128 protein-coding genes and 2 tRNA genes (2 of these 130 only partly in view) are annotated in these 109,375 nt (G+C 66.0%); 38 read left to right on the top strand and 92 right to left on the bottom strand.

Annotated elements, in window-relative coordinates; genetic code table 11:
* Positions 1-133 carry the 3' portion of a glutathione S-transferase family protein gene (locus BN60_RS09075; RefSeq protein WP_020695712.1) on the top strand. It extends 476 nt beyond the left edge of the window, so the window shows 133 of its 609 coding nt (coding positions 477-609); the start codon falls outside the window, past its left edge; it ends in the stop codon at positions 131-133.
* A 19-nt stretch (positions 134-152) separates the two neighbouring features.
* Here BN60_RS09075 and BN60_RS09070 read toward each other — a convergent pair whose 3' ends face one another.
* On the bottom strand, positions 153-1,427 hold the full coding sequence (locus tag BN60_RS09070; RefSeq protein WP_020695711.1) for an MFS transporter: 1,275 nt from the start codon (positions 1,425-1,427) through the stop codon (positions 153-155).
* A 107-nt stretch (positions 1,428-1,534) separates the two neighbouring features.
* Here BN60_RS09070 and BN60_RS09065 point away from each other — a divergent pair.
* Positions 1,535-1,611 (top strand) — tRNA-Pro (locus BN60_RS09065).
* A gap of 160 nt (positions 1,612-1,771) precedes the next feature.
* The gene (locus BN60_RS09060; protein ID WP_020695710.1) at positions 1,772-2,992 is read left to right on the top strand and encodes a TCR/Tet family MFS transporter; all 1,221 of its coding nucleotides are present in this window, start codon (positions 1,772-1,774) and stop codon (positions 2,990-2,992) included.
* On the opposite strand, the gene BN60_RS09055 is transcribed toward BN60_RS09060, so the two are convergent.
* The 8 genes from BN60_RS09055 to BN60_RS09020 all read right to left on the bottom strand — a co-directional run bounded on the left by BN60_RS09055 (position 2,955) and on the right by BN60_RS09020 (position 7,956).
* Complete coding sequence (locus BN60_RS09055; RefSeq protein ID WP_215905996.1) at positions 2,955-3,260, bottom strand: hypothetical protein; 306 nt, start codon at positions 3,258-3,260, stop codon at positions 2,955-2,957. The two genes, BN60_RS09060 and BN60_RS09055, sit on opposite strands and share 38 nt — an antisense overlap.
* 189 nt (positions 3,261-3,449) lie before the next feature.
* On the bottom strand, positions 3,450-3,980 hold the full coding sequence (locus BN60_RS09050; protein ID WP_020695708.1) for a MerR family transcriptional regulator: 531 nt from the start codon (positions 3,978-3,980) through the stop codon (positions 3,450-3,452).
* A 25-nt stretch (positions 3,981-4,005) separates the two neighbouring features.
* A complete protein-coding gene (locus BN60_RS09045) occupies positions 4,006-4,317 on the bottom strand; it encodes an integration host factor subunit alpha (protein WP_020695707.1) in 312 nt (103 codons plus the stop codon).
* 142 nt (positions 4,318-4,459) lie between these two features.
* Entirely contained in the window at positions 4,460-5,431 is a 972-nt protein-coding gene (locus tag BN60_RS09040) for a beta-ketoacyl-ACP synthase III (protein ID WP_020695706.1), read from the bottom strand.
* The gene (gene plsX, locus BN60_RS09035; protein ID WP_020695705.1) at positions 5,428-6,498 is read right to left on the bottom strand and encodes a phosphate acyltransferase PlsX; all 1,071 of its coding nucleotides are present in this window, start codon (positions 6,496-6,498) and stop codon (positions 5,428-5,430) included. Before plsX ends, BN60_RS09040 begins: the two co-directional genes overlap by 4 nt.
* A gap of 51 nt (positions 6,499-6,549) precedes the next feature.
* Positions 6,550-6,744: a 50S ribosomal protein L32 gene (rpmF, locus tag BN60_RS09030; protein WP_020695704.1), complete on the bottom strand. Its 195-nt coding sequence runs from the start codon at positions 6,742-6,744 to the stop codon at positions 6,550-6,552.
* Positions 6,745-6,867: 123 nt separating this feature from the next.
* Positions 6,868-7,452 carry a YceD family protein gene (locus tag BN60_RS09025; RefSeq protein ID WP_083856023.1) on the bottom strand — a complete coding sequence of 195 codons (585 nt, stop codon included), beginning with the start codon at positions 7,450-7,452 and terminating at the stop codon, positions 6,868-6,870.
* 9 nt (positions 7,453-7,461) lie between these two features.
* Positions 7,462-7,956 carry a ubiquinol-cytochrome C chaperone family protein gene (locus BN60_RS09020; protein ID WP_020695702.1) on the bottom strand — a complete coding sequence of 165 codons (495 nt, stop codon included), beginning with the start codon at positions 7,954-7,956 and terminating at the stop codon, positions 7,462-7,464.
* 100 nt (positions 7,957-8,056) lie between these two features.
* Here BN60_RS09020 and BN60_RS09015 point away from each other — a divergent pair, with 100 nt between their 5' ends.
* On the top strand, positions 8,057-8,557 hold the full coding sequence (locus BN60_RS09015) for an outer membrane protein assembly factor BamE (RefSeq protein ID WP_020695701.1): 501 nt from the start codon (positions 8,057-8,059) through the stop codon (positions 8,555-8,557).
* A 105-nt stretch (positions 8,558-8,662) separates the two neighbouring features.
* On the opposite strand, the gene BN60_RS09010 is transcribed toward BN60_RS09015, so the two are convergent.
* Positions 8,663-10,771 (bottom strand): sodium-translocating pyrophosphatase, encoded by a 2,109-nt coding sequence (locus BN60_RS09010; RefSeq protein ID WP_020695700.1) that lies wholly within the window; start codon positions 10,769-10,771, stop codon positions 8,663-8,665.
* A 287-nt stretch (positions 10,772-11,058) separates the two neighbouring features.
* On the opposite strand from BN60_RS09010, the gene BN60_RS29515 reads away from it, so the two are divergent.
* Positions 11,059-11,526: an invasion associated locus B family protein gene (locus BN60_RS29515; protein ID WP_083856021.1), complete on the top strand. Its 468-nt coding sequence runs from the start codon at positions 11,059-11,061 to the stop codon at positions 11,524-11,526.
* Between the two features lie 65 nt (positions 11,527-11,591).
* Here BN60_RS29515 and BN60_RS09005 read toward each other — a convergent pair whose 3' ends face one another.
* The 16 genes from BN60_RS09005 to BN60_RS08930 all read right to left on the bottom strand — a co-directional run bounded on the left by BN60_RS09005 (position 11,592) and on the right by BN60_RS08930 (position 25,524).
* Entirely contained in the window at positions 11,592-12,773 is a 1,182-nt protein-coding gene (locus BN60_RS09005; protein WP_051150109.1) for an MFS transporter, read from the bottom strand.
* A gap of 129 nt (positions 12,774-12,902) precedes the next feature.
* Positions 12,903-13,889 (bottom strand): thiamine-phosphate kinase, encoded by a 987-nt coding sequence (gene thiL, locus BN60_RS09000; RefSeq protein ID WP_020695698.1) that lies wholly within the window; start codon positions 13,887-13,889, stop codon positions 12,903-12,905.
* A 6-nt stretch (positions 13,890-13,895) separates the two neighbouring features.
* Positions 13,896-14,363 (bottom strand): transcription antitermination factor NusB, encoded by a 468-nt coding sequence (nusB, locus tag BN60_RS08995; RefSeq protein WP_020695697.1) that lies wholly within the window; start codon positions 14,361-14,363, stop codon positions 13,896-13,898.
* Positions 14,360-14,851, bottom strand: coding sequence for a 6,7-dimethyl-8-ribityllumazine synthase (locus BN60_RS08990; RefSeq protein WP_083856018.1), 492 nt, complete (start codon positions 14,849-14,851; stop codon positions 14,360-14,362). Before BN60_RS08990 ends, nusB begins: the two co-directional genes overlap by 4 nt.
* Positions 14,851-16,002, bottom strand: a complete 1,152-nt coding sequence (gene ribB / locus BN60_RS08985) for a 3,4-dihydroxy-2-butanone-4-phosphate synthase (RefSeq protein WP_020695695.1) — start codon at positions 16,000-16,002, stop codon at positions 14,851-14,853. Before ribB ends, BN60_RS08990 begins: the two co-directional genes overlap by 1 nt.
* A complete protein-coding gene (locus BN60_RS08980; RefSeq protein WP_020695694.1) occupies positions 15,999-16,601 on the bottom strand; it encodes a riboflavin synthase in 603 nt (200 codons plus the stop codon). The genes ribB and BN60_RS08980 overlap by 4 nt, the downstream gene beginning before the upstream one ends.
* A gap of 9 nt (positions 16,602-16,610) precedes the next feature.
* The gene (gene ribD / locus BN60_RS08975; protein ID WP_020695693.1) at positions 16,611-17,705 is read right to left on the bottom strand and encodes a bifunctional diaminohydroxyphosphoribosylaminopyrimidine deaminase/5-amino-6-(5-phosphoribosylamino)uracil reductase RibD; all 1,095 of its coding nucleotides are present in this window, start codon (positions 17,703-17,705) and stop codon (positions 16,611-16,613) included.
* A gap of 4 nt (positions 17,706-17,709) precedes the next feature.
* Positions 17,710-18,174, bottom strand: a complete 465-nt coding sequence (gene nrdR, locus BN60_RS08970; RefSeq protein ID WP_020695692.1) for a transcriptional regulator NrdR — start codon at positions 18,172-18,174, stop codon at positions 17,710-17,712.
* 34 nt (positions 18,175-18,208) lie between these two features.
* Entirely contained in the window at positions 18,209-19,516 is a 1,308-nt protein-coding gene (glyA, locus tag BN60_RS08965) for a serine hydroxymethyltransferase (RefSeq protein WP_020695691.1), read from the bottom strand.
* A gap of 5 nt (positions 19,517-19,521) precedes the next feature.
* Positions 19,522-19,962, bottom strand: coding sequence for a ribose 5-phosphate isomerase B (gene rpiB / locus BN60_RS08960; RefSeq protein ID WP_020695690.1), 441 nt, complete (start codon positions 19,960-19,962; stop codon positions 19,522-19,524).
* Between the two features lie 161 nt (positions 19,963-20,123).
* Positions 20,124-21,233, bottom strand: a complete 1,110-nt coding sequence (locus BN60_RS08955; RefSeq protein WP_020695689.1) for a branched-chain amino acid ABC transporter substrate-binding protein — start codon at positions 21,231-21,233, stop codon at positions 20,124-20,126.
* Positions 21,234-21,291: 58 nt separating this feature from the next.
* A complete protein-coding gene (locus BN60_RS08950; RefSeq protein ID WP_020695688.1) occupies positions 21,292-21,654 on the bottom strand; it encodes a DUF6867 family protein in 363 nt (120 codons plus the stop codon).
* Positions 21,651-22,379: an ABC transporter ATP-binding protein gene (locus tag BN60_RS08945; RefSeq protein ID WP_020695687.1), complete on the bottom strand. Its 729-nt coding sequence runs from the start codon at positions 22,377-22,379 to the stop codon at positions 21,651-21,653. Before BN60_RS08945 ends, BN60_RS08950 begins: the two co-directional genes overlap by 4 nt.
* On the bottom strand, positions 22,372-23,193 hold the full coding sequence (locus tag BN60_RS08940; RefSeq protein WP_020695686.1) for an ABC transporter ATP-binding protein: 822 nt from the start codon (positions 23,191-23,193) through the stop codon (positions 22,372-22,374). The genes BN60_RS08945 and BN60_RS08940 overlap by 8 nt, the downstream gene beginning before the upstream one ends.
* Positions 23,190-24,605 carry a high-affinity branched-chain amino acid ABC transporter permease LivM gene (gene livM, locus BN60_RS08935; protein WP_020695685.1) on the bottom strand — a complete coding sequence of 472 codons (1,416 nt, stop codon included), beginning with the start codon at positions 24,603-24,605 and terminating at the stop codon, positions 23,190-23,192. Before livM ends, BN60_RS08940 begins: the two co-directional genes overlap by 4 nt.
* Before the next feature lie 4 nt (positions 24,606-24,609).
* Positions 24,610-25,524, bottom strand: coding sequence for an ABC transporter permease subunit (locus BN60_RS08930; RefSeq protein WP_020695684.1), 915 nt, complete (start codon positions 25,522-25,524; stop codon positions 24,610-24,612).
* 88 nt (positions 25,525-25,612) lie between these two features.
* Here BN60_RS08930 and BN60_RS08925 point away from each other — a divergent pair, with 88 nt between their 5' ends.
* From BN60_RS08925 to BN60_RS08900, 5 genes are read left to right on the top strand one after another with little or no spacing between them, the layout of a single operon-like run.
* Entirely contained in the window at positions 25,613-26,389 is a 777-nt protein-coding gene (locus tag BN60_RS08925) for an enoyl-CoA hydratase/isomerase family protein (protein WP_020695683.1), read from the top strand.
* A 36-nt stretch (positions 26,390-26,425) separates the two neighbouring features.
* Positions 26,426-27,295, top strand: coding sequence for an NAD(P)/FAD-dependent oxidoreductase (locus tag BN60_RS08920; protein ID WP_020695682.1), 870 nt, complete (start codon positions 26,426-26,428; stop codon positions 27,293-27,295).
* Between the two features lie 17 nt (positions 27,296-27,312).
* Positions 27,313-27,831 carry a UGSC family (seleno)protein gene (locus BN60_RS31800; RefSeq protein WP_425357807.1) on the top strand — a complete coding sequence of 173 codons (519 nt, stop codon included), beginning with the start codon at positions 27,313-27,315 and terminating at the stop codon, positions 27,829-27,831.
* The gene (locus tag BN60_RS08905; RefSeq protein ID WP_020695679.1) at positions 27,828-28,865 is read left to right on the top strand and encodes a hypothetical protein; all 1,038 of its coding nucleotides are present in this window, start codon (positions 27,828-27,830) and stop codon (positions 28,863-28,865) included. The genes BN60_RS31800 and BN60_RS08905 overlap by 4 nt, the downstream gene beginning before the upstream one ends.
* Complete coding sequence (locus tag BN60_RS08900; protein WP_020695678.1) at positions 28,862-29,833, top strand: hypothetical protein; 972 nt, start codon at positions 28,862-28,864, stop codon at positions 29,831-29,833. The genes BN60_RS08905 and BN60_RS08900 overlap by 4 nt, the downstream gene beginning before the upstream one ends.
* Positions 29,834-29,839: 6 nt before the next feature.
* Here BN60_RS08900 and BN60_RS08895 read toward each other — a convergent pair whose 3' ends face one another.
* The 9 genes from BN60_RS08895 to BN60_RS08855 are packed head-to-tail and all read right to left on the bottom strand — an operon-like array spanning position 29,840 to position 38,000.
* Entirely contained in the window at positions 29,840-30,040 is a 201-nt protein-coding gene (locus BN60_RS08895) for a hypothetical protein (protein WP_020695677.1), read from the bottom strand.
* Positions 30,040-30,876, bottom strand: a complete 837-nt coding sequence (locus tag BN60_RS08890) for an amidohydrolase family protein (RefSeq protein WP_020695676.1) — start codon at positions 30,874-30,876, stop codon at positions 30,040-30,042. Before BN60_RS08890 ends, BN60_RS08895 begins: the two co-directional genes overlap by 1 nt.
* Before the next feature lie 16 nt (positions 30,877-30,892).
* Complete coding sequence (locus BN60_RS08885; protein ID WP_020695675.1) at positions 30,893-31,321, bottom strand: hypothetical protein; 429 nt, start codon at positions 31,319-31,321, stop codon at positions 30,893-30,895.
* A gap of 16 nt (positions 31,322-31,337) precedes the next feature.
* Complete coding sequence (locus BN60_RS08880; protein WP_020695674.1) at positions 31,338-32,756, bottom strand: amidase; 1,419 nt, start codon at positions 32,754-32,756, stop codon at positions 31,338-31,340.
* Positions 32,757-32,760: 4 nt separating this feature from the next.
* Complete coding sequence (locus tag BN60_RS08875) at positions 32,761-33,834, bottom strand: dihydrodipicolinate synthase family protein (RefSeq protein WP_020695673.1); 1,074 nt, start codon at positions 33,832-33,834, stop codon at positions 32,761-32,763.
* A 9-nt stretch (positions 33,835-33,843) separates the two neighbouring features.
* Positions 33,844-34,713, bottom strand: coding sequence for a GNAT family N-acetyltransferase (locus BN60_RS28745; protein WP_020695672.1), 870 nt, complete (start codon positions 34,711-34,713; stop codon positions 33,844-33,846).
* The gene (locus BN60_RS08865; protein WP_020695671.1) at positions 34,700-35,731 is read right to left on the bottom strand and encodes an NAD-dependent epimerase/dehydratase family protein; all 1,032 of its coding nucleotides are present in this window, start codon (positions 35,729-35,731) and stop codon (positions 34,700-34,702) included. Before BN60_RS08865 ends, BN60_RS28745 begins: the two co-directional genes overlap by 14 nt.
* Complete coding sequence (locus tag BN60_RS08860) at positions 35,728-37,185, bottom strand: enolase-like domain-containing protein (protein WP_020695670.1); 1,458 nt, start codon at positions 37,183-37,185, stop codon at positions 35,728-35,730. Before BN60_RS08860 ends, BN60_RS08865 begins: the two co-directional genes overlap by 4 nt.
* A complete protein-coding gene (locus tag BN60_RS08855) occupies positions 37,182-38,000 on the bottom strand; it encodes a sugar phosphate isomerase/epimerase family protein (protein ID WP_020695669.1) in 819 nt (272 codons plus the stop codon). Before BN60_RS08855 ends, BN60_RS08860 begins: the two co-directional genes overlap by 4 nt.
* Positions 38,001-38,108: 108 nt before the next feature.
* Here BN60_RS08855 and BN60_RS08850 point away from each other — a divergent pair, with 108 nt between their 5' ends.
* From BN60_RS08850 to BN60_RS08830, 5 genes are all read left to right on the top strand, one after another.
* Entirely contained in the window at positions 38,109-38,876 is a 768-nt protein-coding gene (locus BN60_RS08850; protein ID WP_020695668.1) for an ABC transporter permease, read from the top strand.
* A gap of 28 nt (positions 38,877-38,904) precedes the next feature.
* Positions 38,905-39,894 (top strand): ABC transporter substrate-binding protein, encoded by a 990-nt coding sequence (locus BN60_RS08845; protein WP_020695667.1) that lies wholly within the window; start codon positions 38,905-38,907, stop codon positions 39,892-39,894.
* 31 nt (positions 39,895-39,925) lie between these two features.
* Positions 39,926-40,729 (top strand): ABC transporter ATP-binding protein, encoded by an 804-nt coding sequence (locus BN60_RS08840; protein ID WP_020695666.1) that lies wholly within the window; start codon positions 39,926-39,928, stop codon positions 40,727-40,729.
* Positions 40,730-40,878: 149 nt separating this feature from the next.
* Complete coding sequence (locus BN60_RS08835; protein WP_051150249.1) at positions 40,879-42,093, top strand: acyl-CoA dehydrogenase; 1,215 nt, start codon at positions 40,879-40,881, stop codon at positions 42,091-42,093.
* Between the two features lie 5 nt (positions 42,094-42,098).
* Positions 42,099-42,845, top strand: coding sequence for a sulfite exporter TauE/SafE family protein (locus BN60_RS08830; RefSeq protein WP_020695664.1), 747 nt, complete (start codon positions 42,099-42,101; stop codon positions 42,843-42,845).
* A gap of 7 nt (positions 42,846-42,852) precedes the next feature.
* On the opposite strand, the gene BN60_RS08825 is transcribed toward BN60_RS08830, so the two are convergent.
* Genes BN60_RS08825 through BN60_RS08785 form a run of 9 tightly spaced genes read right to left on the bottom strand, consistent with a single transcriptional unit; the run spans position 42,853 to position 50,335 of the window.
* Positions 42,853-43,851, bottom strand: a complete 999-nt coding sequence (locus BN60_RS08825; RefSeq protein ID WP_020695663.1) for a glutathione S-transferase family protein — start codon at positions 43,849-43,851, stop codon at positions 42,853-42,855.
* Between the two features lie 4 nt (positions 43,852-43,855).
* Positions 43,856-44,923, bottom strand: coding sequence for a magnesium/cobalt transporter CorA (gene corA / locus BN60_RS08820; RefSeq protein ID WP_020695662.1), 1,068 nt, complete (start codon positions 44,921-44,923; stop codon positions 43,856-43,858).
* 43 nt (positions 44,924-44,966) lie between these two features.
* Entirely contained in the window at positions 44,967-45,251 is a 285-nt protein-coding gene (locus tag BN60_RS08815; protein WP_020695661.1) for a putative quinol monooxygenase, read from the bottom strand.
* A 17-nt stretch (positions 45,252-45,268) separates the two neighbouring features.
* Entirely contained in the window at positions 45,269-45,760 is a 492-nt protein-coding gene (locus tag BN60_RS08810) for a MaoC family dehydratase (RefSeq protein ID WP_020695660.1), read from the bottom strand.
* Between the two features lie 29 nt (positions 45,761-45,789).
* A complete protein-coding gene (locus BN60_RS08805; RefSeq protein ID WP_020695659.1) occupies positions 45,790-46,476 on the bottom strand; it encodes a glutathione S-transferase N-terminal domain-containing protein in 687 nt (228 codons plus the stop codon).
* 12 nt (positions 46,477-46,488) lie between these two features.
* Entirely contained in the window at positions 46,489-47,178 is a 690-nt protein-coding gene (locus tag BN60_RS08800) for a glutathione S-transferase N-terminal domain-containing protein (RefSeq protein WP_020695658.1), read from the bottom strand.
* Positions 47,168-48,049, bottom strand: coding sequence for a 3-hydroxyisobutyrate dehydrogenase (gene mmsB / locus BN60_RS08795; protein WP_020695657.1), 882 nt, complete (start codon positions 48,047-48,049; stop codon positions 47,168-47,170). The genes BN60_RS08800 and mmsB overlap by 11 nt, the downstream gene beginning before the upstream one ends.
* A 22-nt stretch (positions 48,050-48,071) precedes the next feature.
* On the bottom strand, positions 48,072-49,139 hold the full coding sequence (locus BN60_RS08790) for an enoyl-CoA hydratase/isomerase family protein (RefSeq protein WP_020695656.1): 1,068 nt from the start codon (positions 49,137-49,139) through the stop codon (positions 48,072-48,074).
* A gap of 56 nt (positions 49,140-49,195) precedes the next feature.
* On the bottom strand, positions 49,196-50,335 hold the full coding sequence (locus BN60_RS08785) for an acyl-CoA dehydrogenase family protein (protein WP_020695655.1): 1,140 nt from the start codon (positions 50,333-50,335) through the stop codon (positions 49,196-49,198).
* A 115-nt stretch (positions 50,336-50,450) separates the two neighbouring features.
* On the opposite strand from BN60_RS08785, the gene hemB reads away from it, so the two are divergent.
* Positions 50,451-51,461 (top strand): porphobilinogen synthase, encoded by a 1,011-nt coding sequence (gene hemB / locus BN60_RS08780; protein ID WP_020695654.1) that lies wholly within the window; start codon positions 50,451-50,453, stop codon positions 51,459-51,461.
* Positions 51,462-51,469: 8 nt separating this feature from the next.
* Complete coding sequence (locus BN60_RS08775) at positions 51,470-51,958, top strand: NUDIX hydrolase (RefSeq protein WP_020695653.1); 489 nt, start codon at positions 51,470-51,472, stop codon at positions 51,956-51,958.
* A 5-nt stretch (positions 51,959-51,963) separates the two neighbouring features.
* Here BN60_RS08775 and otnK read toward each other — a convergent pair whose 3' ends face one another.
* The 10 genes from otnK to BN60_RS08725 form a co-directional block, all read right to left on the bottom strand.
* On the bottom strand, positions 51,964-53,262 hold the full coding sequence (otnK, locus tag BN60_RS08770) for a 3-oxo-tetronate kinase (protein ID WP_020695652.1): 1,299 nt from the start codon (positions 53,260-53,262) through the stop codon (positions 51,964-51,966).
* A gap of 133 nt (positions 53,263-53,395) precedes the next feature.
* Positions 53,396-53,776: a RidA family protein gene (locus BN60_RS08765; protein WP_020695651.1), complete on the bottom strand. Its 381-nt coding sequence runs from the start codon at positions 53,774-53,776 to the stop codon at positions 53,396-53,398.
* Positions 53,777-53,857: 81 nt separating this feature from the next.
* Positions 53,858-54,775, bottom strand: coding sequence for an NAD(P)-dependent oxidoreductase (locus BN60_RS08760; protein ID WP_020695650.1), 918 nt, complete (start codon positions 54,773-54,775; stop codon positions 53,858-53,860).
* 154 nt (positions 54,776-54,929) lie between these two features.
* Positions 54,930-55,673, bottom strand: a complete 744-nt coding sequence (locus BN60_RS08755; RefSeq protein WP_020695649.1) for an ABC transporter ATP-binding protein — start codon at positions 55,671-55,673, stop codon at positions 54,930-54,932.
* Positions 55,663-56,517 (bottom strand): ABC transporter ATP-binding protein, encoded by an 855-nt coding sequence (locus BN60_RS08750; protein WP_245539820.1) that lies wholly within the window; start codon positions 56,515-56,517, stop codon positions 55,663-55,665. The genes BN60_RS08755 and BN60_RS08750 overlap by 11 nt, the downstream gene beginning before the upstream one ends.
* The gene (locus BN60_RS08745; protein WP_051150247.1) at positions 56,514-57,746 is read right to left on the bottom strand and encodes an ABC transporter substrate-binding protein; all 1,233 of its coding nucleotides are present in this window, start codon (positions 57,744-57,746) and stop codon (positions 56,514-56,516) included. The genes BN60_RS08750 and BN60_RS08745 overlap by 4 nt, the downstream gene beginning before the upstream one ends.
* 101 nt (positions 57,747-57,847) lie before the next feature.
* The gene (locus BN60_RS08740) at positions 57,848-58,858 is read right to left on the bottom strand and encodes a branched-chain amino acid ABC transporter permease (protein ID WP_020695646.1); all 1,011 of its coding nucleotides are present in this window, start codon (positions 58,856-58,858) and stop codon (positions 57,848-57,850) included.
* Between the two features lies 1 nt (position 58,859).
* Positions 58,860-59,801 (bottom strand): branched-chain amino acid ABC transporter permease, encoded by a 942-nt coding sequence (locus BN60_RS08735; protein WP_020695645.1) that lies wholly within the window; start codon positions 59,799-59,801, stop codon positions 58,860-58,862.
* Positions 59,802-59,862: 61 nt separating this feature from the next.
* A complete protein-coding gene (locus BN60_RS08730) occupies positions 59,863-60,645 on the bottom strand; it encodes an alpha/beta fold hydrolase (protein WP_020695644.1) in 783 nt (260 codons plus the stop codon).
* A 134-nt stretch (positions 60,646-60,779) separates the two neighbouring features.
* Complete coding sequence (locus BN60_RS08725; protein WP_020695643.1) at positions 60,780-62,072, bottom strand: metal-dependent hydrolase family protein; 1,293 nt, start codon at positions 62,070-62,072, stop codon at positions 60,780-60,782.
* A gap of 148 nt (positions 62,073-62,220) precedes the next feature.
* Here BN60_RS08725 and BN60_RS08720 point away from each other — a divergent pair, with 148 nt between their 5' ends.
* The gene (locus BN60_RS08720) at positions 62,221-63,129 is read left to right on the top strand and encodes a LysR family transcriptional regulator (protein WP_020695642.1); all 909 of its coding nucleotides are present in this window, start codon (positions 62,221-62,223) and stop codon (positions 63,127-63,129) included.
* Positions 63,130-63,224: 95 nt separating this feature from the next.
* Positions 63,225-63,665, top strand: coding sequence for a hypothetical protein (locus tag BN60_RS08715; RefSeq protein ID WP_020695641.1), 441 nt, complete (start codon positions 63,225-63,227; stop codon positions 63,663-63,665).
* 80 nt (positions 63,666-63,745) lie between these two features.
* On the opposite strand, the gene BN60_RS30780 is transcribed toward BN60_RS08715, so the two are convergent.
* Genes BN60_RS30780 through BN60_RS08705 form a run of 3 tightly spaced genes read right to left on the bottom strand, consistent with a single transcriptional unit; the run spans position 63,746 to position 65,892 of the window.
* Complete coding sequence (locus BN60_RS30780) at positions 63,746-63,895, bottom strand: hypothetical protein (protein WP_020695640.1); 150 nt, start codon at positions 63,893-63,895, stop codon at positions 63,746-63,748.
* Positions 63,892-64,872 (bottom strand): YheT family hydrolase, encoded by a 981-nt coding sequence (locus BN60_RS08710; RefSeq protein WP_020695639.1) that lies wholly within the window; start codon positions 64,870-64,872, stop codon positions 63,892-63,894. The genes BN60_RS30780 and BN60_RS08710 overlap by 4 nt, the downstream gene beginning before the upstream one ends.
* A 9-nt stretch (positions 64,873-64,881) precedes the next feature.
* Positions 64,882-65,892 (bottom strand): YheT family hydrolase, encoded by a 1,011-nt coding sequence (locus tag BN60_RS08705; protein ID WP_177324787.1) that lies wholly within the window; start codon positions 65,890-65,892, stop codon positions 64,882-64,884.
* 30 nt (positions 65,893-65,922) lie between these two features.
* Here BN60_RS08705 and BN60_RS30300 point away from each other — a divergent pair, with 30 nt between their 5' ends.
* The 3 genes from BN60_RS30300 to BN60_RS08690 are packed head-to-tail and all read left to right on the top strand — an operon-like array spanning position 65,923 to position 70,405.
* The gene (locus BN60_RS30300; protein WP_020695637.1) at positions 65,923-66,798 is read left to right on the top strand and encodes a DMT family transporter; all 876 of its coding nucleotides are present in this window, start codon (positions 65,923-65,925) and stop codon (positions 66,796-66,798) included.
* A gap of 9 nt (positions 66,799-66,807) precedes the next feature.
* On the top strand, positions 66,808-67,965 hold the full coding sequence (locus tag BN60_RS08695; protein WP_020695636.1) for a CaiB/BaiF CoA transferase family protein: 1,158 nt from the start codon (positions 66,808-66,810) through the stop codon (positions 67,963-67,965).
* Positions 67,966-67,969: 4 nt separating this feature from the next.
* Positions 67,970-70,405 (top strand): penicillin acylase family protein, encoded by a 2,436-nt coding sequence (locus tag BN60_RS08690; RefSeq protein ID WP_020695635.1) that lies wholly within the window; start codon positions 67,970-67,972, stop codon positions 70,403-70,405.
* Here BN60_RS08690 and BN60_RS08685 read toward each other — a convergent pair.
* Genes BN60_RS08685 through BN60_RS08675 form a run of 3 tightly spaced genes read right to left on the bottom strand, consistent with a single transcriptional unit; the run spans position 70,402 to position 73,395 of the window.
* Entirely contained in the window at positions 70,402-71,718 is a 1,317-nt protein-coding gene (locus BN60_RS08685; protein ID WP_020695634.1) for a hemolysin family protein, read from the bottom strand. The two genes, BN60_RS08690 and BN60_RS08685, sit on opposite strands and share 4 nt — an antisense overlap.
* Before the next feature lie 24 nt (positions 71,719-71,742).
* Entirely contained in the window at positions 71,743-72,579 is an 837-nt protein-coding gene (locus tag BN60_RS08680) for a TauD/TfdA dioxygenase family protein (RefSeq protein ID WP_020695633.1), read from the bottom strand.
* A gap of 12 nt (positions 72,580-72,591) precedes the next feature.
* Positions 72,592-73,395: an enoyl-CoA hydratase/isomerase family protein gene (locus tag BN60_RS08675; RefSeq protein WP_020695632.1), complete on the bottom strand. Its 804-nt coding sequence runs from the start codon at positions 73,393-73,395 to the stop codon at positions 72,592-72,594.
* On the opposite strand from BN60_RS08675, the gene mepA reads away from it, so the two are divergent.
* Together mepA and BN60_RS08665 are read left to right on the top strand one after the other, a co-directional pair.
* Entirely contained in the window at positions 73,394-74,263 is an 870-nt protein-coding gene (mepA, locus tag BN60_RS08670; protein ID WP_020695631.1) for a penicillin-insensitive murein endopeptidase, read from the top strand. The genes BN60_RS08675 and mepA overlap by 2 nt on opposite strands.
* The gene (locus tag BN60_RS08665; RefSeq protein ID WP_020695630.1) at positions 74,264-74,773 is read left to right on the top strand and encodes a GNAT family N-acetyltransferase; all 510 of its coding nucleotides are present in this window, start codon (positions 74,264-74,266) and stop codon (positions 74,771-74,773) included. It abuts the gene before it with no gap.
* Here the strand turns inward: BN60_RS08665 and BN60_RS08660 are convergent.
* Genes BN60_RS08660 through BN60_RS08645 form a run of 4 tightly spaced genes read right to left on the bottom strand, consistent with a single transcriptional unit; the run spans position 74,770 to position 77,967 of the window.
* Entirely contained in the window at positions 74,770-75,150 is a 381-nt protein-coding gene (locus tag BN60_RS08660) for a hypothetical protein (protein ID WP_020695629.1), read from the bottom strand. The two genes, BN60_RS08665 and BN60_RS08660, sit on opposite strands and share 4 nt — an antisense overlap.
* A 30-nt stretch (positions 75,151-75,180) precedes the next feature.
* Positions 75,181-75,978 carry an ABC transporter permease gene (locus BN60_RS08655; protein ID WP_020695628.1) on the bottom strand — a complete coding sequence of 266 codons (798 nt, stop codon included), beginning with the start codon at positions 75,976-75,978 and terminating at the stop codon, positions 75,181-75,183.
* On the bottom strand, positions 75,975-76,748 hold the full coding sequence (locus tag BN60_RS08650; RefSeq protein WP_020695627.1) for an ABC transporter ATP-binding protein: 774 nt from the start codon (positions 76,746-76,748) through the stop codon (positions 75,975-75,977). Before BN60_RS08650 ends, BN60_RS08655 begins: the two co-directional genes overlap by 4 nt.
* Positions 76,749-76,755: 7 nt before the next feature.
* Positions 76,756-77,967 (bottom strand): pyridoxal phosphate-dependent aminotransferase, encoded by a 1,212-nt coding sequence (locus BN60_RS08645; RefSeq protein ID WP_020695626.1) that lies wholly within the window; start codon positions 77,965-77,967, stop codon positions 76,756-76,758.
* A gap of 116 nt (positions 77,968-78,083) precedes the next feature.
* On the opposite strand from BN60_RS08645, the gene bamE reads away from it, so the two are divergent.
* The 4 genes from bamE to BN60_RS08625 are packed head-to-tail and all read left to right on the top strand — an operon-like array spanning position 78,084 to position 80,470.
* Positions 78,084-78,395: an outer membrane protein assembly factor BamE domain-containing protein gene (bamE, locus tag BN60_RS08640; RefSeq protein ID WP_177324786.1), complete on the top strand. Its 312-nt coding sequence runs from the start codon at positions 78,084-78,086 to the stop codon at positions 78,393-78,395.
* Between the two features lie 31 nt (positions 78,396-78,426).
* Positions 78,427-79,377: a hypothetical protein gene (locus tag BN60_RS08635; protein WP_020695624.1), complete on the top strand. Its 951-nt coding sequence runs from the start codon at positions 78,427-78,429 to the stop codon at positions 79,375-79,377.
* Positions 79,374-79,940: a chromate transporter gene (locus BN60_RS08630; protein WP_020695623.1), complete on the top strand. Its 567-nt coding sequence runs from the start codon at positions 79,374-79,376 to the stop codon at positions 79,938-79,940. The genes BN60_RS08635 and BN60_RS08630 overlap by 4 nt, the downstream gene beginning before the upstream one ends.
* Entirely contained in the window at positions 79,937-80,470 is a 534-nt protein-coding gene (locus tag BN60_RS08625) for a chromate transporter (RefSeq protein WP_020695622.1), read from the top strand. The genes BN60_RS08630 and BN60_RS08625 overlap by 4 nt, the downstream gene beginning before the upstream one ends.
* Positions 80,471-80,501: 31 nt before the next feature.
* Here the strand turns inward: BN60_RS08625 and BN60_RS08620 are convergent, their stop codons facing one another.
* On the bottom strand, positions 80,502-81,056 hold the full coding sequence (locus tag BN60_RS08620; RefSeq protein ID WP_148283357.1) for an MORN repeat-containing protein: 555 nt from the start codon (positions 81,054-81,056) through the stop codon (positions 80,502-80,504).
* 152 nt (positions 81,057-81,208) lie between these two features.
* On the opposite strand from BN60_RS08620, the gene BN60_RS08615 reads away from it, so the two are divergent.
* From BN60_RS08615 to BN60_RS08600, 4 genes are all read left to right on the top strand, one after another.
* Positions 81,209-81,598 carry a hypothetical protein gene (locus BN60_RS08615; protein WP_020695620.1) on the top strand — a complete coding sequence of 130 codons (390 nt, stop codon included), beginning with the start codon at positions 81,209-81,211 and terminating at the stop codon, positions 81,596-81,598.
* A gap of 68 nt (positions 81,599-81,666) precedes the next feature.
* A complete protein-coding gene (locus tag BN60_RS08610; protein WP_043283753.1) occupies positions 81,667-81,972 on the top strand; it encodes a hypothetical protein in 306 nt (101 codons plus the stop codon).
* 46 nt (positions 81,973-82,018) lie between these two features.
* Complete coding sequence (locus BN60_RS08605) at positions 82,019-82,588, top strand: NnrU family protein (RefSeq protein WP_020695618.1); 570 nt, start codon at positions 82,019-82,021, stop codon at positions 82,586-82,588.
* Positions 82,589-82,656: 68 nt separating this feature from the next.
* Complete coding sequence (locus BN60_RS08600; RefSeq protein ID WP_020695617.1) at positions 82,657-82,992, top strand: DUF2628 domain-containing protein; 336 nt, start codon at positions 82,657-82,659, stop codon at positions 82,990-82,992.
* On the opposite strand, the gene BN60_RS08595 is transcribed toward BN60_RS08600, so the two are convergent.
* On the bottom strand, positions 82,989-84,509 hold the full coding sequence (locus BN60_RS08595) for an amidohydrolase family protein (RefSeq protein WP_020695616.1): 1,521 nt from the start codon (positions 84,507-84,509) through the stop codon (positions 82,989-82,991). The genes BN60_RS08600 and BN60_RS08595 overlap by 4 nt on opposite strands.
* A 188-nt stretch (positions 84,510-84,697) precedes the next feature.
* On the opposite strand from BN60_RS08595, the gene BN60_RS08590 reads away from it, so the two are divergent.
* Complete coding sequence (locus BN60_RS08590; protein ID WP_020695615.1) at positions 84,698-85,015, top strand: hypothetical protein; 318 nt, start codon at positions 84,698-84,700, stop codon at positions 85,013-85,015.
* A 105-nt stretch (positions 85,016-85,120) separates the two neighbouring features.
* The gene (locus tag BN60_RS08585) at positions 85,121-85,492 is read left to right on the top strand and encodes a hypothetical protein (protein ID WP_020695614.1); all 372 of its coding nucleotides are present in this window, start codon (positions 85,121-85,123) and stop codon (positions 85,490-85,492) included.
* 25 nt (positions 85,493-85,517) lie between these two features.
* Here the strand turns inward: BN60_RS08585 and BN60_RS08580 are convergent, their stop codons facing one another.
* Together BN60_RS08580 and BN60_RS08575 are read right to left on the bottom strand one after the other, a co-directional pair.
* Positions 85,518-85,871, bottom strand: a complete 354-nt coding sequence (locus BN60_RS08580; protein ID WP_020695613.1) for a hypothetical protein — start codon at positions 85,869-85,871, stop codon at positions 85,518-85,520.
* Positions 85,872-85,934: 63 nt separating this feature from the next.
* Positions 85,935-86,903 carry a Bug family tripartite tricarboxylate transporter substrate binding protein gene (locus tag BN60_RS08575; RefSeq protein WP_020695612.1) on the bottom strand — a complete coding sequence of 323 codons (969 nt, stop codon included), beginning with the start codon at positions 86,901-86,903 and terminating at the stop codon, positions 85,935-85,937.
* Positions 86,904-87,092: 189 nt separating this feature from the next.
* Here BN60_RS08575 and BN60_RS08570 point away from each other — a divergent pair, with 189 nt between their 5' ends.
* A complete protein-coding gene (locus BN60_RS08570; RefSeq protein WP_020695611.1) occupies positions 87,093-87,377 on the top strand; it encodes an MliC family protein in 285 nt (94 codons plus the stop codon).
* On the opposite strand, the gene BN60_RS08565 is transcribed toward BN60_RS08570, so the two are convergent.
* The 4 genes from BN60_RS08565 to BN60_RS08550 are packed head-to-tail and all read right to left on the bottom strand — an operon-like array spanning position 87,374 to position 90,334.
* Positions 87,374-88,039, bottom strand: a complete 666-nt coding sequence (locus BN60_RS08565) for an amino acid ABC transporter permease (protein WP_020695610.1) — start codon at positions 88,037-88,039, stop codon at positions 87,374-87,376. The two genes, BN60_RS08570 and BN60_RS08565, sit on opposite strands and share 4 nt — an antisense overlap.
* Positions 88,040-88,049: 10 nt before the next feature.
* Positions 88,050-88,730, bottom strand: coding sequence for an amino acid ABC transporter permease (locus BN60_RS08560; protein WP_020695609.1), 681 nt, complete (start codon positions 88,728-88,730; stop codon positions 88,050-88,052).
* The gene (locus BN60_RS08555) at positions 88,730-89,473 is read right to left on the bottom strand and encodes an amino acid ABC transporter ATP-binding protein (protein WP_020695608.1); all 744 of its coding nucleotides are present in this window, start codon (positions 89,471-89,473) and stop codon (positions 88,730-88,732) included. The genes BN60_RS08560 and BN60_RS08555 overlap by 1 nt, the downstream gene beginning before the upstream one ends.
* Positions 89,474-89,482: 9 nt before the next feature.
* On the bottom strand, positions 89,483-90,334 hold the full coding sequence (locus tag BN60_RS08550) for a transporter substrate-binding domain-containing protein (protein ID WP_020695607.1): 852 nt from the start codon (positions 90,332-90,334) through the stop codon (positions 89,483-89,485).
* A 109-nt stretch (positions 90,335-90,443) separates the two neighbouring features.
* On the opposite strand from BN60_RS08550, the gene BN60_RS08545 reads away from it, so the two are divergent.
* Positions 90,444-91,118 (top strand): aspartate/glutamate racemase family protein, encoded by a 675-nt coding sequence (locus tag BN60_RS08545; protein WP_020695606.1) that lies wholly within the window; start codon positions 90,444-90,446, stop codon positions 91,116-91,118.
* 3 nt (positions 91,119-91,121) lie between these two features.
* On the opposite strand, the gene BN60_RS08540 is transcribed toward BN60_RS08545, so the two are convergent.
* The 4 genes from BN60_RS08540 to BN60_RS08525 are packed head-to-tail and all read right to left on the bottom strand — an operon-like array spanning position 91,122 to position 95,144.
* On the bottom strand, positions 91,122-91,748 hold the full coding sequence (locus BN60_RS08540) for a flavin reductase family protein (RefSeq protein WP_020695605.1): 627 nt from the start codon (positions 91,746-91,748) through the stop codon (positions 91,122-91,124).
* A 1-nt stretch (position 91,749) separates the two neighbouring features.
* A complete protein-coding gene (locus BN60_RS08535; RefSeq protein ID WP_020695604.1) occupies positions 91,750-92,700 on the bottom strand; it encodes an N-carbamoyl-D-amino-acid hydrolase in 951 nt (316 codons plus the stop codon).
* 13 nt (positions 92,701-92,713) lie between these two features.
* Entirely contained in the window at positions 92,714-94,183 is a 1,470-nt protein-coding gene (gene hydA / locus BN60_RS08530) for a dihydropyrimidinase (RefSeq protein ID WP_020695603.1), read from the bottom strand.
* 4 nt (positions 94,184-94,187) lie between these two features.
* Complete coding sequence (locus BN60_RS08525) at positions 94,188-95,144, bottom strand: dihydrodipicolinate synthase family protein (RefSeq protein ID WP_020695602.1); 957 nt, start codon at positions 95,142-95,144, stop codon at positions 94,188-94,190.
* 121 nt (positions 95,145-95,265) lie between these two features.
* On the opposite strand from BN60_RS08525, the gene BN60_RS08520 reads away from it, so the two are divergent.
* Positions 95,266-96,729, top strand: a complete 1,464-nt coding sequence (locus BN60_RS08520) for an amidohydrolase family protein (RefSeq protein ID WP_043285141.1) — start codon at positions 95,266-95,268, stop codon at positions 96,727-96,729.
* Between the two features lie 19 nt (positions 96,730-96,748).
* Here BN60_RS08520 and BN60_RS08515 read toward each other — a convergent pair whose 3' ends face one another.
* The 6 genes from BN60_RS08515 to mnmA form a co-directional block, all read right to left on the bottom strand.
* Positions 96,749-97,771 carry an NAD(P)/FAD-dependent oxidoreductase gene (locus BN60_RS08515; RefSeq protein WP_020695600.1) on the bottom strand — a complete coding sequence of 341 codons (1,023 nt, stop codon included), beginning with the start codon at positions 97,769-97,771 and terminating at the stop codon, positions 96,749-96,751.
* Between the two features lie 69 nt (positions 97,772-97,840).
* A tRNA-Met gene (locus BN60_RS08510) sits at positions 97,841-97,917 on the bottom strand.
* A gap of 67 nt (positions 97,918-97,984) precedes the next feature.
* Entirely contained in the window at positions 97,985-99,256 is a 1,272-nt protein-coding gene (locus BN60_RS08505) for an alkaline phosphatase family protein (protein WP_020695599.1), read from the bottom strand.
* Positions 99,257-99,293: 37 nt separating this feature from the next.
* A complete protein-coding gene (locus BN60_RS08500) occupies positions 99,294-100,301 on the bottom strand; it encodes a Bug family tripartite tricarboxylate transporter substrate binding protein (RefSeq protein WP_020695598.1) in 1,008 nt (335 codons plus the stop codon).
* Between the two features lie 51 nt (positions 100,302-100,352).
* Positions 100,353-100,715, bottom strand: a complete 363-nt coding sequence (locus BN60_RS08495) for a VOC family protein (RefSeq protein ID WP_020695597.1) — start codon at positions 100,713-100,715, stop codon at positions 100,353-100,355.
* 2 nt (positions 100,716-100,717) lie between these two features.
* Complete coding sequence (gene mnmA, locus BN60_RS08490) at positions 100,718-101,842, bottom strand: tRNA 2-thiouridine(34) synthase MnmA (RefSeq protein WP_020695596.1); 1,125 nt, start codon at positions 101,840-101,842, stop codon at positions 100,718-100,720.
* Positions 101,843-101,895: 53 nt separating this feature from the next.
* On the opposite strand from mnmA, the gene BN60_RS08485 reads away from it, so the two are divergent.
* Entirely contained in the window at positions 101,896-102,357 is a 462-nt protein-coding gene (locus tag BN60_RS08485; RefSeq protein ID WP_177324785.1) for a hypothetical protein, read from the top strand.
* A 12-nt stretch (positions 102,358-102,369) separates the two neighbouring features.
* Here the strand turns inward: BN60_RS08485 and BN60_RS30775 are convergent, their stop codons facing one another.
* The 10 genes from BN60_RS30775 to BN60_RS08435 all read right to left on the bottom strand — a co-directional run.
* Positions 102,370-102,912 (bottom strand): hypothetical protein, encoded by a 543-nt coding sequence (locus BN60_RS30775; RefSeq protein ID WP_215905893.1) that lies wholly within the window; start codon positions 102,910-102,912, stop codon positions 102,370-102,372.
* A gap of 27 nt (positions 102,913-102,939) precedes the next feature.
* Entirely contained in the window at positions 102,940-103,515 is a 576-nt protein-coding gene (locus BN60_RS28740) for a hypothetical protein (RefSeq protein ID WP_020695593.1), read from the bottom strand.
* Positions 103,516-103,597: 82 nt separating this feature from the next.
* The gene (gene iscX, locus BN60_RS08470) at positions 103,598-103,804 is read right to left on the bottom strand and encodes a Fe-S cluster assembly protein IscX (protein ID WP_020695592.1); all 207 of its coding nucleotides are present in this window, start codon (positions 103,802-103,804) and stop codon (positions 103,598-103,600) included.
* A 15-nt stretch (positions 103,805-103,819) separates the two neighbouring features.
* Entirely contained in the window at positions 103,820-104,155 is a 336-nt protein-coding gene (locus tag BN60_RS08465; RefSeq protein ID WP_020695591.1) for a ferredoxin family 2Fe-2S iron-sulfur cluster binding protein, read from the bottom strand.
* Between the two features lie 18 nt (positions 104,156-104,173).
* The gene (gene hscA / locus BN60_RS08460) at positions 104,174-106,069 is read right to left on the bottom strand and encodes a Fe-S protein assembly chaperone HscA (RefSeq protein WP_020695590.1); all 1,896 of its coding nucleotides are present in this window, start codon (positions 106,067-106,069) and stop codon (positions 104,174-104,176) included.
* Complete coding sequence (hscB, locus tag BN60_RS08455) at positions 106,066-106,578, bottom strand: Fe-S protein assembly co-chaperone HscB (RefSeq protein WP_020695589.1); 513 nt, start codon at positions 106,576-106,578, stop codon at positions 106,066-106,068. Before hscB ends, hscA begins: the two co-directional genes overlap by 4 nt.
* 9 nt (positions 106,579-106,587) lie before the next feature.
* The gene (locus BN60_RS08450; protein ID WP_020695588.1) at positions 106,588-106,986 is read right to left on the bottom strand and encodes a HesB/IscA family protein; all 399 of its coding nucleotides are present in this window, start codon (positions 106,984-106,986) and stop codon (positions 106,588-106,590) included.
* 22 nt (positions 106,987-107,008) lie between these two features.
* Positions 107,009-107,416, bottom strand: coding sequence for a Fe-S cluster assembly scaffold IscU (iscU, locus tag BN60_RS08445; RefSeq protein WP_020695587.1), 408 nt, complete (start codon positions 107,414-107,416; stop codon positions 107,009-107,011).
* A gap of 54 nt (positions 107,417-107,470) precedes the next feature.
* Positions 107,471-108,709, bottom strand: a complete 1,239-nt coding sequence (locus BN60_RS08440) for an IscS subfamily cysteine desulfurase (protein ID WP_020695586.1) — start codon at positions 108,707-108,709, stop codon at positions 107,471-107,473.
* 18 nt (positions 108,710-108,727) lie between these two features.
* A protein-coding gene (locus BN60_RS08435) for a cysteine desulfurase family protein (protein WP_020695585.1) crosses the window boundary here: on the bottom strand, positions 108,728-109,375 show its 3' portion. The gene runs 477 nt beyond the window's last position; the window shows 648 of its 1,125 coding nt (coding positions 478-1,125); the start codon falls outside the window, past its right edge — the gene reads right to left on this strand; the stop codon is at positions 108,728-108,730.

The raw sequence follows: 109,375 nt of genomic DNA, 5'->3' as shown, positions 1-109,375 counted from the left end.
CCTGAACCTTGCGTCGATCTGCAGCTGGGCCAAGCCGATCAAGTTCGACTTCACCCCATTCCCCAATGCCGGCGCCTGGCTCGACCGCTGCCTGGCGCGGCCGGGCTACAAGGCCGCCCGCGGCACCAAGTAAGCGACCCGCAACGAACCTGCTACTCGGCCGGCGCCGGTTGCGGCGTCGGCCGTTTCGTTTGCACGATGGCTTCCTGGCCGCGATCGTTGCCCGGCAGCAGCAACGCCACCAGCGTTATCACCACCGACGTGGCGGCAAGCCCCAGGAACAGCAGTTCGAGACTGCCCGTCGTTTCCCGAACCCAGGCGATCAACAGGATCGCGAGCGGCCCCGCCCCGAAGGCCACGACGAACTTCGCACCGAAACCAAGCCCGTGATAGCGGCTGGGCGTGTAGCGCGCGATCAGGATGTTCTCGATCGGGCCGGCCGCCGCACTCAGCACCGCCGACGCGATGGCGCCCAGCAGCGCCACGTAACCATTGCCCATCGCCAGCGCGAGCATGGCGCCAATCTGCAAGGCCGACGCCACGATGTAGGTCGCCTTCAGCGGATAGCGATCGACGACCCGCCGGCCCAGGGCGTACTGCGCAAAGCCCGAGACGACGTAGATCATCGAGGTCGCGAGCCCAACCCACAGCACGACCTTGGTCGCCACGCCCCACGAGGCGAGCCCGTCGCGCAGGGCGCTGATCTCGGGCGCCAGCTTCACCTCGAAGACCAGGGCCGCGCCGAACATCACGGCCTGCCAGATCACGCCTTCCAGGGCCATCGTCACCGACAGCACGGAAAAGACGCGCCAGAACTCGCGGCGGCCCACCTGGACGCCGGGCGTCGCCGGCATCGGGCGATCGCCGACCTTGCCCTGCCGCATCTGCACGAAAAGCACCGCCCCCACGGCGAGACAGACGAGGCCCGGCACGATGAAGGCCGCGCGCCACGAGGCGAGCGTGATCAGCACGCCCGGCACGATGCCATAGAGCGCAAGACCCGCGCTGCCCCAGAGGCCGTTCACGCCCATGGCGTGCCCCTGCTCCTTGGCCGTGCGGATGACCCAGCCGATGCCGACGGAATGGTAGATCGCCCCGAAGGTACCGATGCCGCAGAGCGCCAGGGACAGCAGGAAGGTGTCGCCGGTCGGCACGAGGCCGCAGGCGATCGAGGACAGGCCGAGGCCGAGGAACATCACGACCATCATGACCGGCGCGCCGAAGCGGTCGGAGGCCCAGCCGGCCGGCAGCGACATTATCCCCAGCAGGACGGTGGCCGGGGCGTAGAGACGCAGCAGGTCCTCCGCCGGCAGGTTCCAGGAAACCGCCAGCGTCAGCACGATCACGGCATAGAAAGCCGTCATCATGTGCATCAGGGCATGGCCGATGGAGGAGAACAGCAGGACGCGACTGGCGGAATCGATCATGGTGCCTGTATCTGTCGACGCAAGGATCGATGCAAGTTGGCTTGCGGCAACGCTGCTATTCGCGCTAAAGCCCCCGTGCCGCGGGCCGACAGGCCCAGGCATCCGGTCGGGGCGTAGCGCAGCCTGGTAGCGCATCAGTCTGGGGGACTGGGGGTCGCAGGTTCAAATCCTGTCGCCCCGACCATCTAACCTCCCGTTTCTTTCGAGTGCAGCGGCCCACTGTCGAAGCCTGTCGTCCGCCACTGGCGGACACGGCTCGGTGCGCAATCAGCGACCGCGTTGGCGAGGCAGCACCGCAAGATCGTCCTTGCGTCGGCGGCCCGCGGGTCGCACCTACAAGCGCAATGAACACCCGGCGGGCGCTAGCTTTCATCTTCTGTACCGTGACGCTCGACGTGCTGTCGCTGGGTCTCATGATTCCCGTGCTGCCGACGATCGTGCTCGGTTTCATGGACGGCGACACGGCGGGCGCCGCCGAGGTCTTCGGCGTGTTCGCCACGGTCTGGGGGTTGATGCAGTTCCTCTTCTCGCCGTTGCTGGGCGCGATGTCCGACCGCTTCGGCCGCCGGCCGATCATCCTGATCTCCTGTCTGGGGCTCGGCCTCGATTACATCTTCATGGCGCTGGCACCCTCGCTCGTCCTGCTGTTCATCGGCCGGGTGATCTCGGGCATCACCGCCGCCACGATCAGCACGGCCTTCGCCTATATCGCCGACGTCACCAAGCCCGAGGCGCGCGCCAAGGCGTTCGGGCTGGTGGGCGTCGGCTTCGGCCTGGGGTTCGTGCTGGGGCCAGCGCTCGGCGGCCTGCTGGGCGGCATCGATCCGCGGCTGCCTTTCTGGGTGGCCGCCGGGGCGACGCTGCTCAACGCGGCCTTCGGCTGGTTCGTGCTGCCGGAATCTCTGGCGCCGGACAAACGCATGGCCTTCGCCTGGAAGCGGGCGAACCCGGTGGGATCGCTGCGGCTGCTGGCCTCGCACACCCAGCTCCTCGGACTCTCCGCCGTCAATTTCCTGGGCGGCCTTGCCCATCAGGTGCTGCCGACCGTTTTCGTGCTCTATGCCGGCTATCGCTATGGTTGGAAGGAAGAGACGGTCGGGCTGACCCTGGCGCTGGTCGGCATCTGCTCGGCCATCGTCCAGGGCGCGCTGGTCGGCCCGGCCGTCACCCGGCTCGGCGAACGACTCACCCTGATTGCCGGTCTCGTCTGCGGCGCCGCCGGCATGGCGATCTACGGGCTGGCGCCGACAGGGATGCTCTTCTGGGCGGGCGTGCCGGTCATGGCGTTCTGGGGGCTCTCGGGTCCTGCCGCCCTCGGCCTGATGAGCCGGCTCGTCGGCCCCTCCGAGCAGGGCCAGCTGCAGGGCGCGAACACGTCCCTCGCCAGCCTGTCGTCGCTGGTGGGCCCGGCTCTGTTCTCCCTGACCTTCGCGTATTCCATCGCGCGGCCTGGCAGCCCGTGGCCCGGCGCGCCGTTCCTGCTGGCCGGCCTGTTGCTGCTGCTGGCCGGCGCGACGGCCTGGCGTGTTACAGCCCGGCCGCGACCTGCCGGCCCGCCTCGGTGAGCTTGCACACCAGCCAGCCCGGCTTCAGCGGATTGTTGAACCAGGGCTCGGCCCAGCCCCGCTTCAGGCATTGCTTGACGATGGCAACATCGACTTGTTGCCCGTCCAGGTCGAACAATGGCAGCTTGCCGCCGGCCTGCGTGAGACCACGGCGCAAGTAAAGTAGCTCATGTAAAGTTGGAAGATCCTCCTCCAACCCATTGTCATTGAAAGCAAGTGCATTCAATGACTGCGCCTGATGGCGCGCCAGTTCACGATCTGCAAACACGGCTCCGTCCCCCTCTGACGATACCGTTGATAAGCCCCTCGCGAAGCACGATACGCGTGTGTGGCAAAAACCCAAGCAAAATCAGATGCTTGTTACACTCTCTTACAATTCCCACCCGATCTTGTGGCTGTCAGGATCGAAAACAGCCACCCCTTGAGTCCCGCCTGACGGCGGTACGGGCGGGCAAGACTAGTTGTGGGCCTTGAGCGTGCTGCGCAGCTGCGTCAGCGCCTGTTCCAGGTCTTCGAGAACGGATTCGATCTCACGCCGCTTGTGCAGGTCTAGAACCGCCGCGCGGGGCGTGGTGGTCGAGGGCTGCGGGCCCGTGCGTGGCAGCGGCTGGCGGTTGGCCCCCGCGGCCATGGCCTCGGCCCGTGCCGAGACAATACGCAGGCTCTCCAGAGCGCTCTCGGCGGCAAGATCGAGCCGCTGCGCCGGCAGGCGGCCACGGCCCTCCTTCAGCAGGCGCTGGACGCCCTTGATGGTGTAGCCGTCTTCATACAGCAGCGTCCGGATGCGGCGCAGGAGGTCGATATCTTCCGGCCGATAGTAGCGGCGACCACCGCCCCTCTTCAGCGGGCGAACCTGGCTGAACTTGCTTTCCCAGAACCGCAGAACATGCTGCGGAACGTCCAGCTCCGTCGCGACCTCGCTGATCGTGCGAAAGGCCTGCGCCGACTTCTCAACCCGCCTTTCAGCGGCCTGAACCGAAACAGCCATCTCTTATCCCCTCGACAGCTCGCAGCTATCCTTTTTCCTCGCCGGGCGTCCCGTTGATCAAAGATTTAAGGACATTCGACGCTCGAAAGACGAGTACCCGCCGCGGCAGAATCGGAACCTCCTGCCCAGTCTTTGGATTGCGGCCCACACGCTGGCCCTTGTCGCGAACCGTGAAGCTCCCGAACGAGGAGATCTTCACCGATTCACCACGTGCCAAAGCCTCCACCACCTCGGAGAGGATCGTCTCCACAAGGTCGCTGGACTCATTACGAGACAGTCCCACTTCCTGGAACACTGACTCGCTGAGATCGGCTCGCGTGATAGTCCGGCCTTCCATCCGGTACCCTTCCTTCCCCCTACTTAATCCTTACTCTAAGGTGGGAAAGCGGTCAATATCAGTAGGATAGAGGCTGGACTTGAATCGCCGTCTGTTCACGTTCCGTTACGGCCGATTTCGCCCCTCGACCAGCGAGGGAGTCTTACCAGCGGACGAGCGAGGCACCCCAGGCCAAACCGCCGCCGATGCCCTCCATCAGCAGCAGATCGCCCTTCTTGATGCGGCCATCCTTCACGGCGGTATCGAGCGCCAGAGGGATCGAAGCAGCGGACGTGTTGGCGTGCTTGTCGACGGTTACGACCACACGCTCCGCGGGCAGGCCGAGCTTGCGGCCCGTACCGTCGATGATGCGTTTGTTAGCCTGATGCGGCACCAGCCAGTCGATGTCCTTGGACTGTAGGCCCGCCTTCTCCAACACCTCGCCGACAACGGCGGCCATGTTGACAACGGCATGTTTGAAGACTTCCTTGCCTTCCATCCGAAGGAAGCCGGTGGTGCGCGTCGAAGACGGCCCACCGTCGACATAGAGGATGTCGTGCTGGCGGCCGTCGGAGTGCAGTGCGTTGGCGAGGATGCCACGGTCGGCCGAGGTGCCCTTGCCCTGCTCGGCCTTGAGCACGATGGCGCCCGCGCCGTCGCCGAACAGCACACAGGTCCCGCGATCGTTCCAGTCGAGGATGCGCGAGAAGGTCTCCGCGCCGATCACCAGCGCCGTCGAGGCGACGCCGTTCTTGATCAGGCTGTCGGCGACCGAGACGGCATAGACGAAGCCGGCGCAGACCGCCTGGACGTCGAACGCCGCGCCGCGGGTCATGCCGAGTTCGGCCTGCACGCGCGTTGCCGTGGCGGGAAAGGTCTCGTCCGGCGTCGCCGTGGCCAGCACGATCAGGTCGAGATCCGACGCCTTGATGCCGGCATGGTCGAGCGCACGCTGCGACGCCTTGATCGCGAGATGCGAGGTGAATTCACCATCCGCCGCAATGTGGCGCTGGCGGATGCCGGTGCGCTGCTGGATCCACTCGTCGGAGGTCTCGACCTTGGCGGCCAGTTCGTCGTTGGTGACGATACGCTCCGGCAGATAGGCGCCGCATCCCTGGACAACAGAACGAATCACTCGGCCCCTCCGCTTGCCTGCAGCGCCGACGCTTCGGCAACCGAGGTGACCTCGTGCAACTTGGTCAGCCCCTCGGCAAGCTTGCTCTTGTACTCATAGCGAACCAGATCGACGGCCACGCCGATCGCATAGGCAAAGCCCAGCGCATCGGTGCCGCCATGACTCTTTACGCAGACGCCGTCGAGGCCCAGGAAAACGCCGCCATTGTAGCGCCGCGGATCGACGCGCTTGCGCATCTTGAGGAAGGCGCCTGCCGCGAAGAGACCACCGATCTTCGCGAAGGTCGATGTCTTGAAGACCTCACGTACCCACTGCGTATAAAGCTTCGCCGTTCCCTCGATCGACTTCAACGAGACATTTCCCGTGAACCCGTCCGTGACGACAACATCGACCACCCCGGCCCCGATGTCGTTGCCCTCAACGAATCCGTGGAAATTAACAGGTGCCTCCGGGCGCCTCAGCCGCCGCGCGGCCTGCCGCAACTCCTCGTGCCCCTTCTCTTCTTCGGATCCGACGTTCAGCAGGCCGACCTTGGGCCGGTCCAGACCGAGCAGGACCTGGGCGAAGACGCTGCCCATGACCGCAAACTCGGCGAGGTTGTCGGCATCGCATTCGAGGTTGGCGCCGAGGTCGAGCATGACAGTCTCGCCGCGCGAGGTCGGCAGAAACGACGCCAACGCCGGACGATGAGCGCCTGCGATGGTGCGCATGGCAAACATCGAGATGGCGAGCAGCGCGCCGGTATTGCCGGCGGAAACCACGGTATCGGCACGCCCTTGAGCGGCGGCCTCGACGGCCAGCCACATGCTCGACTTGCGGCGACGGCGCAGCGCGAACGACGGCTTGTCTTCCGCCAGCACGGCATCTTCGGCCGGTACGATTTCAAGGACCTGCGACAGGCCCTTGTGCCTGTCGACCAGCGGCTTCAGCCGCGCCGGATCGCCGAACAACAGGAAGGATGTCCCGGGATAGCGCTCACGCGCGATATTGGCGCCGTTCACGATGACATCGGGGGCGTGATCGCCCCCCATGCCGTCGAGCGCCAGGACGATCTTACCCGTGCTCACTCAAAGCCCCGCCTGTCGAATGCCAGCGCATCGCCGGCGGCGTGCTGCAGACTACTTCTCGGCCGACGCGCTGTCGGCCAGGACCGGCATGTCCTCGCGGTAGTAGCCGCAATGCGTGCAAACCATGTGCGGGCGCTTCAACTCGCCGCAATTCTTGCACTCCATATAGGCCATGGTCGGCACCGCGTGGTGCGAGCGACGCATGTTGCGGCGGGACTTAGAAACCTTCTTCTTGGGAACTGCCATAACGATCTCCACGACGGGGCGGCGTTTCAAGACGACTGCGCCTGCCCCAAAAAAGCTGCGGCCGCGCTCTATAGGCGCGGCGGGCGGCATTCTCTAGCCAAATCGTTCTACCGCCGCAACAGTTTAGCGGCCGCGGCGCGGTTTGTCCCTCAGGGCGGCAAGGCCCGCAAAGGGGTGGCGGCGCTGTTCCGGTGGGCCCCGGCGGCCCGCCGTGCGCAGCTTGGGCAATACATCTTCGAGCTTGATTCCGGCCCTTCTGGGATAGGGGTCGGCCGTCAGCGAGAGCTGCTCGGCGACAATTTCGCCGACATCGAGCATATTTTCGGCGAGGGGTTCGGGGGCATCGGCCTGAGCATTGAGGACGGCCTCGCCGCTCTCGGGGTCGCGCTCGTCGGAAAGGTTCTCGGCAAAAACCAGCCTGAAGGCATCGTCCAGTTCCTGAGGTACCGGCTCAAGGCTCAGCACGCAGGCCTGGATGATCGTCCCGCGCAGCCGCCCTTCCACAATCACCTGGCCGCCGGGCCGACGGTCCACGGTCACGCGGGCGGAAAAGGCCGGCAAGCCAAGAAAGCCGAACCGCTTGGCCAGGGCCGCCCGCTCGGTGTCGGAAGCGACGATTTCGACGGCGGCGCCATTCGTGCCCATTCGCTCAAGATCGACAATCCGCTCGAGTTCCGATTTTTGTTTTTTTTCAGTATTTTGTGGCATTTACTTAATTCACTTTGCAAGATCGCCGCGAGCCGTTGCCGCGAGTTGGTCGGCATAGCGCCGGACATAGGCCTCGAGGGCAGCGACAGTCTGCGCCTCCTCTGGCGGACTACCGCCATAGGCGTTGCGGCGCAAGACCTCCGCCAGCGGCGTCGGGCCGCCGGCCAGCGCCTCGCGGTAGGCCAGCGCCCGCCCGTGCAGCCCTTCGGCCATGACCTTGATTCGCCGGCCGACCCCCAGGTCTTGGACCCCGATCTCGCGCAGGGTGAGGTCGAGGTGGCGGAACATCGCGTCGAAGAAGGCCTGGGCCAGGGCGTCGCCATCGGGTTCGCGGCGCAGGCGATCGATCATCAACGCGGCGTGCAGGGATAGCGAATCGAAACGGCCATAGAGATTGTCGGGAATGCCGCAGCTCTCGAAGAGATGGGGTGTGCGCGACTGTTCGGCCGTACGCTTGTAGATGGAAGCGGCAAATTCTTCCTCCGGCTTCCTGCGACGAAACACGATACTCTCCTCCCCATTCCCTGTGTCCCAAGCGGTTGACCGACGCCCAGCATCACGACATGTTGTGGCCCCTCTTTCTCGCGAAGCCAAGAAACCGTCCATGCGTCGCACAGTCCCGCTTGCCCTGGCAGGCGTCCTTCTCGCTCCCCTTCTCATCGTCGGGGGCTGCAGCAATGTCGTCGACCAGCGCGGCTTCACGCCGACACCGGGCTCCGTCGAAAAGCTCGAAGTCGGCACGCAGAGCCGCGAAGACGTCGTGCGCGTGATCGGATCGCCGTCGGCGGTCGCCACGTTCAATCCGAACATCTGGTACTATATCAGCGAGACGCAGGAATACTGGGCCTTCACCAAGCCCAAGATTACCGAGCAGAAGGTCATCCAGATCACCTTCAACGATTCGGGCCGCGTCGAAGGCATCAAGAACTACGACCTGAAGGATGCCGAGCAGATCGCGATGGTCCAGCGCATCACCCCGACCTCGGGCAAGCAGCTCACGGTGCTGGAGCAGATCCTGGGCAACGTCGGCCGGTTCAGCGGCCCGCGCCAGCAGAGCAACCCCGGCGCTCCGACCGGCGGTGGCGGCGGCAGCGGCGCGCCCTGAGCCACCCTTCCGGGCCGCCCCTTTCGAGACGGCCGCCTTCAAGACGACAACGAAAAAGCCCCGGTCCTTCGACCGGGGCTTTCTCTTTGTGGAGACTTCAGCGGCTCAGTGCGCGAGCACGGCGAGCAGCAGAAGCGCCACGATGTTGGTGATCTTGATCATCGGGTTGACGGCCGGGCCCGCCGTATCCTTGTACGGGTCGCCGACGGTGTCGCCAGTCACCGCGGCCTTGTGGGCCTCGGATCCCTTGCCACCGAAATGACCTTCCTCGATGTACTTCTTGGCATTGTCCCAGGCGCCGCCACCCGCCGTCATCGAGACGGCGACGAACAGGCCCGTGACGATCACGCCGAGCAGCATGGCGCCCACCGCGGCAAAGGCATCCGCCTTGGTCGCGATCGCCGAGATGACGAAGTAGACCACGATCGGCGACAGCACCGGCAGCAGCGACGGCACGATCATCTCCTTGATCGCCGCCTTGGTCAGCATGTCGACCGCACGGCCGTAATCCGGCCGGTCGGTGCCCGCCATGATGCCGGGCTTCTCCTTGAACTGACGGCGCACTTCCTCGACCACCGCCTGCGCGGCACGGCCGACGGCCAGCATCGACATGCCGCCGAAGAGATACGGCAGCAGGCCGCCGATCAGCAGGCCGACGATGACATACGGGTTCTCGAGACTGAACTGCACAGTCCCCTGAACGCCGAGCTTGCCCTGACCGATGAAGTACTTGAGGTCTTCGGTGTAGGCCGCGAACAGCACCAGCGCACCGAGGCCTGCCGACGCGATGGCATAGCCCTTGGTGACGGCCTTGGTGGTGTTGCCGACCGCGTCGAGCGCGTCGGTGTTCTTGCGCACTTCCTTCGGCAGGCCCGCCATTTCGGCGATACCGCCCGCGTTGTCCGTCACCGGGCCGTAAGCGTCGAGCGCCACGACCACGCCGGCCAGCGCCAGCATGGCGGTGGTGGCGATGGCGATGCCGAACAGGCCGGCCAGGATGTAGCAGACCACGATGCCGGAGCAGATCACCAGCGCCGGCAGCGCGGTGGCCTCCATCGACATGGCGAGGCCTGCGATCACGTTGGTGCCGTGACCCGTGACCGACGCCTGCGCCACCGCCTTGACCGGACGGTAGTCGGTGCCGGTGTAGTACTCGGTGATCCAGATGATCAGGCCGGTGACGGCGAGGCCGACCAGCGAGCACCAGAACAGCGACATGCCGGTGAACGACATCGTGCCGACCTTCATGACCGTGTCCATGCCGACGACATGCGAGGTCACGAACCAGATGGCCGGAATGGACAGCACCGCCGCAGCGATGAAGCCCTTGTACATCGCCCACATGATGTTGTTGTCCGAGCCGAGCCGGACAAAGTAGGTGCCGATGATCGAGGTCAGGATGCAGACGCCGCCGATAGCCAGCGGATAGGTCATCAGCTTGGAGACCAGGACTGCATCGGCCTGGAAGAAGATCGAGGCCAGGACCATGGTGGCAACGGTCGTCACCGCGTAGGTCTCGAACAGGTCGGCCGCCATGCCGGCGCAATCGCCGACATTGTCGCCGACGTTGTCGGCAATGGTGGCCGGGTTGCGGGGGTCATCTTCCGGAATGCCGGCTTCGACCTTGCCGACCATGTCGCCGCCGACGTCCGCACCCTTGGTGAAGATGCCGCCGCCGAGACGGGCGAAGATCGAGATCAGCGAAGCGCCGAAGCCCAGGGACACCAGCGCGTCGACCATCACGCGGCCGCCGGCAGGGATTCCCATGTTGAGCAGTACGGCGAAGTAGCCGACGACGCCGAGAAGCGCGAGGCCCGCCACCAGCATGCCGGTGATGGCGCCCGACTTGAAGGCGAGGTCGAGGCCCTGCCCCAGGCTCTTCTGCGCAGCCACCGCGGTGCGCACGTTGGCGCGGACCGACACGTTCATACCGATGAAGCCTGCGGCACCCGACAGCACGGCGCCGATCAGGAAGCCGATCGCGGCGAACTTGCCGAGCAATAGAGCGAGAACGATCAGGACGACCACGCCAACGATGCCGATGGTGGTGTACTGGCGGCGCAGATAGGCGGCCGCTCCCTCCTGCACCGCTTGCGCGATCTCCTGCATGCGTGGCGTGCCAGCATCTGCTGCCATGACCCGCGACGCCGTCACGATGCCGTACAGCAGGGCGATAACGCCACAGCCGATAACGGCCCAAAGAATAGTCGACATAATTGTTGTTAACCCGTTGTTTTCACAGCGCTTCCGGCGCATCGCAGCCCGAAGTGCGTATCTCCCCCGGGGCGAAGGCGGCCAAAAAATGACAGATGCGCCCTAGCCGCGCAACTCGCGACTAGGCACAAAAACCGCGTCGCCTCAAAGGGTTGGCATTGGAGTATGCCGTATTCAATCTAAATTGAGATTTCCTTTTCCCACCATGGAATGGTGGAATAAGACAACGTGATAAGTAGTGGCGGAACGCGCTTGGCGCACAACCGCAACCGAGGGAAGAGTCGCAGATGAAAAGTGTAGCGGGCATTGCAATGGCCGTGCTGGCAATGAGTGCTGTTTCGGCTTCAGCGCAACACAATACGTGGCAAAGCAAGTGCCGTACCGATCAGATGACCGACAAAAAAAACTGCAGCGTCGATGCTACCATCGATCCGAAGCAAGGTGTAGAAAACATGCTGATCGTTGGCATTTCAACGACGCCAGTCGGGATCGTTGTTGTAGGTAGCGGTCACGGGGCGAGAGCCCGTATCAGGATCGATGAAAATCAGGCTGTGACGTTGTCTGATTGCGACTCAGCAGGATGCATTCTGGCGTCTGCGCAAGCGACCGCAGCGATCAGACAGATGCGCAACGGCACTCGCATGTTGGTCGAGTACAGTGACGTGCGAGGCCGGACAATTGGACCCTGGGAAATCAGTCTCTCGGGCTTTGATGCGGAATATCGGCGTTCTCTGTCTGGGGGCGGTGCGCGGTGACCGTCTATGCGCCGAATCGCTCAACTGGCGATTAGGCAAAACCACGCCACCTCAAAGGGTTGGCGTCAGGCGCGTGACGGATGACGCAACCGGAAAGCAACGATCACGATAAAGGCGATCAGGACCAGCACCAGGGCCACGTAATTGAGCGTCGCCCAGCCCTGCAGCTCCAGCACGACGCTGGCCATCAGGCTCGAAACGGTCGTGACGCCGAACACCATGAAGTCATTGAAAGCCTGCGCTTTGCCCCGCTCGGCCTGCCGATAGGTCGTCGTCAGCAGGGTCGTGGCGCCCACGAACAGGAAGTTCCACCCCACCCCGTTCAGGCTGAGGGCGCCCCGGAAGTGCCATTCGGTAACGCCCATCAGGGCGACCGCAACCCCCGCCACGAGCAGGACGATGCCTGCCATCATCATGTTGAAGATGCCGAAACGGGAAATCAGGTGGCCGGTGAAGAACGACGGCAGGAACATGCCCATGACGTGCACGAAGATCGTGACCGGCGCCTCGGTCTTGTCGAGGCCGCACTGCACGATGGCCAGGGGAGAGGCCGCCATCACGAAGGACATCACGCCGAAGGCGATCATGGCGCCGGCACAGGCCACCATGTAGGTCGGCTGGGTGACGATCTCCCGCAGCGGCCGCTGCGGTCCGGCCGTGTCCTCGCTCTTGACCTGCGGGAACTCGATGAAGCCCAGGACGATGAAGACCAGGATGTGGACAATGACTACCGCCACGAAGCTCGCCTGGAAGGTCGGCATCCAGAGGTCGGGGGTAAAGCGCGCCAGGGTGGGCCCGATGATGCCGGCGAGCACGCCGCCCGCCGTCACATAGGAAATCGCCTGCGCCCGGAAATGGCCCGGCGCCAGCTCGACCGCGGCAAAGCGGTAGAGCTGCATGTTGGCGATGCCATACCCCAGGAAGATGCCGCCCAGGCACATGAGCGGAAAGCTGCCGACGCCGACGCCGATCGCGGCGCACGAGGCGCCGACCATGCCCATCACCGAGCCGCTGCGGAAACCGAACTTGCGGCCGCGACGCATCATTAGCGCCGAGGCCGGAAAGACCGAGAGCATGACGCCGAGATGCTGCATGGTGACCGGCAGGTTGGCCCAAATGCGCATGTCCGGCGGAACGATGGTCAACACCGCCAGCGCCGACGAGGCGAACATCAAGGTGTTGCTGCTTTGCGTCAGTGCCTGGCAGATCGCCAGCAGCGCGATGTTGCGCATGGAGCGCCGAGGCATGCCCCCGCTGGTCTCCGCGGTCGCTTCCTGCACTTTGGTTGAGCCGTCCATTGGGCGCGCACTCTAGTCGTCGAGGTCGGGGGCGGCCACTCCGGTGGCGCGACTCAGCTACGCCGGAGACGCGTACCACTAGAAGTGAGCGTAGCCCTTGCGCGTCGCCCTCGCCGGCCGGCCGCCGACGGTGAGCTGCACGCCGGTGCCGCGCTCGAAGCGGCCAATAGGCGTCATCTTGATTCCAGCGGCCTTTGCCGCGGCGAGCAGCGCCCCGCGCCGGCGGGACGGGACCGCCATGACGAGTTCGTAGTCGTCGCCGCCGCCCAGCACGTTTGCCCAGAGTTTCGGTTCGGCGATCACCGCAGCGCGCGCCGCCGCCGACAGCGGCACCTCCTCGCGTTCGACGGTGACGGCAAGCCGCGAGGCGTCGGCGATGTGGCCCGCGTCTGCCAGCAGACCGTCGGAAACATCGGCCATCGCGGTCGCAACGCCGACCAGGCGCGGGCCAAGGCCCGAACGCGGTTGCGGCAGCCGATAGCGATCTTCGAGGGCGGCGCACTGTCGAGGGGTGACGCCCCGCAGCTTGCCGCGGGCCGCCAGAAGACCGAGCGCGCCGTCGCCGACCGTGCCGCTCACCCAAAGCTCGTCGCCGGGCCGCGCCTTGTCGCGGCCGAGGCCCTTGCCGCGCGCCACCCTGCCGAACGCCGTGATCGTCACGGTGAGCGGCCCCGGCGTCATGACCGTGTCGCCGCCGCACAGGATAATGCCGTAGCGGCGCTGGTCGCTCGCCAGCCCCTTGGCGAAACCCGCCACCCAGCTTTCGCGCCAGCCGACCGACAGGGCGAGCGAGAGCTGATAGACGAAGGGCGTCGCGCCGCCGGCCGCGAGATCGGAGAGGCAGACGCGCAGCGCCTTGGCCGCCGTCCATTCGGGCTTCTCGCCGGACAGGAAATGCACGCCGGCCACGATGGTGTCGGTCTTCACCACGAGATCGTGGCGCGGATCTGCCGGCAGGAAGGCGTTGTCGCTCTTGAGGCCACCGGCGCCCTCGAAGCCGCGGGCAAGCGGCGCGAAGTAGCGGGCAATCAGCTCGAACTCGCCGATACGCCGGCGCGGCGCCATGGTCTGCTACTTCACCAGATCGGCCGAGCGCGACTGGCGCGCCACGCGATCGAGCACGGAGTTCACGAAGTTCGGCTCGCCCTTGTCATAGAAGGCGTGCGCGACTTCGACATACTCGTTGATCACCACGCGGGCCGGCACGTCGTGGCGATGCACCAGCTCGTAGGTGCCCGCCAGCAGGATCGCCCGCACGAGCCGGTCGATACGCGCCCAGGTCCAATCCTGCGCCAGCGCGGCCGAAACGCTCTTCTCCAGCTCGTCCCTGTGCGACGCTGTTCCTTCGACCACGTCCTTGAACAGCGGCCGGTCGGCGTCGCGGCGCATGCCGCCCTCGCCCGTCTCGCCCGTCCGCACCTTGAGGAACTGTTCGACGATCTCGGCCGGGGCGTCCTGCCCCTCCTGCCACTGATAGAGCGCCTGCACCGCCGCCAGCCGCGCAGCCTGGCGACGGCTGGGCGCGGGCTTGTCGCTCACTTGCTCTTCCAGCGGCGGCTGAGCGCCACCATGGCGAGGCAGGCATGGGCGGCATCGCCGCCCTTGTCGCCGCGGTCGATGAAGGCACGCGCCTCAGCCTGCTCCATCGTATTGACCGTCACGATGCCGTAGCCGATCGCCAGCTTATTCTGGATGGCGAGGTCCATCAGTCCGCGCGCACTCTCGCCGCAGACATAATCGTAGTGCGAGGTCTCGCCGCGAATGACGCAGCCCAGCGCGACATAGCCGTCGTAGCGCTTGCCCTTCTTCGAGGCGGCCAGAGCGATGGCGCCGGGAATCTCGAAAGCGCCGGGGACGGCGACGCGCTCGGCCTTGGCACCGTTCTTCTCGATCTCGCGCTCCGCGCCCGCGACCAATGCCGCGGCGATCTCCGTATAATACGGCGATTCGACAATCAGGATGCGTGCGCCCTTGACGCCGGCGACTGCCGGCCGCGCCGTCGGCGTTTCCGTCCGTGTCGACATGATCAGGAGGCCTTGCGGCCGGGCACCGGCCTCTGGCCGACCACCTTGAGGCCGAACCCTTCGAGACCGACGATGCTTTTCTTGCTGTTAGTCAACAGGATCATTTCCTTCACACCGAGATCGATCAGGATCTGGGCGCCGACGCCGTAGTCGCGCAGCTCCTGACCCGACGGCGGGATCGGTTCACCGGCGCGACGACGCTGCTCGGCGAGGACGACCGTCAGCGGTTCGCGGATCAGCACGATCACGCCCCTGCCTTCTTTGGCGATCTCACGCATCGAGGCTTCGATCTCGCCGCCACGACCGCCGCTCCTCTGGCCGAGCGTATCGGTGAAGATATTGACGGCATGCATGCGCACCATGACCGGACCGCCCGTTGCCGGGTCGCCCTTAACGAGAGCGACGTGCTGCGCCATCGTCACCTTGTTCACGTAGACGACGCAGCGGAAATCGCCGCCGTAGGTGCTGTCTAGATTGGTCTCGCTGATACGCTTGATGATCGAGTCGTAGCGCCGGCGATAGGCGATCAGATCGGCGATGGTGCCGATCTTGAGTCCATGACGCTGTGCGAAGGTAATGAGGTCGTTGCGACGAGCCATGGTGCCGTCGTCGTTCATGATCTCGCAGATCACACCGGCCGGCGTGAGGCCGGCAAGACGCGCCAGATCGACGGCCGCCTCGGTATGGCCGGTGCGCTCCAGCGTGCCGCCGTCGCGCGCCACCAGCGGGAAGACATGGCCCGGGGTCACGATGTCCTGCGGGCCGCAGGACGGGTCGATCGCCACGGCGACGGTGCGCGAACGGTCGGCGGCCGAGATGCCGGTGGTGACGCCTTCTCGCGCTTCGATCGACACCGTGAAGGCGGTCGCATGGCGCGTGCCGTTGTTCTGGGACATCAGCGACAAGCCGAGTTGCTCGACACGTTCGCGCGTCAGTGCCAGGCAGATCAGGCCGCGCGCGTGCTTGGCCATGAAGTTGATCGCTTCGGGCGTCGCCCATTGCGCGGGGATCACGAGGTCGCCCTCGTTCTCGCGGTCCTCGTCGTCGACGAGGATGAACATCCGGCCCTTGCGAGCCTCCTCGATGATGTCCTCGGCCGCGGCCTTCACTTCCGAGAAGGTGATCCGCCAAGCGTCCTTTTCGAGCGCGCTCATGTCTTTCCGTGCTCCAACAATCGCGCAACGTAACGCGCGAGCATATCCACCTCAAGGTTGACCTGCTGGCCGACCTTGGCCTGTCCCAGCGTCGTGACCGCCTGCGTGTGCGGGATCACGTTCACGCTGAAGCGATTGCCGTCCACTTCATTGACCGTGAGCGAAATGCCGTCGATCGTGACGGAGCCCTTGGGCGCCACGAAGCGCGCGACCTCGCCCGGCGCCTCGAAGTCGAAGCGCATGCTGCCGCCGACCGGCGTCATCGACACGATTTTGCCGACGCCGTCGACATGGCCGTAGACCAGATGGCCGCCGAGTTCGTCGCCGAGCTTCAGGGACAGTTCCAGGTTGAGCTTGCTGCCGGTCCTCCAGGCGCCGAGATGGGTCTTGGACAGGCTCTCGGCGGACACGTCCACGGCGAACCTGCCGGCGCTCTTCTCGACTACGGTGAGGCAGCAGCCGGAGCAGGCGATCGACGCACCGATCGGAACGGCGGCGAGGTCGTGCTTCGTCGCGATGACAAAGCGCCGGTCGCCCGACTTGCCCCCCTCGTCGACCGAGACGATTTCACCGATGTCGGTGACGATGCCTGTAAACATGGCCGTTCCTTAAGCCTCTCGCCGCCAGGTTTCCAGCGTGTCGCCGTGCAGGCGCCGCGCCGAAACCAGCCGAAACCGGGGCGCGAAATCCAGACGCTCCAGGGCGAGCGGCCCTACCGCAGAGCGGCTGTCGCCGCCCAGCAGAAGCCCCGCCCGGTAACTGGAAATACGGTCGACCAGTCCTGCCTTCAGGAACGAGGCCGCCACCTGCCCGCCGCCCTCGATCAGGACGCGGGTCAATCCGCGCGCGCCCAATAGCCGGCCGGCGGCGGCCGCGTCGATGCGACCATCCGCGCCGGCCTCGACCTCGACGATCTCGACGCCTTGCCCGGCCAGCGCCTCGCGCGCCGCGGACGGAGCGGCCTGGGTGCAGAGCAGCCAGACCGGGCGTTGCCTTGCCGTTGTCGCCAGCCTGGACTCCGGCGACAACCGAGCCTTCGAGTCGAGCACGAGGCGCACCGGCGATCGTTGGCCAAGGCCCGGCAGCCGGCAGCCGAGATCGGGATCGTCCGCCCGCGCGGTCTCGCCGCCGACCAGGATGGCATCGTGCGTAGCGCGCAGATGGTGGCCGTGCTGGCGTGCCGCCGGCCCAGTGATCCACTGGCTCTCGCCCGACGCGGTTGCGATGCGTCCGTCGAGCGAGCTTGCGATCTTGAGGTGAAAGAGCGGCCGCCCCTCCTTCACCCGCATCAGGAAGCCGGCGTTTATCTCCACAGCCTCGGCAGCGCCGTCGCCGACGGCGACCTCGATCCCTGCTGCCCGCAGCCGTTCGTGCCCCCGCCCCTTCACTCTCGGATCGGGATCTTCGAGCGCGGAGACGACCCGCGCGACGCCGGATGCCACCAGCGCATCGGCGCAGGGCGGCGTGCGGCCATGGTGCGAACAGGGTTCGAGCGTGACGTACGCCGTGGCGCCTTTCAGCGACAGGCCGGCGGCGGCGGCCTGGGCAATCGCGTCGGCCTCGGCATGCGGCCGGCCGCCCTCCTGCGTGCGGCCGCGTGCAACAACCTCGCCGTCGCGCACGATCACGCAACCGACGGCAGGGTTGGGCCAGGTACGCCCGAGCGACCGACGCGCCAGCGCCAAGGCCGCGCGCATCGCCATTCGCTCAGTCCTTGAAGTTCGTGTCGGCGAGGTCGGAAATGAACTCCTCGAAGTCCTTGGCCTCGCGGAAGTTGCGATAGACCGAGGCGAAGCGCACATAGGCCACCGGATCGAGCGCACGCAGTGCGTCCATCACCAGCTCGCCGATCTGCGTCGAGGGAATCTCGCTCTCGCCCGAGCTTTCGAGGCGGCGGACGATACCGTTCACGACACGCTCCGTGCGTTCCGGATCGACCGGCCGCTTGCGGCAGGCTACCTGTATCGACCGCGCGAGCTTGTCGCGATCGAACGCCACGCGCTGGCCATTCTTCTTCACCACCGTCAGTTCGCGAAGCTGCACGCGCTCGAACGTCGTGAAGCGCGAGCCGCAGGACGGACAGTAGCGCCGCCGGCGAATCGCCGAATTGTCGTCGGTCGGCCTCGAGTCCTTAACCTGAGTGTCCTCGTGACCGCAGAATGGACAGCGCATCTCTTCCCCCTGTTATTCTTGGCTAAGTGCGTCGTCAGTCGCGGTAGATCGGAAAGCGGGCGCAAAGCGCGTGCACCTTGCCACGCACCTGGGCCTCGACCTGGGCGTCGCCGTCGGGGCCGTTCTTGGCGATGCCGTCGAGCACATCGGCGATCAGATGGCCGATCTGGCGGAATTCGGCGACGCCGAAGCCGCGTGTCGTGCCGGCCGGCGATCCCAGCCGCACGCCCGAGGTGATCGTGTACTTCTCCGGGTCGCCCGGAATGCTGTTCTTGTTCGCCGTGATGCCGGCGCGATCCAGCACCTTCTCGGCCGAGACGCCGGTCGCCTTCTTCGGGCGCAGATCGACCAGCATGACATGGCTGTCGGTGCCGCCCGAGATGATCCGCAAGCCGCGCTCGGTCAGCACCGCGGCGAGCGCCTGCGCATTGTCGATCACGTTCTGGGCATAGACCTTGAAGTCCGGCCGCAGCGCCTCGCCGAAGGCCACCGCCTTGGCGGCGATGATGTGCATCAGCGGGCCGCCCTGCAGGCCGGGGAACACCGCCGAGTTGATCTTCTTCCCGAGCTCGGCGTCGTTCGACAGGATCATGCCGCCGCGCGGGCCGCGCAGAGTCTTGTGCGTCGTCGTCGTCACGACATGGGCGTGCGGCAGCGGGCTCGGATAGACGCCGGCCGCGACCAGGCCGGCATAGTGGGCCATGTCGACCATGAAATAGGCGCCGATCTCGTCGGCGACCTTGCGGAATCGCGCCCAGTCGATGGCGCGCGAATAGGCCGAGGCACCGGCGATGATCAGCTTCGGCTTCTCGCGACGCGCCGCCTCCTCCATCTGCTCGTAGTCGATCAGGTGCGTGTCGGGCTTGAGGCCGTAGGACGCGACCTTGAACCACTTGCCCGACTGGTTGGCCGGCGAGCCGTGCGTGAGATGGCCGCCCTGGTCGAGCGCCATGCCGAGGAAGGTGTCGCCCGGCTTGAGCAGCGCCATGAACACGGCCTGGTTGGCCTGCGCGCCGGAGTGCGGCTGCACGTTGGCGAAGGAGCAATTGAACAGCTTGCAGGCGCGTTCGATGGCCAGCTGCTCGGCCTTGTCGACCTCCTCGCAGCCGCCGTAGTAGCGCCGGCCAGGATAGCCCTCGGCATATTTGTTGGTGAGCACGGAGCCGGCCGCTTCGAGCACGGCGCGCGACACGATGTTTTCCGAGGCGATCAGCTCGATCTGCTCACGCTGGCGATGCAGCTCCCCTTTGACGACGGCCTCGATCGCAGGATCGGCCTCGGCAAGGCTCCTGGTGAACATCGGCAACGGCGAATCGTCCGACTTGGCAGCAGCTTGGCTCATCTTACTCAACCCTTTGACAGCTTTTCGACACGGCCGGCGTGGCGACCGCCGGCCCATTCAGTAGACAAGAAGGTCCGGAGCGCCTCGCGCGCCGTTTCGACGCCGATCAGGCGTTGGCCGAAGGCAATCACGTTGGCGTCGTTGTGCTCGCGCGACAGGCGCGCCGAAGTCACGTCGTGGGCAAGAACCGCCCGCACCTTGGGATTGCGGTTGGCGGCAATCGAAATGCCGATGCCGCTGCCGCAGACCAGCACGCCGCGCGCAGCTTTCCCCGAAGCAATGGCCTCGCCCATCGCCTTGCCGAAGTCCGGATAGTCGACGGATGCAGTTGAATTGGTGCCGAGATCGAGCACCTCGTGACCGGCTTCCTGCAGGTCCCGCTTGAGAATCTCTTTCAGGTCGAAGCCGGCATGATCCGACGCGACCGCGATGGCGCCCCCCGGCATGTCGACGATCGATCCCCTCTAGCTGTTGAGCCCCCTGCTACCATATTCGGGGCCGCAGTGTCACTGTCCCCCAAAATCGTGGGAAGCTACCTACAAGACATTGAACTGGAACGAAAAAGGCCCGGCGCTGGCCGGGCCTTCGTCGCCAATGGTCGGGGCGCCTACTTGGACGGGTAGGACGTGCCGTCCTTCCAGACGTAGATGTCATAGACCGCGTTCTTGATGTCGCCCTTGGCGTCGAACTCCAGGACGCCGACGGCGGAGTCGTACTTACCGGAGCGCAGCGCCGCAGCGACCTTGGCTGCATCGGTCGACTTCGCCTTGTTGGCGGCGTCGGCCCAGGCCTTGACCGCGGCGTAGCTGAACAGCGTGTAGCCCTCAGGGTTGTACTTGGCGTCGCGGAACTTCTTCACGAGCGCGGCATTCTTGGGGTCGTCCTCGGCCTTGGGCGGGAACGACATCAGCACGCCGTTGGTCGCCGCGCCGCCCAGCTGGGCGAACTCGGCGGTCTGCAGCGAGTCGAAGCCCATCATCTGGGCCATCAGACCCTGTTCGCGCGACTGCTTGATGATCAACGCGCCCGCGGTGTGGTAGCCGCCGAGCACGATGATGTCGATCTTGGCCTGCTTCATCTTGTTGACGAGAGCGGCGAAGTCCTTGTCGGTGTCGTTGTAGGCCTCGTACATGGCCTCGCGGATGCCGCCCTTGTTCAGAGCCTTCTTGGTCTCGTCGGCCACGCCTTTGCCGTAGGGCGACTTGTCGTGAAGGATTGCGACCTTGGCGCCCTTGTGGTGCTTCAGGATGTAGTTGCCGACCGTGGTGCCCTGCACGTCGTCACGGCCGCAGGTGCGGAACACCGTGGTGTTGCCCTTGGCGGCGGCGTCCTCGGTCAGCTTCGGATTGGTTGAGGCCGGCGTGATCTGCAGGATCTTGCCTTCCTTGTAGATGTCCGACGCCGGGATCGAGGAACCCGAGCAGAAGTGCCCGGCCACGAACACCACCTTGTCGGAGACCATCTTGTTGGCGACGGCCGTCGCCTGCTTGGGATCGCAGGCGTCGTCGCCGACCACGAGTTCGAGCTTCTGGCCGTTCACGCCGCCGGCTGCGTTGATGTCTTCCACCGCCATCTGGGCGCCGCGCTTGAGCTGCTCGCCGAAGGCCGCGTTCGAGCCTGTCATCGGACCGGCCGAGCCGATCTTGATCTGGGCAAGCGCCGGCGTCGCCACGAGCGCCACGGCGGCGACGGCCAGGGTGCCGTACAACTTCCTCATCCCACGTCTCCCTTACTTGATTTGAATCTCCCCGCTTTTGCGGGGCATGGCGGTTACATTAGTGCCGCTCCTCCCAACCCAGCAAGCCTTTGCGCCGATAGAGCCAGGGATATTGGTTAGCCATCTGACGCGCGCGTGTCAGGCGATAGGCGAACGCCGCGATGGCGAGCTGCACGGCCCAGCCGAGTAGAAAACCGCCGACCGACCACAACTCGCCATTGGCCAGGGCATAGTCGAGGAAGCGCAGCGTCGCGGCCAGAAGCGCGGCATAGAACACGATCTGCAGCCAGGGCCGCCAGATCAGCGCCACCGCATGTCCGGCCGCAAAAGACGCCGGCCCCACAAGCACGAGATTGAACAGCACGACATTGAAGAATGTGTCGCCGAACCAGTCGAACATGAAGGTGTCGAGGGGACTCATCCGTGGCCGCCTTCCAGGTAGGCAGTACGCACTTCCTGGTTTGCCAGCAGTTCTCGGCCGGTCCCGCTCAGCCGCACCCTCCCGTTCACCAGCACGTAGCCGCGATCCGCGAGCCTCAACGCATGAAAGGCATTCTGCTCCACCAGGAAGATCGTGACGTTTTCCTCGCGGGCGATGCGGCCGACGGCATCGAAGATCTGCCGCACGATCAACGGCGCAAGTCCCAGCGACGGCTCGTCGAGCAGCAGCAATCGCGGCCGGCTCATCAGCGCCCGGCCGATCGCCAGCATCTGCTGCTCGCCGCCCGACAGCGTGCCGCCGCGCTGTGTCCTCCGTTCGGCGAGCCGTGGGAACATCGTGAAGACACGGTCGAGGTCGCCGCTGAAATGCGCCGGATCGGCGAGCGTCGCCCCCATCTGCAGGTTCTCGAACACGCTCATGCGCGGGAAGATGCGCCGGCCTTCCGGCACCTGCGCCACGCCACGCCGCACGATCTCGTGCGTCTGGAGCGACGTGATGTCTTCGCCGTCGAGCCGGATGCTGCCCGAGCGCGCCCGCGGATTGCCGCAGATCGTCATCAGCAGGGTCGACTTGCCGGCCCCGTTGGCGCCGATCAGGGTCACGATCTCTCCGCGCGCCACGTCGAGGTCGACGCCATGCAGCGCCTGGATCGCGCCATAGAAGGTGGTCAGCCCCCTCACCGACAGGATCGACGTCTCAGCCATCGATCGCCTCGTCGTCGGTGCCGAGATAGGCGCGGATGACCGCGGGATCGTTCCTGACCGCCGCCGGGTCGCCCTCGGCGATCTTGCGGCCATAGTCGAGCACGACGATGTGGTCGGAGATGTTCATGACCACGCTCATGTCGTGCTCGATCAGCAGCACGCCGATGCCGTCGCGGTCGCGGATCGAGACGAGCAGTTCGTTGAGTTCCGCCGACTCGCGCGGATTGAGGCCGGCCGCCGGCTCGTCGAGGCAGAGCAGCTCGGGCTCCGTGCACATGGCGCGGGCGATCTCCAGCCGCCGCTGCGCGCCGTAGGGAAGCTCACCGGCCGGCCGGTCGGCGTCGGCCAGGAGCCTGATGCGCTCCAGCCATTGCCGCGCCAGATCGACCGCGGCCTTCTCGGCGGTGCGGTAACTCGCAAATCCCAGCAGGCCGAGAAGACTCCAGCCAGACGCACGCATCAGCTTGTTGTGCTGTGCGACCAGCAGGTTCTCCAGCACGGTCATGCCGGGAAAGAGCCGGATGTTCTGGAAGGTCCGCGCTACCTTCGCGCGCTGGCCGATCTCGTGGCCCAGCATGCGCTCCAGCAGGAATTCGCCCCTGCCCCCGCGCAAGGTCAGCCGCCCGACGGTCGGCTTGTAGAAGCCCGTGATGCAGTTGAACACCGTCGTCTTGCCCGCGCCGTTCGGGCCGATGATCGCGGTGATCTCGCGTGGACGGGCGGTGAACGAGACATCGTCGATCGCCACCAGGCCGCCGAAGCGCATGGTGAGGTGTTCGACCTCGATGAGCGGTGTGGCTGTGGCCACGCTCATCCGCTCCCTCCCGACCCGGCCGGATGCAATCGGATCGACGGTTCGCGATGGGCGACCAGTCCGCGCGGACGGAACACCATGATCAGCACCATCGCGAGACCGAATGCCAGCATGCGGTAGTTGCCGAGATCGCGAAACCACTCCGGCAGGCCGATCAGCAGGACGGCGGCCAGAACCACGCCGATCTGGCTGCCCATCCCGCCCAGCACGACGATGGCGAGGATGATCGCCGATTCGATGAAGACGAAGCTCTCGGGACTGATGAAACGCTGCTTGGCGGCAAAGAACGATCCCGCGAAGCCTGCGAACATTGCACCGATGGCGAAGGCTGTGAGCTTGGTGTTCGTGGGATTGATGCCCAGCGCCCGGCAGGCGGTCTCGTCCTCGCGCAGCGCCTCCCAGGCGCGGCCGACCGGCAGGCGGCGCATGCGCTGGGTGAACAGGTTGGTGATCAGGGCCAGCACGAGGATGATGTAATAGAGGAAGATCAGCCGGTGATTGCCGTCGAACGGAATGCCCAGCATCTCCGACACGGTCTGCTTGCCGGCCGGCGCCGTTTCGGCGAACACCGCCCCGAACAGGGTCGGCCCGGGAATCGATCCAATGCCGGCGGGTCCGTTGGTCAGGTCGAACCAGTTGAGCAGGATCAGGCGGATGATCTCGCCGAACCCCAGGGTCACGATGGCGAGGTAGTCGCCGCGCAGACGGAGCACCGGGAAGCCCAGCAGCACACCGAATAGCGCCGCCATCATGCCGGCGAGCGGCAGCACCGACCAGAAACCCAGGCCATGTTGCGTGCTGAGCAACGCATACGAATAAGCGCCGACGGCGTAGAAGGCGACGTAGCCGAGGTCGAGCAGACCCGCGAGGCCGACGACGATGTTGAGCCCCCAGCCCAGCATCACGTAGGTCAGGATCAGCACGCCGAGATCCATCGTCTTCTGGTCGGCGAAGGGCGAGAACGGCAGCAGCACCGCCGCCGCCAGCAGCAGCCAGCCGAACCATTTGGCGCCGGCCCGGGAGATCGCCTGCCCCGAGGGCGTGCGTGCCGCTTCGTTCACCGCACTGTTGGCCCAGGGCCAGATGGCGCGGATCACGAGCAGCACGCCGCCCAGCGCCACGAACCAGTGCAGGAAGCCCGAGGGCAGTTGCATCGGCGAGGCGCCGGCCACGATCATCACCGCGCCCAGCGCGATCGCCGGCCAGCGCAGGCCGTTCGCCGCCATCGAGAGGCCGAGACGCCCCAGGAAGATCACGACGACCGCCACCGCGAGATCGACGAGGTGGTAATCGAAGGTGAGCCCGCGACCGACGTCGACGGTACGGAAGCCGACGATGAAGATGCCGAGCGCCGCACCGACGAAGGCAGTCAGGCCCGCGTCCTTCAGCATCAGGGGCAGACGCGAACCCATGCGGTCAGACCTTCTCGATCTCCGGCTTGCCGAGCAGTCCGGTCGGCCGGAAGATCAGCACCAGGACCAGGATCGCGAAGGCGGCGACGTCCTTGTACTCGCTGGAAAAATAGGCGGCCCAGAAGACCTCGATCAGGCCGATCAGCAGCCCGCCCAGCATGGCACCCGGCAGCGAACCGATGCCGCCCAGCACGGCCGCGGTGAAGGCTTTGATGCCGGCCAGGAAGCCGATGAAGAAGTCGATGACGCCGTAGTACATCAGGAAGAGCATGCCCGCGACTGCCGCCAGGGCCGCGCCCAGCACGAAGGTGAGCGAGATCGTGCGGTCGACGTTGACGCCCAGCAGCGACGCCATCTTCATGTCCTGCTCGCAGGCGCGTTGCTGTCGTCCGAGCGAGGTGCGCGCGATCAGCCAGGTGAAGCCCGCCATCAGCACGATGGTCACCACGACGATGATGATCTGCAGCCAGGTCACGCGAACGTCGAAGCCGTCGTCGGCAAAGAGCGTGAAGCCGCCGGACACGATCTGCCCTCCTGGCTTGGGCCGCGCGCCCTGCGCCAGCTGCACGTAGTTCTGAAGGGCGATCGAGACGCCGATGGCGGAGATCAGCGGCGCGAGACGGAACGAGCCGCGCAACGGTCGGTAGGCCGTGCGTTCTATCGACCAGCCATAGACCGCGGAAAACGTCATCGCCAGAAGCAGCACGAGAAGGATCGCGACGGGCGCCGAACCGATCCCCAGCATGCTGCAGATCATGAAGCCGATGAGCGAGATGAACGCACCGATCATGAACACTTCGCCATGCGCGAAGTTGATCATGCCGATGATGCCGTAGACCATCGTATAGCCGATGGCGATCAGGCCGTAGATTGCGCCCAGCGTGATGGCGTTGATCAGCTGTTGCGTGAAGTACGCCATGTCTTTTTCTGACTCCCTGCCTTGCGACGTACGATGCTTTCGCGGGCACTGGCAAGCGGTGTATTGAACGAACCTTGGGAGGAAATGGATGGACGATCTCAAGATGATTCGGGTGCAAATCGCGGACCATATCGCCGTCGTGACGATGGATAACCCTCCCGTGAACGCCCAGAACGCCGAATTACAGGATGAAATGATCCGCGCTTTCGACCGGATCTCCGACCTCGATGAGGTGCGGGTCGCCGTCCTGACCGGCAAGGGCAAGTGCTTCTGCGCCGGCGTCGACATCAAGGCCCGCGCCGGTGCCGAGCGCGGACCGGGCGATGCCTGGCGCGGCATGCGCTACGCCCGCGAATGCTTCCACGCCATCATGGAATGCAAGAAGCCGGTGATAGCCGCCATCAACGGCCCCGCGCTCGGTGCGGGCCTTGCGGTCGCGGCCTCCTGCGACATCCTCGTGGCCGGCGAAAGCGCCTCGGTCGGCCTGCCCGAGATCGACGTCGGCCTGATGGGCGGTGGCCGCCACGCCATGCGCCTGTTCGGCCATTCGCGGGCGCGGCGCATGATGCTGACGGGCTACCGCGTGTCCGGCGCCGAACTCTACCGGCTGGGCGTGGTCGAGGCCTGCGTTCCCGACGACAGGCTGATGGACACCGCGATGGACCTCGCCCGCCAGATCGCGGCCAAGAGCCCGATCGCCAGCGTCACGGCCAAGCACGCGCTGAACACCATCGAGGAAATGACGCTCCGCGACGGCTATCGCTTCGAGCAGAACATGACAGTGAACCTGCAGGGCACCGAGGATTCCAAAGAAGCGATGCGTGCCTTCATCGAGAAGCGCAAACCCGTGTTCAAGGGACGATGAGCCCATTAGGGTGACGGCGATTTAGGTAAAGGATACATGGCAACTCCCTCCCACGACGTGATCGTCATCGGCGCCGGCCCCGCGGGCCTCACTGCCGCCACCGAAGCCGCACGCGCCGGCCTCAAGGCCTTCTGCCTCGACAAGCTCGCGCCGGGCGGCGAGCTGGTGAACCTGGGCGAGCTCCACGACTTCGAGGAGATGTTCAACGGCACCGACATGGCCGCACGTCTCACCGACGATGCCGTCGTGGCGGGTGTCGAGATCGGCTTCGGCGAAGTGACCTCCATTGCCGGCAACGGCCCCTTCACCATCGAAACGGCGGACGGCGAGCGGCACGAGGCCCGCGCCATCGTCGTGGCGACCGGCCTGAACAAGGGCAAGCTCGGCGTCCCGAACGAAGAGAACTACGAAGGCCGCGGCCTGTCGCACTGCGCGATCTGCGACGGCCCGCTCTATGCCGGCCAGCCCGTCATCGTGGCCGGCGCCACCGGCTGGGCACCTTACGAGGCGGCAGCCCTGGTCGGCATCGCCAGCGACGTCACTCTGCTCGGCACGCCGGACGGCAGCGTCGCCGACGGCATCAAGACCCGGCCGGGCCGCATCGTCGGTCTCGCCGGCGACAACGGGCTGGAGTCGGTGACCATCGAGAACGACGGCGCGCGAAACGACGTTTCGGCCAACGCGGTGTTCGTCTATGTCGGCCAGTCTCCCGCTGCGGAATTCGTGCCGGATTCGCTTGCACGCGACGCCACCCGGCATATCGTTGTCGACGAACAGGGCCGGACATCGATGCCGCTGATCTTCGCGGTAGGCGACGTCCGCGCCGGTGCACGGCATTACATCGCCGACGCCATCGCCGACGGCCAGAAAGTGGCCAAGGCGATCGTGGCGGCGCTCAAGCCATAGAGGTGAGGAGAACGGGCATGCGTATCATCAACCCGACCTTTGGACTGGCGGCGGCCGGCAGCGCAAAGGTGGCGCTGAAGCCCGTCAACTGGGCGACCGACGCCATCGCGCTGGTCTCCAATTCCAAGCCGAACGCCCGCGAGCTGCTGTCCGGCATTCGCGACAAGCTCGGTGCGTTCCGCAGCGTCGACAATGTCGAGTTCCTCGCCAAGAACAGCGCCAGCCAGCCGGCGCCGAAGGATCTGCTGCAGGAGGTCGCCGCGAAGTATCGCGGAGCCCTCCTCGCCATAGCGGATTGAGGAAGCTGTTCATCGTGGAGTTTCCACGACAGCATCGAACTCGAGAAACTCGGCATCACGGCCTACGTGATCGCCACAGAGACTTTCAAGCCGCTGGTCCTCGCCCAGGCGAAGGCCCGCAAGGTCGAACCACGGCTGATCGTGGTGAAGCATCCGATCGGCGGCCTCAACGCGGAAGAGCTGCGTGAGCGCATCGAAGCGGCGACCAAGGGATTGAGCGAGGCGACGGCAAAATGAAGGATATCGCCGAGCAGGAAGTGATCGACCTCGACGACATGGATGTCGAGGCGTTCAACGACTTCGCCGCCGAACAGGGCTGGAGCGACGGCATGCCGCTCTACGTCCCCACCGAGGCCAAGGTCGCGAAGTTCGTCGACACGGTGCGGGGCGACAATCGCCCCTACCCGGCCGTGCCGCCGCGCCAGATCGTGCCGACCATCCAGGCACTCGCGGCCAATGCCGTCATGGCGGGCTGCAAGCCGGAATATTTCCCGGTCGTGACCGCGGCGCTGCGCGGCGTCCTCGATCCGGACTACAATCTGCATGGAACGCTCGCCACGACGCATTCCTGCGCGCCGATGGTGATGGTCAGCGGACCGATCCGTCACGAACTCAGGATCAACTGCGGCTCGAACTGCTTCGGTCAGGGCTGGCAGGCCAATGCCACGATCGGCCGGGCGCTTGGCCTCATGCTGCTGAACGTCGCCGGCGCCAAGCCCGGCGAGATGGACCGCTCCACTCAGGGCAATCCCGCGAAGTACACCTTCTGCTTCGGCGAGAACGAAGAAGAGAATCCCTGGACACCCTATCACGTCCAGCGTGGCTTCGCGCCGACCGACAGCGTGGTCACGGTGATGTCGGGCGAAGGCCCGCATAACCTCAACGACCATGGCAGCACGAGCGGCGATGGCCTGCTGACGACCTTCGCCGGCGGCATGGCCACACCGGGCGCCAATACGATCTACGGCAAGGGCCCGATGTTCGTGATCATCGGCCCCGAACATGCCGCGACCCTGAAGCGCGACGGCTTCACGATCGAGACCATCCGGCAGGAGCTGTTCGCCCGCTCGCGGGTCCATGCTTCGCGGATTTCGGCCGAGAACCAAGACACCTACATCAGCACGGGACACAAGCCCGACGGCGACTGGTTCACCATCGCGCGGGCGCCCGAAGACATCCACATCACGGTGGCCGGCGGGCCGGGCAAGCACTCGGCCTTCATACCGTCGTTCGGCGGCACCACGGTCGCCTGCACGCGCATCGCCCGATGACGGCGTGGTGCGGCTGGCCGGTCGTCGACGAGCAGACGAGCTGGGAAGACGCACAGCAGATCCTGACGGAGGCCGAACTGTCGGACGGCCTTCCCCTCGTGCCGCCGACCCGGCGGCGTCTCGAGGCGATGGTGGCGGGCGCCAAGGCGCGCAGCGACACGCTCGGGCTAATGCCGCCATTGTTCGGGGAACTGAGCCCCGAGGCCGTCGCCTATCAATGTGTGCTAGCCGGCTGCCGCCCGGCCGAACTGCCGGTGGTTCTCGCGGCCGCCGAAGCGACGCTGGAGCCGGGCTTCAATCTCCTGGGCATCGCCACCACCACCGGCACGGCCTGCGTGGCGCTCTGCCTGCACGGCCCGATCGCCCGCAAGCTCGGTGTGAATGCCGGCACCAACTGCCTCGGCCCGGGCAATCGCGCCAATGCCGGCATCGGGCGCGCGTTGCAGCTCGTGATCCGCAACATCGGCGGCGCACGATCGGACGTCGGCGACATGGCGACCATGGGACAGCCGGGCAAATACACCTTCTGCTTTGCCGAACGAAACGACGGCCCCTTCCCGACGCTGCCGGCCCGCCGCGGCCTCGGCAGCGACGCCAGCGCGCTCACTGTGATGGGGGTTTCCGGAACGGCCGAGATCCTGCCGGGCGATGGCGAGGGTGCGACTCCTGAAGCCATCCTCTCGCCGATTGCAACGGCCATGCGCGCCGCCATCGTAACGTCGGGTGTGGCCCGCAAGAACGAACGCGGCGAGCAGGTCGTTCTCCTGCCGTTGGAAATGGCCGAGAAGATCGTGCGCCACGACGGCTGGGACCTTGCCCGCGTGCAGCGCCATCTCTTCGACGAAGGCCAGGGCGTTGCGCGCGCACCGGACGCCATCCACGTCATCGTGACGGGCGGCGCCGGCTACAAGATGAGTTATCTGCCGATCTGGGGCGGCGGCTCGGAAACCGTGACGCGCGCCCTCTAGGCTCGACTACGCTTCGGAGAAGCGGCCCATCCGCTTGGCTTCGGCTTTCATCCGGCTCCTCGCCCGTGCGACTTTGATGTCCTTCGCGGCCAGGGCGGGCTTGACGACACGGCTGCCGGTCCGGCCGGCGGCCAAAGACTGTTCCAGGGGCAGAAGCTGGGTCCGGCGCTGTCGCCAGAGCGGGACGCTACGCTTGCTACCAAGCATCAGATCCTCCATCCAATCCACTCACATACGCCACGGCCCATGACCCATTCGAGGTCCTGACTCGCGAGCCACGGCAACTCTTCCGTAAACATGGTGATGCCCTGGCTGTAGTTACAAGGCAGCCGCGACCAATCGGTTCCCCAAAAAGTACGCTTTGGTCCGAAAGCATCGAATACGCGCTCGATATGTGCGTGGAGCGATCTGAAAGGATAAGTTTTGTCGTCGGCGTAGCACGGCAATGCCGAAACCTTGGCCGCCACGTTCGGTCGCTTGGCCAATGCCAGCACCTTGTCGAGCGTCGCGAAGTTCGACGCTTCCGTGACACCCTTGCCGCTCTTCAGCCCGAGATGATCGAGCACGAGGCGCAGCCCGGGGTAGCGTTCGGCGATGCCGTCGGCGAGATGCATGTACTCGTGATGGAACAGCACCATGGCGGGAATGCCCGCCTTCTCCATCTCGCCCCATACCCAGTCGAAGCTGCCGTCGAGCAAGGGCTTGCGCAGGATCTCGGTATGGAAGGTGAAGCGCATGCCGAGCATGCCCGGCTGCGTCTTCCAATTCGCGACCTGGCCGCGCGCGCCGGGCGCTTCGGGATCGAAGCGGCCCATGACGGCGAAGCGATCCGGGTGAGCTGCGGCGGCTTCGATCGCGAGGTCGTTGCGGTCGCCTTCCCACGATGGCGGCACGAGGATCACACGGTCGACGCCGGCCTTGTCCATCTCCGCCAGCAGCTCTTCCTTGCCGAGCGGCGCGCGGTGAGGTTCGGCGCGCGCGGGCCACGGACGCTCAGGCGTATTGGCTGCCCAGATATGTACCTGGGCATCGGCGATCAGCATCGAGACGACTCCTGTTCTAGCGCCAGCCGAGGGCCCGTCGCAGCAACCCGATGAATATCCAGATGCCCAGACCCCAGAAGGCATAGACGATCGGCGCGACGACGACGCCGGGCAGATTGAACCCGTTGCCGACCGGGGCCCCCTTGATCGGCAGCACGACGAACCAGTTGACCAGGGTCACCAGGATTCCGGCGAACGCCATCCAGCCATAAGGTCCGTCCAGCCAGGCCGGCAGGCGTGGCACGAGATAGGCGCCGACGATGCCCCACAGGCCGCCCCAGAACGCGCCCGAGAGGATCACCGGCGCGCCGAACGGCGGCACCGGCCGCATGTTGTAGATGACGGAGCGGGCGACTCCGAGTTCGTTGGCGATGTGGAAACCAAGCTGATGGAAGGTCAGCACACTCAGGAAGCCCGCGATGAAACCCACGATGACCGTGCGCATCTCGTCTTTCCTTCAATCACACCTGCAAGGGCGGCCGCTTGTCCCGCCACGGCCGAGCTTCTTCGAGCTGGGCTGCCAGAGAGAATAGCATTTCTTCGGCGCCGAAGCGGCCCACGAAATGCATACCTATCGGAAGCCCGTCTTCCGCCCAGGCGAGTGGCACCGACATCGCCGGTACACCCGTCATGTTACAGACGGATGTAAACGGCACCATTGGCGCCAGCCCTTCCTCGTAATGGTCGAGCGTATCGTCCGTGCGGACCGTCCCCAACGGCAAGTGGGTGCAGGCCAGAGTCGGCGAAAGCAGGATATCGTAGCGCTCGAAGAAGACGCCGAGCTGCCGGCCGATGCGATGGAAGGTCTGCACGGCGCGGATGTAAGTGTCGGCACTGATCTTGCCGCCGCGCTCGGCCGAAAGCCGCGTGACCGGCTCCAGATCGTCCGGCCCCGGTATACGGCCGTTGGCGCGAAGCTGGATGTTGGTGAAGGTGTTGGCGGCCATCACCGTGCCGAACGCCGCGCCCATGGCGGCGCCGTCGAGATCGGGCTCGGCCTGTTCGACATGGTGTCCCAGCTCGCCCAGCAGCGTCGCCGTCTGCTCGACGGCGGCAACCAGCGCAGGATGCAGCGGCGGTCTGCCCTTCAGCGCTTGCATGAAGGCAACGCGCAATCGGCCCGGCGGCCGCCCGGTGGCCGCGAGGAAACTGCCGCTTGCCGGCGGCGAAACGTAGGGGTCTCCCGGCGCGTCGCCGGCAATCGCGTCGAGCAACGCCGCACTGTCGCGCACGGAGATCGACACGCCAAGCTGCGCACCCGCGCCGGCCAGGGTCTCGCCGAGCGGCGCCAGGCTCACCCGGCCGCGCGACGGCTTCAGGCCGAACAGGCCGCACAACGACGCCGGAATGCGGATCGAGCCGCCGCCGTCCGTCGCGTGAGCCATGGGCAGTGCTCGCGCTGCGACCACGGCCGCCGACCCGCCCGACGATCCGCCGGGCGACAGGTCGGGACGCCAGGGGCTTACTGTCGCGCCGCCAAAGGCGGGCTCGGTTGTGGGCGCCAGCCCCAACTCGCTGGTGTTGCTGCGTCCGACGATCACGAGGCCGGCCCGACGCATCCGCGCGACCGCCGTGCTGTCGGCAACAGCAACAGGCTCCTTGGCAAAGAACTTCGAGCCCAGGGTGGTCGGCGTCCCGGCACAATCGGCCATGAGCTGCTTGACCACGAAGGGAATGCCCTGGAACGGCCCCTCCCCAGCTGCGGCAACCGACCGTTCGAGCAGGTCGCCTTCGTAGAAGTCCGTGATCGCGTTCAGCTTGCTGTTGACGCTGCGCAATCGCGCGAGCGTGGCCTCCAGCAATTCCTGCGCGCCGAGCTTCCGGGTCTTGATCAGCCCTGCAACGGCGAGCGCATCGTGCGTTGCAAAGAGGTTCTCCACGAGTTCAGTTCCGCCAGCGCTCGATGTTGGCGGCGACGAAGGCATCGTCGTGCAGTTCGGGATAGGTCGCATAGAGCCGGTCGATGCCGGCGCTCTGGCCCTCGCTCAGCTTCTCGTGCGGATCGAGGCATTCGATCGAGGTCAGCAGCCCCTGCCGCCGCAGGATTTCGTGGCAGCCCGGAATGCAGCCGGCGAAATCGTGGTCGACGTCGAAGACGACGCTGTTGCAGTCGGTCACGAAGGAATCGAGCGCCAGCACTTCGGGCGGAATGGCGCCCGCCGACACCGATAGCTTCAACCGTTCCAGCATCTTCACCGCCCCGCGCGTCCACACGCTCCAGTGCCCCAGCAGGCCGCCCTGGAAGCGCAAGGTGACCTCGCGGTTCCCGGTGCGCACGACCATCGGCGTCACGAGATCGGCGACGATATGGTCGTCGTTGCCGGTATAGAGCGTGATCCGATCCTCGGCCTCGGCGGCCGCAATGCCGAAGCAGACATCGAGCGTGCGGTAGCGGTTGAACGGCGCCACCTTGATCGCCACGACATTGTCGATGGCGGCGAAGCGGGCCCAGAAGGCGCGCGACAGCGGAATGCCGCCCACCGCCGTCTGCAGGTAGAAGCCGATCAGCGGCATCTCCTTGGCCACCGCCGTGCAATGCTCGATCAACTCGTCCTCGCTGGCGCCCTTTAAGGCGGCGAGCGACAGAAGAACGGCGTGATAGCCGAGCGACCGCGCGGTTCTCGCCTCCTCGACCGCCTGCGCGGTCTTGCCGACGGCGCCGGCGATCATCACCAGCGGCCGGTCGGTCCAGTCGCGCGCCGTCTCGATGGCGAGTTCCAGCACCGGCTTGTAGAGCCCGACTTCGCGGATCGCGAACTGGGTCGAATGCACCCCGACGGCCAAGCCACCGGAGCCGGCGTCCAGGTAGTAACGGCTGATGGCGCGCTGCGAGCGCTTGTCGAACTTGCGTTCGGGGTCGAGCGCCAGCGGATGCGCCGGGATCACGGTGCCTTGCCGCAGGAGAGACAGGACAGGCGCCGGCAGATCGCGCCAGTGGAGAGCCTTGTCGGTGGTCATGGTCGTATCCTAACCCAGTTCCGGACCGGCGAGGGCAAAGACATGACGCGGATCGTCGAGCCCCTTCGCCTCGCCTAGGGTCATCCGCATATAGCCTCGCGGCGACGTCGCGCCCTGTGCTTCAAGCCATTGCCGTACCGCGCGATGGGCCTCAGGTACGTCGATGATGAAGGGACCCGGTGCCGCCGCTGCGGCCTTCGAGATCAATGCGAGCGCAATGGCTTCGCTGTCGGCCACGACGGGGCCCAGCGACGTCGCCGTCCGGCCTTCGCGGCCCAGCACGAAGCCCACGATCTTGCCGGCTACATCCTCGGCGATCCACGCCCGCCCCGGCTGGCGCAGCGCGAGATGCACCAGGATGGACGGCCGCTCCATACCCGTGAGCGGCCGGTCGTAGGTGGCGAGGCGCGGCAGGTCGGCGTGGACAATCGGCCGGATCGTGACGCCCGGCGGCGGCGGCACCGCCTCGCCCGTCGCGCGGTCGAAATGCCAGCGGGCGATGCGATAGAGATCGCGGAAGCCCAACCCGAGATAGATCGGCCGGCCCTGGTCGGTCGCATCGAGACCGGCCACGGCGCCGGCCGAACGCACTTCCTCGATGCAGCGTTTCAGCAGCTCCGTCCCGACGCCACCCCGACGCCGCGCCTGCGTGACCAGCACCATGCTGATCCACGCGAGCCTCTGTCCCAGTGGCAGAACCAGCGAGCTTGCCTGCCACGTGCCGTCGGCGCCGGTACAGCCGAAGCCTCGCCCGGCGCCCAGCATGAAACGCCAGTCGGCGACACTCTGATTCCAGCCCGCTTCGATCGACAGCGGCCATACCGCATCGCTCTGCTCCGGCGCGATCGGCCTGACGTCGAGTACGTCAGTACTTGCCATCGCGCACCTCGTAATGCGTGGGCTTGTTCAGGGTGACCATGTCGCGTTCCAGCCAGTCCGCCGTCCATTCGATCATCTTCGACAGAGGCACGCTGGGCGGCCCGAATTCCTTGGCCATGCGGCTGGCATCGTTCAGCCACCCGGTCGGCGCTTCCTTGCCGGTGAGCGTCGGGATCTTGCCTAAAAGCTTGCCGAACTCGGCGGCGAGCCAGCGGACTTCGATGGTTTCGAGGCCGGTCACGTTGATCGGCGTGGTCGGTGTCGTGGCGCGCGCGAGGCAGCGCAAGGCCACGGAGTTGGCATCGCCCTGCCAGATGACGTTGACATGGCCCATCGAGAGATCGATGGGCTCGCCGTCCCGCACCTTGCGGCCGACGTCGTGCAGGACGCCGTAGCGCATGTCGATGGCGTAGTTCAGCCGGAACAGCCGGCCCGGCGTGCCATGCAGCGCGGAGAAATACTCGAACATGCGCTCGCGGCCGACGCAGGAGTTGGCGTAGTCGCCTGACGGCGGCACCGGCGCCACGTCCTCGGTCGCGCCGCCGCTGTCGACGGGCACGAAGGGATAAACGCAGCCCGTCGAGAAGGCCACGATGCGCGACGCCTTGAAGACTTCGGCCACCATGGCCGGCACCTGCACGTTCATCGCCCAGGTGAGCGGCACGTTGCCGGTCGCGCCGAACTTGCGGCCGGCCATGAAGACGACGTTGGCGGCCTTCGGCAGTTGCTCCAGCGCGGCGCGATCCAGCAGATCGGCGGCAATCGGCTCGACACCGGCCTTCTCCAGGGCCTCGCGCACGCCGGGCTCGCTGAAGCGCGCGACGCCCATCACGCGCTTTGTTGGCGCCGCCCGCTTGGCCATGCGGGCCAGGGTCGGGCCCATCTTGCCGCCGACGCCCAGCACCAGGATGTCGCCCGGCGTCGCCGCCAGATCGGCCACGAGTTCGGCCGACGGCGCGGTCATGAAATCCTCGACCGCCTCGACACCCTCGAAGCGCGCGGGAAGGTTGGCACTCATGTCTTGCCTCCGGGGTGGGCGGGGTGCAGCCGGTCCTTGGGCGCCGCCGGCATCGCCCGCAACGCTGCAAAGTCGAGATCGACACCGACCGCGAAACCCGGACATTCCAGCGATCCCAGCGCCAGGGTGCCGCCTTTGGCCCGCAGCCGCGCCGGCCGGCCGGGCTGCCGCTCGTAGAGATCGGGATGGGCCTTCACGAAGGCCGCCTGCTCCGCCTCGGAAGCCGAGGACATGCCGTCGATGAAGTGATGCGCGTTGCGTTCGACATGCGTCAGGCCGAGCAGCGAGACCAGCGCGAGGTCCTGCTGCACGCTGACGCCGGGCTGCGTCGTCAGATCCTCGGCCGACATGAAATAGCCCGGCCCGAGCCTGGCCGCGCGCGCGGCGTTCAGGATCGACTTGTAGAAGCCCTTGCAGTTCTTGCTCGAGACGCCGGCATAACCGAGCTTCAGCGCCTGCGGGAACGTCGAGAGTTCGCCGTCGGACTCGTCGATGATCACGGGGCGGTACTCGGCCAGCGCCGTGACGGGCCGGCTCAACGCCGCCTGACGCTTGATCGGCTGCTCGATGAACAGCGTCGCCTTCACCATCTTCGCCAGTGCCGGCGTCTCCTCGACCTTGCGCCAGAGTTCGACGATGCCGTCGACGTCGTCGTACTGTTCGTTGCCGTCGAAAGTGACGCGATAGTCGCCCGCGCCGGCCCCGACCTTGCCATCGAGCACCGCCGCGATGCGGGTCAGCCGGTCGAGATCGGTGCGGACATCGCCGCCGACCTTCAGCTTGTAGTAGCGGCCGCCATAGTAGGACACGACCTCTTCCAGCGTTTCCGGCAAGCCGTCGTTCACCCGCTCGGAGGCCGACCGCTCGGCCGTCGTCAGCGGATCGACGAGGCCCACGGTATGACGAAGATCGATCGACGCGCGAGGCTTCAGGCCTGCCAGGAAGGATGCGAGATGCGCCGCGTCGATGTCCGGCGTCAGGTCGGTCGCTTCGATGCCCGGCACATTGGCTGCGATCATCCGGGCAAAGGACTGGCCGGTGATCTTGCCCAGGGCATCGATGATCGCCCGGTCGAGCAGCGCCGGACCATAAGAGGCGACCAGCGGATTCAGGCCCAGCTCGGCACCGCGGGCGATCTGCTGGCGGTAGGCGCCGGCATAGAGGCCGAACGGCGTGGCGAAGCCCTGCGCCGTGTAAAGCTCGATGGCGAGTTGCAGTGCCTGACGAAGCTGGTCGAGGTTCTGGGCGTCGGAGAATTCGGGGCTCTTCTCGAACCACTTGGCGCCCAGCGCCTCGGCCGCGACGCCCTCGCCGGTCCGGCCGTCCTCCAGCGCGATGCGCACGCGGATGATCGCCTGGATGCCCTGCGTGACCGTGATCACGCCGAAGCGGAACGGCAGGCGCAGGCGATGATCGCGCTCGAACCGATCGACTGCCTCCAGTTTCACTTTCATACGTCTTGCTCCAGCAGCCCCTGCACGTAGCCGATCATGCGCGCTGCGCAGGTCGGCCCATCGGGCTCGTAGATGAAGGGTTCCATGGCGACCCAGCCGGTATAGCCGGTCTCGCGCAACGCGCCGACCGCGGGCGCGAACTTGTCGCCGCCCTGCCCCGGCCCGCGCTTGTTGCGGTCGTTGAACTGCACATGTGCCATCAGGCCTGTCGGCATCCAGCGCCGGATCGCATCGGCCACCGGCTCCTTCTCTTCCAGGCTGCTGGCCAGCGTGTCGACCATGATCCTGAACGCAGGATTGGCGATGCGGCGCGCCACATCAGCCCCTTCGGCCAGCGTATTGACGAAATTGCAGTCCGGCCGGGCGAGCGGTTCCAGGCAATAGACGACCCCCGCCTGCGCCGATGCCTCGGCGGCCTTGGCCCAGGCCTCCTCGGCACGCTTGCCATCGTCGGCACCCGCCACCCGGCGCTGCGCCGGCGAGCCATGGACGAGATAGGTGCCGCCCAGCTCCGCGCAAAGATCGACCAGGTGGCACAGAACATCGACGCTTTTCTGCCAGACCAGTTTGTCGGCGGTGGTGATCGACAGGCCCGCCGGCGCCGCCAGCAGCCAATGCAAGCCGCTCACCTTGATGCCGGCATCGCTGCACGCGCGCCGGATCTCGCTGCGCTTCGCGGCCGGCATCTGCCAAGCGTCGTCGCCGAACGTGAACGGGGCGACTTCGAGGCCACGGTAGCCGAGGCCTGCGGCCAGCGCACATTGCCGCTCGAAAGAGAGATCGCGGATCACTTCGTTGCACAGAGAGAGCTTCACTGACGATCCTCGCCTTGACGGGCAAATCCGCGTTCGCCAGTCTCACATCATGTGTGCGCATACTAACAGCGAGACAAAAGCGGTGAAGCGATTCATCGCTGCCAGCGCATGACGAAATTTTCCAGCCTCAGTCGACAATATTGGCCGACGGTCGCCCTGTTCGCGTTTCTGCTCGCATGCTGGCAGCTCGCCGTCAGCCTGGGCGGCATTCGCGAATATCTCCTGCCCTCGCCGCTCGCCGTCTGGAACGCGCTGTGGCACAGCGAGATCGGCTGGACTCAGCATCTCTGGGCAACGACACTCGAAATCATCGGCGCCTTCGTGCTGGCGGCCGTCGTCGGCGTGGCGCTCGGCGTGGCGATTGCCTGGTCGCCGCTGATCGCCAACGCGCTGGTGCCCTTCCTGGTGTTCGTGAACACGCTGCCCAAGGTCGCCATCGCGCCGCTGTTCCTGATCTGGATGGGCTACGGCATCTTTCCCAACATGCTGATGGGCGCGCTGATCGGCTTCTTTCCGGTGGTCATCAACACCGCCGTCGGCCTGAGCCAAGTCGAAGCCGACATGCTGGATCTCGGCCGCGTCTTCAACGCGCCGAAGTGGAAGATCTTCGCCAAGATCCGCATTCCCAACGCCCTGCCCTACATCCTGAGCGCGCTGAAGATCACGGCGACCGCCGCCGTCGTCGGCGCCATCGTCGGCGAGTTCGTCGCCTCGCAGAAGGGCCTGGGCTACGTCATCACCACGACGCAGAGCAGCATGAACACGGCCGTGGCTTTCGCCGCACTGATCTGGATTTCGATTGTCGGGCTGCTGCTCTACGGCGCCGTCGTCCTGCTGGCGCAGCTCTGGGCGCCGTGGGCCGAGGGCGTCGATTGATTACGGGGAAGGGTAAAGGGAGATAACTATGAAAAAGACACTATCGTTGGCCCTGGCCGCGCTGATCGCGGGCACGGGTAGCGCCTCGGCGCAGGAGAAATTCACCTTCGCGCTGAACTGGTTTGCCGTCGGCGACCACGCGGCCTACTGGGTGGCGCTCGACAAGGGCTACTACAAGGCCAAGGGTCTCGACGTGACCCTGGAGAACTCCAAGGGTTCCGGCGATTCCATCGCCAAGGTCGATACCGGCCGCGCCGATGCCGGTCTGGCCGACGCTGCCGTCGTGATCGCCTCGATCGGCCGCGGCACGACGGTCAAGACCGTCGGCATGGTGTTCGACAAGACGCCGCTCAACATCTTCAGCCTGAAGGACAAGCCGCTCACCAAGCCCAAGGACCTCGAGGGCAAGACCCTGGGCGCCCCTCCGGGCGACAGCCAGCGCCAGATGTTCCCGGCCTTCGCCAAGGTGAACGGCATCGACGTCAGCAAGGTCTCGTGGGTGAACATCGAACCGGCTGCCAAGATCGCCGCCGTCGCCGAGAAGCGCATGGACGGCGTGGGCGACTACTCGACCGGCCTGCCTCTCTACGAGAAGGCCGCCGGCAAGGGCAACGTGGTGATGATGCCGTGGGCCGATTTCGGCTTCGACATGTACTCCATGTCGATCATCGCCAGCGCCAAGACGATGAAGGAGCGCCCGGCCGTTCTGAAGGCCTTCCTCGAAGCCTCCTACATGGGCTGGCGCGATGTGATGGCCGACCCGAAGGCCGCGATGGAAATTTTCAAGAAGCGCGTTCCCGAAGTCGACGTCGAGGTGATGACGCCCAACATGATGATCGGCCTCGGCCTGATGAAGACCGAACGGTACGCCAAGAACGGCATCGGCTGGATCGACGCCAAGAAGATGTGCGACTCGGTCGATCTCGTGAACACCTACATGGGCCTGCCGAAGAAGGTCGAGTGCAAGGACACCTACTCGACCGACTTCTTCACCAAAGTCGCCATGCCCAGCAACTGATGTCGGCAACCGATCTGGACATTCGCGTAGCGTGACCAAGACACTGATCGACCTCGACAAGGTCGGCATGACGTATGAAGCGGCGAGCGGCCCTGTCGAGGCCCTCGCCGGCATCACTTCCGCCATCGGCGCCGGCGAGTTCGTCTCGCTGGTCGGCCCGAGCGGCTGCGGAAAGTCGACTTTGCTCAGGATCGTGGCCGGGCTGCGGCCCGCCACGTCGGGCACCGTCACCGTCTCCGGCCGCCCGGTGACGCAGCCGATCCCCGATATCGGCATGGTCTTCCAGGCGCCGATCCTGCTGAAGTGGCGGTCCATCCTGGAGAACGTGCTGCTGCCGGCCGAGCTTGCCGGCAAGGATCCCAGGACGCTGAGATCGCGGGCCGAGCAGCTTCTCGACATGGCGGGCCTCGGCGGCTTCGGCCCCAAGCTGCCACGGGAACTGTCCGGCGGCATGCAACAACGTGCCGCGCTCTGCCGCGCCCTGCTGCTCGATCCGCCGCTCCTGCTGATGGACGAGCCGTTCGGCGCGCTGGACGCCATGACACGGGACGACATGGCCCTCGAACTGCTGCGCATCTGGGGCGAGAAGGACCTGTCCCGCGACGCCCGCAAGACGGTCCTGTTCGTCACCCATTCGATCCCCGAGGCCGTGTTCCTGTCCGACCGTGTGCTGGTCATGTCGGCCCGCCCGGGCCGCGTCGCGGCGGACCTGCGCATCGATCTGCCCCGCCCGCGCACGGTCGAACTCAGGGCCTCCGAAGCCTTCGGTAAACTCTCTCTGGAGATTTTCCGCGCCCTGACAGGCCGCACCGAGGGCGCAGCCGGAACCGCCTGACGACGGCCAGGCTACGGCCTCTCCGGCGAACGATCATTGCGTATTTGGACTGCCAGGACCGTTCGCCGCAACGGTTGGCGTGGCCCGCCTCGCCTGTTAAGACGCCGCGGAAATAGCCAGGAGAAGATATGGCCACCGCCGCGACCCCGATGAAGAGTGCCGCCAAGGGCATTTCCGCCGACGCCAAGCCGTTCGACTGGGAAGATCCCTTCTTCCTCGACGACCAGCTCACCGAGGAGGAAGTCGCGATCCGCGATGCCGCGCGCGATTACTGCCAGGACAAGCTGATGCCGCGCGTGCTGCTGGCCAATCGCAACGAGAAGTTCGACCGCGAGATCATGAACGAGTTCGGCGCGCTGGGCCTGCTCGGTTCGACGATCCCCGAGAAGTATGGCTGCGCCGGCGCCAACTACACGACGTACGGCCTGGTGGCGCGCGAGGTCGAGCGCGTCGATTCCGGCTACCGCTCGGCGATGAGCGTGCAGTCCTCGCTGGTCATGCATCCGATCTACGCCTACGGCAGCGAAGAGCAGCGCATGAAGTACCTGCCCAAGCTCGCGACCGGCGAGTGGGTTGGCTGCTTCGGCCTCACCGAGCCCGACCACGGCTCCGATCCGGGCGGCATGAAGACCCGCGCCGTGACGGTGCCGGGCGGCTTCAAGCTCTCGGGCTCCAAGATGTGGATCACCAACTCGCCGATCGCCGACGTGCTGGTGATCTGGGCCAAGCTCGACGGCGGCGCGATCCGCGGCTTCATCCTGGAGCGCGGCTGGAAGGGCATCGAGACGCCCAAGATCGAAGGCAAGTTCAGCCTGCGCGCCTCGACGACCGGCGCCATCATGCTCGACGAGGTCTTCGTGCCGGCCGAGAACCTGATGCCCAACGTCTCGGGCCTGGGCGGTCCGTTCGGCTGCCTCAACAATGCCCGCTACGGCATCGCCTGGGGCGCCATGGGCGCCGCGGAGTTCTGCTGGAAGCAGGCGCGCAACTACACGCTCGACCGCAAGCAGTTCGGCCGGCCGCTGGCCGCCAACCAGCTCATCCAGAAGAAGCTGGCCGACATGCAGACCGAGATCGCGATCGGCCTGCAGGCCTGCCTGCGCGTCGGCCGCCTCAAGGACCAGGGCCACGCCCAGCCGGAGATGATCTCCCTGATCAAGCGCAATAACTGCGGCAAGGCGCTGGACATCGCCCGCGTCGCCCGCGACATGCACGGCGGCAACGGCGTGTCGGACGAGTATCACGTGATCCGTCACGTCATGAACCTCGAAGCAGTGAACACCTACGAGGGCACGCACGACGTGCACGCGCTGATCCTCGGCCGCGCCATGACCGGCATCCAGGCGTTCAGCGCCGGAGCGTAATCGGCGTGGATCTCCCTCCCCCCGGCGACATCGCAATCGTCGTCGCCGGGGCACTTGCTGCGGGTTTCGTCAACGGATTGAGCGGCACCGGCTATGCGCTGGTGGCGCTGGGCTTCTGGCTACAGGCCATGTCGCCGTTGACGGCCGCGCCTCTGACGGCGCTTTGCAGCGTCGCCGGCCACATACAATCGCTGCCGCGCATCTGGAGCGGCATCCGCTGGCCGCGGCTCTGGCCGTTTCTCGTGGCCGGAGCGATCGGCGTGCCGATCGGCACCATGCTCCTCGAAGATGTCCGGCCACAGCCGCTCAAGGTCGGCGTCGGCCTCCTGCTAATCGTCTACAGCGCCTGGATGGCCTTCGTGCGCCGCCCGCCCGTCGTCGCCGGCGGCGGCCGCGTCGCCGACGCTGCGGTGGGCCTGGTCGGCGGCGTGCTGGGTGGGATGGCAAGCCTGAGCGGCCCCGCTCCCACGATCTGGGCGCAGCTTCGCGGCTACGGCAAGAACGAGCAGCGCGGCGTCAACCAGCCCTTCAACATGAGCGTGCTCTTCCTCGCGTTGATCTCCGCCGGCATCGCGGGCTTTCTCGACCGGACGTTCTTCATCTGGGCTGCGATCTGCGTGCCTACGACCCTGATCGGGGCGCGGATCGGCCTCGCCCTCTATGGCCGCATCGACGACGTGCAGTTCCGCCGCATCCTGCTGGCGCTGCTGGCCTTCTCCGGACTGACGCTGATCGGCTCGTCGCTGCGCTGAGCAGGCTCTAGCTCGCCAGGCCTTTCAGGCAGCCGCTCTCGACAAGTATCGGCTCCAGACCTGCTACCCCCTTGGCAGCCGCATACTTGCGCCGGATCTCGGCGAGCGACCGCGCATGGTACTTCTGCGGCTCCTGCGTCCATTCCGAACCGCCGAGGGTCATCGTGAAGCTCTTGTCGCCGCGCTCGATCGCCTGCGCGTTGGCCTGCGACCACGGCAGGAAGAGGCCGGCCACCTCCTCCTTGAGCAGCGGCATTAGGGTCGGCGACAGCGCCGCCAAGGTCTCGAAGGAACCCTCGACCTTGGGCGACAGCATGCGCTTCACCCAGGCCATCACATGCGGTGCCGACGCCCGCAGCAGCGCACCCGGCGTCGGATCGGTCGCGGCTTCGTAGAACTGGCCCCACAGGCCGAAATCCGCCATCGAAGGCCGCGCGCCCAGGACATAGGGCCGCGTCGCGAGATGGGCGTCGAGCAATGCCGCCGCCTTCTTGAACGAGGCTTCGATCAGCGGCCGGGTCTTGCCGTTGGAGCCCACGAAACCCAACCGGCCCATCATGCGCTCGGCCACCGCCGCCCGCGCCTGCGCGACCGCGAGCGTCCCCTCCGCCCCCATCATCTGCTGCGCAATGCGCTCCGCCGTCGACCAGGCATCGGGCTGGTAGTGCCAGCGGTAATGGAACATCCATTTATTGCCCCACTCGTCGCCATATTCCTCCAGCAGCGCCGAGACGAAGGCGAGTGCGGGATCGTCCGGCGTCACCGACGGCTCCGGATGCGCGGCTTCGATCCGTTCGAGGATCGGCGTCGAATCCTGAAGGCCCTCGTCCTTCGGGGTCACAACCAGCGGAACCAGCGGCAGCTTGGCATACTTCTGGAACTCCGCCTGCACGGCCGGCGACCGCGGAATCCAGCTGTGCTCGATGCCCTTGAAGCGGAAGTAGGAGCGCACCTTCACCGAATAGGGCGACAGTTCGGACCCGAAAATACGATAGGCGTTCGTCATCTGCTCAAATCCACCGCTTGCGCTTCAACCAGAAGAAAATACTGCCGACGATCACGACGACCATGAACCAGAAGAAATAGTAGCCGTATTGCCAGCCCAGTTCCGGCATGTTGCCGACATCGCGCTCGAAGTTCATGCCGTAGATGCCGGCCAGGAAGCTCAAGGGCATGAAGAAGACGGTGATGATCGCCATCGTCTTCATCACTTCCGACATGCGGTTGGAGGAGTCCATCAGATAGACTTCCATCAGGCTGTTCGTCATTTCGCGGTAGCTCTCGACCAGGTCGAGAACGGCCACCGCATGGTCGAAGCAGTCGCGCAGGTAGGTGCGCGTCTCCGGCATGATGAACGGCACGTCGGGCCGCATCACCGCGAGAACCGTCTCGCGCTCGGCCCACTGGATGCGGTGGAAGGCGACCAGCGCCCGTCGCGCCTGATGGATGTGATAGAGCGTGTCCTGCGTCGGACGTTCCAGCGCCTCGTCCTCGAGCTGTTCGAGGTGGTTCGACACCGCCTCGATCAACGGGAATTTGCGGTCGACCACGAGATCGATCAGCGCATAGACGAGGTAGTCGATGCCGAAGATGCGCAGCCGCGAGCCCGCCGTCTGGATGCGGTCACGGACCGGCTTGAAAATGTCGACCTTGTGATCGTGGAAGGAGATCACATAGTTGTCGCCGAAGAAGATGCTGACCTGCCGCGACAGCAGCGCGCCGTCCTCGTAGATCGGGTCGTTGAGGACGATGAAGCCCTGCCCCTCGTAGAGGTCGATCTTGCTGCGCTGGTTGGCGTGGAAGACGTCTTCGAGCGCCAGCGGGTGCAGGTTGAAGGCCATGCCGAGATTGCGCAGCATCTCGGAGCTGGGGCGACCCGCCACGTCGATCCAGGTATGGCCCGGCGTGCCGAGGTGGAAGCGACATTCGTCGACCTCCACCCCATGCACGACCTGGACATCGTCCGGCGTGTATTCGACCAGGGTAAAGTCGAGAGCCTCGTCGGGAACGGGAGCGCGTCCGGCGAGCGTTCCGGGAGCGGTACCGGGCTTGGTATGCCGGTGGATGATACCGTCCATGCGTCCCCCATACGTCCCTGGGACTCTTCCCCGGTTCAGGGCTTCAGACTTCTTCCATCACCTGCACGTCGGGACGGCCGGCAAGATAGTCGCCGAGCTTGCGGCCAAGCTCCTTGAAGTGCGGCGCCGCCCGATGGGCTTCGAGTGCCGCCTGGTTTTCGTAGCGTTCCAGCATGACGTAAACATTAACGTCGGCCGTCTTGTGCAGCGCGTAGAGCTTGTTGCCCGGTTCGTCGGCCTGCACCTTGGCCTGCAGGGCCTTCATCGTCGCCTCGAAGTCGGCATTGGTGCCGGGCTTGATGGTGAGCTTCGCGATAACGCCAATCATGGTCTCTCCTCTGTCGGCTACTGCGGCCGCTTTTTGACAAGGTACTTGTGCTCGCCGTCGCACACCAGCTCGCCCGACTGGTTATGGATGGTGAGCTTCAGGATGGCCACGCCGGTGGTGCGGCCGGGCTTCAGTTCGACGATCTCAAGCATGGGATAGAGCGTGTCGCCGACATAGACCGGCTTCAGGAAGCGCGAGGACTGCTCCAGGAAGCCGACCAGCGACTCGCCCACGATATGCGGAAAGATGCCGCCGCCGGCCGCGCCCTGGATCGCGACCTGCAACCCGTGAGCCAGCATGTCGCGATGTCCCAGCGCCTTGCAGTACTCGCGGTCATAGTGGATCGGGTGGTTGTCCCCGCTGGCCAGCTGGAAGGCCGAGAACAGCGCATCGGTCTGGGTGCGCGAGTTGATGTAGAACTTCTGGCCGACCTTCAGGTCCTCGAACCAGTGCGCCGGCCCGAAGCGATGCTGGGCCGGATCGAAGGGTTTAGCATTGGCATCCGCCATTGGATGTCTCCCTCTTGTCGTTGCAGGCGTCAGGCCGCCTTGGCCTTGCGGCCCATCCCGTCGAACTGGTCGAACATGCGTTCGCGCCAGGCATGCACGGGATCGTCGTTCTCCAGCAGCGCCAGCGGGCTGGTCGCATAGGCCCACATGAAAGTGCCGAACAGCGCATAGTCGGCATAGTTCGTGCGCGTGCCGCCCAGGAACTTCTGCTCGCGCAGCACACGACGCGCCGGCTCCAATGCCGTCCGCAGCGTGGCGACGCCCTTCTCCCGCGCCCGCGCCTGGAAGCCTGCGAAGTCGGCCGTCCCCAGGCGCTTGCCGCGCGACTCGATGATGTAGGCCTTGTCCTCCGGCCGCACGCGTTCCACCAGATCGGCGACCAACAGCGGGAATACGGCCGCGTTGATCGCGACGTCCGTCCAGCCATTGGCGAGCTGGCCCGCCAGCCGCTCCTGCTCGTTGGCGAAGATCGGCTTGTCGGGATAGGCCTTGTCGAGATGGCAGGCGATCGCCCAGCTGTCCTTCACCGCCACGTCGCCGTCCTTGAGCACCGGCAGGAGCTGGGAATCGGCAAAGGCGATCTTGTGCTTCTCGGTGAATCCCGTCGGCTCGTCCTTCCACTCCAGCCCCTTGTGGGCCAAAGCGAACTTGGCGCGCCAGCAGAAGGGGCTGGGGCGACGGTCATTCTGGAAGACGAGATCGTAAAGCGTAATCATTTACTCTGTCCGTTACCTTTCCGCGTGACTGGGACCGTTGAGACGTCGGCTCCAAGAGTAGAGCGGATCGTCTGTTTGAAGCAGCGCAAATCGGCTCGACTGCTCCGCCCAATGGAACGCCGCAGCGACCATGAAATCCGCCATGCCCGGCGTGGCGCCGTGAAGGTTACCGTTCTGCTTCACCGTGAGACGCAGAGGGTCGAGCACCTTCTGGAACGCCGGCAATCGCGCCGCGCGCGTCTCGTTCAACTTCTCCAGCGGCCCGAAGCGCGGCTCGCGCGTGCGGCGGATATAGGCGCGGTCTTCCTCGTCGATATGGTCGAGCATGTCGAACAAGATGAAGCTCGCGATCTCCGGCGTGAGCCAAAGGCCGCACCAGTTGTTGAAGTAGCGTGCGAGCGCCCGCCCCGCCTCGCCGCCGAACAGGGACGGCCGGTCGGGATAGGCATCTTCGAGGTGGTTGGCGATGCGCCAGGAATCGGCCACGACCTTGTCGCCGTCCACGAGCACCGGCACGCTCTGCGACTTGGCGAAGGCAATCGCCTCCTTGTCGACGAAGCGCACCAGCTCGATGCGGTCGACAGCGAGGCCCTTGTGCCGGAGCGCAAGATGGACGCGCTGGCCGAACGGGCTGAGCTGCCGCCCGTCCAGCGATTTCAGGTCGTAGAGGGTACGGCCCCCTGCCTGCGGATCACTTGCCATCCAGCATCTTGACGATGCCGGAGAAATCCTTAGCGCCGTGGCCCGAGTTGACGAACATGTTGAAGAGCTGCGCGGCCTCGGCGCCGAGCGGCGTGCTGGCGCCCGCGGCATTGGCCGCCTGCTGGGCCAGCACCAGGTCCTTCAGCATCATGGCCGCCGTGAAGCCCGCCTGGTAGTCGCGGTTGGCAGGCGACGTCGGCACGGGGCCCGGCACCGGACAGTAGTTGGTGAGCGACCAGCACTGACCCGACGAGGTCGAGGCCACGTCGAACAGCTTCTGCGCATCGAGGCCCAGCCGCTTGGCCAGCATGAAGGCCTCGCTGACGGCGATCATCGAGACGCCCAGCACCATGTTGTTGCAGATCTTGGCCGCCTGGCCGTTTCCGCTGCCGCCGGCATGGACGATGTTCTTGCCCATCTTCTCCAGCACCGGCCTGGCCTTGGCGAAGGCGCCGTCCTTGCCGCCGACCATGAAGGTGAGCGTGCCGGCCGTCGCGCCGCCAACGCCACCCGACACCGGCGCGTCGATCATCTCCAGGCCGGCCTTGTCGGCCAGCGCCGCAACGTGACGAGCGCTGTCGACATCGATGGTCGAGCAGTCGATCAGGAGCGTGCCCTTGGCGACGTTCGGCAGCACATCCTTCTCGTAGACCTCGCGCACATGCTTGCCGGCCGGCAGCATGGTGACGACGATCTCGGCCCCCTTCACCGCCTCGGCAGCCGAAGCGGCCTTATGCGCCCCCTTCTCGACTGCCGTATTGACGGCCTCTTCGGACAGATCGAAGGCCGTCACGTGATGCTGCGCCTTGGCCAGGTTGGCGGCCATCGGGCCGCCCATGTTGCCAAGACCGATGAAGGCGATTTTCGCCATGGCTTCCTCCCTTTGTGGCCGCTCAGTCGAAGAACAGGTCGTTCGACACCGGCCGGAAATGCTCCTCCACCATCGCCGTGGTCACGCCGTCGATGGTCGGCGGGTTCCAGACCGGCTTCTGGTCCTTGTCGATCAGCAGCGCACGCACGCCCTCGAAGAAGTCGTGGCCCTTCTGCATGCAGCGCTGCGACATCCGGTATTCGATGGTCATCGTGTCCTCGAACGACCGGTTGGCGCAGCGACGGAGCTGTTCCAGCGTGATCGCCATGGACAGCGGCGAGAGCTTCAGCAGAGCCGCGAGCTGCTTCTGGGCAAACTCGCTGTTCGACTTCCTGAGCTTCGCAACAATCTCCTGCAGCGTCTCGGCCGAGAAGCAGCGGTCGATCTCGGACATCAGCCCCGGCAGGGTCGCTTCGCCCGGGTCGGCCGTGAACTTGGCGATGACCGCATCGACCTTCTCGTTGGCGCGCGGGCCGGAAAGATCGGCTGCGCCCAGTGCGGCCTGCAGGTCGTTGATCTTGGCGCTCGGCACATGCGCCTGCACGATGCCGGCCCACAGCGCATCGGCCACCTTCAGCCGATAGCTGGTGAGCGCCAGGAAGGTTCCGAGCGCCCCCGGCAGGCGGGTCAGGAAGTAGCCGCCGCCGACATCGGGGAACAGGCCGATGGTCGTCTCCGGCATGGCGAACAGGAACTTCTCGCTCGCGACCGAATGCGAGCCGTGCGCCGACAGACCGACGCCGCCGCCCATGTTGATGCCGTCGATCAGCGAGATCCAGGGCTTGGCGTAGCGATAGATGCGGCGGTTGACGATGTACTCTTCGCGGAAGAAGTCGCGGCGCAGGGTGCCCGCAGGATTGTCGCGCATCTCGCGATAGAGGCCGGCCACGTCGCCGCCGGCGCAGAAGGCACGATCGCCGGCACCGCGCAGGATCACGGCCTTGATGGCGGGGTCCTTCTCCCACTGCGGCATCACCCGTTCCATTTCCTGGATGATGTTGTGCGACAGGGAATTCAGGACCTTGGGCCGGTTCAGCGTCATCACGCCCAGGCCGTCCTTCACCTCGAACAGAATCTCTGCTTCAGACATCACAACTCCAAAAGAAAAACCGCGCCGCAGGAAAGCTCAAGTCGGCGGCGCTCTCGTCATCCCATCAACAGCCTGCGCGAGATGATCACCCTCATGATCTCGTTGGTGCCTTCGAGGATCTGGTGGACGCGCAAGTCGCGGAGATAGCGCTCGATGGGGAAGTCCTTCAAGTAGCCGTAGCCGCCATGCAATTGCAATGCGTCGTTGACGACACGGAAGCCCACGTCGGTCGCGAAGCGCTTGCCCATGGCGGCGGCCTGCGTGGCCTCCGGCGACTTGGCGTCGAGCAGGGATGCCGCGCGCCAGATCATCAGCCGCGCCGCGTCCAGCTCGGTCGCCATGTCGGCGAGCTTGAACTGCGTTGCCTGGAAATCGGCAATCGGCTTGCCGAACTGCTTGCGCTCCACGACATAGCGCGACGCCGTTTCGAGGCAGGCGCGCGCGCCGCCCAGCGAGCAGGCGCCGATGTTGATGCGCCCACCGTCGAGCCCCATCATCGCGATCTTGAAGCCATGGCCTTCCGGCCCCAGCCGGTTGGCGACAGGCACCTTGCAATTGTCGAAGATCACCGCCGCGGTCGGCTGGCTGTTCCAGCCGAGCTTGTTCTCCTGCTTGCCGAAGGAAAGTCCCGGTGTGCCGGCCTCGACCACCAGGGTCGAGACGCCGCCCGCCCCCGGCCCGCCGGTGCGCAGCATCACGACGTAGATGTCGCTGCGGCCGCCGCCCGAGATGAAGGCCTTGGTGCCGTTCAGGATGTAGTGATCGCCGCTCAGCTCCGCGCGCGTCGCCAGCGCGGCCGCATCGGACCCGGCGCCGGGCTCGGTGAGGCAGTAGCTCGCGAAATGCTCCATCGAGCAGAGCTTGGGCAGGAAGCGCCGACGCTGCTCGTCGCTGCCGAAGCCGTCGATCATCCAAGCAGCCATATTGTGGATGGAAATATAGGCCGCCGTGCTCGGGCAGGCCGACGCCAGCTCCTCCATGATCAAGGCCGCGTCGAAGCGCGAGAGTCCGCTGCCGCCGACATCGTCCTTCACATAGATGCCGCCGAACCCCAGCGCCGCAGCCTCGCGCAGGATGTCTTCGGGGAAGATCTTCTCGGCATCCCAGCGTGCAGCCTCAGGCAGCATCCGGTCCGACGCGAACTGCCGGGCCGTATCGCGGAAAGCCTCTTGGTCTTCGGAAAGTGCAAAATCCATGGGGGTCGGATCATATCGGGGGGCCTTGGGCAGTCAAACGACCCCCCGCGCGACGAAACAGCGTGCTGAACACGCCGCATTGCCGGTTTCTGCAGATCGCGCGATAACGCCACCCATGCCCGCTCGCTTCACAACGCTCGGCCGTTTTCCCACCACCCGGCTGCGCCGCAACCGCCGCGAGGACTGGTCCCGCCGCCTCGTTGCCGAGAACAAGCTCTCCGTCGACGATCTGATCTGGCCAGTGTTCGTGCAGGAGGGCAGCAACGCCCGCACGCCGGTGGCCTCGATGCCCGGCGTCGACCGGCTCTCGATCGACCTCTTCGTCGAGGCCGCCAAGGAAGCGCGCGATCTCGGCATCCCCGCCGTCGTGATCTTCCCCGAGACCGATCCCAAGGCGAAGACGCCCGATGCGCGCGAGGCCTACAATCCGGACAATCTCGTCTGCCGCGCCATCAGGGCCGTGAAGAAATCCGTCTCCGATATCGGTATCGTGTGCGACGTGGCGCTCGATCCCTTCAGCAGCGACGGCCACGACGGCATCGTGCGCGACGGCTACGTGCAGAACGACGAGTCCGTGGAAGCGCTGGTCAAGCAGGCGATCGTGCAGACCGAAGCCGGCGCCGACATCCAGGCGCCCTCCGACATGATGGACGGCCGCATCGGCGCCATTCGCAAGGCGCTCGACGGCAAGGGCTACGGCAATGCGCAGATCATGTCCTACGCCGCCAAGTATGCCTCAGCCTTCTACAGCCCGTTCCGCGACGCCATCGGCAGCTCGGGTGCGCTGAAGGGCGACAAGAAGACCTACCAGATGGACTACGCCAACACCGACGAAGCACTGCGCGAAGTAGGCTTCGACATCGAGGAAGGCGCCGACATGGTCATGGTCAAACCCGGCCTGCCCTATCTCGACGTGGTGCGCCGCGTGAAGGACACGTTCGGCGTGCCGACCTACGCCTACCAGGTGAGCGGCGAATACGCGATGCTGCGCGGCGCCGCCGACCGCGGCTGGCTCGACTGGAACAAGGTGCTGATCGAGACGCTGACCGGCTTCAAGCGCGCCGGCTGCGACGGCATCCTGACCTATGGCGCGGTGGACGCGGCGCGGCTGCTCAAGGGCAAGTGACTGCGCGCATGATCGAACGCCCGTCGGCCCGGCTGATCCTGCTCGATCCGCAGGACCGGCTCTTCCTGTTCAACGTGCACGATCCCGCGGTGTTCGATCCCGCCCAGCCGTTCTTCGATCCGTTCTGGGTGATGATCGGCGGCATGGTCGATCCCGGCGAGGATTATGCAGAAGCCGCCGTGCGCGAGGCCGGCGAGGAAACCAAGCTGCCGGTGATCGACGCGCCGCGCTGGGTGTGGACGCGCGAGCGGCGCATGAGCTGGCGCGGCAAGGACGTGATGCACAAGGAACGCTTCTTCCTGGCGCGCACCGATCGCACCGAGATCGACACGTCCGGCCTCGACGAGAAGGAACGGAGCTGGACCCGCGGCCATCGCTGGTGGACCGCCGGTGAGATCGCCGGCTCAAGCGAACGCTTCGAGCCGCTCGATCTCGGCGCCCGTCTCGGGACGCTGCTGCGCGACGGCCCGCCCGCGGCGCCCATCAGCATCGGCTAGAGGATTTACGCGAGCGTCGCGAACGCCCGGCTGAAAAAATCGACCCCGCCGAAGTTGCCCGACTTCAGGGTTACATAGATGCCCTGGTCCCCCGCGTCCGGCGAATGCGCATGACACCAGGGTACGCCGGGATCGATCTGCCGGCCGATCTGCAGGCGCGTTACATTCAGGGCACCGATGCAGGCGCCTGACGTCTCGCCGCCGGCCAGGATCAGCTGGCGCGCGCCTCGCGCGACCAGGCGGCGGGCGATCTGCGCCAAGGCCTGCTCGATCAGCCCTCCCGCCTGCTGCGCGCCCAGCCGCGATTGCACGGCCTGCACCTCGTCCGGCCGGGCGGTGCTGAAGACGAGTACCGCGTGCTGCGGCGCGGCCCGCCAGTGTCGTTCGGCCCATTCCGCGATCTCGTCCACCTGCGCGGCGAGCGCGTCGCCGTCAAGCCGTCGGGAATCGAGCGACCATGCCGCGCCGCCGCTGCCGACGAAGTGCGTCACCTGGGCGTTGGTTGCCGCCGAGCAGCTGCCCGACACGATCGCCCGCAGCCCCTCCACCGGCGGCAAATGCCGCGCCGTTTCCGACGGCGTTATCCCCCAGTTGCCCGGCAGGCCGATCGCCAACCCCGACGCCGCGCATAGCAAGGGCAGATTGCCCGCGGCAGCCCCGAGGCAGGCCAGATCGTCGTCAGTAAGGGCATCGGCGATCGCCAACGCGCAGCCCTGCGCCTGCAGATCGGCCATCCGTTCCCGGATCCGCCCCGCGCCGCCGGCCACCTGCCGATGGTCGATCAGGCCGACCCGGCGGCGGGCGCCGGCAGGAAGCTGGCGCTCCAGCACCCGCACGAGATTGGCATCGGTCATGGGCGTCAGCGGATGGTTGCGCATGCTGCTGTCGCTGAGCAGCGTGTCGCCGACGAACAGATGTCCCTGATAGACGGTTCGTCCGGTCTCGGGGAAAGCCGGCGTGACGATGCAGAACGCACAGGCAAGCTCGTCCATCAACGCATCGAGCACCGGCCCGATATTTCCCCGCGCCGTGGAGTCGAAGGTCGAGCAGACCTTGAAATAGATCTGCCGCGCGCCATGCCGGCGCAGCCAGCGGCATGCCTCGACCGATTGCGCCACAGCCACGGACGTCTCCGCCGTGCGCGATTTCAAGGCGATCACCACGGCATCGGCATCCGGGCGGTCGGCGACGTCGGGCACGCCGATGGTCTGCACCACCCGCATCCCGGCGCGTGCCAGCGTGTTGGCGAGATCGGTCGCTCCGGTGAAATCGTCGGCGATGCAACCAAGCAGCAACGGGGACATGGAACCTCGGCCGGCGCCCCTCGGGCAGGTGCGCCTGGATATCTGTCGTTGTTCTTCGGGGTGCGGGCTGCGGTCCCGCATCGAGTTGGGCGCCCGGGACGAATCCCGGGCGCCCTGACGGCAAGGCTCTAGCTCACGCCTTCACGGCGATGCCGGCGATCTCCACCAGGAGCCCCTCGCCCGCGAGGTCGGCCCTCACGGTGGCGCGTGCCGGGAAGTCCTTCTTGAAGAACTCGATATAGACCGAGTTCATCGCCGCATAGTCGGCCAGATCCTGGAGGTACACCGTGGTCGACACCACGTCGTCCAGCGTCATGCCGGCTTCGGCCAGGATCAGCTGCATCTTCTCGATGACGACCCGCGTCTGCGCCTTGGCATCGCCAGGGCCGATCGCCTTGCCGTCATTGTCCTGGGAAATCTGGCCCGAAATGAAGACCATGTTTCCCACTTGAGTGCCGAGCGAATACGGACCGCGCGGAATCCACGCCTTGGGCTGCAGAACCTTCTTCGACATCTTCTACTCCTTCTGATCGATCGCCCGGCGCGCTCGGTGCGCGCCGGCGATACCTGTGAAACGGACGTTGGACGTTCGGGATCAGCCGCTCTTGTGCGCCTTCTCGACCGATGTGTTCGCCATGGCCTCCAGGACGGTGACCACGGCGCTCGAGTCGATCTGACCGTTGCCCTGCGCCTGAACGGCGCGCAGCATTTCCCGCGCAGCGCTGACGGTCGGCAGCGAAACGCCGACCCTCTCTGCCAGCTTCATCGCGCCGGTCAGATCCTTGTGCATGTTGTTGGTCGAGAAATGCGCCGGGAAGAAGTTGTGCTGGATCATCCGCGGACCGCGCGTGGCCATGGCGCCGGTTTGCGGCCCGGTCCCCGGCAGCGAGGTGATGTCGACCACCAGCTGCGGATCGATGCCGGCCTTCGCGGCCAGCACGAGGGACTCGGCCACGGCCTGGATCGACACGCCCATGACGAGATTGGCGATCAGCTTGAGCGTCGTTCCCTGTCCGTTGCCGCCGACATGCAGAACCATGCTGCCCAGCAGCTTGAGGATGGGCTCGCAGGTGCGGAAGGCTTCCGTCGGCCCTCCGACCATGATGCCGAGCCGGCCGTCGGCAGCGACCTTGGGGCCGCCCGACACCGGCGCGTCCAGCATCGCGACGCCCTTCGCCCGCGCCTTCTCGGCGATTGCGAGCGACGCCTCGGGCTCGATGCTGGCCGAATCGATCACGATCAGGCCCGGGCGGGCGCCGGAAAGCACGCCGTCAGCGCCGCATATCACGCTCTCCGATGCCGCCGCGTCGGTAACCATCGTGAAAACGATGTCCGAGGCGCGCGCCACCTCACCCGGCGACTTGCCCCATTTGGCGCCTGCCTTCAGCAGGTCCTCGGCCTTGTCGCGGCTGCGGTTCCACACCGTCAGGCCATATCCCGCCGCGAGCAGGCGCTGCGACATGACCTGCCCCATGGTTCCCAGGCCGACGAATCCCAGTTTCTCCTTCATCATCTCTCCTCACCATTGACTGTTGACATCCCCGATTGCCGGACTGGCGCGTTCACAGGGTTGGGGACGCAAACCTGTGTGCATCGACGAGCACGGCCCGCCGCCGGCGGCGACTGCACGAGCGGTGCCGGGACCGATCTTCGGCAGCGGCCGCATCTCACGAGCCGCTTCCCTGGGCGTGGACACCCATCAGCTGCCGCTGCAACTCCTGATCGGAGGCCAGCGTGGCGGCCGGCATCGTGCGCACGACACAGCCGTTCACCATGACGGCGACCGTGTCGGCGACATCGACGGCAAAACGAAGGTTTTGCTCGACGAGCAGTATGGCAATCTCGGTTCTGGCGGCGAGCGATCGCAAGATTTCGGCGAGTTGCTCGACGATGATCGGGGCCAGACCCTCGGTTGGCTCGTCCATGACCAGAAGGCCGGGATCAAGCAGCAGCGCCCGGCCGATGGCGAGCATCTGCTGCTCGCCTCCCGAAAGCTGTGCCCCACCATTGTGCCGGCGTTGCTTCAGACGGGGGAACAACTCGTAGATTCCCTCGGGCGTCCATTCGCCCCGCTTGGACCGATGCGCCAGGCGCAGGTGCTCATCCACCGTCAGCGAGCGCCAGACGCGGCGCCCCTGAGGGACGTAAGCGATACCTTTGCGGGTAATCCGGTGCGGCGGCAGCCCGCCTATCTCCTCGCCGAACAGGCGAATGCTTCCGGTCGACGGCACCATCCCGGTGACGGCGTTGCAGAGCGACGTCTTGCCCATCCCGTTGCGGCCGACGATCGCCAGCGTGCCGCGCTCGAGCGCCAGCGACGCCTGCTGCACGGCCCGGGCGCGCCCGTAACGGACATCGAGCCGGTCGATCGCGAGCGCGGGCTGCCCCGCGGCGGCCTTGCTAGTGGGCACGATCGGCGGCCTCCTTCGACGCGCTGCCGAGATAGATCGCCTGCACCTCGGCATCGCTCATGATTTCGTCGGGCGTGCCCTGCTTCATGACCCGGCCGCCATGCATCACGCTCACCCGGTCGGCGACGTGCAAAGCGATCTCCAGGTCGTGCTCGATGATCAGGAACGCCGTGCTCCGGGGCAGCGAGGTCAGCAGCTCGGTCAGGTCGCGCCGCTCGACCGCCGACAAACCGGCGGCCGGCTCGTCGAGCAGGATCAGACGCGGGGTGCCGGCAAGCGCCATGCCGATTTCGAGCTGGCGTTGCTGCCCGTGCGACAGGGTCGACACCGCCTGCGCAGTGACCCCCGTCAGGCGAACGTTGCGCAGAAGTGCCTCGGCAGCCTCTACATCCGCATCTCCCGGCCGGATCCGACCGAGGCCGAAACGTCCCGGCCGCACGCCCCGGACGGCGATCAGGAGGTTCTCCAGCACCGACAACTCGGGAAAGAGCATGGACGACTGATAGGTCCGCCGCATGCCAAGGCGCACCCGCGCATGCGGCGGCAGCTCCGTGACGTCCATGCCGAAGAAAAGGATACGACCACCGCCCGGCGTGAGATCGCCGCCGATCAAGTTGAACAGTGTCGTCTTGCCGGCACCGTTCGGCCCGAACACGGCGTGCCGCTCGGTGGAACTGATCGTCATCGACACGTCGCTCAGCACCTGGATCCCGCCAAAGCCCACCGACAGGGCCTCAACAACCAGTGCGAGGGGTGCCGCCGTCTTCTCCGCCCCGCTGGCTGGCGCGTCCGGGGACGCGCCAGGCCGTTCTTCGGTTCGGATGGCAATAGAGTGGCTGCTCACGGGCACGCCGGCACGTCGCGCGAGCCGATGCCCATCTTGTCGAACTCGGCCTTCGACAGGTTCAGGTGCTGGTCGATCTTCGGCACGGTCTTGACCACGCTCGACACCAGTTTGCCGTCCGGCCGCTGAACGATCTTGGTGACGAATGCCGGGCCGATCGCCTGACGATTGCTATCGAGCGTGATGAGGCCGACCGGCGACTGCAGCTGCGTGGCCGCCAGAGCCTTGCGGAACTTCTCCTGGCCGTCGGACAGATCGCCCCCGACCTTATCGAGCGCATTCAGCGTCGCCTTGACGGCATTGTAGTAGGCGAAGGCGAAGTAAGACGGCGCCGGGAAAGCGTCCTTGGAGCTCGCCCGGTAGTCGGCGACGAACTTCTCCCAGGCCGGCGTTTCCAGCGCATCGGCGGTCCATCCGGACGACAGGGTCCCGACCAGGTTGCCGCGCAGCCGCCCCTTGTAGCTCAGCACCGTCTGGTCGACCATGACGGAGCCGCCGATGATCTTCTTGTCGCCGCCGGCCTGCTCGTACTGCCTGATGAAGTTCACGGCGTCGGCGCCCGCGAGGACCACCAGCAACGAATCGACGTCCTTCGGAATCGAAGAGATCACCGACGAGAAGTCCTTGGTGCCGATGGGAACCCACGCCTTGCGCGGCACCTTGCCGCCGGCCTTGCAGAAGCCGGACATGAAGCCCTGCACCTGCGAGTAAGGGAACGCATAGTCCTCGGCGATCACCATCACGCGCTTGTAGCCCTGCTCGAACGCATACGCTCCGAGCGGCGCCATCACCTGCGCGCCGTCGAGGTTGAAGCGGAAGAAATTCGGCGAAGGATTGACCAGCGTTGTCTGCTGGCCGCCCGAGCTGCCATCGATGAAGGTGACCGCCGGCTGTGTCTTGGCATAGTCCTTGACGGCCACGCCTTCGGAACCAGACAGCGGCCCGATCATCAGCGAAACCTTGTCCTGCTCGACAAGCTTGCGCGTGGCATTGACGGCCGATGCCGGCGAAGCGTCCGACGATCCCCGGACGAACACGATCTTCTTTCCGCCGGCGACGCCGCCGTGCTCCTTGAGCGCCAGTTCCGCGCCGCGCACGCCATCCTGTCCCAGGACCGCAAAGGCCCCTTCCAGGCTTGCGACCAGCCCGATCTTGAGTTCCTGCTGTGCGCTTGCCGCAGTCGTGCAGCCCAGCAGAATTGCCGCTCCCAACAGTGAGCGTCGAAGCATCTTGGTTGTCCTGTCCATCTCGTCGTCCCTCAGGGCGTCATTGTTGCGTTGCCACGCCTGCGCCGGCGCCCCTCACCGGCCAGGAATCTCGCTGTCGCTATTCAGGAATGTCGCCGGTCGGTCGCCATCCCCCACCATCGGCGGCAGTGCGCCCACAGGCCCAGCAGGCCATCCTGGGAAAACAGCACCGTCGAGAGGAAGATCAGCCCGATCAGAAGGCGGAAGCGCTGGCTGCCGATCAGATCGATCGCAAAGCTCTGCAGCAGCACGAACACGGCCGCGCCCAGGAACGCCCCCAGCGGACTTCTGATGCCGCCGATGACGGCGACCAGCAGCACGTTGATCATGGCGTCGACGCCGACCGTGGCCGGAGATACGAAGGTGTTGTACCAGGCCAGCAGGACACCGCCGACGCCGGCAATGGCGCCTGCCATCGCATGCGCGGCAATCCGGTGACGGTTGACGTCGTAGCCGAGGGCGCTCATGCGCCGCGGATTGTCCCGGATGCCCTGCAGGGCGAGCCCGAACGTCGTGCGGCGCAGGCGCCATACGAAGTAGTAGCCGGCCACCGCGCAGGCCAGCGTCAAATAGTAGAACGCCGACGGCGAGCGCCAGTCGACCCCGAACACCATCGGCGGCCGGACATGGGAGAGGCCCTGAAAGCCGTTGAAGATCGTGCGGTTCTGCAGCACCAGGTAGAAGACCGCGACACCGACGGCCAGCGTGATCATGATGGTGTAGATGCCCTCGGTGTTCGCCGACAGGGCACCGATGAAAGCCGCGACGATCACGGCGACCAGGATCGCCGCCGGTATCGCCAGCCACCATGGCCAGCCAAGGCTCACGCCACCGTGGCTGTCGCCGAGCAACGCCACCAGGTAGGCCGAGATGCCGGCTACCGTCATCTGGGACAGGGTGACCATGCCGCCGTAGCCCGCGAGCAGCATCAGCGACAGGGCGATCAAGCCGATAATCAGCGTCTGTCCGCCGATCTGCAGAATGAAGAAGTCGTTCGCGAACATCGGGTAGATCGCGAGCGCCGCGAGCAAGAGGCCCGGAGCCAGCGCCGTCCGCTGCCAGCTCGCTGCAGGGATCGATCGGATGGTGTCCATCTCAGCGGCCGCCGAAAATGCCCTGGGGGCGATAGAACAGCGTCGCCACCATGATCATGAAGGTGAACAGAACGCCGTAAGTCGGGGCGTAGGCCAGGCCGTATTGTTCCGAGAGACCGATCAGCAAGGCGCCGACGGCCGTGCCTGCCACGCTGCCCAACCCGCCGACCACGACCACGATCAACGACGCCAGCAGATAGCGCGTATCCTCGCCCGGCGAGATCGACAGCGCCGAACCGCCGATAACCCCGGCGAAGCCCGCAAGCCCGGCGCCTATGGTGAAGGTCACGGCGAACACGACCTGTATGTTCACGCCGGTCGCCGCCAGCATCATGCGGTCGTCCACACCGGCGCGGATCATCGTGCCGATTCGCGTACGGTTCAGCAGGAGCCACAGGCCTCCGCCGACGGCGACGGCAAGCGCCAGCAGGATCAATCGGTAGGTCGGATAGTGCTGCACGATCGGCAGGACCGACGCGCCGAACATCCAGTCGGGCGGATCCAGCTGATAGATGTCGGCGCCCCAGATCCACATCATCAGGTCGGCCAGCACCACCGAGATCGCTACCGTCACCAGTGCCTGACGCAGCTCCTGCCCCGGCATGAACTGGAACACGGCGACCTGCAGGACGACGCCCAGCACCGCCGCCCCGAGCGCGCCGGCCGCAACGCCCAGGTACCACGAGCCTGTCAGGTCGCCGACGGTGTATCCGAGATAGGCGCCCAGCAGATAGAGCGAGCCATGCGCCAGGTTAACGTTGCGCATCAGCCCGAAGATCAGCGCAAAGCCGCTGGCGACGAGAAAGTACAATGCCGCCAGTGTCACGCCGTTCAGGGTGGCGGCAACGAACAACCGGGCATCGTTGTAACAAGCCCAGGCAGCGCCCCCAGCAAGCAGCGTCGCGACGAGCAAGGCTTGAGGGTAACGGCGCGCCCACGTCATGAACCTGCCCTCCCTACGCCGTCCGTCACCCGATCGCACATGATGAGATTCCCCCGCCCCTTCACCCGAAGTCGTGCGCAGCGAAATAGAAGTCGAGCAGCGCGCGATTGACCTCGTTCGGCTTCTCGACCGGCGTCCAGTGACCCGTCGAAGGAAGGATCACGGCGCGGGCCCCGGCGATCGACCGGGCCAGCTGCACCGTCGCAGGCGGCGGCCCGACTCCGTCCTCGTCTCCCGTGATCAGCAAAGTCGGGCAGCGGATCGCCTCGGGTTTGGCCGCTGTCGCGGCAGCCAGGGCCTCGCAGGTTCTCGCGTAGCCTTCCGCCGGCTGGCGCATCAGGATCTCCCGCACGAAGGCGGCCACCGTCGGATTCGCCGTGCGGCTCGCAACCGATAGCGACGCCTGAACGAGTGCATCGGCAATCGGCACCATGCCTTCGGACCGAGCCAACTTCGCCCGCTCTGTCAGCGCCGCTCGCGCGGCCGGTGGCGGTTCCGCCAGCGGCCCGATCAGCGCCAGGCTCGTGACCCGCGATGCGTGAGTCGCGGCGAGGTGCTGGCAGACGATCGTTCCCATGGAATGCCCGACCGCGTGGGCGGATTCGATCTCCAGGGCGTTCAGCACGCCGACCATGTCGGCCACGAAGCTGGCGATCGACAACGTGCCATCGAGCGGCGAGCGCCCGGACCCTTCGAGATCGGGGCAGATGACCTGGAAGTTCCGCGCCAGCATGTTGCGCTGCGCGTGCCAGGTGTTGGACGTGCCGCCCAGGCCGTGAACCATCAGCACAGCGTCGCCCTTGCCGTGAACCTCGACAGCCAATGTCTTGCCGTTGACTCGCACGTCCCCCTCCGCCGATCCGGATCATTTGCATCCTCGGGAGGCTCAATCAGGTGAGCCCGGGATGAAGTCGCTGTGGTTTGCCCTGGTCCGCTGCCCAACGCGTCGCGCCGGGCAGCCAAGGTCGCTAGGGTCGACTAGGCATCCGCCATCTCGCGCGTGCGTGCCGACCCTTTGCCTGTCTTCCGCCGTGGCCTCGGCGCCTTGAAGTACGCGCCGTCCTTCATGATCATCAGCAGGTTGTCGCGATCCTGAAGGATCTTGATGTCGGCTGTCGGATCGCCGTCGATGAGCAGCAGATCCGCAAGGAAGCCTTCCTTGACGAGGCCGAGATCCGGCATGTCCATGATCTGGCCGCCCAGCATGGTCGCCGCGCTCAGGGTCTCGGCCGGCGTGTAGCCGAACAGATTGACGAAATACTCGAAGTCCCGCGCGTTGGTCCCGATCGGGTTCCAGATGAACCCGTAGTCGCCGCCGGGCATGACGCGGACGCCGCGCTTGCGCAGCTTGTTGTAGACCTGGGCCGTCTGCTCGATGGTCTTGAACACGCCCATGCGCTCCGCCACGTCGTGCGTGATGCCCCATTCCTGGGCATGGTGGGCCAGCCGGTAGTTCGCGCCGATGGCGGGCGCCAGGAAGATGCGGTCCTTGGCGGCCTCGATGAGGTCGAGCGTCTCATCGGTCGAGTGTTCGCAGTGGTAAAGCACGCGGAAGCCGAACTTCAGGGCCATCCGCACCGACTTGTCGGCACGGCTATGGCACGACAGCGCCACCCCGCGCTCGTTCGCCTCGTCGGCGGCGGCCTTGACCTCCTCTTCGGTGTAGGTGCAGGCGCCGTCCTGGCCCAGGCGGACGAAGTTGTCGCCCGAGATGTTGATCTTGATCTGATCGACGCCTTCGCGGATGCACGTGCGCACCGTCCGCCTGATCTCGTCGACGCCGTCGGCGATGATCTCGATGCCCTGATGGTACATGTGCAGCTGCCGCTCGTCGCCCAAACCGCCGGTCGAAACGATTTCCGGCGACGCCGCCCGAAAGCGCGGGCCCGCAATGCGGCCGGCATTGATCTCGTTGCGCACGACGACCTCGGTCCTCGGCTTCGACGATGCTGCAGAATAGAGGCTGGTGAAGCCTGCCTCGAGCATCTTCCGCGCGTTGTGCATGGTGACGAATACGTGCTCTTCGGGCGGCGTCTCGCCGAGCTCGCGCAGCTTCAGCATGTCGGGATAGGTGATGTGCGCGTGCGGCTCGCAAAGGCCCGGCATCAGCGTGGCACCCTGCCCGTCGATGACCTCGGCTCCTTCCTGCGAAATTTTCTGGCTGCCCTTCGCGACCGCAGTGATCCGGTTGCCCTCTACACGCACCTCGCCGGGAAACGGCGAACTGCCTGTGCCGTCGAAGATCACCACGTTCTCGAAAACTTTTGCCATCGAACTCCTCCAGTAACCACAAGTCGATCGGTCCGAGGAGCGTCGCCGTGGCTGCGTTTTCTTTCTTGCGGAGAAGATATCGGCAGTGATTCGCAGTGATAATACATATAAAGGTAATTTTATTCGATATTGAGAGTATCAAGTTAAAGTGGATCGGTTAGTTCAGATCGAGGCGTTCGTTGCCGCGGTCGACCACGGCAGTCTCACCAAAGCGGCGCGTGATCAAAACGTAACGCCGGCAATGATTGGCCGGCGCATCGACGCGCTGGAGAAACGTCTTGGCGTCAAGCTTTTACATCGATCGACTCGCCAACTCGCCTTGACCGAAGAAGGCGCGAACTACGCCGTGGAGTGCCGCCGGATACTGTCGGATCTCGACGAGACCGAGGAGGCGCTGTCGAAGAATCGGCACGACGTCACCGGCCGCCTGGTAGTATCTGCGCCCGCCTCCTTCGGACGCAAGCACGTCGCCGCCCATGCGCCGGCGTTCCTGCAGAAATATCCGCAGGTCGAAGTCTCCTTCAATCTGTCCGATCAGATCGTCGACGTGGTGCGAAATCGCTGCGACCTGGCGATCCGCATGGGCGGCGTGATCGATCCCAACGTCGTCGCCATACGCCTCGCAACCAATCGACGCGTGGTGTGCGGCTCGCCGGCCTACTTCGCCCGCCACGGCGTTCCGCGGACACTGGAGGAGATGGTCCGGCACAACTGCCTGGCGTTCAACGCCAGCGGCACCGAACGCCGCCCGTGGCAGTTCTCGCGCAACGGCCGGATCGTCAGCGTGCAGGTGAGCGGCGCGCTCGACTGCAACGACGGCGACCTGCTCCACGCCTGGACCTTGCAAGGGCTCGGCCTGCAATGGCGATCGCTGTGGGAAATCACCGATCAACTCAACAAGGGAGAACTCGTCACCGTCCTCGACGACTTCGCGTTGCCGGACTACGACGTCATGGCCGTCTACCCGCGCAACCGCTATGTGCCGGAGCGCGTCCGCCACTTCATCAGCCACCTCAAGACCATCTACAGCAGCAAAAGCTACTGGAAACCGGCCTGACGGACCGCCACGCCGCAGGCGTGAGCCAATCCTGAAGTTGCCGGATGTCGGCCGCGGCGCTAGTCGAAGCGACATACCAAGGAGGGTATGCAGCGATGACGATGGCTTCGGCGGAGTACCTGGCTCTGGCAAGTGCAATCGATTGCACGACCTATCATGTCGACCGCTGCATCGCGGTGGCCGGCGGAGAGCGATGCGGCCTGTTCCTGCACAAGCTCCTGCGCTGGCACAGATACACCAAGGTTTCGCGCAACGGATACAAGTGGGTGACGCTGACGCGCGCGGGGTGGCAGGCGGAGTTGCATTGCACGCCCAAGCAGATTCGTCTCGTTCTCGAAAAGATGACGGCACGCCAGTTCATCGTGCGCGAGCAGCACTACTTCAAAGGCAAGGCATCGCTGTACGTCCGGCCGACTGAAGCACTCCTTCTTCTTGTGCTGATCGGCGAAGGGCCCGCCCGGGCGGGCCCTCCGGGGCCCAGCCAGGATGGCCCTTTCGGGCCATCCCTATATGTAAACCTTCATAGTAAACTTTGATTAGAAACTAAGATTGCGATCGGCTTCGCCGACGCGGCCCTCCGCTGCAATCGATTGCACAGACACAGTGGAGGCCCAGGTCAACGGTGATCCTGCCCCCTCTCGCGCTTCTCGCGGTTGCGTTCTTCCAGCTCGGCCGACGCGCCTCGATAGGCGCGCCACGCCAAGACAAGAGCCACCAAGGAGCAGGCAACGCCGACGATCAGAGCCATGGGTTCCATGTTGGTCATATGGGGCGCTCGAAAAACCTCGCAACGGCCGCGTCACTCCAGGGTTGCCGGCTGCCGGCGCCGTGGAAGCCGACATGTCCGCCGTGCCGGGGCAGCTGCGGCACGAGCGACGGATTGCTTCGCCAATCGTAGCCGCTGTAGAGCACACCGGGAATCCAGGGATCGTCGAGAGCCGCGATCACCAGGGTGGGAATGCGGATGCCGCCCATGAAGCGCAGCGGCTTGCAGCGGTCGTAGTAGTCCTCGGCGCCGGCGAAACCGTGGCGCGGGGCGATGAAGTCCTGATCGTAGTCCCATACCGAACGCGAGCCGAGGATCGCCGCACGCTCCGCCGCCGTCACCTCGGCACCTGCAGCCGTCGCCTCGACCTTCATCTGGCCGAGAATGTGACGGTGATAGAGCGTATTGCGCGGCCGCATCATGTTGCGGCACGTCACCGAAAGGTCGATGGGCGCGGAGATGCTGGCCGCCGCCGCCAGCGGACAGCCACTTCCCTCCTCGCCCAGATATTTCAGGAGCATCGCGCCGCCCAGCGAGTAGCCCGCGGCCACCAGCCCGTCGCCCGTCAAGCCGGCGGGCAGCTTCGCCAGCAGCGCGCGAAAGTCCTGGCTGCGGCCGGCATAGTATTGGCCCTTGCAGCTCGCGCGCGACGGGCCGGCGCCGCGCAGGTTGACCCGCAGCACCCGGTGCCCGCGCTCCAGCATCGTGCGGGCCATGCTGTAGATGTAATGGCTCTCCTGCGAGCCGGTGAGCCCGTGGATCAGGATGACGAGCGGCGTCCCGGTCCGCGGCATCTGCGGCCGGTCGAGCGTGCAGACCAGTGCGTCGCCCGTGCCGTCGTTCAAGGCGACGGGCAGCCGCTCGCTCGCATGGGGCGCCAGATCGCACCTCGGCGGCACGAGCACATTGGCGACGGTCTGCAGGTCGCCGCCCCACCAGGGAAAGCGCGGCCGAAAGGACGCTGGATCGAGGCTCACGCCCCGATACTAGCAAGAGGCGGGAGCAAGCCGATCGAAGAATTTCTCCATCGCGATATCGCACCACGGCTGGGTGCTGTCGTGCGCATGGAAGCCGATGTGGCCCCCCGCCGGCGGGAGCACCGGCAACAGCGCCGGATTGTCGGACCACTTGAAGTCCCGGTAGCATTCCACGGGAATCCATGGATCGTCGCACGCTGCCAGGACCATGGTCGGCACGCGGATCTCCGGCATGAAGGCATGCGGCGTGCAGAGGGCGTAGTAGTCCTCGACGTCGCGGAAGCCGTAGCGCGGCGCGATGAACTTGTCGTTGAAGTCCCAGACGCTGCGGGCGGCCCTGATCGTCTCGCATTCCTCCGGCGTGTTCGACGCGCCTTCGGCCAGGGCCTCCGCCTTCATGTCGCTCAGCAGGTAGGCGTGATAGAGCCAGTTCCGCGGACGCATCATGTGCTTGCAGTTGGCGGCCAGATCGATCGGGGCACAGATCGTGGCCGCGCCGCGCAATGGCGAGAAGGCCCCTTCCTCGCCGAGATACTTGAGCAGCATCGCGCCGCCCAGCGAATAGCCCACGGCAACGATGCCGTTGCCGGTAAGCTCTTCGGGAATCTGCCACAGCACGCGCCGGAAGTCGGCGGTACGGCCGAGGTGATAGTGCTCCCGGCAGTAAGGCCGCGAGGGGCCGCAGCCGCGCAGGTTCAGCCTCAGCACGGTGTAGCCGCGAGCGAGCAGATGACGGGCGGCGTTGAGCATGTAGGCGCTGTCTTCGCTGCCCGTACATCCATGCACCAGCAACACCAGCGGCCTTCCGTCCACCGCTTCCGCGGGGCGGTCGAGCATGCCGAGCAGAATGTCGCCGGTGCGGTCGGCCATCGGAAAGGCCAGCCGCTCGCTGGTGTGCGGTGCAAGGTCGAGCACGCGCGACGACGTCAGCCGTATGGCGATCGTCTGAAGATCTGCCCCCCACCACGGAAATCGCGGCCGAAACGGCGGCAGGTCGAGGGAATCAATGGACGGGGGCACGTCGGAAACCGTATTCAACCATTCTTCGAAATGAAAACGTCGAATACCCTGCCGAGTTCCGCGCTGCTTGGCGCTCTCTACGCCGTCACCGCCGCCATCGCCTTCAGCACAGCCGGTGTCATCGTGCGCCGCATCGACCTTCCCGCATGGGATGTATCGTTCTGGCGCAGTGCATTATTGGTTGTCACGATGTTGCCATTAATGATCTGGCAACGCCGCGCCATTCTGGTCGATTCCCGCAATGCCGGCCTGGCGCTGGTGATGAGCGCGGTCCTGCTGGCCGGCAGCTTCGTCAGCTTCATTCTCGCGCTCGGTCTCGCCCCCGTGGCTAACGTGCTGATCATGTTCGGCGCCACGCCCTTCATCACCGCCATCGCCGCACGAATTTTCCTCGGCGAGCCCCTGCACGGCCATACGATTCTGGCCATGGGCGTCGCCGTCATCGGACTCGCTCTCAGCGTTGCAGGGTCGCTGCAGGCCGGCGCGCTCGCCGGCATGGCCGTGGCGTTCATCGTCGTGCTGTGCATGAGCGGCAACTACGTGGTCGTGCGCCACCGCCGCGACGTCGGCATGGCGCCGTCGATCTGGCTGGCCGGCGTGATCTCGGGCCTCGTGGCCCTGCCCTTTGCGCATCCTGAGAATGTCACCTGGGCACAGCTGCCCTGGCTGTTCGCGCTCAGTCCCGGACAGCTCGCGGTCGGACTGCTGCTCTACATGGCGAGCCTGAAGCGTATTCCGGCGGGCCGTGCAGCTTTGCTCGGCCTGCTCGAACTGGTCCTCGGTCCCATCTGGGTGTGGCTGTTCGATGGCGAAAAGCCGGGCGACCTAACCTTGATCGGTGGCGCCATCGTGATCGGTGCCGCTGCGGCCAACGTGTGGCTGGATTCGCGCCGACCCTCTGGCTAAGAACTTCGTATGACCCAGAATACGAAAGGCCCGCTGTCGGGCATCACCGTCGTCGATCTGTCCCGCATCCTGGCGGGCCCCTACTGCACCCTGCTGATGGCCGAGATGGGCGCACGGGTGATCAAGGTCGAACCGCCCAAGGGCGGCGACGATGCGCGCGCCTATGGTCCTTTCGTCAACGGCAAGTCGACCTATTTCGCATCGGTCAATCGCGGCAAGGAGAGCATCGCGCTCGACCTCAAGGCCGACGCCGATCGCAAGATCTTCGAGAAGCTGCTCGAGAAGGCCGACGTCGTGGTCGAGAACTTCCGGCCCGGCACGATGGAGAAGCTGGGCTACGGCTGGGACACGCTGCACGCCAAGTACCCGCAGCTCATCTACGCCTCGGCCTCGGGCTTCGGCCATACCGGGCCGAACTCCAAGGACCCGGCCTACGACATGGTCATGCAGGGCATGGGCGGCATCATGAGCATCACCGGCAACGAGGGCCAGCCGCCGAGCCGCGTCGGCATGTCGATCGGCGACATCGGCGCCGGCCTCTACACCGCCGTCGCGGTCAACGCTGCCCTCGTCCACCGCCTGAAGACCGGCGAATCGACCAAGGTCGACATCGCCATGTTCGACTGTCAGCTCGCGCTGCTCGAAAACGCCATCATGCGCTACACGGTCGAGAAGGAAATCCCTGGCCCGCTCGGCGCGCGCCATCCGACCATCACCCCCTTCGAGGCCTTCGCCACGTCGGACGGCTCGATGATCATCGCCGCCGGCAACGACGGCCTGTTCGTCAAGATGTGCGAAGCCCTCGGCCGGCCCGACATGGCGGCCAACCCCCAGTACAAGTCGAACGCGCTGCGCCAGAAGAGCCAGAAGAAGCTGAAGCAGGAAATCGAGTCCGTGCTGAAGACCAACACGACCGACTACTGGATCGGCGTCGTCTCCAAGGGCGGCGTGCCCTGCGGCCCGATCAACAACATCGCGCAGGCCATCGTCCATCCGCAGGTCGCCGCGCGCAACATGCTGGTCGAGGTGCCGGACGGCAGCGGCGGCACGCTGACGCTGGCAGGCAATCCGCTCAAGATGTCGGCCTTCGCCGACCCGCCGACGCGGAACCCAGCCCCCGACCTCGACGCCGACCGTCAGGCGATCCTTTCCTATATCGGCGGCTAAGACAGTGCGGGCGTTGCTGCGTGTTGCCGCCGGCCTGGGCAAGTTCCTGGTCGGCCTGGTGGTGGCGTTCGCCGTCGTCCTGCTCGGTACCTATTTCCAGGTGCGCGGCGCGCTGCCGTCCTATAGCGGCCACCTCGAAGCATCGGGCCTGAAGGCGCCGGTCGAAATACAGCGCGACAAGAATGCCGTGCCGCACATCATCGCGGGCTCGCTCGAAGATGCGGCCTTCGCGCTGGGCTATGTCCACGCGCAGGATCGCTTCTGGCAGATGGAACTGATGCGGCGGCTGGGCCAAGGCCGCCTTGCCGAACTCGTGCCGCCTGCCCTCGTCGGCGGCGGGCTGGTCGAAAGCGACCGCACGATGCGCGGCCTCGGCGTCTATCGTAAAGCGTCGGAGAGCGTGAACGCGCTTTCGCCTGCGATGCGCGGCCAGATCGAAGCCTATGCCGCGGGTGTCAACGCCTGGATCTCCGGCGAGGGCCAGCAGTTCGGCCTGGAACTCACCGTGGTCAAGCTGCTGTCCGGCGGCCGTTACCGGCCCGAACCGTGGCGACCGGCCGATTCGCTGGTCTGGGCCAAGCTGATGGCGCTGGGCCTCGACGGCAACTGGCGGGCCGAGCTTCTGCGGCTGCGCCTCGCCAACAAGATCGGCGAAGACGGCGTGAAGTTCCTGATCGAGCCGGCGGGCGACAGCCGGGACTCGACGCTCTCGCTGGTGCTGCAGGCGGTGCGGAACATCGACCTGGACCGTCTCTATGCCGAGACCGACAACACCGCCACGCGCAAGCGCGAGGCCTCCAACGAATGGGTGCTGTCGGGCGCGCACGCGGTTTCCGGCAAGCCGCTGCTGGCCAACGATCCGCATCTCGGCTTCTCCTTCCCCGGCGTCTGGTATCTCGCACGGCTGGTCGGGCCGGGCTTCGACATTCGCGGCGCCTCCTCGCCAGGCTCGCCCGCCATCGTGCTGGGCCACAACGGCACGATCGGCTGGGGCTTCACCACCACCAACCTCGACAGCCAGGACGTGTTCGTCGAGAGGGTCGATCCGACCGACCCCAACCGCTACATCACGCCGGACGGCGCCCGCTCCTTCGGCGTGCGCGAGGAGACGATCAAGGTTGCCTGGGGCGATCCCGTCACGATGCGCGTGCGCGAGACGCGGCACGGGCCGGTGATCGACGACTTCATCCGCCGTACCGAAGGCATGACGCCGCAGGGCCATGTGCTGGCGTTGCAGGCGACCGCGCTCGACGGCGCGGATACGTCGGCCGAGGGCTTCGGCCGCCTCGGCATGGCGCAGAACTGGGAGGATTTCCTCGCGGCCGCGCGCCGCATCGGCTCGCCGATGCAGAACATGGTCTATGCCGACACGTCGGGAAATATCGGCCTGATCGCGCCGGCCAAGGTGCCGATCCGCCGCAAGGGCGACGGCTCGATGCCGGTGCCGGGCTGGACCGGGGAATACGACTGGGCGGGGTTCGTGCCATTCGACGAGCTGCCGCGCGTCTACAATCCGCCGGCCGGCCTCATCGTCAACGCCAATGCCCGCCTCGTCCCGGACGACTACCGCCATTTCATCAGCAAGGACTGGGCCGAGCCCTATCGCCAGCGTCGTGCCGATCAGCTTCTGCGCGAGGTCGAGCGTCATCCGGTCTATGGCATGATCGTCATGCAGGCCGACAATCTGTCGCTCGACGTCAACGACATCCTGCCGTTCCTGCTGCGGGCGGCCCCGCGCAACGCGCGCGCGGCGCGGGCCTACGAGCTGCTCGGCCGCTGGAACCGCTTCATGCTGGCGAGCCGTCCCGAGCCGCTGATCTACAGCGCCTGGATCACCGAGCTGCAGCGCGGCCTGCTGGCCGACGAACTGGGCGAGCCTCTGTTCGACGCCCTCGCCTCACCCAACGTACCCCTGATGGTCCGCATCCTGCGCGACAAGCCGGGCTGGTGCGACGATGGCGGTACGCTGCAGACCGAGACGTGCGACGATGCCGTCGCCCTCGCCCTGGAACGGGCGTTGGACTGGATCAGCCGCCGCAACGGGCCGGACATGTCCAAGTGGCAATGGGGCGCCGAGCATCTCGCTGTGCACCGCCATCCCCTGTTCGACCGCATCCCGCTGCTCGGCAACCTCGCGTCGGTGCGCTTCGTCTCGGACGGTGGCAGCCAGACGCTCAACCGCGCCTCGCCCTCCTATCGCGGCAACCGGCCATTCGATGCCGTGCATGGCGCCGGCTATCGCGGCATCTACGATTTCAGCGATCTCGAAAACAGCCGCTTCGCGATGCCGCTCGGCCAGTCGGGCAACATGCTCTCGCCCTGGGCACGCAACTTCGTCGAGAGCTGGCAGAGTCTTTCCTACATCGGGATCGGCGGCACGCGCGCCGAGACCGCCCGCACCGCCATCGGCACGATTACCCTCGCCCCGCCGCAGCGTTAGGCCTCGTCGATCGGCGGCACTTCCCGGTGGACCAGGAGCTTGTCGATGCGGCGGCCGTCCATGTCGACGATTTCGAAGGACCATCCTTCGTAGGTGAACTTCTCGCCCGCCACTGGCAGGTGGCCGAGCTGGGACAGCGCAAAGCCCGCCACCGTATGGAAGCGGCCGCTGGTCAAAGGCGCCGCCAGGGCCAGCCGATTGAAGATGTCGCCGGCCGGCGCCATGCCGTCGATCAGCAGCGAGCCGTCGGCGCGTTCCTGGACATCCGGCTGGCCGCCATCCGTTTCCGGCAGTTCGCCGGCCAGCGCTTCCAGAAGGTCGGCCTGCGTGACGATACCTTCCAGACCGCCATACTCGTCGACCACCACGGCCAGCCGCACCGGCGCCTGCTTGAATTCGTCGAGCACCTTGAACACCGGCGTGGACTCGTGGACCAGCAGCGGCTTTCCGATGACGGCTTCGAGATCGAGCGGGCTGCCGGCCAGGAGCTGGTTCAGGAGGTGCCGCTTGGAAACCGCGCCCACCAGCTCGTCGATGTTGCCGCGGCTGATGAGGAGCTGCTCGTGCCGGCTCTCGCGGAGCGTCTTCACGACCTCTTCGTGACTGTCGTCGAAATCGATCCAGTCGACTTCGGTGCGCGGGGTCATGATGTCGCCGATGCGCCGGTTGCCGGCATCTAGGGCACGCATCACGACCTCTTCCTGGGCCGCCTGCAGGAGGCCGGCATCCTGGCTGGCCGCCACCAGCAGCTTCAGCTCGCTCGCCGAATGAAGCGACTCTTCGCCTGTGCCGGGCCGCAGGCCACAGAGCCGCAGCACCAGGTTGCCGAGGCCGTTCAGCACGACGATCGCCGGCCGCAGCAACCATAGGAAAGCCGTCAACGGCCGCACCACCCAGAGCGCCGTTCCCTCGCTGCGCTGCAGGGCCAGGCTCTTGGGCGCCAGTTCGCCCAGCACGATGTGGAGCGCTGTGATCACGATAAAGGCGATGGCAACGGCAATGCTGTACGTACCGACCCCGGTCCAGGTCCCCAAAGTCTGACCCAGCAGCGGTTCGATCAGGTGAGCGAGGGCTGGCTCTCCGACCCAGCCCAGCCCCAGCGAGGAAATGGTGATGCCGAGCTGGGTCGCTGCCAGATTGGCATCGAGACTGCCCAGCGCCTTGTCGAGGGCCTTGGCGTTCATCCGGCCCTCCGCCATCAGTTCGACGACGCGGCTGCGGCGGACGGCGACAAGGGAGAATTCAGCAGCGACGAAAAATCCGTTGGCGGCGACGAGGACGAGAACGGCGATCAAACCGCCAATGTCGGACATTGTCTGCTCCAGTTCAGGTCGTCGCTATCTGGGTTTGTCGCCGGCAAGCGTGATGCGGTGCATCACGCGACGGTGGCCGTGATAGTCGTTGATCGGATTGTGCATGGCCGCGCGATTGTCCCAGAAGGCGAGCGAGCCCGCCTCCCAGCGAAACCGGCAGGTGAACTCAGGCCGGGTCTGGTGCTCCCACAGGAACCTCAGCAGCGGCAGGCTCTCCTTTTCCGTCCAGCCCTTGATGTGCGAGGTGTGGGCGTCGGACGTGTAAAGCGCCTTGCGGCCGGTTTCGGGATGAGTGCGCACGATCGGATGCTCGGCCGTCAGCTCCTTCAGCTCGGCCCCCGCCGCCTTCATGCGGTCCTCTCGGGTCTTCGAGACGTCGGCCTTGGCCGAGGAGCTGACCCCGATCAACCCGTCGAGCGTCGCCCTGAGCCCTTCCGAAAGCGCCTCGTAGGCGAGGTACTGGTTGGCGAACATCGTGTCGCCGCCATAGGGCGGCACTTCGCGCGCCAGCAGCATGCTGCCCATCGGCGGCTGCGGCAGGTAGGTGGTATCGGAATGCCAGATGCCGCCGAAATTGTTGCGCTCGTGTTCGAGCTTTACCACCGGCGTGATCATCGGCGATTCGGGCAGGCCCTTCAGCTGCGGATATTCGATCGGCTCGCCGAACTTGCGCGCAAAGGCGAGCTGCTGCAGCGGCGTCATGGTCTGCCCGCGCAGGAAGATCACGAGATGGTCGAGCAGCGCCTGGCGCATCTCGGCCACGACATCGGCTTCCAGGTCGCGCGAGGCGTCGACGCCGTGGATCTCCACGCCCAGCGCACCGGCGATCGGCCTGACCTCGATGTGGCGATAGTTGCGCATGGCTCTGCCCCTCTAACCCCTGCTCCAAGACGGCGACGCCTTGGCCTTGAATGCTTTGATGCCCTCGGCCGCCTGCGGCCGTCGCAGCAGGCCGACCAGACTTTCCGCCGCGGCGTCGAGGACCGAACGATCGTCCCGGGTCGCGCACGACAGTACCAGATGCTTGGCGGCCGCGAGGGCCACCGGCTCCATCTTGAGGATGTCGTCGAGCAGGGCCTTGAGCGTCGCGTCGACCTCCTCCGTTGTCCGGCAGAGGTAACGGCCCACTCCCAGCCGATGAGCCTCGGCGGCGTCGATGACGCGGCCTGTCACCGCGAGATCGCGCATCGGCCCCTCGCCCAAACGGCGCACCAGGAAAGGAATGATCTGCGAGGGGATGAAGCCTACCTTCGGTTCCGGTACACCGAAATGCGCGCTTTGGTGCAGCACCACGACGTCGGAGCAGCAGGCCATGCCGAAGCCACCGCCTACCGCCGAGCCTTCGACGACGGAGATCGTCGCCTGCGGCATGGAATCGAGGGCGAGCAGCGCGTTGCCGAACTGCCGATAGGCCGGGAGCAGCGGATCTTCCGCGCCGTTCGACGGCCGCGGCGGCATGTCGGCCATGGCATCGAGATCGCCGCCGGCACAGAAGTGCCCGCCCGCGCCGCGGATCACCAGTACGCGGCAGAAAGGGTTGTCGGCGACCCGCGCAAAGGCGTCTTCGAGTTCCAGCATCATGCCGTGGGTCAGCGCATTGCGGCGCTCCGGCCGGTTGAGCGTCAGCCATGCCACGGCGTCGCGACGTTCGAGCTTCAGGAAAGCATAGTCGGCCATGGGCAAAGTCTTAACGAGCGACTATCCTGCCAACAAGATGATGCGTTTCGTCATTCCGCTGCTCGCGGGCTTCCTTTCGATGGCTGCCGAAGCGGCGGCGAATGACTGGGCCACTGCCACCACGCCGGCGCCCGGCCCGCCCCAATCCATCGGCTTCTATACTGCAGGCTGCCTGCAAGGGGCCCAGGCGCTGCCGCTCGACGGCCCGGGCTACGAGGCTATTCGCGTCAGCCGCAATCGCTACTGGGGCCAGCCCGTCACGGTCGATTTCATCACCGCGCTCGCCGAAAGGATACGCGCTGCCGGCCAGGCGCATCTCTATATTGGCGACCTCGGCCAGCCGCGTGGTGGGCCCGCGCCCTCGGGCCATGCCAGCCATCAGGTCGGCCTCGATGCCGACATCTGGTTCGAGCGCCAGCCCGGCACGCGGCGTGCGCCCGGCGAGCGCGAGAACCCGCGCCTGCGTTCGCTGGTACTTCCGGACGACAGCGGCATAGACGACACGGTGTTCTCCCAGCAGCACGTCCTGTTGCTGCGCACGGCCGCCGAGATGCCCAACCTCGACCGCATGTTCGTGAACAAGTGGATCAAGCAGCGAATCTGCAACACGGCGACCGGCAACAGGAGCTGGCTGCGCAAGCTGGTGCCCTGGTACGGTCACGACTCGCATTTCCACGTCCGGCTCCACTGCCCGCCCGGCAATCCGCAGTGCCAGCCCCAGGCCACCTATTCCGACGACGACGGTTGCGGTGAAGCGCTGGAGTCGTGGTTCCGCAAGGCGCCGCCCCCGCCGCCGCCGCCGGGCCCACCCAAGCCTTATCGCCCGAAGCTGCCCCCTGCCTGCCAGGCCGTCCTCAACGCGCGCTAGATGACAGGCTCGTTCAGGATCGCCCGCCTCCAGCCGTCCGACGCCGAGGCGTTCCGCACCATTCGCCTTGCTGCGCTGCAGACCGCGCCCGCGGCGTTTGGATCGACCTACGAGATCGAGGCCGCGCGGCCGGTCAGCGCGTTCGCCGACGGGCTCTCCGCGTCCGTCGTCTTCGGCGCTTTCGATGACCGACGCATCGTCGGCATGGCCGGGTTCAGGCAGGAAGCCGGCCCGAAGGTCTCTCACAAGGCCGTCGTCTGGGGCTTCTACGTCGAGCCTGCCTGGCAGGGCCGCGGCGCGGGATCGGCGCTCCTCGCCGCGCTGATCGAAGCGGCGCAAGACGTCGTCGAGCAGCTCACGCTCACGGTCGTCGAAGGCAAGGACGCCGCGATCGCGCTCTACACGAAATTCGGATTCACCGCCTATGGCACGGAACCCCGCGCCCTCAAGACGTCGTCCGGCTACGTCAACGAAGTCCTGATGGCGTTGCGCCTGCCGCAGCGATCCTAGGACGTCCCGCCGCAGCGATTGGCGCGCTCGCGGGCCTGGACGTCGAGCCAGTCGAGGCCGCCGACGCTGCCCAGCCGCTGCCAGCTCACCTGGATCGTGCCGTCGGGCACGCGGCTCACGAGATAGCGCGACTCGGCCTGCGGGGCGCTGCGCGGCACATAGGAAATAGCGGTGACACCCGGTTGCGGCGGCGGCGTCTGGGCGACCACGAAGCCCTCGCCGGCCGGCTGCGACAGGCAGCTCACCATGGCGTCGAGCGGCACGGTGTAGACGTTCGTCCAGGCCGGTTTCGGCGTCGGCGGCGTCTGGGAGGTTGTCGTGACGCAGGCTGCGGCGGCAAGCGCGATCAGGACGGGCAACACAGCGTGCTTGGACATCACTCACCTCGATGAACGGTCGACCCTGCTCTACTCCCCCTGTCCCAGCAGCGACCCTGCCCGGCGCGAGGACCGGAAGAACCACTGGAACACCTGGAAGCCTACGACCAGATAGACGATCGACAGGCCGAAGGCGAACGCCATCAGATCCCAGTGCACCGTGCCCTCCGCCAGGATCGACCGCATGCCCTCGAAGACATAGGAGGTCGGCACGCCCCAGGCGATGACCTGCAGCCAGTGCGGCAGGACGGAGATCGGATAGTAGACGCCGCTCACCGGCATCAGGATGAAGACGGCGGCCCAGGCGAAGGTTTCCGCACTCTGGCCAACCCTCATCACCAGCCCCGACATGGCGAGCCCGATCGACCACGAGAACATCTGCAGGATCACGAAGAAGGCGATCAACGGCAGGCCAAGCGTGTAGATCGAGTAGCCGAAGAAGGCCCAGGCCAGCAGCGACACCGGCACCATGCCGAGCAACGTGCGCAGCAGCGCCACGATCACGATGCCCGCCGCCATCTCCCACGACCGAATGGGACTGACGAAGAGATGGCCGAGATTGCGCGACCACATCTCCTCCAGGAAGGCGATGCTGAGCGAGAGGTTGCCGCGCACTACGAGTTCCCACAGCAGCAGGCCCGCCAGCAGCACGCCAGCGGCATGGCCGACATACGAAGTCTGGTTGGCCAGGAACTGAGTCAGGAAGCCCCACATGACCATCTGCACGGCCGGCCAGTAGATCGAATCGACGATGCGCATTACCGATCCGCTCCACAGATGGATGTGGCGCATGACCAGGGCAAAGATCCGGCGCAGCGAACCGCTCATGGCGTTCCTCCCGGCTTCTTCAGGGCGTCGAGCCCACGGCCACGGCCGCGCGCCATGTCGAGGAACACCTCCTCCATGTCCTCGCGGCCGAACCGCTCGATCAGCTCGCGCGGGCTGCCGCGCTCGAAGACCTTGCCCGACTGCAGCAGGATCACGTCGTCGCAGAGCCGCTCGACTTCGCCCATGTTGTGCGAGGCTAGCAGGATCGTGGCGTTCGTCTCGTGCTGATACTCCTCGAGATAGCCGCGCACCCAGTCGGCCGTGTCCGGATCGAGCGACGCCGTCGGCTCGTCGAGCAGCAGCACGTCAGGCCTGTTGATCAGCGCCTTGGCCAGCGCCACGCGCGTCTTCTGCCCGGCCGACAGCTTGCCCGCCTGACGGTCGAGGAACGGCTCGACCTGCATCTGGCGCGCCACCTCGACGATCCGTGCCTTGAGGTCCTTCACACCGTAGAGGCCGCCGTAGAACATCAGGTTCTGCCGCACGGTCAGCCGATGCGGCAGGTCGACGTAGGGCGATGAGAAGTTCATGCGCGGCAGCGCGGCGTAGCGGCGCTTCAGCATGTCGATGCCGAGGATATTGATGCTGCCGGCCGTCGGTTCGAGCAGGCCCAGCAGCATCGCGATCGTCGTCGTCTTGCCGGCGCCGTTGCCGCCCAGCAGACCGAGCACCGTGCCGCGCGGCACGGAGAAGGTCAGATCGTCGACGGCGACGACCTCGCCATACACCTTGCGGAGGTGCTGGACCTCGATGGAAGGAATATTCGCCATGCCGGCATCATGCTGCCTTGATCGCCGCTTCGATGCGATCCAGGCCCTTGCTGAGCCGCTCTGCGCTGGACGCGAAGCAGAGGCGTATGTTGCCCTGGCCGCCCGGCCCGAACGCTTCACCCGGTGCGAGGCCGACCTTGTACTTCTTGGCCAGCGTCTTGCAGAAGGCGAGCGTATCCGTCACGCCGTCGACCGAGAAGAAGGCATAGAAGGCCGCCTCCGGCCGCGAGATCGTCACCTGCGGCAAGGCCGACAGCCGCTGGAACACCAGCTCGCCACCGGCACGGCAGCGTTCGACCATCTCGGCGACGAAGGCGTCGCCCTTCTCGACCGCCGCGATGCCGCCGCGCTGCAGGAAGCCCGGTATGCCGGAGGTGTTGATCTGGACCAGCTTGGCGAACTGGTCGCCGAGCTGCGCGGGATGCGTGAGCCAGCCCAGCCGCCAGCCGGTCATCGCCCAGGGCTTGGAGAAGCTGTTGAGCACGATCAGCGGATCGTCCGGCCCCGCCTGTTCGAGAAATGACGGAGCGATCTGCCGCCCGTCCGGCCGCTTGCTGTAGATCAGCCGCGCATAGACCTCGTCGGCCATGATCCAGAGGCCACGCTTCTTCGCGAAATCGAGAAGCGCGCGCTGCTCGTCCGCCGTCATCGTCCAGCCCGTCGGATTGCCCGGCGAGTTGACGAAGATCGCGCGCGTGCGGGCGTCGACGGCATCGAAGACCTTCTGGAGGTCGAGCTTCCAGCCGCCGGTCGGGGTGCGGTCCAGCGCGACATACCTGGGCTCGCCGCCGACCAGCTTGGTGGCCGAGGTGATGTTCGGCCAGATCGGCGAGACGATCACAACGTTGTCACCAGGATCGAGCAGGAGCTGGCAGGTGAGCAGGATGGCCTGCATGCCGCCCGTCGTCACCGTGATGCGGTCGGCCGGGCACTTGATGCGATAGAGCCGCTCCGTATATGCCGAGAGCGAGGCCCGCAGTTCGGGGATACCGCGCTGCCACGTATAGAACGTCTCGCCGGCCTGCAGCCCCTTGGCCGCAGCATCGCGCACGAAATCGGGTGTCACGAGATCGCTTTCGCCGAACCACAGCGGCACGACATCGGGATCGCCAAAGACCGACATCGCCACTTCCGAAATGGGGGTATCGGGCATGCCGGCAGTGGCGCCGCTCAGCGAGGCAGCAATGCCCGGCGCGACAAATCTGGTCTGATCTTGCATCCTTCCGACCTAGCGCATCGTCTGGAATTGCGCCAGCCATCCACCTGCCCGACAATTGTTGGCGGCCAGACCAAACCTGACTAATCGCTTATGGATGATCGCATATGGAGAAGGAGATGAAGCCCTACATCGCTCCGCTTTCCGCCGTGCTGCTCGCGGCTTTACTGGGCGCCTGCGTACACGGCGACAATGTCGAGCGGCTGCATGCCGGGATGAGCCGCGACCAGGTCCAGGCCGTCCTGGGCCCGTCGGAAAGTTCGGCCTACTCGCCCGGCAAGGAATGCTCCTACTACACCGTCCTCAAGGACTTCTGGCAGCGCACGCCCTGGACCATGTCGGACCGTTATTACGTCTGCTTCACCGACGGAAAGGTCGAAACGTTCGGCCGGGCCGACCAACCCAACGCTGCACAGATGACAGGACAGTGAACGCACGATACCCTGCACCAGGGGAGCAGGAATGCATCACAATCATGTAGACGGCCAGATCGCGACCTGGCTGGGCGAGCGTCAGGCGAGCACCTACGCGGACGGACGCCGCTGCGACGAGATAGGCTATCTGCAGTGCAAGTTGATCCTAAAGCCTGACCGTTTCACTTCCGCACGCGTCTTCAAGGAATTCGCAGCCCTCGTACAGCGCGCCGCCGAGACGACCGGCGTCGGCTTCCAGCATACGCCCAAGTTCATGCAGCGGCCCGAGGTGCGCGAGGTCCTGTTCCTCGATACCGGCGGCTACCACCTCTACAACAATGCCTTCATCGTCCGCCGGCGCATCGCCTACGAGGACGGTTTCGCCATCGGCGATCCCGAGATCGTCTTCAAGTACCGCAGCGACGACATGGCCAAGGCCCAGGCGCTGGACGTGCGGCCGAAGATCGACGGCAAGTACAAGATCAAGTTCAAGCTCGAAGTCATGCCGCTCAAGGAGAAGATCGGCGGGCTGCGGCGGCTGCTCTCGCACAATGTCGAGTTCGGCCTGAGCCAGGCTCCGGAGGCGGCACGCATCGTCATGTCGTCGCTCGGCCACATGTCGCTGCCCGAGCTTGCCAAGATCTTCCCGGCGCTGTCGTCGATCTCGTGCGACGGGCCCGACGACGTCTCGCTGGTCAACCAGACCATCGTCGAGGAACTGCTGCAGGACATCTGCACGCTGGACTTCGGACACCGCACGGCCGCTACGGCCAATCTCGGTCTGTGGCGCTCGCGCGGCGACCACCATGCCTTCGTCGGCGAGTTCGCTTTCCAGCTCCGCTTCGCCGGCCCCGACGACATCAGCCACAAGGCGCTGAACCATTGCGAGCGGTTCTTCCTGGAACTGCAGCAGGTCGCCGGCGACTGGCTCGCGCTCACCACCACCAAGACCGGCGCCGTCTATCGCCTCAAGGGCAACCCGCCTCAAGCCCACGAATGAGCGCCGCCCCTCAAGTTGCAGCTCCGCCGTCGCTGGGAAAGCTCTTCTGGGTCTTCCTGGTGATGGGTGCCACCAGCCTGGGCGGCGGCGTGGTCGCCTACCTGCGCACCGGCCTGGTCATCCGCCAACGCTGGCTCGACGACGTCACCTTCGTTGAGCTGCTGTCGATCAGCCAGACCCTGCCCGGCCTCAACGCCACGAACATGTCGATCCTGGTCGGCGATCGGCTGCGCGGCGGCATGGGCGCGCTGGTCGCGACGCTGGGCATGTGCCTGCCCGGCGCGGTCCTGATGACGGGCGCGGCCTTCGCCTACGGCATCGGCGGCGACGATCCCTGGTCGAAAGCCTTCCTGCACGGGATCGCCGCCGGTGCGGTCGGCCTGATCCTGGTGGTGATGGTGCAGCTCGGCGCCAAGGTGCTGAAGACGCCGGCCGACTATCTGTTCGTTGCCGCAACGGCCGCTGCGGTGGCCTTCTTCAAGGTGTCCGTCCCCGTCGCGCTGCTCGTGGCCGGTGCGGTCGCGATCTGGTGGCATCGGCCTCGGGACAAGACCCCGCGATGAAACAGCTCTGGGACCTTACCGTCGTCTTCTCCTACCTGTCGCTGCTGACCATCGGCGGCGGCATGGCGGCCTTCCCCGAACTGAAGGAACTCACGGTCAACACCTACCACTGGGTGACCTTCCCCGAGCTTCTGCATTTCTACAGCCTGGGCCAGCTTTCGCCCGGCCCCAACATGATGATGGTGGCGTCGATCGGCGCCGTGGTGGGACACATCCCGGGGGCGATCGTCGCCCTGGTGGCGTTCTTCCTGCCGACGGGTCTGCTCACCTTCGCGGTGGGCCGTCTTTGGACGCACCTTGCCACCTGGCGCTGGCGGCCGGCGATCCAGACGGGCCTCGGCTCCGTCGCCGTCGGGCTGGTGCTGGCCGGCGCGATCATCATGGGCATCGGCGCCATCACCGATATCTTCTACGGCGCCATCGGCCTCGCGGTCTTCCTGTTGCTGTGGCGAACCAAGATAAACCCCGCCTACCCGATCGTCGCTGCCGGACTGATCGGCATGGGGATGCACTATTTCGGCTTGGGCTGATTCGGCTTGGGCTGACGACCTGTCGGCCGGCCTATTTCTTCAGGTCGGCCGTTTTCCGAGGAATGTCCTCGCAGCTTGCGCGGGAAACACCGATGGCGACGACCTTGTCGTCCACGGCCAGACAACCGTTGCGCCAGTTGCCCGAGAGGGTGACGCCGCCCAGCTTCACCGTGCCGGGACCGTTGGGAACGTCGTTGGCGTAGGTCCCCTCGAACCAATCGGTCGGCGTCCAGCTATAGCGCCCGACACCCTCGCGACGGCCGTTGCGGTAGGTTCCTTCGAAGCGGTCGATGAGCTGGCCGTGCTCCGTCCATTGCACGACGCCCGTCCCTTCCTTCAAGACACCGCGGCAGGAGCCGGTCCAGCTCGCTTTGTCGTCGAGGTCGGGATGCCAGTCCCACATGCGGCAACCCACCCCCGGCTCGAACAGCCAGTTTCCCTGCTCGCACGGTGCATCCCAACTGATCTGGACGGGATCGGGTTCATCGGCGACGCAATCCGCCTTCGCAGCGGCAATTTGCTGAGCCGCGGCGGGAAGAACTGTCAGTGCGAGAGCTGACGATATGAGCACTAGCGAAATTTTCACGATACCCCTCAACGGCCCCCTCGACCGTCGAAATGGAACGCGCTACGCCTGAGACAGTTGCCCCCGTCTGCGGCTGAATCATGGAGACGGCGGGGCATTTTCAGGCTGAGGCGCCCCTCCGGCCATGACTATTAAGGATAAGGAAAGAGACGATGAGCGAGGGTCAGGCGGCGGCAATCGCCACCGCGATAGGCGACATCTACAGTGAAAAGAACGAAGGCGGCATGCTCTGCTGCACTCTCGAAGCGGTGAATGCCGAAGGCATGGATGTCTCCATCCAGGTCATGGCGGAAACCATCAACCTGGCGCCCTACCCCTACGCCGACGATCCGCTCAGCCGTCTCGAATTGAGCGGCGCGCTCGAGACCCTGCACGATCTCGACCTCGCGCTGGTCGATTGGGATGCCAATGCCTTCGCCACGGTCGGAACGGGCGGCAACCAGCCCGCCGCCATTGCCCGTCTGGTCGACGAGACCTTCCGGAAGGTCATGGGATGCGATCCCGGCTACGCCTTCAAGGCATCGACCGAGGATCTTGGCTGAGGCCGCATGCAACGTTGGGAGGCGCCCCGCATTATTGATAGGCATCAGTAATGTGGAGTGTGCCTTCCATGAAACCTGTCCTATTGGCGGCCGCGGCCCTTCTGGCCTCCACTTCTCTGGTGTTGGCGCAAACAGGCACGCCACCCACGTCGCCCGGCACCGCGACGACGCCGTCGGTGCCGCCGGCCGGCATGCCCGGCACGGCGCAAAGCGCCACCTCGGCGCAGGCCCAGATCGAAGCCAGCGGCTATACCAACATCAAGGAGCTGAAGCGTCAGAACGACGGCAGCTGGCGGGCACGAGCGACCAAGAACAACGAGGAAGTCGCCGTTTCGGTCGATTCGACCGGGCTCGTCACGCAGATGTCGCAATAGCAGGAGGCACTCAGCCTCCACGGGCGAGCCGTGCTAAGACAGCGGCATGGTATGGCTCGTTCTCGGTCTCGCACTCTTCCTCGGCGCCCACACGTTCGGCACCCTGCGCAACTCCCGGGCCGCTTTGATCGGACGGTTGGGCGAAGGTCCCTACAAGGGCCTTTATTCGCTGGTCTCGCTGGCGGGCCTGGTGCTGATCGTGGTGGGCTTCGGCGCCTATCGCGGCTCGGGCTACATCCAGGTCTGGAACCCGCCACGTGCGATCTTCCATCCGATCGCCCTGTTCCTCCTGTGGTTCGCCTTCGTGGCGCTGGTCGCCACCTACTCGCCGCCCAGCCGCATCAAGTCCCTGCTGCGCCATCCCATGCTGGTCGCCGTGAAGGCCTGGGCGCTATCGCACCTGCTGGTGAACGGCGATCTCGGTTCGATCCTGCTGTTCGGCGGACTGCTGGCCTGGGCAGTCTACGACCGCATTTCGCTGAAGCGGCGGGGTGACGTCGGTGCTCCACAGGTCGGCTGGTCGGGCAACGATGCGCTGGTGGTCGCGCTCGGGACGGCCGCCTATTTCCTCATGTTCTGGCTGCACGATTCCCTGATCGGCGTGACGGCAGCCTGAGGTCGCATTGTTGGCTTCTCTTTACTACCCATGCTAGCGTCGCGCTCTCGACTGCCGGAAGTGACTGCGTGCTGAAAAGCTATCGACTGGACAATCCCGCTACGGACGAAGTGCGCGTCCTCAATCGGAGAGCGTATTTCTGGGGCGCGCTGGGCGGCCCGCTCTACCTCGTGGCGAACCGGCTCTACTCTCTGGCCATCGTGATGCTGCTCATGATGGCGGGCATCGCCGTAGGCGCCATCGTCGGCCTCGCCTTCTCCGTCTATCTGTTCGATTCCTCCCTGCCGGGCTTGATCACAATGCTCGCCATCGTGATCGGCGCCTTCGCCCTGAACGGCATCGTCGCGGTCGGCCTTGTGCGCTACGGCTATCGGCGCAGAGGCTGGGAAGAGTATCGCGCCTAATGCGCATGGCCGTGATGGTGGCCGCCGGCGTAGCGGTCGATGTGTAGAGGCTGCTTGGCCAGCCCCGGACAGAACGTCCCCACGACCTTCTCCAGCCTGTCGTAGAGCGCCTTCGCCGGCGCGCGGCCCTTGGCAAGCCGCTCGCGCGTCTTCTCGGCCTTCCTGGCAATCTGCGCCAGGTCGACGGTGAGAAGCTTGTGGTTCTCGACTACCATGCGCCCGCCGATCATCACCGAATGCACGGCCGAGCCGTCCTCGGTATGCACGATCTGGTTGGTCGGATCGTTGAACGGGATCCAGTTCACGTGGCCGAGATCCAGGAACACGATGTCGGCCTTGTAGCCGGCTTCGAGCTTGCCGATGCGGTCGCCCAGCCCCAGAGCGCGCGCGCTGCCCGCGGTCGCGGCTTCGAGCACTTCCTCCGTCGAGATCCAGTTCTGCCGATCCGGCCCCTGCACCTTGGAGACCATGGAGGCGAGCCGCATGTTCTCGTACATGTTCTGATTGTCCGAGCAGCTCGCGCCGTCGGTGCCGATGCCTACGTTCACCTTGGCATCGAGCATGCCGCGCATGTCGGCGATGCCGTTGCCCAGCAGCATGTTGGAGCCGGGATTGTGCGAGACCGAGGCGCCGCGATCGCCGAGCAGCTTCATGTCGTCGCCGTCGAGCCACACGCCATGCGCGACGGTGAAGTCGGGTCCGACGAGGCCCAGCGAATCCATGTAGGCGGCGAGCGAACGGCCGTAGAGCTGGTAACCCGCGATCACCTGCACCTTGGACTCCGCCACATGGCTGTGCAGGCCCGTACCGTAGTCCTTCGAGAGTTTCAGGCAGGCCAGCAGGAATTCGCGGCTGCAGTGATGCGGGATGGTGGGCGCCACGGCGAGCTGCACGCCCTTCGATGCGAGCTTCCAGCCGTGCAGCGCCTTCTTCATCTGCGCCACGCTCGCCTTATAGGGCGCCAGGCGATAGCGCTCGACCTCCTTCCGCAGCGACGGCGACAGGCGATCCATCAGGCCGGGAATGGCCTCGAAGAAACTGGTGTCGGCCACCATCGGCGCCAGGGTCGCGCGCATGCCGATATCGGCATAGGCTTGGCCGATCGCCGCGAGCCCTTCGGCCGTCGGCATCGGAAACTCGGCCGCGAGATCGTAGGCAGCGGTGCATCCCTTCAGGACCATCTCGGCAGCGCCGATCAGGCTCGACAGATATTTGTCCTCCAGCGTGCGCGCACCGCTCATATAGGGACTGGCCGTCAGAAGCAGTTCGAGCGTGATGCGGTCCATCATGCCCTTGGCGAGATTGCCATGGCTGTGCGTATGGCCGTTGATCAATCCCGGCTGCAGCAATCGGTCGCGCGCATCGAGCATCGTTGCCGCGGGCGGTGCGGCAAGACCGGGCCTGCCGATTTCGACGATCGTATCGTCCTTCACCAGGATGTCGGCCTTGGGCGCCGCGTGACGTTTGATATCGAGCACGCGGCCGCCACGGATCACAGTCATTGCCGCCTTCGCCATGTCGTTCGTCCTCCGTCGTACAGTGCGCCGTCGTGGCGCCATCGTGCAGTGCGCCGTCGAACACTCTCCTAGCACGGGTCGCGCTTCATTCGTCGCCGGCGATTTTCGATGCAACACATGCGCGCGCGACGACGTTGAGTCCGGGCAGCCCACCTACCCCTCTCAACCCTCGAAGGAGGACGATCAACATGCGGACCACTTTCGCCACGCTCGCCCTGATCGCAGCCGCTGGCATCGGCAGCGCCGCCTACGCCCAGACGACGACGCAGCCCGGTACCACGCCGAGCGCGCCGGGCGGCACGACGACCATGCCCGGAAGCGGCACGCCGGCCACCAAGCCGGTAGCCGGCGAGGCGGCGGCCAAGGCCGCGCTCGAAGCCAAGGGTTATACCGGCGTGAAGAAGCTCAAGCGCGACAATGCCGGCAACTGGAGCGGCACGGCGATGAAGAACAATGCCGAGGTCGCGGTGATGGTCGACTCGACCGGAAAGATTCGCGAGCAGTAGGCGCCACACCCTCGCTGCCCGCGGATGGCGGGGCGCCCCACTCCGGTGGGGTGCCCCGTTTTCGCGCCTCTGGCGAAGCGGCCGGGACGTCCCATATGATGTCCCATGCGCCTCATTCCAATGTCCGCCACTCTGGTGGCGATGGTCGTGGCCGCGGGGACCGCTTTTGCCCAGCTCCCACCAGGTTCGGCCGGCAATGCCGGTCGAATGCCCGAAACGATGTCGCCCGGCGCCCTGCCGCCGCCCCCGACCCCGCCGCCCGCGCCCGTGATGGCACCCCCGGCGCCCTATCCCAATACACAATCCATGACGCGCGACCGCATCCAGAGCCAGGACTACAAGGTCCAGCGGCTCCAGCAGCGGCCGGACGGTTCGTGGAAGGCCGACGTCACGCGCGATGCCGTGCCGACACGCCCGCAGGGCGTGCCCAAGAAAGTCACCATCCTGCCCAACGGGCAAATGATCGAGGAATGGTGATCGGCGAGTAGTGATCGAGTGAGGGTCAGACCTGGAAAAGCAGGAACCCGCCGAAACCGACCACCATCAGCGCCGCCCCGAGATTGCGGTAGAGGCGTACGGATTGTGTGGCGAGCAGCCGTTCGTCCAACGAAGACGGATGTTCGTTGCTCGACCGCCCCGCCTTCGCCTGGACCTGACGGGCCAGAAGGCCGGCCGAAAGCTCGCTTTCCATGGGAGCGTCGGTATCGAACTCGACCAGCGTCCAGATGCCCCACATCAAGAGGCCGACGACGCCCACGCCAATAAAGCCGACATAGGCCACGGTCGCAAAGACGACCACCGAGATGAGAAACCAGAGGCTGAGCGCAACAGCCATGAGGATGGATCTGCCCGACATGCACGATCCCCTTGCGATCGTGCAATCCTACTCCTCGCGGCCGGAGCCGGCCAGCCGTACTGTCTACTGGCCCGGCTTGATGCCCGCGTCCTTGATCACCTTGGCCCACTTCGGGATGTCGGCCGCGATGGCCGCGCGGGTCTCCTCGGGCGTGCTGCCGACCAGGTCGAGACCCATCGCGGCAATCTTCTTCTTCAGTTCCGGATCGGCCAGCGCCTTCAGCGATTCCGCCCGCACCTTGTCGACGATGGGCTTGGGCAGTCCGGCCGGTCCCATCAGCGCGAACCACGACGTCGCCTCGAATCCCGGAAAGCCCTGCTCCGCCAAGGTCGGCAGATCGGGTGCCGAAGCGGTGCGCTTCAGTGACGTGACGGCAATGCCGCGCACCCGGCCGTCGCGCACCAGCGGCATGGCGGCACCTGCGTTCTGAATACCCACCGGCACGACACCGCTCATCACGTCGGTGAGGTTGGCGCCGCGGTAGGGGATATGCTCCATCTTGATCCCGGCGAGATGGGCGAACAGTTCGCCCGCGATATGCTGCGGCGTACCGACGCCCGGCGTGCCGTAGGAGAGCTTGCCGGGGTTGGCCTTGGCATAGGCGATCAGATCGGCAATCGACTTCACCGGCAGATCGTTGTTCACCACGAAGACCGACGGCATGACCAGCGAGGTCGAGATCGGCGTCAGGTCCTTCAGGGGATCGAAAGGCAGTGCCTGCATGCTGGGCAGGATCGTGATGGCGGCATTGCCCGACCACATCAGCGTGTAGCCGTCGGGCGCCGCCTTGGCGACGCGATCGACGCCGATGGCGCCGGAATTACCGGCAATGTTCTCGACCACCACCGGCTGGCCCCAGGCTTCGGTGAATTTCTGCGCGAACAGGCGCGCGGTGACGTCGGTGGCGCTGCCGGCGGTGAAGCCGACCACCAGTTTCACGGGCTTCTCGGGCCAGTTGGTTTGCGCTGCGGTGTGCTGGACGAGACCAAAGGCCAGCAGGCAGCCCGCAAGCATGCGGACGATCCAATGCATCGGTAGTTCCTCCCTGGCGTTATGTGTCGCCGTTCGATGTAGGCTATGGGATAGGCAGTCGACGATCCAGCCCGGGAGACGATGACCATGCGCAGAGCGACAGTTCGATCTCTCCTGCCACTGGCTTGCGCCGCTGCCGCCGCCTGCAGCAGCGGCTCTCCGGTCAAACCAGCAGCGGCCGAGCAGCCCGTGGCGAGCGTTCGCTACACGTGTGCGCAGAACAAGACGATCGCCGCCGAGTATTTCAACGGCCCGACACGTACGGCGCCGAACGGCCAGCCGATCCCTGGCGGCCGCGTCGACGTCTCGTTGAGCGATGGTCGGAAGCTCAGCGTGCCGCAAACCCTCTCGGGCTCGGGCATTCGCTACGCCAACGCCGACGAATCCTTCGTGTTCTGGGGCAAGGGCGACACCGCCTTCGTCGAAGAAGGCAAGACGATGACCTACACCGGCTGCGTCGCCGCGAAGAGCTAGCGGCGACCCGCCAGCGCGCGGTTCTCCAGGCGGCTGAGCAGCCGGACCACCGGCCACAGGATGAGGAAGTAGATCACCGCCGCCATGACGATGGGTGTCGGATTGTAGGTGACGCTCTGCGCCTGCCGCGCCTCGTAGAGCAGTTCCGGCACGGCGACCACGCTGCCCAGCGAGGTGAGCTTCACCACCTCCAGGGTGTTGGACAGCAGGTCGGGCAGCACGTTGCGCACGGCCTGGGGCAGCACGACGTAGCGCATCGCCTGCATGCGGCTGAGGCCCGTCGAGCGCGCCGCTTCGACCTGGCCGGCGGGTACGGAATCGATGCCGGCACGGAAGATCTCGCCGTAGTAGGAGCCGGTGTTGAGGAAGAAGGCGATGGCCACGCAGGCAAAGCCGCCCAGTTCCAGCCCTGCAAAAGGCAGGCCGGCGAACAGCAGAACCAGCAGCACCAGCGGCGGGAAGGCGCGGAAGAAATCGACCCAGGCCATCAGCGGCCAGCGCACCAGCGGATGGCGGATCGACGCCAGCAGCGCCAGGATCAGCCCGCCCAGCAGTCCCAGCGGCACCACGATCAGCGACAGGAGGATCGTGTTCCACAGGCCCGACATCACGATCGGCCAGGCCGCGACGATGATCTCGGGATTGAAGAAGGTCTGGATCATCGCGTCGCCCTCACCGCTTCCAGGCGAACTTGGTTTCGATCCAGCGGGCGGCAACGACCACCGGGAAGAACAGCACGATATAGGCCGCGGCTCCCATCATCAGCGGCGACGGATTGTAGGAATTCGACACGGCCGAACTCGCCTGCCCCAGGATCTCGGTAACGGCCACGACCGTGCCCAGCGCCGTGCCCTTGGTGATGGCGATGGTGCGGTTGGTGAGCGGCGGGATCGTGAGGCGAAAGGCCTGCGGCAGGATCACGTTGAACAGGGTCTGGCCGTAGGACAGCCCGGTCGAGCGCGAGGCCTCCCACTGGCCGCGATGGATCGACGTGATGCCGGCCCAGAAGATCTCCTCGGAGAAGGCCATCAGCACCAGGGCGAGCGACAGCCAGGTCGAGACGAAGCCCGACGGCGACGGCCCGGCATAGGGCAGCCCGAAATACATCAGGACGATGATCACCAACGGCGGCAGCGAGCGGAACAGGTCGACGATGAAGATGATCAGCCAGTTCAGCGGCCGGATGCCGAGCGAACGCAACAGCGCAAGCGCCAGGCCCGCCGCGAGGCCGGTGACGACGATCAGGAGCGCGAGCTCGATCGTGACCACCATTCCCGACAGGATGTCCGGCAGATACTTCGCCATGACCTTCGCGTTGAAGAAGGTCTCGACGAAACGGTCCCAACCACTCATCAGTGTCTCTGGATCTGCCCGATGAACGCCCGCGTGCGCTCGTGGGTCGGGCTCTCGAAGATGGCGGCCGGCGGCCCCTGCTCCACGATCAGGCCGTCGTCCATGAACACCACGCGATCGGCGGCGTTGCGGGCAAAGCCCATCTCGTGGCTGACGACGATCATGGTCATGCCCGTCTCGCGCAACGACCGCATGACCTCCAGCACCGAGCCCACCAGTTCGGGATCGAGCGCGCTGGTCGGCTCGTCGAACAGCATGACCCGCGGCTCCAGCGCAATGGAGCGCGCGATGGCGACCCGCTGCTGTTGGCCCCCGGAGAGCTGGCCCGGCGTATGGTCGGCGCGGTCGGCGAGCCCGACCCGCTCCAGCGCCTGGCGCCCGAGCGCATCGGCTTCGGCTCGGCTCTTGCCCGCCACCTTGCGCAGCGCCAGGGTCACGTTGCCCAGCGCCGTCATGTGTGGATAGAGATTGAACGATTGGAAAACCATGCCGATCCGCTGGCGGGCATGGTTGATATCGGTCCTGGGGTCGAGCATGTCGATGCCGTCGACCACCACCGAACCGGAGGAAGGCTCCTCAAGCCGGTTGAGGCAGCGGAGCAAAGTCGACTTGCCCGAGCCCGACGGTCCGATGACGAACACCAGCTCGCGTTCATCCACCTGGAGATCGACCCCCTTCAGGACATGAAGGGGGCCGAAATGTTTGTGGATGCCACGAGCTTCTACGATGTGCTTTTGGACCATTGTCCCTGATCAGCTACCGCACTTCAGTTCGTGGGGCGTGGGATCGTAACCCGGCATGCCCGGCACGCCGTAGCCAGGCGTGATCACCACGGCGAGGTCGTCGGCGTCGGGCTTCTTGCCGAACCACTTCTCGGACAGCTTGGCGATGGTGCCGTCCTTCTTCATGCAATCGAGTGCATCCTGCAGCTCGGCGCGAAGCTGCGGATTGTTCTTCGGTACGGGCGCGGCCCAGTGTGCGCGCGTCTCCTTGAGCTCGAGGTCGGCAATGAACTGCGGGTTCTTCGACGCGGCATAGACGATCGTGGTGTTGCCGCCCAGGGTGGCGTAGGCGCGGCCCGACAGCACGGCCTGCGTGGCGTCCGGCTGGGTGTCGTAGACCTGCACGGTGAAGCCGTGCTTCTCGCCCATCTCCTTGGCGAGCTTCTCGTAGGGCGTGCCCTTGTTGACGGCGACGGCCTTGCCCTTGAGGTCTTCCCAGCCCTTGATCGGCGCGCTGCCCTTCTTGATGCCGAACTGGAAGGAGGTCCAGATGTAGCCCGCCGTGAACAGCATGTTCTCGGCCCGCTCCTTGGTCACGGTGGTCGGCGCGGCGATGAAGTCGTAGCGGCCGGCCTGCATGCCCGGGATCAGGGTCGAGAAGCTCACGGCGTCGATGACGATCTCGCGCTTCATGCGCCGGGCGACCTCGTTGAACAGGTCGATCTGGAACCCTTCGACGCCGCCGCCCAGCTTGGGCATGGCGTGCGGGGCGAAGGTCCCGTCGACGCCGGTGCGCAGCGGCGGCTTCTTGTCCTGCGCCAGCGAAGGGCTTGCAGCGATCAGCGCAGCAACGGTGAACGCGACCAGACGGCGATGCAACATTTGAAGCCTTCCTTCCCTTTTCCTCGGGCCATTTCCGGCCCATTTTCCCCAGGCCGCGACGTTAGATCAGCCATTGTTGAATAGCAATTTAGAGGCCATCTTCGGCGACATGCCCGAGCCGAAACCCGACCGTATCCTGGTCATCAACCCGAACTCCACCGAAGCCGTGACCAAAGGCATCGATGTCGCGATGGACCCGTTGCGCATCAATGGCGGCCCCGTCATCGAGTGCGTCACCCTGAAGGAGGGTCCGCCCGGCATCGAAAGCCAGGCGCATGCCGAACAGGTCGTCGGCCCGATCGGTGCGATGGTCAGGAAGCGCGACAACGACTGCTCGGCCTTCGTCATCGCCTGCTATTCCGACCCGGGCCTGCATGCCGCCCGCGAACTGACGTTGAAGCCGGTCCTGGGCATCGCCGAGTGCGGCATCCTGACCGCGCTAACGCTCGGCCAGCGTTTCGGCGTGATCTCCATCCTGCGCAAATCGATCCCACGCCACCTGCGCTATGTCGGACAGATGGGGCTGAACGACCGCATGGCCGGCGACCGCGCCATCGGGCTCGGCGTCGTCGAACTCAGCGACGAGGCGCGCACCTTCAGCCGCATGGCCGAGGTCGCTGCCGAATTGCGCGACGAGGACGGCGCCGACGTGCTGATCATGGGCTGCGCCGGCATGGCGCGCTACCGCGACCGGCTGCAGCGCCATGTCGGCCTCCCCGTCGTCGAGCCCAGCCAGGCTGCCGTCTCGATGGCGATCGGGCGAGCCAGGCTGGCCTGGGGCTGACCCCTACTCCGCCGCCTCGGCCTTCACGACCGGCGCCGCGGGGAACTCCATCCGGTCGTCGGTGCGGCAGTAGCGGTCGGCGAACATGCGGCCGACCGGATGGTACTTGTCCATATGGACGCGCATTGCCTTGGGGTCCCACAGCTCATCGCGGATGTGGAAGCGCAGCCCCTCGCCGATCACAAGCTGGCGGTCGTCCTTGACGTTGATGACCTGCCAGGTCTTGCACTCCATCGACCACGGCGCATCGGCCAGCCGCGGCACCTTGATGTCGACCGACGGCGCGAGCTTCAGGCCGAGATAGTCGGGCTCGCCGACGTTCGGCGGGAAGTCACCGCTCGAATCGTGCATCACGCGCGCCAGCGGCTCGTCGGTCAGGTTGACGACGAATTCGCCCGTGCGCTCGATGTTGGTCCAGGTGTCCTTGATCCGCCCGTCGGGCCGCTTGTTGATGGCGAACATGCAGAGCGGCGGGTCTTCGGCGAAGACATTGAAGAAGCTGAAGGGTGCTGCATTGACGACGCCGGTCGGCCCAAGCGTCGTCACCCAGGCGATGGGACGCGGCAGCACGAAGGCAGTCAGGATCTTGTAGCGGTCGTGGTGGTTCACGTCGGCGGCGGCGTATTGCATGTCAGTTGCTCGGCTCCACTTTGACGCCGGCTCGTTCGGCAATGAGCTTGTAGTGCTCCGGCCGGCGGTGCTTGGCGAAGTTGAAGGTGGTGTTGCGGATGTACTCGCCGAGCGCAAGGTCGCAGTCGTAGGAGATGACCTCGTCCTCCTCGGTCGTGCCCTTGGCAACGACCTCGCCGGTCGGCGCCACGATCACGGAGCCGCCGTGCAGCCAGAAGCCGTCTTCCTTGCCGGCCTTGGCGGTGGCCACGACCCAGATGCCGTTCTGGTAGGCCGCGGCCTGCAGCGACAGCATGTGGTGGAACACGCGCAGATACGGCGGTTCGTGCGGCGCATAGACGTTGTCGCTCGGCGTGTTGTACCCCAGCACAACCATCTCGGCGCCCTTCAGACCCATGACGCGGAACGTCTCGGGCCAGCGCCGGTCGTTGCAGATGCACTGGCCGACGATCACGTCTTCCTTGAACATCTTCCAGACGTTGAAGCCGAAATCGCCGACCTCGAAGTATTTCTTCTCGAGATGTTGGTACGGCACGTTCGGACGATGATCGTCGTGGCCCGGCAGATGGACCTTGCGGTACTTGCCGACCAGCCGGCCATCGGGCCCGACCAGGATCGAGGTGTTGAAGTGGTGCGGCTTGCCGCCCTCCTCGGTGCGCTCGGCATAGCCCAGGTAGAAGCCGATGCCCTTGGAGCGCGCCAGCTCGAACAGCGGCAAGGTCTCCGGACTCGGCATCTGGCTCTCGAAGTACTTCTCGACTTCGTTCGGGTCTTCCATCCAGTAACGCGGGAAGAAGGTCGTAAGCGCCAGTTCCGGAAACACCACGAACTTCGAGCCGCGGCTGTCGGCCTCCTTCAGCATCTCCATCATGCGCTTGACCACGCTCGCGCGGCTGTCGGCGCGATGGATCGGCCCGAGCTGGGCGGACGAGACCTTCAGACGACGGGACACGTTCTTCTCTCCTCTAAAACAGTGGCTTCAGGCCGAAGCGGGACATGGCCTGCAGTTCGGGCGCGGTCTGGCCCTGCGGCTTGGCGGAATCGGGCGACGCGCAGGGCAGGAACTGCCCGGAGCCGCGCTCGGCGTTGAGCTTGCCGTCCTCGACCACGACCCGGCCGCGGCTCACCACCGTGATCGGCCAGCCCTTGAGCTGGCGGCCTTCGTAAGGGCTGTAGCCGACATTGTCGTGCAGGTCCTTCCAGCGGACCGTGACATCCTTGTCGGCGTCCCAGATGGCGAAGTCGGCGTCGGAGCCAACGGCGATGGTGCCCTTGCGCGGATAGAGGCCGTAGAGCTTGGCGTGGTTGGCCGAGGTCAGCGCCACGAACTGCTGCAGGGTGATGCGGCCCTTCTGCACGCCCTCCGAGAAGAGGATGGGCAGGCGGATTTCCAGTCCCGGCACGCCGTTGGCCATTTCCTTGAAGGTGGTCTTGTCGCCCTTGGGGATCTTGCCGCCGGCGTTGAACTGATACGGCGCGTGATCCGACGAGAAGGTCTGGAAGGTGCCGTCCTTCAGCGCGGCCCAGACTGCCTCCTGTGCCTCCGAATCGCGCGGCGGCGGGCTGCAGCACCACATGGCGCCTTCGACGCCGGGCTTGTCCATATCGTCGGCGGTCAGTGCGATGTACTGCGGGCAGGTCTCTCCAAAGATCTTCAACCCCTTCTTCTGGGCCTGGCGCAAGGTCTCGATGGCCTCGACCTCCGACATGTGCACCAGCAGCAGAGGCGCATCGACCAGACGCGCCAGCGAAATGGCCCGATTGGTCGCCTCAGCCTCGGCAACGCGCGCATGGGCGATGGCGTGGAACTTCGGCGCACCATGGCCCTGCTCGATCAGGTGATGCGCCAGCCACTGGATCATGTCGTGGTTTTCGGCGTGCACCATGACCAGCGCGCCGTCCCGGCGGGCCAGTGCCAGGATGTCCAGGATCTGGTAGTCGCTGACCTTCATCGCGTCGTAGGTCATGTAGATCTTGAACGAGGTGTAGCCGTCCCGGATCAGCGCCGGCAGTTCCTGACCCAGCACCTGCTCCGTCGGATCGGTAACGATCAGATGGAAGGCATAGTCGATCACCGCCTTGGGCGTCGCTGCCTCGTGATAGTCCTTCACCACCTGACGCAGCGACATGCCGCGATGCTGGGCGGCGAAGGGAATGACGGTCGTGGTGCCGCCGAAGGCGGCGGAGACGGTGCCGGTGTAGAAATCGTCGGCGCACATCACGCCCATGCCGGACTTCTGCTCGATGTGGCAATGGCTGTCGACGCCGCCCGGCAGGACGAACTTGCCGCCAGCGTCGATCTCGCGCGTGCCCTTGCCCTTGAGGTCGGGGCCGATCTCGACGACCTGCCCGCCCTTGACGGCGATATCGCCCTCGATCTGGCGTTCGGCGGTGACGATCTTGGCGTTGCGGACGATCAAATCGTAGTCGGCCATGTCCCTACTCCGCCGCCTTGGGCAAACGGCCGGCGCCAGCCAATCGCCTTTCGAGGCGCGCAATCAGAGAGTCTAGCTCGGCCTTGTCGGTCGCGGTCAGCGACGAGCCGGGCGCGCGCTGCTTCGGGCTCTTGATAGCGCCGCGGCGGAACAGGACTTCCTTGCGCAGCGCGAGGCCGATGGCCGGCTGCACCTCGTGGCGCACGAGCGGCAGATAGATGTCGAACAGATCCTCCGCCTCCTCGGGCTTGCCCTTGGCGAAGAGGTCGTAGACCTGCACCAGCATCTCCGGCCAGGCGAAGCCCGTCATGGCGCCGTCGGCGCCGCGCCGCATTTCCTGCGGATAGTAAAGGCCGCCATTGCCGACCAGGATCGAGACCCGGCGGCGGCCCGGCTTCTTCTCGCCTTCGCGAATGCGCGTCAGCTTGGCGAGACCCGGCGCATCCTCGTGCTTCAGCATGACGAGCTGCTTGAAGTCGTCGACCAGACGCTCGAACACGTTGGCTGGCAGATAGACGCCGGTGGTTTGCGGATAGTCCTGGTAGACGACCGGAATGTCGGGACCCAGCGCCTGGAAGACCTGCGCATAGTAATTGTAGATGCCCTCGTCGCCCTTGAGGCCCGGCGGCGGCGCTACCATGACGCCGGCGGCGCCTGCGATCATCGCCTCGTGCGAGAGACGCCGCACATTCTCAAGCCCGGCATGGCTCACGCCGACGATCACCTGGCGGCCCTGCGCGCGGCCGATCACGCGGTTGACCACGGAGATCGATTCTTCGGCCGTGAGCTTGTGCGCCTCGCCCATCATCCCGAGCAGGGTGAATCCATGTACGCCGCAGCCCAAATAAAAATCGGTCAGCGTATCGACGCTCTGCAGGTCGAGCGCACCATCGTCGGTAAACGGCGTCGCCGCGATGATGAAAACGCCTTTTGCCTGCTCATTCAGCTTGTTTGACGACATGGTCGACGCTCCTCGAGGCGCTTGCTGCAGCGATCATGCCACCCGTGGGGCGCTTGTCGAGCATCGTCGGGTCGGCCAGTGTTCTTACCCGAAGAGAAGCAAGTTTCGGACAAAAATGAACATGAAGACGACCAGGATCACCAGCCTCGACCATATCGTTGCGTGGGACGAAGCCGAACAGCGGCATGTCTACCTCGAAGACGCCGACTTCGTGTTCAGGGGCAACGAGATCGCGCATATCGGCCCGGGCTACACGGGCCCGGTCGACACGACCATCGACGGCAAGGGGATGATGGCGATTCCCGGCCTGGTGAACGTCCACAGCCATCCCTTCTCGGAGCCCGCCAACAAGGGGCTCACCGAGGAGTATGGCAGCGACAAGCTGGGTCAAAGTTCGCTCTACGAATATCTCACCGTCTTCGGTCTCAATCCCGAGGATGCCGGTCCCTCGTCGAAGGTCGCGGTGTCCGAGCTGCTGAAGAGCGGCGTCACGACCATCACCGACCTGTCGATGGCGCGCGACGGCTGGGTCGACGACCTCGCCTCGACCGGCATTCGCGCCGTCGTCTGTCCGATGATGCGCCAAGGCGTCTGGTACACCAAGAACGGCTACACCGTCGAATACGCCTGGGACGAGAAGGCCGGCGCGAAGGCCTTCGAGGCCTCGATGAAGACGCTCGACGAGGCCGCCAGACATCCGAGCGGCCGCCTCTCAGGCATGGTCGGCCCGGCGCAGATCGACACCTGCCGGGAAGGCTTCTTCAAGGAAGCGCTGCAGGAAGCGCGGCGGCGCGGCCTGCCGATGCAGACACATGCCTGCCAGGCCGTCGTCGAGTTCCACGAGATGGTCCATCGCCACGGCAAGACGCCCATCGAGTGGCTGGACTCGATCGGCGTGCTCGGCCCCGATCTCGTCATCGGCCACGGCATCTTCCTCAACGACCATCCGCAGATCCACTACCCGCACGCCAACGACTTCGAGCGCCTGCGCGATTCGGGAGCGTCGGTGGCGCACTGCCCGACGGTGTTCGCGCGTCGCGGCATGGTGATGAACTCGATCGGCCGCTACATGAACGCGGGCATCACCGTCGGCATCGGCACGGATACCTTCCCGCACAACATGCTCGATGAGATCCGGCTGAGCTGTTACCTCGCCCGCGTCTTCACCATGAACTACAAGATGGGCACGACGCGGCATGCCTTCGAGGCGGCCACGGTCGGCGGCGCCAGGATCCTGCGCCGGCCCGACCTCGGACGCCTGGCGCCGGGTTGCAAGGCCGACTTCTCATTGGTCGACATGAGCCATCCCTACATGCAGCCGGCCCACGAGCCAGTGCGCAGCTTGATCTATTCGGCGAGCGACCGCGCCATCCGCCACGTCTATGTCGACGGCACGCAAGTGGTGCACGACGGCAAGGTGCTCACGGTCGATGTCGAAGCCGCGACCGCGGGCCTGATCGAAGGCCAGCGCAAGCGGCTCGAAACGGTGAGCCAGCGCGACTGGGCCGGCCGCACCGCCGAGCAGCTCGCGCCGCCGGTCTATGGCACACGCGAACGCCTGCCGCAGTCTCGTCCGGTGACGTGACGTCGACGAAAGCCGACGTCTAAGCGTCCGGCACGCCCGAGGTCGTCGAATACTCGAAGTGCAGTGGCGTTTCGGGGCGGATCAGCGCATAGGCCGAGCGCGCCGCGATGGCGGCCTCGGAGAAGCCCGTCAGGATCAGCTTCAGCTTGCCCTGATAGGTGACGACGTCGCCGACGGCGAAGATGCCGGGCTTGCTCGTGGCCGAGGTCGACGGGTCGATCTCGATCTGGTTGCGCTCCAGCGCAAGTCCCCACTCCGCAATCGGCCCCAGCGACATCGACAGGCCGAAGAACGGCAGCAGCACGTCGGCAGCAATCTTCTTGGTGGCACCATCGAGCGTCGAAACGACCACCGACGAGAGATGGCCTGCAGTCCCTTCGAGGCCATGAAGTTGATAGGGCACGACAAGGTCGATCTTGCCGGCCTTCGCCAGCGCCTTCAGCCGCGCTTCGCTCTCCGGCGCGGCGCGGAACCGATCGCGGCGATGGACCACCGTCACGCGACTCGCGACCTCGGCCAGGGACAGCGCCCAGTCGACCGCCGTATCGCCGCCACCCGCAATCACCACCTTGCGGCCGCTGAAGGTCTCGCGGTGCGTCACGTAATAGAAAACGCTCTTGCCTTCGTAGGCTTCGATGCCGTCGAGCGGCGGCCGGTTGGGACCGAAGGCGCCGACGCCGGCGGCGATGATCACCGCCTTGGCCTGCAGCACCGTGCCCTTGGAGGTCGTGACCCGCCAGAAGCCGCCGGTCAGCGGCTCGACCGCCTGGACCTGCTGGCCGAGATGGTAGACAGGGCGAAAGGGCGAGGCCTGCGCCTTCAGGCGGACGATCAGTTCGGCCGCTTCGATGCGCGGAAAGCCCGGGATGTCGTAGATCGGTTTTTCGGGATAGAGCGCCGTGCATTGCCCGCCGGCATCGTCGAGCACGTCGACGACATGGCAGTTGAGGCGAACCATGCCGCACTCGAACACGGTGAAGAGGCCCACGGGCCCCGCGCCTATGATAACGACGTCGGTCTGGTGCGTATGTCCGTTGGCCATGATCCTAAACTGGCGCAGACCGCGCGCAAATGAAAGGCCCCCGGCTGTGATGGACCGGGGGCCAGAATTTGGTAGCTGGGGGCGGACTTGAACCGCCGACCCCGGCATTATGAGTGCCGTGCTCTAACCAGCTGAGCTACCCAGCCATGGGTGCGCGCTTTTATGCGGCGCCGCAGTGCCCTGTCAAGAAAGGCGAATTCGCTTCCCGACCCGTCAGCGGCAGGCCGTTATCGCGGCGCCGTCGAGCCTGTCTGCAGGCTGCCCGAGAAAATCCAGAATGGTGGGCGCAATGTCGACCAGACTGGTCGTGCGCTCGATGCGGCCCTGGCCGAAATCGGCATGCGCGATTACCAGGAACGGCCGCGTTTCCTGCGGCCCCAGCCCGCCATGATGACCGCAGCCGATCTCCGGCGGACCCTCTCCGTCCTCGACCAGCCAGCGCGTTCCCGCGACGCCGTAGCCGTTGTGCTCGTCGTGACGCGCCGTGTCGACGGCCGCGACCAGCATCGTTCCGGAGAGTCCCGTGGCCGCCAGCGCCTCGCCGGTGAGGATCGCGCCGGCCCACGGCTCCTTGTGCATGCGCGGCAACACCTCGTCGAGCGCGGGCCTCGCCTTTTCCGTGGCGTAGATCAGACCGCTGGTGCCCTGCGAGGCGACGGCGATCCGGCCGTGCCGCAGCTCGGCCTCCAGACCATTGTCCGACAGCCAGCGGCCGACATGCACGGAGCGGCCGACCGTCTCGTGCCCATGATCCGAGCCCACCAGTATCAGCGTGTCGAAGCGATCCTCGTGCGCCCGCACCGCGTCGAGAACTTCCGACACCAGCCCGTCCGTCACCTTCAGGGCGTGCAGATGCTCGGGCGAGCCCAGCGGCTCGTGATGCGAGGTGAGGTCCGGATTGGCCAGCCACAGGACAGCGAGCGCCTGCGCCTCCGACGGCACGACCTCGGCACAGAAGCGTCGCGTCATCTCGATGTCGCCGGCGAGATCGTGCGTAACGGCGAGATGCGCAGCGCCCGTGAGCGCCGCCCCTCCGGGAGCGAAGGAGCCGGCGCGATGCAGCACGGTTCCAAAATGATCGGGATCGAGGAAGTAGGCCGCACCGGGCGACACATTCGAGTAGGCCACCTGTCCGCCGCACGAGACCAGCCGCTCGGCAAGCGTCGGCACGCGCAACGTCCGGCCCGTCGCCTGCCGCATGGTCTGCCGGAAAGTCGGCGCGCCGACATTGTGCACGGTGAGCCGACCATCCTCGAACAGCGCCATCTGGTTGCCTTCGAGCCCGTGCCGCGCCGGATGGCAGCCGGTGGCGATGGACGCCGCCGAGACGCGCGTCACCGAGGGGAATACCGCGCGGTGGTCGCCGGCGCTGCGATGCGCGGCCTGCAAGCGCGCCAGCGTCGGCGTCCGCTCCGCATCGATCCATTCTGCACCGAGGCCATCGCAGACGATCAGGATGGCCCGGCGGCGGCGGGAAGAAGTCATGCCGGCATGATAGGCAATGCCGCGCCCGAGGCCATCGTCATTCCGCCTGTATGCCGGCTTCCGAAACGATCCTGTCGCTCTTCGCGACTTCCGCGCGGACGAACTGCCGGAACTGCTCGGGCGTCGAGCCTGCCGGAACGGCACCCTGATCGCGCAGGGCGGCCTGCACGTCGCTGGCGGCCAGGGCGGCAACCAAGCCATCGTGCAGGCGATCCACAATTTCCTTCGGCGTTCCCTTCGGCACGGCAACACCGACCCAGGTGTTGAACTCATAGCCGGGGAAGCCGAGCTCAGCCATCGTCGGAACATCGGGCAAGGCTTCCGACCGCTTCGACGACGTCACGGCAAGCGCGCGCAGCTTGCCCGACCGAACGAGAGGAACCGCCGGCGGTACGCTGCTCACCGCCATGTTGAGATGGCCACCAACGGCATCCTGCACCAGCGGTCCCGAGCCCTTGTAGGGAACATGAAGGAACTTCGCCTTCGCCATGGTCGAGAGAAGCTCGGCGGCGAGATGCTGGGGGCTGCCGCTGCCGATGGAGCCGTAGCTGATCGTATCCGGCTTTGCCCGCGCCGCGTCGATGAGCTGGCCTAGCGACTGGGAGGTCGCGGCAGGTGCCACGAACACCAGGGGAAATGTCGCGAGGAGACTGACTGGCTCGAAGTCGTTCCGCGGATCGTAGGTCATGTTCTTGAACAGGCTGGCGTTGATCGCCATCTCGCTCGCCGCGCCGAACAAGACCGTGTAGCCGTCGGGCGTGCTCTTCGCGACACTCCCCGCCCCGATCATTCCCGTGGCACCCGGCTTGTTCTCGATGACAACGGATTGCCCCAGAAATTCCGAGAGCCTCTGAGCCATCGCTCGCCCGGTGATGTCCGTGCCGCCGCCGGGCGGATAAGGGATGATTAGCTTGACCGGCTTGACGGGATAGAGCGCCGGCTGCGCCATCGCGAGAGACGGCGCGGCACCAAGGGCGAAGAGGCCGGCGGCGATACGGAGCTGTTGGCGCCGCGTGAGGAGGCTGTGGGATCGATCATCGTGCATCCGGGCCTTATCGGAGCGACCCGTGACGCGGCAATGACAGCTGCCTGTGACCTATTTTTCTTTCATCGAACGCGCGTCCCACAGACGCACGATGTAGCCGTCGGGATCGTGCAGCTCGGCGCCGTATCCCCAGAAGGCCTTTTGCGGTCCGTGGACGAAAGCGACGCCACGTTTCGACCATTCGGCATGCGTTGCATCGACGTCGTCGACCTGGAACCAGAGTGCAGTGCCGCCTGCTGTGACCGGCGATTCTGACTCCTGCAGGAAGATCGCAAAGCCGTCGCCATCCTGCGGCGCCACCGTGCGCTGATCTGGGACTTCGAATTCGACCTTGAGGCCGAGCGTTGACATGTACCAATCACGCGACCGGTCGAGATTGCTGACCGGAAGGTTGAGGTGATCGAACTTCATCATCGCTAGAACCTCTTGATGAACCCTCCTCCCAACACACGGCTGCCGGTGGCGGCGTCGTAAACGACGCAAGCCTGACCGGGGGACACGCCGATCTCAGGTTCAGCAAAGCGCACGATGGCACCTGCCTCTGTCAGCTCGACGGTCGCCGCGCGCAGCGTCTGGCTGGAGCGAACGCGGACCAGCACGTCCAATGCTCCCGACGTTGCGGGACCGATCCAATTTACGTCGTAGAGCGCGATCTCGTCCCGGCCGAGCGCGCTGCGCGGACCGACCACGACACGTCGTGTCTCCGGCTCCAGCCGCACGACATAGAGCGGATCGTTGTCGGTGCCCTCGCGGCCGCCCAGCGCGAGGCCGCGACGCTGGCCGACGGTGAAGCGCACGATGCCTTCGTGGCGGCCGACCACCCTCCCCGTCATGTCGACGATCTCGCCGGGCTCGACCGCCTCGGGCCGCAGCTTCTGCACCACCGAAGCGTAATCTCCGTTCGGCACGAAACAGATGTCCTGGCTGTCGGGCTTGTCGGCGACGGCGAGGTCGAAGCGCTCGGCCAGGGCGCGCGTCTCGCTCTTGGGCAGATCACCCAGAGGGAAACGCAGGAAGTCGAGCTGTTCGCGCGTCGTGCCGAACAGGAAATAGCTCTGATCGCGCGCCGGGTCGGCGCCGCGGTGCAGCTCCGGCCCCGCCTCGCCCGCGACGCGGCGGACATAGTGACCTGTCGCCAGCGCCTCAGCGCCGAGGTCGCGCGCCGTCTTCAGGAGGTCGCGGAACTTCACCGTTCGATTGCAGGCGATGCAGGGCACCGGCGTCTCGCCACGCGCATAGGCATCGGCGAAGGACTCCATCACCTCGTTGCGGAAGCGGCTTTCGTAGTCGAGCACGTAGTGCGGCATGCCGAGGCGGTCGGCGACCTGCCGGGCATCGCGGATATCCTGGCCGGCGCAGCAGGCGCCCGCCTTCCCGACCGCCACGCCGTGGTCGTAAAGTTGCAGGGTGACCCCCACTACATCGTAGCCCTGATCCTTCAGCAGCGCCGCAGTTACCGACGAATCGACGCCGCCCGACATCGCCACCACCACGCGGGTGTCGCCGGGCGCCTTGTCGAGACCGAGGGAATTGCGGGCCATAAGGGGGCCTATATAGGGCCGCCGGATCGGCAACAACAGGGCCGGAAGACGCGTTGTCGTCGACCATGCGCGACCACGAACCTGCCATCCGGCGCTTTTTCGAGGCCTATCAGGCCCGCATGAACGACGCCCTGAAAGCCCCGCCCAGGGTCGATATCCCGGGGGCGCTCGCCGCTTTCGCCAAATATTTCGTCGGAAGCGATCCCCGGCGGGTCTCCGACGGACGCAACGGCTGGCTCCTGCGGTTCATGATCCCGCGCGGCTATGCCTTCTACCGGAAGATCGGCACGGAACGCATGGAAGTGCGCGCGCTCAAGGTGACGCCGCTCGACGATTTCCACGCCATGGCCAAGACGAGCTGGTGGTCGAGCTATCGCAAGAAATCCGGCGAACGGGTCGAGATCGAGTTCGACAACATTTACCTGCTGCGCATCCCCGATGGGCATGCGCCGGAAATCTTCGCCTACGTCACGGGCGATGAACAGCAGGTGCTGAAGGATCACGGCCTCGTCTGAGGCCGCCGCCGGTCAGTCGCGCCGGCGGCCGGTGTCGCGCACGACCTTGGCGACGCCGTTACGGTCATAGACGATCGCCACGCGGTCGCCCATCTGGATGTCGCCGTCGTCGTACTGCGCCACCGTCACGCGCTGGCCGTCGTCGCGCTGCACCGTGATTTCGATACCGCGGCGTGTAGATTCCTGGTCAATGGCCGTACCGGCAATGGCGCCGCCGACCGCGCCCAGCACGCCGCCCACGACCGCGCCGCCCACCGAATTGGAGATCGCGCCGCCCGCCGCCGCACCGCCGATGGCGCCGACCGTACCGCCGATCATCGTGCCGTCGTTCATGCCGCCGCGCTGGCCGCGGACGCGGACCTCGCGAATCGACACCACACGTCCGGTCTCGCCGCGATAGCTGGCACCCTGCGCCGACGTATTGACGACACCCGGCTGGACCGCACCGCTGCTGCCGTTACAGGCACCCAGGCTGGCTGCGAGCGCAACCGGAACCAAGAGGGCCAGCGCCCGTTTGCCGATCCATTTGCCGAACATCCGATGACGACCTTTCACTAAACTCTACGAAACCACTCTAGCGATTCAGTCGGGGGTGCGGGAAGTGTCTCGCACGGCCCGGGCAACACCCCGGCCGTCCTGCACGATCTGCACCCGGTCGCCGAGCTGCACGTCGCCGTCGTCGCGCTGGGCAATGGTGACGTTCTGGCCGTCGTCGCGCTGGACCACGACCTCGATGCCGCGTCCTGCCCCCTGCTGGCCGTCGAAGATGTTGCCGGCGATGGCCCCGCCGACTGCGCCGAGCAGCAAGCCGACCAGGCTACTGCCGACGGTCTGGCCGACGGCACCGCCGATGGCCGCGCCCGCCGCGGCGCCCAGGAACCCGCCGGTCATGGTTCCCTGGCCACTGCCTTGATAGCCGCCACCCCCGCCCTGCAGGGCGATCTCGCGGATCGACACGACCCGGCCCGGTCCGGCCACCGCGCCGTTATAGGCGGTACCTGCCGTCGGCGGCGGAACGCTGGACGAGGTCGTAACGACGCCGGGCTGGCCCGCCGTCGTGTGGACAATGCCAGGTTGGACGGCGTTGGATGCACAAGCCCCCAGCCCCACCGCCAAGATCAGCGGCAGCAGCACAGGGCGCCCCTTTTTCACGATCATAGACGGCCTCCGGAGACCGAGCAAAATCGCCGTTATTTTCGACTAAATTGCGGCGTCGAGCCAGCGTCCTGATGGCGGCGCACTAGTCGCGCTCCTCGATCCAGGCCGCCTGGATCGCTTCCAGGATCTTCTCGTTGGAGCGGTTGGGATCGTCTTCGAAATCGGGCAGTTCCATCACCCAGCGGTGCAGGTCGGTGAATCGCAGATTGACATTGTCTATATCGGGGTGGCGTTCCTCGAGTTCGATCGCGATGTCGTGGACGTCGGTCCAGCGCAGCTTCTTTGCCATCGCGTGCCCTCCCCCTTACTTGTCGACCATCATGTTGCGCGTCGCCGCCGGCAGGCGCACCACCAGCCCGTCCAGCGATTCGCTCATGCGGATCTGGCAGCCCAGCCGCGAGGTGTGGGTAAGGCCGAAGGCGAGGTCGAGCATGTCTTCCTCGTCGTCGCTGGCCGGCGCCAGTTTGTCGAACCAGGTCTTGTCCACGACGACATGGCAGGTCGAGCAGGCCAGCGAGCCTTCGCAAGCGCCCTCGATGTCGATGTGATTGCGGTGGGCAATCTCGAGCACGCTAAGACCGATGGGCGCATCGACTTCCTTGGGCGACCCGTCCTTCAGGATGAACGTCATCTTCGGCATCTCAGTCTCTCTTGCTCCTTACTCGCCGACCCTGTTTTCCAACTCGCCGACCGACAGGCCCGACAGCGCCTCGCGGATGCCGCGGTCCATGCGCCGTTCGGCGAAGGGCTTCGATAGTGTCTCCAGCGCTTCGGCAGCGGCATTGATCTCGTCGCGGCTTTCGCCGGCCATGGCGGTTTCGACGGCGGCCCGCGCCTCGTCGATCGCCGCACGCTCCTCGGCCGACAGCAGCGAGCCGTCCCTGGCGAGCGCTGCTTCCAGCGCTAACAAGCTGCGCCGCGCCTCGACCCTGGCCTCGGTCAACAGGCGCAAGGTCATGTCGGCTTCGGCATTGTCCATGCTGTCGTAGAGCATGTCGGCCATGTCTTCGTGGCTGAGGCCGTAGGACGGCTTCACCTCGATGCGCTGGGCAATGCCCGTGGTTCGCTCCTCGGCAGAGACCGTGAGCAGGCCGTCGGCATCGACCGCAAAGGTGACGCGGATGCGCGCGGCCCCGGCGGTCATCGGAGGAATGCCGAGAAGCTCGAAGCGCGCCAGGCTGCGGCAGTCCGCAACCATCTCGCGCTCGCCCTGCACGACATGGATCGCCATGGCGCTCTGGCCGTCCTGATAGGTCGTGAAATCCTGCGCGAGCTGCACGGGGATCGGCGTGTTGCGCGGCACGATCTTCTCGACGATGCCGCCCATGGTTTCGAGGCCCAGCGACAGCGGCGTGACGTCGAGCAGCAGGGTATCGCTGCCGCCGGTCAAAGCCTCGGCCTGAAGCGCAGCGCCTAGCGCCACGACCTCGTCGGGATCGATATCGGTGAGCGGCGGCTTGCCGATCATGCCGGCGACCTTCGAGCGCACCAGCGGCACGCGCGTCGAACCGCCGACCAGCACCACGCCCTGCACTTCCGCGGCGGTCATGCCGGCATCGGCCAGCACGTTGCGGGCAATGTCGAGCGTCCGCTCGACGAGCGCGTCGGCCATCGCGTCGAACTCGGCCTTCGTCAGCGCATGGAACGACGGCACGCCCGCGATATCGAGCCGGCCCGACGTCTGGTCCCGGTCGGAGAGCTGTTCCTTCATGTGGCGCGCCAGCGCCAGCGCGGCCTTCACCGCGGCTTCGTCGACCGCGTCGGCAAGACCATCACGCTTGCGCTCCGCCAGCATGCGCTCGGCGATGGCGCGATCGAGGTCGTCGCCGCCCAGCGCCGTGTCGCCGCCGGTCGCCAGCACCTGGAACACGCCCTTCTCGAGCCGCAGCAGGGAGAAGTCGAAGGTGCCGCCGCCCAGATCGTAGACCGCGTAGAGGCCTTCGGAGCCCTTGTCCAAACCATAGGCCAGCGCCGCGGCCGTCGGCTCGTTCACTAGCCGCAGCACTTCGAGGCCGGCCACCCGCGCGGCGTCGCGGGTCGCGGTGCGGGCGGCATCGTCGAAATAGGCCGGCACGGTGATGACGGCCCGCTCGACCGGCTTCTCCAACGCATCCTCGGCGCGCTGCCGCAGCGCCTTCAGGATTTCGGCGGAAATCTCGACCGGCGAGCGCGCCTTGCCGCCGATGCGCAATTTCACCATGTCGGTCTGGCCGGTGCCCGGCTCGATCTCGTACGGCAGCACACCGGCCACGGCGTGGACGTCGGCCGCACCGCGGCCCATGAGCCGCTTGATCGAGGAGACGGCATTCTTCGGCTCGGCGGCCGCGATCTGACGTGCTTCGTCGCCCACCAGGACACCACCGGCCGCCGGATAGGCTACGACCGACGGCACCAGCGCCTTGCCGGTCGCGTCGTGCAGGGCGGCAGGCACGCTCTCGCGCGCAATGGCGACGACGGAGTTGGTCGTGCCGAGATCGATGCCGACCGCCAGCGATCCCTCGCCGGCATGCGGCAGAGGCGTTTCGCCCGGCTCGTGGATCTCCAGCAAAGTCATGCCCTGGACCGTTCAATATTCATACGTCGCGCACGCGCCTCCTCGGCGAACTTGTCGAGGTAGCGCAGACGAAGGAGCGTTTTTCTGATGGCCGGCCGGTCGTTTGCCAAGAACAAACTGCCCAGCGCCGCCATTGCCTTGTTCACCTCGTCGCGCGCCTTGGCCGCCAGTGCTTCGACCGCCTCGCCGCTCGACGCCTCATGCAGTTCCTCGCGTGCCTCCATCGCCTCCATCAGGAGATCGGGATCGTCGATGGTCTTGCCGTCCCCCGGCAGTTCCACGCCCTTGAGCCCGGCGAGATAGACGGCCCGGCTCAGCGGATCCTTCAACGTGCGATAGGCGTCGTTGAGGGCCGCAGCCTCGACCGAGGCGCGGGCGCGCTCCTCGGGGTGCTTGCCTACGAAGCGGTCCGGATGCCACTGCCGCTGGAGGGCGAAATAGGCCCGATCCAGTGCGGCCGTCTCGATGTCCAGCGCCGCCGGCAATCCCAGCCGCGCGAAATGATCCATGATCCGACTTCAGACGTGGAAGGACTCGCCACAGCCGCAGCGTCCCTTCTCGTTCGGGTTCTTGAACACGAAGCCCGACTTCAGCTTCTCTTCCTCGTAGTCCATCTCGGTGCCGATCAGGAACAGCGAGGCCTTGGGGTCGATCAGCAGCCTGATGCCGCCGGCCTCGACCACCTCGTCCATCGGCTCCTGCTTGTCGGCGAATTCGAGCGTGTAGCTCATGCCCGAGCAGCCCTTGCTGCGCACGCCGATGCGGATTCCGGCCGTCGGCTTGCCGCGGCCCTCGATCAGCGCCTTGACGCGCTCGGCGGCGAGCGGCGTCACCGTCATCACCTGCGGGCGCGGACGGCGCGGCCTCGGGGCGGCGGCGGGAGCGGCGGGCTTCGCCGTATCCGTGGTCGTGCTCATGGCTACCTTGCTCCGACTGCTGCTACTCGGCCGCTTCTTTCGGCTCTTCCTTCTGGGCCTTGGCGCGATAGTCGGCGATTGCCGCCTTGATCGCGTCCTCGGCCAGGACCGAGCAGTGAATCTTCACCGGCGGCAGCGCCAGGTGGCGCGCGATGTCGGTGTTCTTGATCGTCTCGGCCTCGTCGATCGTCTTGCCCTTCACCCATTCGGTGACGAGCGAGCTGGACGCAATGGCCGAGCCGCAGCCGAAGGTCTTGAACTTGGCATCCTCGATCAGCCCGTCCGGGCCGACCTTGATCTGCAGCTTCATCACGTCGCCGCAGGCCGGAGCGCCAACCAGACCCGTGCCGACATCTTCGGCATTCTTGTCGAGCGACCCGATGTTGCGCGGATTCTCGTAGTGGTCGATCAGCTTTTCGCTGTAGGCCATGACACTCTCCTCAAATCTCAGCGCGACGCCCCAAAAGGCCGCGCATCGGTAAAACTAGTGGGCCGCCCATTCGATCGACTTGAGGTCGATCCCTTCCTGGGCCATCTCCCAGAGCGGGCTCATTTCGCGCAGCTTGGTGACGTGGCGCACCAGCTCGTCGACGGCGGTGTCGACTTCGTGCTCGGTCGTGAAGCGGCCGAGGCCGATGCGCAGCGAGGTGTGCGCCATCTCCTCTTCGACGCCCAGCGCCCGCAGCACGTAGCTGGGCTCCAGCGACGCCGAGGTGCAGGCCGAACCGGACGACACCGACAGGTTCTTGATCCCCATCATCAGCGACTCGCCTTCGACGTAGGCGAAGGAGATGTTGAGGTTGCCCGGGATGCGATGCTCCAGGTCGCCGTTGACGACGATGTCCGTCAGCTTGGCCTGCAGGCCCTTCAGCATGCGCTCCTGGAGCTTGGCCAGGCGCTTGGCCTCGGTATCCATCTCCTTCATCGCGATCTCGCAGGCCTCGCCCAAGCCGACGCAGAGCGGCGTCGGCAGCGTGCCCGAGCGGAAACCGCGCTCCTGGCCGCCGCCATGGATCATGGCGACCAGCCGCACGCGCGGCTTGCGCCGGACGTAGAGCGCGCCGATGCCCTTGGGCCCATAGATCTTGTGACCCGAGATGCTCATCAGGTCGATGTTCATCGCCTCGACGTCGAGCGGGATCTTGCCGGCCGCCTGGGCCGCGTCGGTGTGGAAGAAGACCTTGCGCTCGCGGCAGATCTTGCCGATCTCGGCCAGCGGCTGGATGACGCCGATCTCGTTGTTCACCGCCATTACCGAAACCAGCACGGTCTTGTCGGTGATCGCCGCGCGCAGCACGTCGAGGTCGAGCAGGCCGTTCTGCTGGACCGGCAGATAGGTGACCTCGAAGCCCTGCTGCTCGAGATGGCGGCAGGTGTCGAGCACGCACTTGTGCTCCGTCACCGTGGTGATGATGTGGTTCTTGCGGTCCTTGTAGAACTCGGCCACGCCGCGGATCGCGAGGTTGTTCGATTCGGTGGCGCCGGAGGTGTAGATGACCTCCTTCTCGTCCGCCCCGATCAGCTTGGCGATCTGGCTGCGCGCCTTCTCCACCCCTTCCTCGGCCTCCCAGCCGTAGGCGTGGCTACGCGAGCCCGAATTGCCGAACTTGTAGGTAAAGTACGGCATCATCACTTCCAGGACCCGCGGATCCATGGGTGTTGTCGCCTGGTAGTCCAGGTAGATCGGCTGGTCGTTGCGCCGGATCTGGGTAATGGCTGTCATGCTAACCCCTTGAAACTCCTACGCTGCTTCAGCCTGAGAAATATCCGACTGCGTCACTCGGATATATAGGTCCCGCCACGCGGCGATCAAGCGCTCGATATCGGCCGGTTCGGTGTTCCAGCCCAAGCTAATTCTGATGGCGCTCCCGGCCTCCTCGACCGGCACGCCCATGGCCGCCAGAACGGCCGACCGCTGGACCTTGCCCGACGAACAGGCCGCTCCGGCACCGATACAGACACCGGCAAGATCGAGCGACATGACCTGCGTCTCGGCCGGAACGCCCGGCATGGAGATGCAGCTCGTATTGCCTAACCGCCTGGCACCAACGCCGAAAACACGTGCTCGTGGCGCAATCTGGACAAGAGAAAATTCGATCCGGTCGCGCCAGCCAGCGAGATCGCGTCCCCCGTCGGCCGCCTCCTGCGCCGCAACGCCGAAGCCCACGATCCCGGCCACGTTCTCCGTACCGGCGCGGCGGTTGGATTCCTGGCCGCCGCCCCGGCGATCCGTCGCGAAGGGGGCGCCGTCGCGCACCATCAGGGCGCCGACGCCAGTCGGGCCGCCGAGCTTGTGGGCGGACAGGCTGAGATAGTCGACGCCGAGACCATGCACCTCGACCGGCACCTTGCCGGCCGCCTGGACGGCATCGCAATGGACCAGCGCACC

Origin of the sequence: Reyranella massiliensis 521 (assembly GCF_000312425.1) — a bacterium.
GTDB lineage: Bacteria > Pseudomonadota > Alphaproteobacteria > Reyranellales > Reyranellaceae > Reyranella > Reyranella massiliensis.
The sequence above is the reverse complement of the archived record's forward strand: the minus strand, read 5'-3'. Positions and strand labels throughout refer to the sequence as shown.

Bases quoted from the DNA above. Each gene is read 5' to 3' on its own strand.
- BN60_RS09070 (WP_020695711.1), bottom strand. From the start codon at position 1,427: ATGATCGATTCCGCCAGTCGCGTCCTGCTGTTCTCCTCCATCGGCCAT.
- BN60_RS09060 (WP_020695710.1), top strand. From the start codon at position 1,772: ATGAACACCCGGCGGGCGCTAGCTTTCATCTTCTGTACCGTGACGCTC.
- BN60_RS09050 (WP_020695708.1), bottom strand. From the start codon at position 3,980: ATGGCTGTTTCGGTTCAGGCCGCTGAAAGGCGGGTTGAGAAGTCGGCG.
- BN60_RS09045 (WP_020695707.1), bottom strand. From the start codon at position 4,317: ATGGAAGGCCGGACTATCACGCGAGCCGATCTCAGCGAGTCAGTGTTC.
- rpmF (WP_020695704.1), bottom strand. From the start codon at position 6,744: ATGGCAGTTCCCAAGAAGAAGGTTTCTAAGTCCCGCCGCAACATGCGT.
- BN60_RS09025 (WP_083856023.1), bottom strand. From the start codon at position 7,452: ATGCCACAAAATACTGAAAAAAAACAAAAATCGGAACTCGAGCGGATT.
- BN60_RS09015 (WP_020695701.1), top strand. From the start codon at position 8,057: ATGCGTCGCACAGTCCCGCTTGCCCTGGCAGGCGTCCTTCTCGCTCCC.
- BN60_RS09010 (WP_020695700.1), bottom strand. From the start codon at position 10,771: ATGTCGACTATTCTTTGGGCCGTTATCGGCTGTGGCGTTATCGCCCTG.
- BN60_RS29515 (WP_083856021.1), top strand. From the start codon at position 11,059: ATGAAAAGTGTAGCGGGCATTGCAATGGCCGTGCTGGCAATGAGTGCT.
- BN60_RS09005 (WP_051150109.1), bottom strand. From the start codon at position 12,773: ATGCCTCGGCGCTCCATGCGCAACATCGCGCTGCTGGCGATCTGCCAG.
- thiL (WP_020695698.1), bottom strand. From the start codon at position 13,889: ATGGCGCCGCGCCGGCGTATCGGCGAGTTCGAGCTGATTGCCCGCTAC.
- ribB (WP_020695695.1), bottom strand. From the start codon at position 16,002: ATGAGCGCGCTCGAAAAGGACGCTTGGCGGATCACCTTCTCGGAAGTG.
- BN60_RS08980 (WP_020695694.1), bottom strand. From the start codon at position 16,601: ATGTTTACAGGCATCGTCACCGACATCGGTGAAATCGTCTCGGTCGAC.
- ribD (WP_020695693.1), bottom strand. From the start codon at position 17,705: ATGGCGATGCGCGCGGCCTTGGCGCTGGCGCGTCGGTCGCTCGGGCGT.
- nrdR (WP_020695692.1), bottom strand. From the start codon at position 18,174: ATGCGCTGTCCATTCTGCGGTCACGAGGACACTCAGGTTAAGGACTCG.
- glyA (WP_020695691.1), bottom strand. From the start codon at position 19,516: ATGAGCCAAGCTGCTGCCAAGTCGGACGATTCGCCGTTGCCGATGTTC.
- rpiB (WP_020695690.1), bottom strand. From the start codon at position 19,962: ATGCCGGGGGGCGCCATCGCGGTCGCGTCGGATCATGCCGGCTTCGAC.
- BN60_RS08955 (WP_020695689.1), bottom strand. From the start codon at position 21,233: ATGAGGAAGTTGTACGGCACCCTGGCCGTCGCCGCCGTGGCGCTCGTG.
- BN60_RS08950 (WP_020695688.1), bottom strand. From the start codon at position 21,654: ATGAGTCCCCTCGACACCTTCATGTTCGACTGGTTCGGCGACACATTC.
- BN60_RS08945 (WP_020695687.1), bottom strand. From the start codon at position 22,379: ATGGCTGAGACGTCGATCCTGTCGGTGAGGGGGCTGACCACCTTCTAT.
- BN60_RS08940 (WP_020695686.1), bottom strand. From the start codon at position 23,193: ATGAGCGTGGCCACAGCCACACCGCTCATCGAGGTCGAACACCTCACC.
- livM (WP_020695685.1), bottom strand. From the start codon at position 24,605: ATGGGTTCGCGTCTGCCCCTGATGCTGAAGGACGCGGGCCTGACTGCC.
- BN60_RS08930 (WP_020695684.1), bottom strand. From the start codon at position 25,524: ATGGCGTACTTCACGCAACAGCTGATCAACGCCATCACGCTGGGCGCA.
- BN60_RS08925 (WP_020695683.1), top strand. From the start codon at position 25,613: ATGGACGATCTCAAGATGATTCGGGTGCAAATCGCGGACCATATCGCC.
- BN60_RS08920 (WP_020695682.1), top strand. From the start codon at position 26,426: ATGGCAACTCCCTCCCACGACGTGATCGTCATCGGCGCCGGCCCCGCG.
- BN60_RS08905 (WP_020695679.1), top strand. From the start codon at position 27,828: ATGAAGGATATCGCCGAGCAGGAAGTGATCGACCTCGACGACATGGAT.
- BN60_RS08900 (WP_020695678.1), top strand. From the start codon at position 28,862: ATGACGGCGTGGTGCGGCTGGCCGGTCGTCGACGAGCAGACGAGCTGG.
- BN60_RS08895 (WP_020695677.1), bottom strand. From the start codon at position 30,040: ATGCTTGGTAGCAAGCGTAGCGTCCCGCTCTGGCGACAGCGCCGGACC.
- BN60_RS08890 (WP_020695676.1), bottom strand. From the start codon at position 30,876: ATGCTGATCGCCGATGCCCAGGTACATATCTGGGCAGCCAATACGCCT.
- BN60_RS08885 (WP_020695675.1), bottom strand. From the start codon at position 31,321: ATGCGCACGGTCATCGTGGGTTTCATCGCGGGCTTCCTGAGTGTGCTG.
- BN60_RS08875 (WP_020695673.1), bottom strand. From the start codon at position 33,834: ATGACCACCGACAAGGCTCTCCACTGGCGCGATCTGCCGGCGCCTGTC.
- BN60_RS28745 (WP_020695672.1), bottom strand. From the start codon at position 34,713: ATGGCAAGTACTGACGTACTCGACGTCAGGCCGATCGCGCCGGAGCAG.
- BN60_RS08865 (WP_020695671.1), bottom strand. From the start codon at position 35,731: ATGAGTGCCAACCTTCCCGCGCGCTTCGAGGGTGTCGAGGCGGTCGAG.
- BN60_RS08860 (WP_020695670.1), bottom strand. From the start codon at position 37,185: ATGAAAGTGAAACTGGAGGCAGTCGATCGGTTCGAGCGCGATCATCGC.
- BN60_RS08850 (WP_020695668.1), top strand. From the start codon at position 38,109: ATGACGAAATTTTCCAGCCTCAGTCGACAATATTGGCCGACGGTCGCC.
- BN60_RS08845 (WP_020695667.1), top strand. From the start codon at position 38,905: ATGAAAAAGACACTATCGTTGGCCCTGGCCGCGCTGATCGCGGGCACG.
- BN60_RS08835 (WP_051150249.1), top strand. From the start codon at position 40,879: ATGAAGAGTGCCGCCAAGGGCATTTCCGCCGACGCCAAGCCGTTCGAC.
- BN60_RS08825 (WP_020695663.1), bottom strand. From the start codon at position 43,851: ATGACGAACGCCTATCGTATTTTCGGGTCCGAACTGTCGCCCTATTCG.
- corA (WP_020695662.1), bottom strand. From the start codon at position 44,923: ATGGACGGTATCATCCACCGGCATACCAAGCCCGGTACCGCTCCCGGA.
- BN60_RS08815 (WP_020695661.1), bottom strand. From the start codon at position 45,251: ATGATTGGCGTTATCGCGAAGCTCACCATCAAGCCCGGCACCAATGCC.
- BN60_RS08810 (WP_020695660.1), bottom strand. From the start codon at position 45,760: ATGGCGGATGCCAATGCTAAACCCTTCGATCCGGCCCAGCATCGCTTC.
- BN60_RS08805 (WP_020695659.1), bottom strand. From the start codon at position 46,476: ATGATTACGCTTTACGATCTCGTCTTCCAGAATGACCGTCGCCCCAGC.
- BN60_RS08800 (WP_020695658.1), bottom strand. From the start codon at position 47,178: ATGGCAAGTGATCCGCAGGCAGGGGGCCGTACCCTCTACGACCTGAAA.
- mmsB (WP_020695657.1), bottom strand. From the start codon at position 48,049: ATGGCGAAAATCGCCTTCATCGGTCTTGGCAACATGGGCGGCCCGATG.
- BN60_RS08790 (WP_020695656.1), bottom strand. From the start codon at position 49,139: ATGTCTGAAGCAGAGATTCTGTTCGAGGTGAAGGACGGCCTGGGCGTG.
- BN60_RS08785 (WP_020695655.1), bottom strand. From the start codon at position 50,335: ATGGATTTTGCACTTTCCGAAGACCAAGAGGCTTTCCGCGATACGGCC.
- hemB (WP_020695654.1), top strand. From the start codon at position 50,451: ATGCCCGCTCGCTTCACAACGCTCGGCCGTTTTCCCACCACCCGGCTG.
- BN60_RS08775 (WP_020695653.1), top strand. From the start codon at position 51,470: ATGATCGAACGCCCGTCGGCCCGGCTGATCCTGCTCGATCCGCAGGAC.
- otnK (WP_020695652.1), bottom strand. From the start codon at position 53,262: ATGTCCCCGTTGCTGCTTGGTTGCATCGCCGACGATTTCACCGGAGCG.
- BN60_RS08765 (WP_020695651.1), bottom strand. From the start codon at position 53,776: ATGTCGAAGAAGGTTCTGCAGCCCAAGGCGTGGATTCCGCGCGGTCCG.
- BN60_RS08760 (WP_020695650.1), bottom strand. From the start codon at position 54,775: ATGATGAAGGAGAAACTGGGATTCGTCGGCCTGGGAACCATGGGGCAG.
- BN60_RS08745 (WP_051150247.1), bottom strand. From the start codon at position 57,746: ATGCTTCGACGCTCACTGTTGGGAGCGGCAATTCTGCTGGGCTGCACG.
- BN60_RS08740 (WP_020695646.1), bottom strand. From the start codon at position 58,858: ATGGACACCATCCGATCGATCCCTGCAGCGAGCTGGCAGCGGACGGCG.
- BN60_RS08735 (WP_020695645.1), bottom strand. From the start codon at position 59,801: ATGACGTGGGCGCGCCGTTACCCTCAAGCCTTGCTCGTCGCGACGCTG.
- BN60_RS08725 (WP_020695643.1), bottom strand. From the start codon at position 62,072: ATGGCAAAAGTTTTCGAGAACGTGGTGATCTTCGACGGCACAGGCAGT.
- BN60_RS08715 (WP_020695641.1), top strand. From the start codon at position 63,225: ATGACGATGGCTTCGGCGGAGTACCTGGCTCTGGCAAGTGCAATCGAT.
- BN60_RS30780 (WP_020695640.1), bottom strand. From the start codon at position 63,895: ATGACCAACATGGAACCCATGGCTCTGATCGTCGGCGTTGCCTGCTCC.
- BN60_RS30300 (WP_020695637.1), top strand. From the start codon at position 65,923: ATGAAAACGTCGAATACCCTGCCGAGTTCCGCGCTGCTTGGCGCTCTC.
- BN60_RS08695 (WP_020695636.1), top strand. From the start codon at position 66,808: ATGACCCAGAATACGAAAGGCCCGCTGTCGGGCATCACCGTCGTCGAT.
- BN60_RS08685 (WP_020695634.1), bottom strand. From the start codon at position 71,718: ATGTCCGACATTGGCGGTTTGATCGCCGTTCTCGTCCTCGTCGCCGCC.
- BN60_RS08680 (WP_020695633.1), bottom strand. From the start codon at position 72,579: ATGCGCAACTATCGCCACATCGAGGTCAGGCCGATCGCCGGTGCGCTG.
- mepA (WP_020695631.1), top strand. From the start codon at position 73,394: ATGGGCAAAGTCTTAACGAGCGACTATCCTGCCAACAAGATGATGCGT.
- BN60_RS08675 (WP_020695632.1), bottom strand. From the start codon at position 73,395: ATGGCCGACTATGCTTTCCTGAAGCTCGAACGTCGCGACGCCGTGGCA.
- BN60_RS08665 (WP_020695630.1), top strand. From the start codon at position 74,264: ATGACAGGCTCGTTCAGGATCGCCCGCCTCCAGCCGTCCGACGCCGAG.
- BN60_RS08660 (WP_020695629.1), bottom strand. From the start codon at position 75,150: ATGTCCAAGCACGCTGTGTTGCCCGTCCTGATCGCGCTTGCCGCCGCA.
- BN60_RS08655 (WP_020695628.1), bottom strand. From the start codon at position 75,978: ATGAGCGGTTCGCTGCGCCGGATCTTTGCCCTGGTCATGCGCCACATC.
- BN60_RS08650 (WP_020695627.1), bottom strand. From the start codon at position 76,748: ATGGCGAATATTCCTTCCATCGAGGTCCAGCACCTCCGCAAGGTGTAT.
- BN60_RS08645 (WP_020695626.1), bottom strand. From the start codon at position 77,967: ATGCAAGATCAGACCAGATTTGTCGCGCCGGGCATTGCTGCCTCGCTG.
- bamE (WP_177324786.1), top strand. From the start codon at position 78,084: ATGAAGCCCTACATCGCTCCGCTTTCCGCCGTGCTGCTCGCGGCTTTA.
- BN60_RS08635 (WP_020695624.1), top strand. From the start codon at position 78,427: ATGCATCACAATCATGTAGACGGCCAGATCGCGACCTGGCTGGGCGAG.
- BN60_RS08630 (WP_020695623.1), top strand. From the start codon at position 79,374: ATGAGCGCCGCCCCTCAAGTTGCAGCTCCGCCGTCGCTGGGAAAGCTC.
- BN60_RS08625 (WP_020695622.1), top strand. From the start codon at position 79,937: ATGAAACAGCTCTGGGACCTTACCGTCGTCTTCTCCTACCTGTCGCTG.
- BN60_RS08615 (WP_020695620.1), top strand. From the start codon at position 81,209: ATGAGCGAGGGTCAGGCGGCGGCAATCGCCACCGCGATAGGCGACATC.
- BN60_RS08610 (WP_043283753.1), top strand. From the start codon at position 81,667: ATGAAACCTGTCCTATTGGCGGCCGCGGCCCTTCTGGCCTCCACTTCT.
- BN60_RS08605 (WP_020695618.1), top strand. From the start codon at position 82,019: ATGGTATGGCTCGTTCTCGGTCTCGCACTCTTCCTCGGCGCCCACACG.
- BN60_RS08595 (WP_020695616.1), bottom strand. From the start codon at position 84,509: ATGGCGAAGGCGGCAATGACTGTGATCCGTGGCGGCCGCGTGCTCGAT.
- BN60_RS08590 (WP_020695615.1), top strand. From the start codon at position 84,698: ATGCGGACCACTTTCGCCACGCTCGCCCTGATCGCAGCCGCTGGCATC.
- BN60_RS08585 (WP_020695614.1), top strand. From the start codon at position 85,121: ATGCGCCTCATTCCAATGTCCGCCACTCTGGTGGCGATGGTCGTGGCC.
- BN60_RS08580 (WP_020695613.1), bottom strand. From the start codon at position 85,871: ATGTCGGGCAGATCCATCCTCATGGCTGTTGCGCTCAGCCTCTGGTTT.
- BN60_RS08575 (WP_020695612.1), bottom strand. From the start codon at position 86,903: ATGCATTGGATCGTCCGCATGCTTGCGGGCTGCCTGCTGGCCTTTGGT.
- BN60_RS08565 (WP_020695610.1), bottom strand. From the start codon at position 88,039: ATGATCCAGACCTTCTTCAATCCCGAGATCATCGTCGCGGCCTGGCCG.
- BN60_RS08560 (WP_020695609.1), bottom strand. From the start codon at position 88,730: ATGAGTGGTTGGGACCGTTTCGTCGAGACCTTCTTCAACGCGAAGGTC.
- BN60_RS08555 (WP_020695608.1), bottom strand. From the start codon at position 89,473: ATGGTCCAAAAGCACATCGTAGAAGCTCGTGGCATCCACAAACATTTC.
- BN60_RS08550 (WP_020695607.1), bottom strand. From the start codon at position 90,334: ATGTTGCATCGCCGTCTGGTCGCGTTCACCGTTGCTGCGCTGATCGCT.
- BN60_RS08545 (WP_020695606.1), top strand. From the start codon at position 90,444: ATGCCCGAGCCGAAACCCGACCGTATCCTGGTCATCAACCCGAACTCC.
- BN60_RS08540 (WP_020695605.1), bottom strand. From the start codon at position 91,748: ATGCAATACGCCGCCGCCGACGTGAACCACCACGACCGCTACAAGATC.
- hydA (WP_020695603.1), bottom strand. From the start codon at position 94,183: ATGGCCGACTACGATTTGATCGTCCGCAACGCCAAGATCGTCACCGCC.
- BN60_RS08525 (WP_020695602.1), bottom strand. From the start codon at position 95,144: ATGTCGTCAAACAAGCTGAATGAGCAGGCAAAAGGCGTTTTCATCATC.
- BN60_RS08520 (WP_043285141.1), top strand. From the start codon at position 95,266: ATGAAGACGACCAGGATCACCAGCCTCGACCATATCGTTGCGTGGGAC.
- BN60_RS08515 (WP_020695600.1), bottom strand. From the start codon at position 97,771: ATGGCCAACGGACATACGCACCAGACCGACGTCGTTATCATAGGCGCG.
- BN60_RS08505 (WP_020695599.1), bottom strand. From the start codon at position 99,256: ATGACTTCTTCCCGCCGCCGCCGGGCCATCCTGATCGTCTGCGATGGC.
- BN60_RS08500 (WP_020695598.1), bottom strand. From the start codon at position 100,301: ATGCACGATGATCGATCCCACAGCCTCCTCACGCGGCGCCAACAGCTC.
- BN60_RS08495 (WP_020695597.1), bottom strand. From the start codon at position 100,715: ATGATGAAGTTCGATCACCTCAACCTTCCGGTCAGCAATCTCGACCGG.
- mnmA (WP_020695596.1), bottom strand. From the start codon at position 101,842: ATGGCCCGCAATTCCCTCGGTCTCGACAAGGCGCCCGGCGACACCCGC.
- BN60_RS28740 (WP_020695593.1), bottom strand. From the start codon at position 103,515: ATGATCGTGAAAAAGGGGCGCCCTGTGCTGCTGCCGCTGATCTTGGCG.
- iscX (WP_020695592.1), bottom strand. From the start codon at position 103,804: ATGGCAAAGAAGCTGCGCTGGACCGACGTCCACGACATCGCGATCGAA.
- BN60_RS08465 (WP_020695591.1), bottom strand. From the start codon at position 104,155: ATGCCGAAGATGACGTTCATCCTGAAGGACGGGTCGCCCAAGGAAGTC.
- hscA (WP_020695590.1), bottom strand. From the start codon at position 106,069: ATGACTTTGCTGGAGATCCACGAGCCGGGCGAAACGCCTCTGCCGCAT.
- hscB (WP_020695589.1), bottom strand. From the start codon at position 106,578: ATGGATCATTTCGCGCGGCTGGGATTGCCGGCGGCGCTGGACATCGAG.
- BN60_RS08450 (WP_020695588.1), bottom strand. From the start codon at position 106,986: ATGAGCACGACCACGGATACGGCGAAGCCCGCCGCTCCCGCCGCCGCC.
- iscU (WP_020695587.1), bottom strand. From the start codon at position 107,416: ATGGCCTACAGCGAAAAGCTGATCGACCACTACGAGAATCCGCGCAAC.
- BN60_RS08440 (WP_020695586.1), bottom strand. From the start codon at position 108,709: ATGACAGCCATTACCCAGATCCGGCGCAACGACCAGCCGATCTACCTG.